The following is a 112,346-nucleotide window of genomic DNA, read 5'->3' as shown; positions in this document are numbered from 1 at the left end:
GCACCGTGCTCGACGGCATCCCCGAGTCCGTGGTGCTCGGCGCGACGCTCATCGGGGGCGGCGGGGTGAGCGTCGCGATGCTCGCCGCAGTCTTCGTGTCCAACCTGCCGGAGGCGATGTCGGCGACGGCGGGGCTGCTCAAGGCCGGCACGAAGCCGTCACGGCTGTGGGCGCTGTGGGGGTCGACGACGCTCGTCTCGGCGCTCGCGGCCGGGATCGGTTACCTCGCGCTCGACGGCGCGTCACCGGCCGTCGTCGCGGTCACCCAGGCGTTCGCCGCGGGGGCGCTGCTCACCATGCTCGTCGACACGATGATCCCCGAGGCGACGGAGTTCGGCGGACCGGTCACCGGGCTCGTCACGGTGCTCGGGTTCGCGACGGCGTTCGGGCTGAGCTCGATCGGCGGCTGACCGCCGTCAGGCCGCGAGGTCCTGGCCGCTCATGCGGTGGATCGACGCCATGACCTCGTCCGTGAGCTCGCGCCGCGCCTGCGCCGGCTTGGTCCCGGCCGTGATCTGGCGCTGCGGGTCGATCGGCTTGCCGAAGTGCACCTCGACGCGGTGCAGGCGCGGGATCCGCTTGCCGACCGGCTGGACCTTGTCCGTGCCGCGCACGGCGACGGGGACGACGGGCGCGTGCCCGGCGAGCGCGAGCCACGCGACGCCCGTGCGGCCCGGGTGCAGCTTGCCGTCGCGCGAGCGCGTGCCCTCGGGGTAGATCCCGAACGCGCCGCCGCGCTGGAGCACCTCGAGCGCGTCCTCGAGCGAGCGCTGCCCGGCGCGCGGGTCGTCGCGCTGGACGGGGATCATGCCGATCGTCGTGAAGAACCACCGCGACAGGCGGCCCTTGATCCCGCGGCCGGTGAAGTACTCGGCCTTGGCGAGGAACGTCACGTGCCGCGGCGCGACGATCGGGATGAGCAGCGAGTCGATGAACGACAGGTGGTTGCTCGCGAGGATCACCGCACCGTGGCGCGGGATGTTGTTGCGACCTGTCACCTGGGGCCGCAGCAGCACGTAGGCGAGCAGCGACAGGATGAGCCTCAGGACGCGATAGGTCATCCGTTCATTGTGCACCGTCCCGGGCGCACGTCCGTGCACGCCGTGGACGACGCCTCACCCGTCGGCGCGCGCCCCCACCGCCGCACCGCGCCGCGCCCGGCCCCGCCGGGTGACGAGGTACACCGCGAGGATCACGACCACGAGCCCCGCGGTGGACACGAGCTGGGCGCGCGCGGCGGCGTCGGTCAGCATGAGGACGGCGAGCGCCGCGAGACCCACGAGCACCGCCCACGTGAGCCACGGGAAGCCCCACATGCGCAGCGTCATCGGCTCGCCCGACGCACGGGCCTGCGCCTCGATCCGACGGCGGAGCCGCAGCTGCGAGACGGCGACGAGGACCCACACGACGAGCAGCGCGGCGCCCACGGCGTTGAGCAGGATGCCCAGCAGCGCCTCCGGCAGGAGCCAGTTCAGCCCGACCGCGACGAGCGCGAAGAACACGGAGACCAGCACCGACACCCAGGGGACGTCGCGCCGCGACACGCGCCGCAGCGCGCGCGGGCCGTCGCCGCGCCCGGCCAGCGAGTAGGCCATGCGCGACGTGCCGTACACGTTCGCGTTGAACGCCGAGAGCAGCGCGACCACGACGACGACCTCCATGACGCGCGCCGCGCCCGGCAGCCCGGCGAGGTCGAGCACCGCGACGAACGGGCTCTCGGCGAGGAGCGGCGAGTCCCACGGGAGCACGAGCACCATGATCGCGACCGAGCCCAGGTAGAACACGAGGATCCGCCACACGATGCTGCGCGTCGCGCGCGCGACGGCGGTGCGCGGCTCGCGCGCCTCGGCGGCGGCGATCGTGACGATCTCGATGCCGCCGAACGCGAAGACGACGACGAGCAGCCCCGCCGCGATGCCGCCCCACCCCTCCGGGGCGAAGCCGCCCTGGCCGAGCAGGTTCGACGTGCCGACGGGCTCCGTCCCGGGCAGCAGGCCGAGCACGAGCAGCACGCCGACGACGAGGAACCCGACGATCGCCGCGACCTTGACGAACGCGAACCAGAACTCGAGCTCGCCGAACTGCCGCACGCCCCACAGGTTGATCACCGCGAACACGACGACCACGGCGAGCGCGACGCCCCACTGCGGCACGTCCGGGTACCAGCCGGTCACGATGCGCGCGGCCCCGGTGATCTCGGCGCCGAGCACCATGACGAGCATGAACCAGTACAGCCAGCCGAGCAGGAACCCGGCCCACGGCCCGAGGGCCTCCTCCGCGTAGACGGAGAACGACCCGCTCGCGGGGCGCGCGCTCGCCATCTCGGCGAGCATCCGCATGACGAGGATGACGACGACGCCCGCGATCGCGTACGACACGAGCACGGCCGGGCCGGCGGTGGCGATCCCGACGCCGGAGCCGAGGAACAGCCCGGCCCCGATCGCGGAGCCGAGGCCCATCATCGTCAGGTGCCGCGTGCGCAGCCCGCTGCCGAGATGGTCGGCTCCCGGGTCGCCAGGGTCGGCGCCGCGGTCGACGGTCGGGTCGGTCGTCGACGGCCGGGTCTCGGCCGGGGCCCCGCTCGCGGACGGTGCCGGGCGTTCGGGCGTGGGGGTGCTCATGGTGCGGTCCTGCGGTCGGGGTCGGGACGCCGTGCTCGACGCCGACCCACGACGCTACACGGCCCGGGCGCGACGACGCCCCGCACCCGGCGTGAGGGACGCGTGGGGTGCGGGGGGCGTCGGGCACGACGCTGTGCCGTCGCTACGGGGTCGCGGTCCGCGGGAGCGGGGCGACGGCGTGCTGGCGCGGCGCGGCGGTGCCGTCGCCCGGTGCGGCCGGGTCGTCGGCGCGGTCGCCCGCTCCGGCGGCGGTGCCGGTCTGTCGTCCGTCGCCGTCCGGCGCCGGGGCGTCGGGGGTCGGCGCCGCGGCGTCGACGGCGACCGGTCGGCGCGTCGAGCCGTTGAGGACGCCGTCGTCCTGGAGGTCGTCGAGGTCCTCGTCGTCCACGGCGTTCGCCCCGTGCTCCGCCCCGGCAGCGAACACCGACGGGTCGGGCGGCGTGCCGAACTTCAGGTGGTTGAAGAGCAGGTTGAGCAGGATCGCCATGACCGCGGCCGAGCTGATGCCCGAGTGGAAGATGATCCCGAACCACGTGGGGAACTGGTCGTAGAAGTCGGGCTTGGCGATGGGGATCATGCCGAACGAGATCGACGCCGCCACGATGATGAGGTTCATCGGGCGCGAGTAGTCGACCTTGGCGAGCGTGCGGATGCCCGACGCCGCGACCGAGCCGAACAGGACGACGCCCGCACCGCCGAGGACCGGCGTCGGCACCGCGGCGACGACGCGGCCGAGGACCGGCAGCAGGCCGAGGATCACGAGGATCGCGCCGCCCGCCCCCACGACGAACCGCGACTTCACGCCCGTGATGGCCACGAGGCCGACGTTCTGCGCGAACGCCGACTGCGTGAAGGACCCGAAGAACGGCGACACGATGGACGACGCCATGTCGGCCCGGAGGCCGTCCGCGATGCGCTTGCGGTTCACCTTGGTGCCGACGATCTCGCCGACGGCGATGATGTCGGCCGTCGTCTCGGTGAGGGTCACGAGGATGACGATGAGCATGGAGATGATCGCGGCGATCTCGAACGTCGGCGCGCCGAAGCCGAGGAACGACGGGAACGCGGCGACGGGGCCGTCGCCCACGCCGGAGAAGTCGGCCTTGCCGAGCGCGAGGGCGATGAGCGTCCCGACGACGATCGCGATGAGGATCGACAGGCGCGAGATCGTGCCGCTGCCGACCTTGGACAGCAGGATGACGATCGCGAACGTCAGCGCGGCGAGGCCGATGTTGCTCACCGAGCCGTAGTCGGGCGCGCTCGCGTTGCCGCCCATCGCCCAGTTGGCCGCGACGGGCATGAGCGTGAGCCCGATCGTCGTGATGACGACGCCCGTCACCACGGGTGGGAAGAACCGGATGATCTGCGCGAAGAACGGCGTGATGAGCAGGCCGATCACGGAGGCGACGAGCACCGCGCCCAGGACGCCCGGGATCCCTCCGCCGCCGTTGACGATCGCGACCATCGTGGACACGCCCGCGAAGGACACGCCCTGGACCAGCGGCAGCTGGGACCCGAAGAACGGGATGCCCACCGTCTGCAGGATCGTCGCGAGGCCGCCGATGAAGAGGGACGCCGCGACGAGCATCCCGATCTCGGCGCCGGTCAGGCCCGCGGCGCTCCCCACGATGAGCGGCGGGGCGATGATGCCGCCGTACATCGTGAGCACGTGCTGGAACCCGTACCCGAACGTCGACCCGATGGGCAGCCGCTCGTCCTCGGGGCGTACCGGACGCCGTTCGGCGCCGTCCGTGGCCCTCGTGGCTCGCGCATTCATAGCGGACCTCCTCGTCAGCTATCGTTCCGCTTGGCGGAAAACTACTTCCACTATTCGAACGCCTAGTGTGACCTGTGTCAAGTCCCGGCCCGCAACTCGTACGTGGCCAGCGAGGACGGATGCGGCCGCCCGACGTCGCCCGTCCGCCGCCGCCCGTGACGTCGCCCGTGCGACGCGGCAAAGCGCTGGCACCACGTCGCGCGTCCTCCCTACGCTCCACCGGTGACCACGACCCTGCGGCCCTACCGCCCCGCCGACCTCGACGCGGTCGTCGCGCTGTCGCTGCGCGCGTGGGAGGACGCGTTCGCCTCCTGGCGCGAGATCCTCGGGGAGCGCCTCTACGACCTCGCCTACCCCGACTGGCGCCGCAGCCAGGCGGCGGAGGTGCGGGGCGCGTGCGAGAAGCACCCCGCGACGACGGTCGTCGCGGAGCGCGACGGCCGGGTCGTCGGGTTCGCCACCACGGTGCTCGGCGAGCCCGCGCCGGAGGGCGCCCGCACCGCCGACCTGGAGATCATCGCCGTCGACCCCGACGTGCAGGGCGACGGCATCGGCCGCCGGCTCGTGGAGGCCGCCCTCGCGCTCATGCGCGACGCCGGGTGCGCCTACGCCAACGTCTGGACCGGCGGCGACCCGGGCCACGGCGCCGCGCGCGCCCTGTACGAGTCGAGCGGCTTCACCGCCCTGCCCGTCGTCCACTACTACCGCGAGCTCTGAGCCGGCGGGGACGCCCGGGCGTCGGCCCGATCCGTCCCCGCCGGCCGCGGCTCACCCCGCGACGAGGCGCCGGGCCGCCGCCGAGTGCTCGGCCGCCAGGGCGCCGAGGTCGAGCCCGGGGATCGCGCCGTCGACGACGCGCCACGCGCCGCCCACCATGACGCGGTCCGCGCGGTCGGCGCCGCACAGCAGGAGCGCGGCGACCGGGTCGTGGGCGCCCGAGAAGCGCAGCTCGTCGAGCCGCCACAGCGCGAGGTCGGCCTGCTTGCCCACCGCGAGCACGCCGACGTCGTCCCGCCCCAGCACGCGCGCCGAGCCCCGAGTGCCCCAGCCGAGCGCACGCGTCACGGGGATGTCGGCGCCGTACCGGAGGCGCTGGAGGTAGAGCGCCTGGCGCGCCTCGAGGATCATCGTCGAGGCGTCGTTCGACGCCGAGCCGTCGACCCCGAGACCGACCGGCGCGCCCGCGTCCTCCAGCTCCGCTGCCCGGGCGATGCCGGACGCGAGGCGCATGTTCGACGTCGGGCAGTGCGCGACGCCGGTCCCCGCCGCCCCGAGGCGGCGCACCTCGTCGTCGTCGAGGTGGATGCCGTGGCCGAGCCAGGCGCGGTCCGTGAGCCAGCCGACGGACTCCAGGTAGTCGACCGTGCGCATCCCGAAGCGCTCGCGGCAGAAGTCCTCCTCGTCGACCGTCTCGGCGAGGTGCGTGTGCAGGCGGACGTCGAGCTCCTCCGCGAGCGCGGCGCTCTCGCGCATCGCGTCGGTCGTCACGGAGAACGGCGAGCAGGGCGCGAACGCGATCTGCACCTGCGCCCCGGCGCCCCGCTCGTGGTACGTGTCCACGAGCCGCCGCGAGTCCGCGAGGATCGTGTCGAGGTCCTGGACGACCGACTGCGGCGGCAGGCCGCCGTCGTCCTGGCCGAGCGTCATGGAGCCGCGCGTGAGGGTCGCGCGCATCCCGAGCCGTCGGACCGCCGCGACCTGGAGGTCGATCGCGTCGTCGAGACCGGCGGGGAAGACGTAGTGGTGGTCGGCCGCCGTCGTGCAGCCGGAGAGCAGGAGCTCGGCGAGGGCGACGGTCGTCGCGAGCTCGTGGTCGCGCGGCGTGAGGCGCGCCCAGACCGGGTAGAGGCGCTGCAGCCAGGGGAAGAGCGGGGCGTCGGCGACCGGCCCCCAGGCCCGCGTGAGCGTCTGGTAGAAGTGGTGGTGCGTGTTGATCAGGCCCGGCGTGAGCACGTGCTGCGACGCGTCGAACGTCTCGTGGACGGGAGCGGACGGCTGCGCGCCGTCCGCGACGAGCTCGACGATCACCCCGCCCTCGACGACGAGGCCGCCGCGCGCGTCCGGGGCGCCCGGGGAGTCGTCGGCGGTGAACACGCCGAGCGGGTCGCGGACCCACGTCCTGGTCGCTGCGTCGGTGCTGGTCATGGTGCCTCCTGGTGGCTCGTCGCTCACCGGGGCGCGGCTCCGGCGCCACGGTGCGCCGGCTCAGTGGTCCTGTCTGCCGATCCAGGTGCCGCGCGTCACGCGGCCCGGCCGACGCTAGGCCGGGCCGCGACCGCCGTCAAGATGCGCCCGCCGCTTCCCGCGCGCGACCTCGGCCGCTGCGCCATCCTGGTGCTCGCCGCCGCCGACCACCGGGAGCCGTCCGTGAACGTCTACGCCCCGCTCGTGCCGGTGTTCGTCGTCGCCCTGGTGGCGCCGCTGCTCACGGGCCTCATGCCCGTGCGGTCGCGCGTCCCGCAGGTGGTCGTGCTGCTGCTGGGCGGCATCCTCGTCGGGCCGTCCGCGTTCGACCTCGCCACGCCCGACGACGTCACGCTCCTCTCGGACCTCGGCATGGGCTTCCTCTTCCTGCTGGCCGGGTACGAGCTCGAGCCGAGCCTCCTGCGCGAGCGCGTCGGCCGGAGGGCCGGAGCGGCGTGGCTGACGTCGCTCGTCGTCGGCGCCGTGCTCGTCCTCGCGATCGTGGGCCACGACTCGCCGCACGCCGTCGCGGCGGGGGCGATCGCGCTCACGACGACGGCGCTCGGCGTGGTGCTCCCCATCCTGCGCGACGGCGGTCAGCTCGGCTCGCGGCTGGGCCGCGCGGTGCTCGTGGTCGGCGCGGTGGGCGAGCTCGGCCCGATCGTCGCCATGGCCGTGCTGCTCGGGACGCGCGAGAGCGGGGTCGCGGCGATCCTGCTCGTCCTGTTCGCGGTCGTCGCGGTCGCGCTGTCCGCGCTGCCGGGCCGGCTGGGCCGCCTCAAGGCCCTCGGCGGCGACCGCCTCTTCAGCGCGGCGGAGCACGGGACCGGCCAGAGCACGCTGCGCCTCACGGTGCTGCTGCTCGTCGTGCTGCTCGCGCTCGCCGCGGGGCTCGGGTTCGACGCGGTGCTGGGCGCGTTCGTCGGCGGCATGGTGCTACGGCGCTGGGCGCCCGGCGACGTCGAGGCGCTGGAGAAGAAGCTCGACGCGGTCGCGTGGGGCGTGTTCGTGCCGGTGTTCTTCGTGAGCTCCGGCATGGGCCTGGACATCGACTCCATCGTCGCGTCCCCGCTGCTGCCGCTGACGTTCTTCGCCCTCATGGTGGTCGTGCGGGGCGGCCCGGTGCTCCTGTGGTTCCGGCGCGAGCTGCCGTCGGTCGAGCGCGTCCAGACGGCGCTCTACGCGGCGACCGCGCTGCCGCTGCTCGTCGCGCTCACGGAGATCGCCGTCGAGCAGGGCGCCATGACGTCGCAGGTCGGGGCGGCGCTCGTGGGCGCGGGCGTGCTGTCGGTGATCGTGCTGCCGATGGTCGCGAGCCGGCTCGGCCCGCGCGAGCCGGGCGTCCGCCCACCCGGACCGGGCGAGCAGGGCGAGCCGGGCCCGCGCGTCGACCCGCCCGACGACGCGGCGACCGCGCGCGGGTGACGCACCCCGGGGTGCCCCGCCCGCGCGGCCGGTCGCCGCGGTCGCCAGGTCAGCCGGGTGTCAGAGCGTCCACTGCTGGGCGGTGGTGCCGTTGCACGTCCAGGTCTGCAGCCGCTGGCCGTCGTGCAGGGGCGCGCCGCCCGTGGCGTCGAGGCAGAGCCCGGACTGCGGGTTGCGCAGCGCCTTGCTCCCCGCGTCGTACGCCCACTTCTGCGCGCCGGTCCCGTTGCACGTCCACACCTGCACGGCGGCGCCGCGCGTCGTCGAGCCGTCGCGCACGTCGAGGCACTTGCCGAGCGCGCGGACGGTCCCGTCGGAGCCGCGCGTCCAGGTCTGCGCGGCGTTGCCGCTGCACGTGACGATCTGCACCGGGTTGCCGTCGGTCGGGTCCGCCCACGGGACGTCGATGCACATGCCGTTCGCGGCACGCACCGCGCCGGTCCCCGTGGGCAGGCCGGTGCCGGGGTTCCCCGGGTTCGACGAGCCCGAGCCGTTGTCGTAGACGCGCACGTAGTCGACCTTCATCTGCTGCGGGAGCTGGGTCGTGCCGTCGGGGTAGCCCGGCCACTGCCCGCCGACCGCGACGTTGAGGATGAGGAAGAACGGCTGGTCGAACACCCAGGCGTTCGCGCCGACGCTCGCGCGCGTGACGCGGTGGAACTGCTGGCCGTCGACGAACCACGTGATCTCCCCCGGCTTCCAGTCGACCGCGAACGTGTGGAACGTGTCCGCGAACGACCAGCCCTGCGGGTGCTGGTACATGCCCGTGATGCCGGAGCCGCCGGAGTACCCCGGGCCGTGCACCGTGCCGTGCACGCGGTGCGGCTCGAACCCGACGTTCTCCATGATGTCGATCTCGCCCGACGACGGCCACGGCGTCCCGGGGAAGCTCCCGCCGAGCATCCAGAACGCCGGCCAGATCCCCTGGCCCCGCGGGATCTGGATGCGCGCCTCGATGCGCCCGTACTGCGGCTGGTACTTCCCCTGGGTCGTCATGCGCGCCGACGTGTACGACCCGTCGCCCTCGCGGCGCGCGGTGATGACGAGGTTGCCCTGGCCGTCGAGCGCGGAGTTGGCGCGCGAGGCCGTGTAGTTCTGGAGCTCGGCGTTGCCCCACCCGTGCGCGCCGGTCTCGTGGTTCCAGACGGCGGGGTTCGGCGCCGAGCCCGCCGCGCCGTCGAACTCGTCGGACCACAGGAGGTCGCCGGGTGCGGCGGCGGCCGACGTCGCGGGCACGGTGACGGCGAGCGCCGCCGCGGCGGCCGTGAGCGCGGCGACGAGCGCACCCGCGAGGCGCCGCCGGGCGCGGGGTCGGGGCCCGACAGAGGTGCCGGGTGGGGTCGTGGGCGGGGTCAGGGAGCGGTGACGTGCGAGGTCCATCGTTCCTCCAGGTCCGGCGGCGGTGCCGCCTGCGTCTCGCCACGGTGCGGGACATGCTCTCGGCGCGACTCTGCACCGGGCGGGGGCCGTTCCTCGGCCCTCCGTCCGCGACCCTACGGCGGCGCGAACACGCCGAGCAAGCGCTCTCTCGGCGTGTCGTGGGATCGCTCCCATCTCGCTTCCCCGCCACCCGGGCACGCGGGCGGCCCGACCGCCCCGGGAACGCCCCGGGACGTCAGGCGGTCGCAGGGACCGCCGCGTCGAGGATCGCCTCGGCCGCCCGGCGCGCCTGGCGCGCGACGTCGAGGTCCTGCGTGATAGCCGCCGTCGTCTGGGCGCCCTCGGCGAGCAGCACGACCTGGAGCGCGACGTCGTCGGGCAGGCCCGCCTCGCGCACGACGTCGCGCGCGTACCGCTGGAACGACTCCTTGTGCTCGCGCACCGCGGCGGCGACGCCGGGCGACGTCGCGCCCAGCTCGCCGAACGAGTTGATGAACGCGCACCCGCGGAAGCCGTCCTCGCGGAACCACGCGTCGAGGAAGTCGAACACCGCGAGCAGGCGGTCGCGGGGCGTGGCCGCTCCCGCGGCGGCCTGCGCGATCCCCTCGTCCCACCGGCGCGTGCGCTGGCGCAGCACGGCCACGACGAGGTCGTCCTTGGACGGGAAGAGCGAGTAGATGCGCTTGAGCGACACCCCGGCCTCGGCGCGGACGGCGTCCATCCCGACGGACTGCACGCCCTGGGCGTAGAACAGCCGGTCGGCCGCGGCCACCACGGCCGCGCGGGCGCTCGCGTCGTCGAGCATCGCTCATCTCCTGTTCACGTCGTACCGCTTGCGCGGAGAACCATCGTTCTCTAGTGTAGCGACTCACGGGAGAACGATCGTTCTCCCGACGTCGCGAAGGGAGCACGACCATGGGGTACATCACCGTCGGGCAGGAGAACTCCACCGACATCGAGCTCTACTACGAGGACCAGGGCGCCGGGCAGCCGGTCGTCCTCATCCACGGCTACCCGCTCGACGGCCACAGCTGGGAGCTGCAGAAGCGCGAGCTGCTCGACGCCGGCCACCGCGTCATCACCTACGACCGTCGCGGGTTCGGCGCGTCGAGCAAGGTCGGCAGCGGCTACGACTACGACACGTTCGCAGCCGACCTCGACACCGTCCTCGAGACGCTCGACCTGCGCGACGTGATCCTCGTCGGCTTCTCCATGGGCACCGGCGAGCTCGCCCGCTACGTGAAGAACCACGGGCACGAGCGCGTCGCCAAGCTCGCGTTCCTCGCCTCGCTCGAGCCCTTCCTCGTCCAGCGCGACGACAACCCGGAGGGCGTCCCGCAGTCCGTGTTCGACGGCATCGTCGAGGCCGCGCGCTCCGACCGCTACGCCTGGTACACGCAGTTCTACAAGGACTTCTACAACCTCGACGAGAACCTCGGGACGCGCATCAGCGAGGACGCCGTGCACGCGAGCTGGATCACCGCGATCGGGTCTGCGCCCGTCGCGGCGTACGCGGTCGTGCCGACCTGGATCGAGGACTTCCGGGCCGACGTCGAGGCCGTCCGCGCGGCCGGCAAGCCGACGCTGATCCTGCACGGCACGAAGGACAACATCCTGCCGATCGACGCGACCGGGCGCCGCTTCCGCCAGCTCGTGCCGGACGCCGAGTACGTCGAGGTCGAGGGCGCTCCCCACGGCCTGCTCGTCACGCACGCGGCCGAGGTCAACGAGGCGCTGCTCGCCTTCGTCGGTCGCTGACCGCGACCCGCCACGCGGGAGCGGTCGCCCGTCCGAGCGCCGCGACCGGGCGCCGGGGTGGTCCCCGGCGCCCGGCGCCACGGCCGAGTGAGCGTCAGGCGACCGTCACGCGGTAGTCGTCGGCGTCGTCGTCCCAGGCGAGGTCGACGGCGCCGGCGGCCTGCGCCGCCTTGCAGAACTGCAGGAACCCGCGGTACCCGAGCGCCTTCTCGCTGAAGTCGGGGCGCTTCTTGCGGATGGCGTTCTTCAGCCCGGACAGGACCGTCGAGCCGCCCTCCTCGCGGACCACGTCGCGCACGAGCGCGAACGCCTGGTCCGTGTCGCCCTGCGCGGGCAACGACACCTCGGGGTCGCCCGTCGCGGGGCCGGGCGCGAGCTCCACGAAGCTCCGGTCGGCGAGGAACCGCAGGAACTCGCCGAAGTTGCGGAACCCGTAGTCCGCCTCGCTGAACGTCGGGTCCTTGCGCAGCAGCGTGCGCTTGAGCACCGACGCGGTGACCGGGCCGCTCGTGGACGCCTCGAGGTCGGCCAGCGTCTGCGCGACGCGCACCTCCATCGGGACGTCCTCGCCCGACGGCGCGTCGTCGTCGGTCTCCGGAGTCGTCGCGACGAGCGCGGGCTCGTCGGTCGGCTGCTCGACGGACGTCGTCTCGCCGTCGACCTCGGCGTTCTCGGTCACGACGGGCTCGCCCCGGCGCGACGAGCGCCCGACGGCCTCGCCGAGCTCCGCGAGCGCCGCCGCGGCCGGGGTCTCGACCTCCGGCTCGGCGATCTCGGTCGCCTTGCGGCGCCCGGACGTGCGACCCCCGGTGCGCTTCGCCTTCGCGCCGCCCGACGCCGCCCCGGCGCGCCCGCCGCGGACCGAGCGGGGCTCCGGCTCGTCGGGGACGTCGACACCCTCGAGCCGGTCGTAGAACAGGAACTCGTCGCACGCGGGCGGCAGGAGGCGGGACGTCGACTTCTCGACGCCGACGCCGATGACGCGCTTGTTCAGCTCGCGCAGCTTGTGGACGAGCGGGGAGAAGTCGCTGTCCCCCGTGCACATGACGAACGTCGAGATGTAGTCGCGCTCGAACGCCATCTCGATCGCGTCGACGACCATCTTGATGTCGGCGGCGTTCTTGCGGGACGCCCCCATGCGCTGGGGCATCTCGATGAGCTCGACCTGGTGCCGCGTGAGCGAGCGACGGTCCTCGTCGAAGTACGACCAGTCCGCGTACGCCCGCCGCACGACGACGCGCCCGCGCACGGCGAGCGCGTCGGCGATCGGGCCGAAGTCGAACGTCATGCCGCCCAGGTGCTCGCGCGCCCCGAGCGCGAGGTTCTCGTAGTCGATGAAGACGGCCAGGCGCTCCTCGGTGTCCATGTCCGCCAGCCTAGGCGCAGACCACGGCGCCGCGCCCTCGAGCACCGGCATCGTGCGTCACGGGCCTGCGCACGTGACGCACGACGCCGGCCGGAAGAGCTCCTCCGTTCAGCGGACGGACCGGATGAGCAGGATGAGGACCGCACCGACGAGGGCCAGCACAGCCGCGACGGGGAACATCGCGTGGTAGCCCAGCGCCGTGATCGCGGCAGCCGCGAGGACCGGTCCGAGGATCTGCCCACCCGTGTTGGCGAGGTTGAGGATGCCCAGGTCCTTCGCGGCCGTCTCCGGATTGGGCAGCACCTCGACGTTGAGCGCCTGGTCGACGGCGTTGAAGGCGCCCATGCCGATGCCGGCGACGAGCCCGTAGACGAGCATCGTCCAGGGCTCGGCGGACACGAACGGCACGAACGCGCCGATCGCGACGAGCACGGCCGCCACGACCACAGGCAGCCGCCGTCGCCGCAGGCGGTCCGAGACCGGGCCCGCCACGGCCGACATCACGAGCGCCGTGATCATGAGGAACAGGGACACCAGCGAGACGTACCGCGAGGTCTCGTCCTCGCCGAGGCGCATGTAGTCCGTGAGGATGTAGAGCTGGTAGCCGGAGATCGCGAACGTCGCGGCGATGATGAGGAACTTCCCGAACAGCGCGAGGTAGTAGTCGCGCGCACCGCGCCGCGGGAACGAGAAGTTGTCCAGCAGCATCCGCTTGTCGAGACGGCGCCGGGCCATGCCCAGGCTCGAGCCCTCGCGCATGAGCAGGGCGGCGACCGGGCCCGAGAGCAGGGTCAGGGCGGCCAGGACCGTGAAACCGCCGGTGAGCGAGCCGAGGAACTGCGCGCCCACGATCTGCCCGCCGTAGAGGCCCGCGGAGTACCCGAGGGCGTAGACGGACGAGATCGTGCCGCGGTGACGCGGGGCGACACGGTCGGAGATCACGGCGATGAGCGGCGCGACGATCGCGTTGAGGAAGAATTGGTAGACGCACCACGCGACGACCAGCAGCCCGACGCTGCGCACCGAGCCCACGACGAGCAGCATCGCCGCGGACGCGACCGACCCGACGACGATCCACGGCGTGCGCCGCCCCCAGCGCGAGCGTGTGAGGTCGGAGAGCGCGCCGAACAGGATGTTCGCGATCGTGGCGACCACCATCGCGCTCGTGGCGAGGAGCGCGACGACCGCCTCCTTGTTCGCCGGAGCGATCTCTGCGACGCGCGCGGGGAGCAGGACGGCGTTGACGCCCAGGTAGGGGCCGAGCCACAGCACCACGCCCAGCGCGAGGGCGACGCCGACGCGCAGCGGCCGGCGCGGCTGCTGACCGTCCTCGACGGTGCCGGACCACTCGCTGACGACCTCGGGCGCGACGGCGCCGGGTCCGGTCGCGGTCACAGCTCGGCCTCCGCCCGTGCCGCGCCCGCGTCGCCCCAGCACGAGGCCGCCTCGAGCACGACCGGCCCCGCCGCGACGACGACCCCTCGGGTGCGCTCGTCCCAGCGCCCGAAGGGCGTGAGGTCGAGCGCCACCGGGACCGTGACGCTCGACCCCGCCGGGACGTCCACCACGGCGAAGCCCAGCAGCTCGCGCTCGCCCGCACGGTCGCCGTCGGCCCGCGAGCCGTACACCTGGACGACGTGGCGGCCGTCGCGGTCGCCCGTGTTGCGCACGGTCGCGCGCACCTCGGCGTGGCCCGCGACGCGGTCGACCGTGCCGACGTCGATCCGCGTCACCTCGTACGTCGTGTACGCCAGCCCGTGGCCCAGGGGGAAGAGGGCGTCGACGCCGTCGCGCTGCAGCAGCCGCTGCCCGTACCAGCGGTCGTACGTGATCGCGGTCGCGTCGATGTCGAGGGGCGGCAGGTGGTCCGCGGACGCCGGGATCGGGTAGGGCAGACGCCCCGACGGGTTGTGAGCGCCGAGCAGCACTTCGGCGAGCGCGTTGCCGCCCTCCATGCCGGCGTACCAGCCGAGCAGGACGGCCGGGACGTCGTCGACCCATTCCTCCATGAGAACCGCGCCGGCGCTGACCACGACGACGACGGTGCGCGGGTTGGCCGCCGCGACCGCACGGATGGTCTCGACGTCCTCGGGCCGCAGGTGCAGGTCGCGGCGGTCGCCGCCCGCGGTCCCGCTGCCCACGACGCTCAACCCCTGGCCCATCGCGGCCATGACGGCGTCGCGGTCGGCGCGCTGGGCGTCGTCCACCGGGTCCGGGTAGAGGCGCAGGAGGTCCTCGCGCGTCGCGACGGAGCCGTCGACGAACTCACCCTCGTCGGCGGCGGTGTACCCGACGACGACGACGGCCGCGTCGGCACCGCGGGCCGCTTCCGCAGCCGCCGGGGCACCCCGCTGCGGGTCCGCCGTGACGATCTCGGCCCCGGGGATCGCGGCGCGCAGGCCCTCGACCGCGGTGACGACGTACGGGGCCCGGACGTCGGACGACCCGTGGTCACCGGTGTTGGCGACATCCGCGAGACGGCCGACGACGGCCAGGCGACGCAGGGCGGCCGGGTCGAGCGGGAGCGCGGGCGCGCCGGACGCCTCGTCGTTCTTGAGGAGCACGACGGCGCGCCGCGCCGCCTCGCGCGCCAGGTCGACGTGCTCGGCGCTCACGACGGTGCCGCGAGGCTCGTCGGCGTCGCGCCCGGCGTGGTGGCGCAGCTGCGTCGCGAGGATGCGCACGCCCGCGCGCTCGACGTCCGCCCAGGTGGCACGGCCGTCCTCGAGGGCATCACGCAGCCATGCACCACGCTGCTGGCGGAACGGCGCCTCGACGTCGAGCCCGGCGGCGAGCGCCTTCGCCCCGTCGCGCATGCCCCAGATGAAGTCCGTGACGACGGTGCCCTCGAAGCCCCAGTCCTCGCGCAGGACCGTGGTGAGGGTGTACGGGTTCTGACCGCCCCACTCGCCGTTCACCGAGTTGTAGGAGCTCATGACGGCCGCTACGCCCGCGTCCGACACCTGCTTGAAGTGCGGGAGGTAGACCTCGTGGAGGGTGGCCTCGTCGACGGTGACGTCGACCGAGAAGCGCGCGTTCTCCATCGAGTTGAGCGCGTAGTGCTTCATGCACGCCATCGCGTGGTGCTGCACGCCGCGCGTGAGCGCAGCCCCGAGCGCGCCGAGCAGCAGGGGCTGGTCGGAGTACGTCTCCTGCGAGCGGCCCCACGCCGGGTGGCGCGGCAGGTTGATGCACACGCCACCGAAGAAGTTGCCGCCCTGCTCGCGGATCTCCGCGCCGATCGCGCGCCCCACTCGCTCCTCGAGCTCGACGTCCCACGTGGCGCCGCGCGCCATGGAGACCGGAAACGCCGTCGAACGGCCGACGACGCACCCGCGTGGTCCGTCGACGAACCGGATCCCCGGGATGCCGAGCCGGTCCACGGCGCCCATCACGTAGGGGAAGACGTTGTAGCCGTCCTCCACGAACGAGCGCATCCCCTTCCAGAACTCGAGGTCGCCGTCGAGGAGCCAGAGCCGCTCGTCGTCGGTGAGCCGGTCGTACAGGCCCGTGGCCTGCGCGACGGGGTCTGCGCCTGCGCGCACCTCGTCGGTCGCGAGGCCGAAGGCCCCGGTGTCGGTCGGGACGGTCGTCGTCCCGGCGGCGTCGTCGCTCGTCATCCTGCACACCTCGTCCGTGAGTCGTGAGTGGTACTGAGTACCTAGTAGGTGTTCAGTAAGATAGGTCGTGGTAGCCGCCCGGGCAAGGGGCCCTTCGTCCCGGGCCGCGCTCCTGCCCGCCGGAGCGGGGACTGGCACGCGCCTGACCAGCCGCGACGCCCCGGCGTAGAGTGGCGAACGACGACCCGACGAGGAGCGATGACCACAGCCCCCTGGAGCGCACGACCCCGCACGCGCATGGCCGCGGCAGACCGCCGCGCACAGATCCTGGCATCCGCGAGCCGGCTCATCGCCGAGCGCGGGTTCTGGGGCCTCACCCTGCGCGACGTGGCGCTCGACTGCGGCATCACCGAGGCCGGGGTCCTGCACCACGCGGGGTCGAAGGACGGCCTGCTGGTCGCGGTGCTCGAGCACCGCGACGCGGTCGACATGGCCGCGCTCGCCGAACGCCTCGCAGTCCCCGTGACCGCCATCGACGACGATCCGCTCCCCGTCGGGCTCCGCGACCTGTGCGCCGCGCTCGTCGCCCGCAACGCCACCCAACCGGAGATCGTGCGCCTGTACACGGTGCTCCAGGGGGAGTCCCTCGACGAGTCGCACCCGGCCTACACCTACTTCCAGCAGCGCGAAGAATGGGTCATGGACCTGTTCTCCCGGGCGGCCCGAACCGACGGCCTCCTGGGGGCGGCCGTCGTCACGACGGCCCGCGAGACGCTCGCCGCCATGGACGGCCTGCAGCTGCGCTGGCTGCGCTCCCCCGCGACCGTGGACCTGGTCACCGAATGGGACGCCTTCGCTGACAGGCTGCTGACCGGGCGCTGACCCGGGATATGTACGACCGTACGCACGATGTGTACGATCGTCCGCATGTCGTCTCCCACCCTCGCGCGCCCGGCGCCGGACGTCCGGCGCGCGCGGGTCGCCGTCGCCGCGCTGTTCCTCACGAACGGCGCGCTGTTCGCGAACCTCGTGCCGCGGTACCCCGAGATCAAGGCCGGGCTCGACCTGGGCAACGCCAGCTACGGGCTCGCCGTCGCGGCGTTCCCCGCGGGGGCCATCACCGCCGGGCTCGCCGCCGCGGCGCTCGTCCGCCGGTTCGGGTCGGCGCGCGTCGCCGTCGCCGGCACCGTGCTCACCGCGGCCGGGCTGCTGCTCGCGGGCCTGGCGCCCGCCCTGCCGCTGCTCGTCGTCGCGCTGTTCGCGGCGGGGGCGATGGACGCGTTCACCGACGTCGCGCAGAACGCGCACGGCCTGCGCGTGCAGCGCCGGTACGGCCGCTCGATCATCAACGGCTTCCACGCGCTGTGGTCGGTCGGCGCCGTCGTGGGCGGCGGCATGGCGGCCGCCGCCATCGCGCTCGGCCTGCCCCTCGGCGTCCACCTCGCGATCACGGGCGCGCTCTTCGCGGTGGTCGCGCTCGTCGCGCTGCGCTGGTGCCTGCCTGGGCTCGACGGCGAGGCGCCCGACGCCGTCGCCGCGGAGACCGCCGCGACCCCCGCCGGTGCCCCGGCAGGCGCGGAGCCCGCAGGGGCCGGCGCAGCACTCGCGCGCACGTCCCGCGCCCGCACGGCCACCGTCCTCGCCGCGCTCGTGCTCGTCGCCGTCGCAGGCACCCTCGTCGAGGACGCGGGCAGCACGTGGGCCGCGGTCTACCTGTCCGGGTCGCTCGGCGCCCCCGCGACGCTCGCCGCCGCCGGCTTCGTCGCGCTCGTCGGCGCCCAGTTCGTCGGGCGCCTCGTCGGAGACCGCCTCGTGGACCGCTTCGGCCAGCGCGCCGTCGCCCGGACCGGGGGCGCGCTCGTCGCGCTCGGCACAGGCCTCGCGCTCGCGTTCCCCTCCGTGCCCGGCACGATCGCCGGGTTCGCCGCCGCCGGGTTCGGCGTCGCGACCCTCGTCCCGGCCGCGATGCAGCAGGCAGACGAGCTCCCCGGGCTGCGCGCGGGCACGGGACTCACGCTCGTCTCGTGGCTCATGCGGCTCGGGTTCCTCCTGTCGCCGCCGATCGTCGGGCTCGTCGCCGACGCCACGAGCCTGCGGACCGGCCTGCTCGTGCTCCCGCTCGCGGGCGTCGTCGTCGTGCTGCTCGCCGGCGTCCTCGCACCGCGCCGCGCCACCAGCTCGCGGCTCCGCCCCGCCCCCCATGACCGCACCCTCGAGTCCCAGGAGACCAGCGCATGACCACCGACTACTTCGCCGGCGACGACCGCACCAGCTACGAGCGCATGGCCGCGGGCGACCTCTACGTCGCCGACGACCCGGAGATCGCGCGCGGCGTCCAGCGCGGCCTGCGCCTCGTCGACGCCTACCACCGGGCGGTGCTCGACGGCGACGACGACGGCGCCCGCGCGATCCTCACCGACCTGCTCAGCTCGCTCGGCGAGGGCGCGTCCGTGAAGCCCCCGCTCGCGGTGGACTTCGGCAGCAACGTGCACCTCGGCGACCGGACATTCGTCAACTCCGGGCTCACCGCGCTCGACGTCGCGGCGATCACCGTCGGCGACGACTGCCTCCTCGGGCCGAACGTCCAGCTCCTCACCCCCACGCACCCCGTCGACCCCCAGCCGCGGCGCGACAAGCTCGAGGCCGCCGAGCCCATCACGCTCGGCGACAACGTCTGGCTCGGCGGCGGGGTCATCGTGTGCCCGGGCGTGACGATCGGCGACAACACCGTCGTGGGCGCGGGGTCCGTCGTCACGCGCGACCTGCCCGCGAACGTCGTGGCCGTCGGCAACCCGGCGCGCGTGATCCGCGAGAACATCTGACCCGTGACCGAGACCCCCGCGCCTCCCGGCCCGACGGGCCGCGCGCGCCGCCACGACCCGGAGCGCCGCGACCGCATCATCGACGCGTGCCTCGACGTGATCGCGGAGCACGGGGTCGAAGGGACCTCGCACCGGCGCGTCGCGGCGGCGGCCGACGTCCCGCTCGGCTCCATGACGTACCACTTCGCCGGGATGGACGACCTGCTGCGCGAGGCGTTCGGCCGGTTCACGCGCGAGGCCGCCGCGCAGTTCGAGCGCCGCATGGGCGACGCGCGCACGCCCGAGGAGGCCGTCCAGGCCGTCACGACGCTCATCACGCACGACGTCTTCGCGACGCAGCGCGACCTCGTCCTGTCGCACGAGCTCTACACGCTCGCGGCGCGGGACCCGGCCTACCGGACGCTCACCAACGACTGGATGCGTCGCAGCCGCGCCGCGCTGGGCCGCCACTTCGACCCCGCGACGTGCCGCGTGCTCGACGCGTTCATCGAGGGCATGACGATCCACCGCGCGCTCGACACCGAGCCGCACGACGACGTCGACGTCCTCGGTGCGGTCCGCCGCCTCACGCGGGTCGGGCCGCCCGTGCCCCCTCCGCCGCGGTGACGTCGAACAGCTCGCACGTCACGCCGTAGTACGCGTCGGTCCTGCCGCGGGGGGTCATGCCGATCCGTCGGCACACCGCCTGGGACGCCGCGTTGTCGGGGTGCGTCACGGCGACGACCCGGTCGAGGCCCCGCGCGAACGCGTGCGCGAGGACGGCCGAGGCCGCCTCCGACGCATACCCGCGGCCCCACGCGGCGGGGTGGAAGTGCCACCCGATCTCCGTGTCGCCGGACGGCTGCAGCGGGTCGCCCGTGCCCGACGCCGGGATCGACTTGAGCAGGATGGTCCCCACGGGCGCGCCGTCGGGCAGACCGGCGCCGTCGTCCTCGCGCGGGACGACCGCCCAGACGCCGTGCGTGCCGTCGTCGACCTCGGCCCACGCGGCGACGCGCGCGAGCGCCTCGTCCCGGTGCTCCAGGACGCGCGGCGTCGTCCCGACGTACCGCATCACGTCCCAGCGGGAGTAGATGTCGAGGACGGCGTCGGCGTCGTCGGGCTGCCAGGGGCGGAGGGTCAGTCGGGGCGTCGTCAGCGTCTGCACCGCCCCAGGCTACGAGGCGCGCGCAACCTTCTTCCCGCGCCGTTCGTCGCACACCGACCACCGTTCGTCGCACACCTCGACCGCCCGCCGCCGTGACGTGGATCACGGTCCGCCGCGGTTCCTAGCCTTCCGTGGTCGGACCGCAACGACGCGACCCTGGAGAGGCTCGATGACGACAGACACCCGCGCGGCGCGGAACGCCGCGGACGACGACCCGGAGATCGTGCCGGACCCGTCCCTGCCCCCCACCGCGGTGCCCGAGGAGCTTCCCGGAGCACAGGCGCGCACCCGCTGGACGCCGCAGAAGATCGCCCTGTGGGCCGCGATCTCGCTGCTCGGCGGCATCGCGTGGGTCATGCTCGCGGTCGTCCGCGGCGAGACCGTGAACGCGATCTGGTTCGTGTTCGCGGCCGTGTGCACGTACCTCATCGGGTACCGCTTCTACTCCAAGGTCATCGAGCGCTACATCACGCGCCCCGACGACCGCCGCGCCACCCCCGCCGAGGCCCGCGAGGACGGCAAGGACTACGTCCCGACCGACCGGCACGTGCTGTTCGGCCACCACTTCGCCGCGATCGCCGGCGCGGGCCCGCTCGTCGGTCCCGTGCTCGCCGCGCAGATGGGCTACCTGCCCGGCACGATCTGGATCATCGTCGGCGTCGTGCTCGCCGGCGCGGTCCAGGACTACCTCGTCCTGTTCTTCTCCATGCGCCGCGGCGGGCGGACCATCGGCCAGATGGCGCGCCAGGAGCTCGGCCGCGTGGGCGGCACCGCCGCGATCGTCGCGTCGCTGCTCATCATGATCATCATCGTCGCGATCCTCGCGCTCGTCGTCGTCAACGCGCTCGGCGAGAGCCCGTGGGGCGTGTTCTCCGTGTCGATGACGATCCCCATCGCGCTGTTCATGGGCGTGTACCTGCGGTACATCCGGCCCGGGAAGATCACCGAGGTCTCGGTCATCGGCTTCGTGCTGCTGCTCGCCGCGATCGTCGGCGGCGGCTGGATCGCGGACACCGCCTGGGGCGCCGAGCTCTTCCACCTCGACCGCACGACCATCGCGGTCGGCGTCATCGTGTACGGCTTCGTCGCCGCCGTCCTGCCCGTGTGGCTCCTGCTCGCGCCCCGCGACTACCTCTCGACGTTCATGAAGGTCGGCGTCATCGTCGTCCTCGCGGTCGCGGTGATCGTCGTGCGGCCCGAGATCACGGTGCCCGCGATCAGCGAGTTCGCGAGCGGCGAGACGGGCCCGGTCGTGTCCGGGGCGTTGTTCCCGTTCCTCTTCGTCACCATCGCGTGCGGCGCGCTGTCCGGCTTCCACGCGCTCATCGCGTCGGGCACGACGCCGAAGCTCGTCGAGAAGGAGCGCCAGACGCGCTTCATCGGCTACGGCGGCATGCTCATGGAGTCGTTCGTCGCGATCATGGCGCTCGTCGCCGCGATCTCCATCGACCGTGGCATCTACTTCGCGATGAACTCGTCCGCCGCCGCCACGGGCGGCACGGTCGAGGGCGCGGTCGCGTTCGTCAACGGGCTCGGCCTCATGGGCGTCAACCTCACGCCGGACATGCTCACGTCGACCGCGGAGGCCGTCGGGGAGCCGTCGATCGTGTCCCGCACGGGCGGTGCCCCGACGCTCGCGCTCGGCCTCGCGCACATCATGCAGCAGCTCGTGGGCGGCACCGCGATGATGGGCTTCTGGTACCACTTCGCCATCATGTTCGAGGCGCTGTTCATCCTCACCGCCGTCGACGCCGGCACGCGCGTCGCGCGGTTCATGCTCCAGGACACCCTCGGCAACGTGTCGCCGAAGTTCCGCGACGTCACGTGGCGGCCGGGCGTGTGGTTGTGCACCGCGATCATGGTCGCCGGGTGGGGCAGCATCCTCTACCTCGGCGTCACCGACCCGCTCGGCGGGATCAACACGTTCTTCCCGCTGTTCGGCATCGCGAACCAGCTCCTCGCGGCCATCGCGCTCGCCGTCGTGCTGGCGATCGTCGCCAAGCGCGGGCGCAGCTACCAGCGCTGGCTGTGGATCGTCGCGGCGCCGCTCGCGTTCACCGCGGTCATCACCATCTGGGCGTCGATCGAGAAGATCTTCTCCCCCGTCCCCGCGGTCGGGTACTGGGCCAACCACAACGCGTTCAAGGACGCGCTCGCCGCCGGCGAGACGTCGTTCGGAACCGCCGGCTCGGTCGAGGCGATGGAGGCGGTCGTCCGCAACACGTTCGTCCAGGGCACGCTCTCGATCGTGTTCGTCGTCCTCGCGATCGTCGTCATCGTCGCGTCGGTCCTCGTGACCGCGAAGGCGCTGCGCGACGGCGGCGGCGCCAACCACGAGGACCCGCCCGTCGCGTCGCGCCGGTTCGCCCCGGCCGACCTGTTCGCGACGAAGGCCGAGAAGGCGATCCAGAAGGAGTGGGCGGCGCTGCCGCCCGAGAAGCGCCCTGCCGCGACGGGGCACCGGTGACGGTGCGGCAGGGGACGCAGGGTCCCGCCACGACGGTCCGCGCGACCGTCGTGGCGGGGCTCCGCAGTGCCGCGACCCGCGTGCACGACGGCGCGGCCCACGTCCGCTGGTACGTGCGGCAGGTGATGGGCGACGACGCGTACGCGACCTACGCCGCGCACCAGCGCGCGGTGCACCCGGGCGGCGTCGTCATGACCGAGCGCGAGTTCTGGCGCATGCGGCACGCCGAGCAGGACGCCAACCCGGGGTCGCGCTGCTGCTGACGGCCTAGGCTCGGCGCCGTGCTCCGCGTCCCCCTCGACCTGCTCCTGCCGCGGGTCTCCGTCGCCGACGTCCGGCAGCGCGCCGCGGAGCTGCCCCGCCGCGGGCAGGAGGTCCGGGTCCGCGTGCGCGACGACGTGCTCGTCGCCCGCCGCTGGGCCCCCGGCGCGCACGCGAGCGGGCACAGCGTGCTGCGCGCCCGGCTCACCGAGGAGCCCGACGGCGTCCGCGTGCGCGGGACGGTCGCCCCGAGCGTGCTGGACCTCGTGCTGGTAGCGATCTGGCTCGCCGCAGCCGCCGGGATCGCGACGCTCGGCGCCGTCTACCAGAACGGGGTCGCGTGGCTCGTCGCGCTCCTCCCCCTCACCTTCGGCGCGGTCTTCGCCGCCTGGCTGCCCGGGGCCGCACGGTCCGGTCACGACGTGCTGCTGCGGGCGCTCGCCGCCCTCGGCGAGGGGCCCGACCTCCGCGGGCTACGGTGACGGCGTGGCCCGCCCTCCCGTCGGCATCACGTCCGACCCGCCGCGGGGGACGTTCTCCGCGTGCACCCTCGCGCTCGCCACCGACCCCGTGACGGCGGCCGGGTGGGTCGCCGCCGCGTTCGGCGCGCTGCGCTGGAAGCGCCGGGCGTCCGACGTCGCGCACCGCGAGGGCGCGTCGTTGTGGGAGGTCGGGGGCGCGGCCCGTGCGTTCTTCCTCGACGACCTCGACGTGCTCCGCCTCGTCACCCCGCGTGCGGCGGCGTTCTTCTCCCACGGGCGGGCCGTCGCGACGGTCCAGCCCGACGCCGCCGCGCACCGCACCGTCGTCATGCTCTCCCTCGTCGAGGGCCAGCTCTCCTGCCGCGAGAGCTTCGGCGCCGTCGCGCGGCACCTGCACGAGGCCGCGGTCCGCGCCGGGGCTCTCCCGCCCCACGACGTCCCGGTGTGGACGAGCGCCTACGACCTGCCGGCCGGCTCCCCCGGCCACCCGCGGTCGCGCAAGCGCCTGTTCCGCGGTTCCTGAGCACCCGTACCGACCAGATGGACACCGAGAAGGCGCCTCATCTTCAGACTAGAATTCGAGTCTGAATAGAGACTAGAATCACGGGGTGCAGACCTATCCCATGAGCGAAGCGAAGACCAACCTGTCCGCCCTGGTCGACGAGGTGGAGAGCACCCACCAACCGGTGACGATCACCCGTCACGGGAAGGCAGCGGCGGTGCTGATCGCGCCGGAAGACCTGGCGACGCTCATGGAGACGCTGGCATGGCTGTCCGACCCGGACCACGCGGCCGAGATGGCCGAGGCCGAGGAGGCGGTGGCGCAGGGCCGCACCCTGAGCCTCGCTGAGGTGCGCGAGCAGCTGGCCTCGCGACGGTGACCGACGTCGACGGTGGGTGGGAGGTGCGCCTGAGCCCACCGGCCGCGCGCATGCTCTACCAGCTCCCACCACGCCTGGCCGACGCCGTGATCCGCTTCTGCGACGAACCACTTGCGTCGAACCCCTACCGGGTGACGAAGGCGCTCGGGGCCGAGCTCGCCGGCCAGCGCGCCGGGTACGTCGGGATCGGGTTCCGCGTCCTGGTCCGCATCGACGACGACCAGCGACTGGTCACCGTGATGCGGATGGCCTACCGCGCCGACGCCTACCGGTAGCCCAGGACGGGCGGCACGAGAGTCAGCCCCGTTCCAGCCGCGCGAGCTCGACGCCGTCGTGGTCGACGAGCACGAGCACGTCACCGTCGAGCCCGGCGCGGGAGGAGAGGGCCAGGAGGTACGGCACCGGCTCGCCCTCGCAGCCGATCTCGGTGTGCCCGCCCGAGGTGACGACCAGGCGCCCCTCGACGCCGACGCGCCAGGTGCCGTCCGCGACGTTGCACCCGTCGGTCCCGGTCCACGTGCCGTCCTCCGCGAGCACGACGTGCGGGTCCGTCGCGTAGTCGGTCTCGGGCTGCCAGCGGCCGACCAGGGCCCCCGCGGTGGCGGGCACTGCGCCGTCGGGCAAAGGGACGGGCTCGGCGGCCGTCGTGTGCGCGGGCCCGGACGCCTCCCCGGGGCGGGCGGGCGCGTCGGCGCCCGGCCCGGCGCACGAGGCGAGGAGCGCCACGGCGAGCACCGGGAGGGCCGTCGTCCTGCACGGGGGACGTCGTCGGGTCATGTCTCGATCGTGTCGCCCGACGGTCGAACCTTGCACCGACCGTCCGGGCGGTCCGCCCGGCGCGGGGGTGGGGTGCCGTGGGACGATGCCGCCCGTGACGGAGCTGACCTTGCGCGACGACGCCAAGCGCCGTGTGCTGCGCGCCAACCTCACGTTCGCCGCGGTCCTCGTGCCGATCCTCGGGCTCACGGCGGTCTCCCTGGGGATCAGCACGCGCAACCTCGCCCTCGCGCTCGGGTACGCGTGCGTCGTGCTCGCGATGATCCCGCTGACGTACGTGCTCGCGCGCCGCTTCACCGACCGCTCCCGCGTCACGTTCGGCGACGGGTCGGTGACGGTCCAGGGCTGGGGCCGGCCGCGGCGGTTCACGGTGGCCGAGATCGAGCGCGTCGTCACGGTCGACAGCATGGGGTTCGGGGGCATGACGCCGACGCACCACCTCATCGTCGTGGGGCCGACGAAGCGCCTCGCCCTGCTCGTCGGGCAGATGTGGGACCGCGACCAGCTCTCGGCCGTCGCGCTCGACCTCGCGCACCGCGGCGTCCCGCTCAACCCGGTCCACCAGCCGGTCACGCCCGTGCAGCTGCGGGCGATGGACCCCCGGCTCGTGCCGTGGCGTCAGGCGCACCCGGTCGCGCTGGGCCTGTTCGTCGGGCTCGGGGTGCTGCTGTTCTTCCTGGTCGCGTTCGTCGTCATGGTCGCGTTCCTCGTCTGACCGTCGCGTCCGGCCGGGCGCGGTCGTGCCAGTAGCCCTGCGCGTGCACGCGCGACCGCGCCACGCCCGCCGCGACGAGCTCGGCCCGGACGCGCGCGACCGTGGCGCTCTCCGTCGCGCACCACGCGTAGAAGCCGTCGCCCGCGGAGGCCGCGGACCGGCCGTGCACGGCGGCCCAGTCGCGGACGGCGCCCAGCACCGCCCGCTCGGCGCCGCGGCGTCGCAGGCGGGGCACGTGCTCGACGCGCACGGTCGCGGGCACGTCCCCGAGCGGGGCGTCCGCCGGGTCGTCGGCCTCGACGAGCACGTGGGCCCGGACGTCAGGGCCGAGGCTCGCGAGGATCCCGCGCACCGCGGGCGCGGACGTCTCGTCCGCGACGAGGAGCACGTGCCCGACGGCGGGTCCCGGGTCCCACTGCGTGCCATGGTCGGTCACGCCGAACCGCGCGTGCGGCGCGGACAGCAGGACGCGGTCCCCGACCGCCGCCCGCCGCGCCCAGGCGCTCGCCGGGCCGGCGGGCTCGTGCAGGTACAGGTCGAGGTCGACCTCCGCGACCTCCGGGCGCACGGCCACGGGCGTGTACGAGCGCATGACGGGGCGCACGTCGTCGTCGAGCGCGGACCACTCGCGGCGCCACGTGCTCTCGTCCGCGAGGCGCGCCCGGCGCGCGAGGCGGTCCGCGCCCGGCCCCGGGAGCAGGATCTTCACGCGCTGGTCGAGCCCGACGTCGGCGCACCCGGCGAGGTCCGGCCCGGCGAGCGTCACGCGCACGAGGCGCGGGCCGACGTCGTGCACGCGCGCGACCGTCGTCGGGAAGAGCACGTTGGGCGACCGGTGGAACCGGCACCCGGCCGGGCTCCCGGCGGTCGCCGGGGGCCCGGCCGCCGCGTCAGGAGCCGGCACGGTCCTGCAGGAAGCGCTCGACGTCGTCGAGCACGGCCTGCCCGCCGAGCGGCCCGACGCCGCTGATCCAGGACGACTGGTCCACGACGCGCACGTCGGGGAAGGACGCGGCGTTGAGCGGGATCTCCGCGGGGACCGCGGACGCGTCGTCGGGGTCGGCGGCCGAGACGAGCACGAGGTCGGCGGCGGCCTCGGTCACGCGCTCCGGGGACAGGTCCACGGAGATGTCCTCGCCCCACTCCTGCTCCGGCGTCGCGAACCCGACGCACTCGAGCGTGCTGCCCGCGAACGACCGCGGCCCGTACGCGGACACGATGCCGTCGCGCGGACGCAGGAGCTGCGCCGTCCCGGAGACGTCGTAGTCCTCCTGGAGCTGGGCGCACCGCGCGTCGTAGGCGTCGAGCAGGGCCTGGGCGTCCGACTCCCGGCCGAGCGCGCGCCCGACGAGGAGCACGTTCTCCTGCCACGGGTCGGTCTGGGTCGCCATGAAGACGGTCGGCGCGACGCTCGCGAGCTGGTCGTACAGGTCGGAGTGGCGCGACTCCGTACCGAGGATGAGGTCCGGCTCGAGCGCCGCGATGGCCTCCAGGTTCGGCTCGGGCACGGTGCCGACGACCTCGATCGCCTGCGCCTCCTCGCCGAGGTACGCGGGCACGCCCGCCTCGACGCTCAGCACGGCGGCGCCCACGGGGACGACGCCGAGCGCGACGGCGGTGTCCGTCTCGACGGGCTCGAGCGTCACGACGCGCTGCGGCGCCGCGTCGAGCTCGGCGGTCCCCCGCGCGTGCTCGACGGCGTACCCCGCCGCGGTGTCGTCCGGCGCCGGCGCGCCGGTCGCCGCGGGCTCGGGGTCGGACGAGCACGCCGCGAGGAGGGTCGCGGCGAGCACGAGGGCGGTGGTGGTGACGCTGCGGCGCACGCGCGGGCTCGACGTGGTCCGGGAGATCGGCACAGGAGGTTCCTTCGTCATGGGATAGGACTGCCTAACCTTATCTGCCTCACCGGGGTAGGTGACGCCGCGCTGGATACGATCACTGCATGTCCGGGCCCGTGTTCGCCGGCGCCGCCGCCGGTCTCGTCGTGGGCGTCCTGCTCACCCTCGGGCTCGTGCTCGCCTGGCGGCTCGCACGCGGGTCGCGCGAGCTCGGGAGCGACTCCGACCGGGCGACGTTCCGCACCCTCCACCTCGCGTCGCGCGCCGCGACGCACCTGCGCGACGGGCTCGACGGCGACGACGTCGGCCGCACGGCCCGCTCCCTGCGCCAGCTCCTCGGCGCCGACGCGCTCGCCGTCGTCACGGCGGACGGCGCGGTCGCCCTCGACGGGAGCTCGACGCTCGAGCCCGACGCGCGGCGCGTCGCCGAGCGCGTCCTCGCGACGGGACGGCGCCACGTCGAGAGCGGCGACGTCGAGGACGCCGTCGGGGCGCCCGTCGTCGCGGGCGGGCGCGTCGCCGGCGTCGTCGTGGCGTTCGCCGACACCGTGCGGCCACCGCTCGTGCGCGCGACGGGCGAGGTGGCGCAGTGGTGCGCGGCGCAGCTCGAGCTCGCCGAGCTGGAGGCGTCGCGCACGGCGCTCGCGCAGGCCGAGCTCCGCGCGCTGCGCGCCCAGATCAGCCCGCACTTCGTCTACAACGCGCTCGGTGCCATCGCGTCGTTCATCAGCACCGACCCCGAGCGGGCGCGCGACCTCGTGCTCGACTTCGCCGACTTCACGCGCTACTCGTTCCGCGGGCGCGGCGACTTCACGACCCTCGCCGACGAGCTGCGCTCGATCCACTCCTACGTCGAGCTCGAGCGCGCCCGGTTCGGCGAGCGCCTCGCCGTCACCCTGCAGATCGCGCCGGAGTCGCTGACGGCCGTCATCCCCTTCCTCTCCGTGCAGCCCCTCGTCGAGAACGCCGTGCGCCACGGCCTGGAGCCGCGCGAGCACGGCGGGACGATCGTCATCACCGCGCGCGACGAGGGCACCCAGACGGAGATCACGGTCGAGGACGACGGCGTCGGCATGGACCCGGCCGTCGTGCGTGAGCTCCTCACGTCGCGCGACACGACGCACGTGGGCCTGCGCAACGTCGACACGCGCGTCCGCCAGCTCTACGGCGACGACCACGCGCTCGACATCGAGACCGCGCCCGGCTCGGGCACGCTCGTGCGGCTGCGCGTCCCGCGGTCGCAGCCGCTGCACGAGACGGAGGTGAGCGTGCCGTGACCACCCCGGACCCGGCTCCGGCCGGCGGTCTCCCCGGAGGGGCGGGCGACGCCGTCGGGCTGGACGTGCTCGTCGCCGACGACGAGCGGCCCGTGCTCGACGAGCTCGTGGCCCTGCTCCGCCGCGACCCGCGCGTGCGCACCGTGCGCGGGGTCGCGAGCGGGTCCGAGGCGCTGCGCGAGCTCTCGTCGCGCACGGTGGACGCGGCGTTCCTCGACATCCACATGCCGGGGCTGACCGGCCTCGACCTCGCCCGCGCGCTCTCGCGGTTCGCCGACCGCCCGGCGGTCGTGTTCGTCACCGCCGACGAGGCGCGCGCCCTGGAGGCGTTCGACGTCGAGGCCGTCGACTACGTGCTCAAGCCCGTGCGGCGCGAGCGGCTCACGCGCGCGGTCGACCGCGTCGTCGAACGGGTCGCGGAGCGCACCGCGGCGGGGCGCACCCCCGCGACCGACGCGGCGGCACCGTCCGCGAGCGCCGCCGCTCCACCGCCGGTTGCCGGCGACCCGGCGGGCGGTGCGGCCCCGGCCGAGGAGACGCTCGTCGTGACGGTCGGCACGACGACGCGGCTCGTCCGGCGCAGCGCGGTGCGGTGGGTGCAGGCGCAGGGCGACTACTCCCGGCTCGTGACGGACACCGAGCAGTTCCTCGTGCGCGAGCCGCTCTCCGATCTCGAGGAGCGGTGGGCGCCCGCGGGGTTCCTGCGCGTGCACCGGTCGTACCTCGTGGACCGCGCGGCCGTGACCGCGGCGCGGTTCGGCGGGGCGCAGCCCGCGCTCGTCGTCGCCGGGCACGAGGTCCCGGTGAGCCGCCGCATGGTGCCCGCCGTGCGCGAGGCGCTCCTCGGGCCGCACCGGGGCGCGCCGTGACGGGCACCGACCCGCGTCGGGACGCGCGCGTGCGCGTCCGGTCCACCGACCTCCCCGCGGCGCGCCCCGGCCCTCGCCCCGGCCCCGGTGAGGGCGCCGTCCCGGGGGTGGGGCGCCGTCGGGCACGGCACGCTCCGGCGAGCCGGACGACGCCGCGACCGCCTACACGCGCGGGCTCGTGCGGGCCCAGCTCCGGCTCGGGCTGGCGTGCGTGGCGTCGTTCCTCGCGGTCGTCACGCTGCTCACGGTGACGATGAGCGGCGTGCCCGCGCTGGACGACGTCGTGCTGCTCGGCGTGCCGCTGCCGTGGCTCGTGCACGCGTACGGCTTCTACCCGGTGATCGTCGCGTTCGCGGTCGTCTTCGCGGTCGCGGCGGCGCGCAACGAGCGCCGGTACCGCGCGCTCGCCGAGGGCGCGGGCGGGCCCGACGAGCCCGGCCCCGACGACGGCGGTGCGCCGTGACCAGCGCGCTGCCCCTCGTCGCGATCGCGCTGCTCCTGCTCGCCACCGGCCTCATCGGGTTCTACGGCCTGCGGATCTCGCGCACCACGAGCGACTTCTTCGTCGCGTCGCGCACCGTGCGGCCGGTCTGGAACGCGTCGGCGATCAGCGGCGAGTACCTGTCTGCGGGCACGTTCCTCGGGCTCTCCGGCCTCGTGCTGCTGTCCGGCGCGGAGGCGTTCTGGTTCCCCGTGGGGTACGCGGCGGGCTACCTGCTCGTCCTGCTGTTCGTCGCGGGCCCCCTGCGGCGCAGCGGCGCGTACACGATCCCCGACTTCGTGCACGCCCGGCTCGACTCCGTGGTCGCGCGCCGCGTGACGAGCGTGCTCGTGCTCGTCATCGGGTGGCTCTACGTGGTGCCGCAGCTCCACGGGGCGGCGCTCGTCATCACGAGCGTGGCCGCGGTGCCGCCGTGGGTCGGCTCGGTGGGGATCGCGGTCGTGGTGAGCGCCGTCGTCGCCGCGGGCGGGATGCGCTCCATCACGTTCGTCCAGGCGTTCCAGTTCTGGGTCAAGCTCACCGCGCTCGCGGTGCCGCTCGTCTTCGTGCTCATGGCGCTCGGCGGGGCGTTCGAGCCCGGCGGCGCCGTCGTCACGTTCGACCCCGCCGCCGTGTTCCCCCACGAGGCCGGGCCGGGCGGCCTCGACGCGTACGCCACCGTCTCGCTCCTGCTCGCCCTCCTGCTCGGCACGACCGGCCTGCCGCACGTCCTCGTGCGCTTCTACACCTCGCCCGACGGCGGCTCGGCCCGCCGCACGACCGTCGTCGTGCTCGTCATGATCAGCGTGTTCTACATGGTGTCGAGCACGCTCGGGCTCGTGGCGCGGGTCGTCGCGCCCGACCTCGCGGCGCCCGGGGTGGCGGACACCGTCGTCCTCACGCTGCCGACCCGCCTCGTGCCCGGGCTCGGCGGCGAGCTCCTCGCCGCGCTCGTCGTCGCCGGGGCGTTCGCCGCGTTCCTCGGGACGTCGTCGGGGCTCGTGGTCGCTCTGGCGGGCGTCGTGAGCCAGGACCTGTTCGGCGGCACCGTGCGGTCCTTCCGCTGGTCGGCGGTCGCGTGCACGCTCATCCCGCTCGCGTTCGCGCTCGTCACCATCCCGCAGGGCCTCGTGACGAGCGTCGGGACGGTGTTCGTCTTCGCGGCGTCGGCCCTGTCCCCCGTGATCCTGCTCGGCGTGTGGTGGCGCGGCCTCACCGCGCGCGGCGCGGTGGCGGGCATGGTCGTGGGCGCCGTCCTGTGCGCGACGGCGCTGCTCGCGTCGTCCGCGCTCGTCGCTGCGGGGTACGGGAGCCCGTCCGGCAGCACGGCCGACGGCGTCCCCGGCGTCGTGCGCGCCCTGCTCGCCCAGCCCGCCGCCTGGACCATCCCGCTCGCGACGGCGACCGTCGTCGTCGTGTCGCTCCTCGACCGGCGCGGGCCGCCGCTGCGCACCGACCGGTTCCTCCGCCGCCTGCACGTGCCCGAGCGCCGGAGGGCCTGAGACCTGCAAGGCCGACGACGACCCGTCGCCATGGTCGGTGTCTGGGACCTCGCTCGAGCACCTGAAATCTGTAGCGTAGGAAACCTGAAATTCGTAGCGTAGAGAGCCTGAGATCCGTAGCGCGGGGCGCCGCTACGCCTCCGGCCGATCCCTCCGCATCTCACCTGGCGGGCGCTCTCGACCGCATGTCGGATGGGTCGTAGGATCGTGCCAACCATCCAGAGCGGTCGAGAGTCCTGGCTCGACGACACCGCAGCAACCCGCCGACGGAAGCCTCCCGAGGACAAAGGTGCTAACGCCAGGGTCGATGGAGTGACGCATGACCTCAGAGGCATCCTTCGCGCACCGTCCGGGCCGTCCTCGGCCGACGGTGTCGTTCGAGCTCATGCCCCCGCGCCGACCGGACGCGGCCCCGAAGTTCTGGGAGACGGCACGCCGTCTCGTCGCGACGCACCCCGACTTCGTGTCCGTGACGTACGGCGCCGCGGGCACCGACCGCGCGACCGCGCGCCAGGTCGTCGGACGCCTGCTCCAGGGCACGCCCGTGCTGCCGATCGCACACCTCACGTGCGTCGGGGCGTCGCGCGAGGACGTGGAGTCGGTCATCACCGACTTCCTCGACGAGGGCGTGCGGAGCTTCCTCGCGCTGCGGGGCGACCCGCCGCGCGACCAGCCGGACTGGCAGCCCGCGCCCGACGGCGTCCGGTCGTCGACCGAGCTCGTCGCGCTGCTGCGCGAGGTCGAGGCGTCGCGCTGCGCGTCCGACCCCGCCGTCGCGCTGCGCGGCGCAGCCCGGCCGCTGACGATCGCCGTCGCGACGTTCTGCGACGGGAACCCCGCCGCCGGCACGACGCGCACCCAGGAGGTGCGCCGCCTCTGGCAGAAGCAGCAGGCCGGCGCGAGCTTCGCGATCACGCAGCTCTTCTACGACGCGTCGTCGTACACCGACTTCGTCGCCGAGGCCCGCGCGGCCGGCGTGACGATCCCCATCCTCGCCGGGCTGCTGCCCACGACGGAGCCCGCGCGGCTCCGTCGCGTCGAGGAGCTCACGGGCGTGCGCGCGCCCCAGCACCTGCTGGACGCGCTCGACGCCCTGCCCGACCCGGAGGCGCAGCACGCCTACGGGATCGCGTACTCGGTCGACCTCGCGCAGCGCGTCCTCGACGCGGGCACGCCCGGTCTGCACGTGTACACGTTCAACAAGCACCGCGCCGCTCTTGACCTGCTCGAGGGTGTCCACCTCGGCGGCGGGTCGGTCGGGACCGGGGGCGGCGCCAGCGCCGCCGCCGCCCCGCTCGTCCCGGACCTGGCCAGCGGGCCGTGGGTCACCGGCACCTCCCTGCCCACGACGAGCGCCGCCACGCACGGCGCGCCCGTCTGACCGGTCCTCCGGACCAGCAAGAGGTTTCGATCATGGCCACTTCCGTACCCTCCCCTACCCAGAACCCGGTCGGTTTTCCCGCCGGCACCGTGCTCGGCTACCCGCGCATCGGGCGCCGCCGCGAGCTGAAGAAGGCCGTCGAGGCGTTCTGGGCCGGCAAGACGTCGGCCGACGAGCTCGAGGCCACGGCCCGCGAGCTGCGCCTCGCGACCGTCCGCCGGCTCGTCGACCTCGGCCTCGGCGCCGACGACGCCTCGGTCCCCGGGTCGTTCTCCTTCTACGACCAGGTGCTCGACGTCGCCGCGGCCCTCGGGGCGGTCCCGTCGCGGTTCGCGTCGCTCACCGACGACGCCGGCCGCCTCGACCTCGCGGGCTACTTCACCGTGGCGCGCGGCCAGGGGGACGACGCCCCGCTCGAGATGACCAAGTGGTTCGACACCAACTACCACTACCTGGTCCCCGAGATCGGCCCGGACACCCCGATCCGCTTCGTCGACGACCGCGTCGTCCGCGAGTTCGTCGAGACCAAGGAGGCAAGCGTCGTGACGCGGCCCGTCGTCGTCGGGCCGGTCACGTTCCTCGCGCTGTCCAAGGCCGCGGACGACGCGCCCGCCGGGTACTCGCCGCTCGACCGCCTCGACGACGTCGTCGCCGCCTACGCCGACCTGCTGCGCGCGCTCGCCGCGGCGGGGGCGCCGTGGGTCCAGCTCGACGAGCCGATCCTCGTCACCGACTCGGTCGACGTGCCGTTCACCGAGCTCGCCGCCGCCGTGGGGTCCGCGTACCGCGCCCTCGCGACCGACCTCCGCCCGGTGCCGAGCCCGGGGTCTTCGGCGGCCTCGTCCGCAAACCCGGCGGCAACCCCTGGTTCGGCGCAGGACGCGCGGCCCGCGATCCTCGTCGCCACGCCGTTCGGCGGGCTGGAGACGTCGCCGGACGGCGACGGCGCGACCTTCGACTTCCTGGCGACCCTCGCGGGCACGGACGTCGAAGCGATCGCGATCGACGCCGTCCGTGCGGACCTTCCGGACTCGCCCTACGACGACCTCCTGACGAAGACGCTCGTCGTCGGCGCGATCGACGGGCACAACGTGTGGCGCGCCGACCTCTCGGCAAAGCTCGACACGCTGACCGCCGCGCGCAGCCTCGGTGCGGGCGCGGTCGCCGTCGGCACGTCGACGTCGCTGCTGCACGTGCCGCACGACGTCGAGGACGAGACGTTCGCCGAGCCCGGCACGGCGTCGGGCACGACGCTCGACCCGCGCCTGCGCGACTGGCTCGCGTTCGCGGACCAGAAGGTCGGCGAGGTCGCGACGCTCGCCCGGGCCCTCACGGAGGGTCGCGACGCCGTCGCGGAGGAGATCGAGGCGTCCCGCGCGGCGGTGGCGTCACGCGCGGAGGCGAGCGGCGTCGTCGTGCCCGCGGTGCGCGAGCGCGCGGCCGCGCTGACCGACGCGGACTTCGCGCGCGGCGCGTACACCGAGCGCGCGGCGGCGCAGGAGGCGCGCCTGAACCTGCCGCTGCTGCCCACGACGACGATCGGGTCGTTCCCGCAGACGCCCGAGATCCGCCGCGCCCGCGCGCTGTGGACGAAGGGCGAGCTCGCGGACGCGGACTACACGACCGCGATGCGCGAGGAGATCGCGCGCGTCGTCGCGCTCCAGGAGGAGCTGGGCCTCGACGTGCTCGTGCACGGCGAGCCGGAGCGCAACGACATGGTGCAGTACTTCGCGGAGCACCTCGACGGGTTTGCCGTCACGGCGAACGGCTGGGTCCAGTCGTACGGGTCGCGCTGCGTGCGCCCGCCGATCCTGTGGGGCGACGTGACGCGCCCGGCGCCGATCACCGTCGAGTGGTCCGCGTACACGGCGTCGCTCACCGAGAAGCCCGTCAAGGGCATGCTCACCGGGCCGGTGACGATCCTCGCGTGGTCGTTCGTGCGCGACGACCAGCCGCTCGGCGACACGGCGAACCAGGTGGGCCTCGCGCTGCGCGACGAGATCGCGGACCTCGAGGCCGCCGGCATCGGGATCGTCCAGGTCGACGAGCCCGCGCTGCGCGAGCTCCTGCCGCTGCGCCGCGCGGACCAGCCGGCGTACCTCGACTGGTCCGTCGGGTCGTTCCGGCTCGCGACGTCGGGCGTGGAGGCGGCGACGCAGATCCACACGCACCTGTGCTACTCGGAGTTCGGCGAGGTCATCGGCGCGATCGACGGCCTCGACGCCGACGTGACGTCGGTCGAGGCGGCGCGCTCGCGCATGGAGATCGTGCCGGAGCTGCGCGACGCCGGGTACTCCCGCGGCATCGGGCCGGGCGTCTACGACATCCACAGCCCGCGCGTGCCTTCGACGGAGGAGGTCACCGAGCTGCTGGAGCTCGCGGTGAAGTCGATCGACCCGCGCGTCGTCTGGGTCAACCCGGACTGCGGCCTGAAGACCCGCCGCTACGAGGAGACCGTGCCGTCGCTCGAGCACCTCGTCACCGCGGCGAAGGCCGTCCGGGCCACGCTCGGCTGACCCCGGGAGACGCCGGAGGCCGGGTCCCGTCGGGACCCGGCCTCCGTGTCGAGGGTGTCAGCGCTCGGTCGTGCCCGTGCCCGCCATCGGGAGGGCGAAGGCGAGCGTCGCCGCGGCGAGGCCGCCCACGAAGAGCCACACACCGCCGTCGACGCCGGACATGCCCGAGCCCATGAGCACGAGCCCGCCGACGAACAGCGCGAACGCCACGACGAACCGTGCGACCGCGCCCGCGTGACCGGGGATGTCGCGCCCTTCGGTCCCGGTGGGGAGGGGGCTGTGCGCCGCCTGCTCGCTGGACGTGGTCATGGGGTTCTCCTTCTGAGGTCGGAACGGGAGCCGGACGTCGCCGTCGGCGATCAGTCCAGGTAGTTCTCCACCGTACCGGGGTCTCGCACCGTCGCCGCATCGGGGTCGCGGCCAAACTCCCGGGCGGCGCCGCGCTGGCGCAGCAGGTCCCAGCACTGGTCGAGCTCGACCTCGATCGCCCGGAGCCGCTCGTGCTCCTCGCCCCCGGTGATCTCCCCCTGCGCGAGCTGCTCGCGGAGCTCGCGCTCCTGCGCCACGAGGTCGCTGATCGTCCTGCGGATGCCGCCGTCGGTCGCCATGCCGTCCACGGTATGCCCGACGGCGCGGGCGCGCCCCGGGAGGCCGGCCCCCCGCGGGCGCGGCGTCGGCGGTGCGCCCTAGGCTCGTCGCATGACGACGACGATCGGGCGCACGGTCCTGCTCTGCCACGACCTGGACGCGAGCGCCGCGTTCTGGGCCGACGGGTTCGGCTTCCGCACGTTGTTCCAGGGAGAGACCGAGGGGTTCCCGCTCCTCCACGTCGGCCCGGGGCGCGTCGACGAGCCGGGTCTGTGGCTCGTGCCGCTCCCCGAGGGCGGCGCCCCGCTCGTGCGTCACGGCCTGCCCAACCTCGTGCTCTACGTCGACGACCTCGACGCGACCCTCGCACGCCTCGCCGCGGCCGGGGTCGAGCCGTTCGTCGGGCCCGACGCCGACGCCGAGACCGGCGACCGGTTCGCGCACGTCCACGACCCCGACGGGCACCGGGTCGTCGTCGTGCAGCTCGGGACGACGACCGACCCCGCGTAGCGGGCTACCGAGCGCGCACCCATGTCGCGTCGTCGGCGAGGATCGTCACCTCGTCCTGGTCGACGACGAGGAACCCGCCCCCGATCCGCAGCTCGGCCGTCGGGCGGTCCGGGGTGCGCAGACGCACCCGGCCCGCCATGAGCGACGCCGCGACCGGCTGGTGCCGCGGCAGGATGCCCAGCGTGCCCGACGCCGCCGGGACCGTCACGCTCCGCGCCTCCCCCGCCCAGAACACCCCGGACGGCACCACCACCTCCACGGACACCAGCCGCTCCCCGGCGGGTGCGGCGGTCTCGGACGGGGACGGCAGGGCGACGGGCACGGAGTTCCTCCCGGACGGCGGACGGCGGAACCCCCGAGTCTGGCCGAGCGACCCGCTCGCCGGGCCCGGCACTTCGTCACCCGGGCGGGGCCGAAGGTCACCGGGGAAGCACCCGCCGCGGTGGTGCCGGCGGGCGGCCCGCGGGTGGCCCGTGGGTGGCCCACGTCACGATGGGCGCATGAGCAACCACGCGCACGGCATCCACCACTCCATCGACTACGTCGAGCTCCCCGTGACCGAGCTCGCCGCCGCGCAGGCGTTCTACGGCGCGGCCTTCGGCTGGGAGTTCGTCCCCTACGGCCCCGGGTACGCCGGGATCCGCACGGCGGCGGAGTCCGGCGCGGACGAGGCCGGCGGTCTGCGTCTGGCCGAGTCGGGCGACGTGACCCGCGGCGGTCCGTTCGTCCTGCTGTTCTCCGAGAACCTCGACGCGACGCTCGCCGCCGTCCGGAACGCGGGCGGCGAGGTGGTCGAGGGCCCGTACGAGTTCCCCGGCGGCCGCCGGTTCCACTTCCTCGACCCGAGCGGCAACGAGCTGGGCGTCTGGGCCACGTCCTGAGGGACGGCGTCGGCCGTCGAGCGGGGTGCGTGGCGGCCCGGGCGGCAATCACGTTGACGACGGCGGGGGCCGAGGCGCACCATCGAGGGTGACGGTTGCCGAGGGCAGCCGTCCGTCGTGCCGGATGGGCACGACCACGAGTCAGGATCGCGCCGCCGGCGCGCCGCACGGGACGAGGAGACGCGGATGCACGGCACCGCAGGCTGCGAGGTGGCCATGGCGGCCTGCTCGGGCGCCCTCTCCCCCCGCACCGTCACCCGCTGAGACCACCGGGCCGCGGGCCGTCGTCCCCGACGCCCGCCTCGCTCCGGGGCGCACCGCCGTCCGACGACCCCGTCGTCGCGGCCGCGCCGGTCACGACGCGACGGCTGCGGGCACGCCGTCCTCCCCGCCCCCGGCGGCGCCGTCGTGCGCCCGGGCGAGCACGCGTCGTCGTGCACGCCCGCCGGGCCGCGGACCGTCCTGACACGGAAGCAGCGAACCCATGAACCCCCTGACCGAGAAGCAGATCCGCGCGTCGTTCGTCAACGCGTCCAAGCGCGAGGCCGCGCAGGCGACCCTCCCCGACCTCGACACGCTCGACTGGGACCGCCTCGACTACCTCGGGTGGCGCGACCGCAAGGCCCCGCTCCTCGCGTACGCCGTCGTGGAGGTCGACGACGAGCCGCGCGGCGTCCTGCTGCGCTCGACCGACGCCAAGACGGGCGGACGGCGCAAGCGCGCCGTGTGCGCGTGGTGCGAGGACGTCGTCGTGACGGACGACGTCAGCCTCTACGTGGCGCGCCGCGCCGGGGCCGCCGGGCGCCGCGGCAACACCGTCGGCACCCTCATCTGCACGCAGTTCCTCTGCTCGCAGAACGTCCGCCGGGCGCCCACCCGCACCGAGATGGGCGACGACGAGTCGATGCGCGAGCTGTTCGTCGAGCTCCGCGTCGACGGCCTCCGCGAGCGCTCCGCGCGCTTCGTCACCGAGGTCATGCGCGACGTGTGACCGACCTCGGCTCTACCTCGGCAGACCCGGGCTCTACCTCGGCGGACCCGGGCTCTCCCTCCGCGGACCCGGGCTCTCCCTCGGTGGGCCCGGGCTCTCCCCCGCGCCAGGAGGGCCACCAGTTCCACCGGCCCAGGAGCGTCATCGTCGCGGGCAGCAGCAGCCCGCGCACGACGGTGACGTCGAGGAGCACGGCGACGGCCATGCCGACGCCGACCTCCTTCATCGCGACGAGCTCTCCCGCCGCGAAGCCGAGGAACACGATGCCGATGGCGACGGCCGCCGTCGTGACGACCGGGCCGGACGCGGTGATGCCGCGGAGCACGGCCCGGTCGTTCGCGACGCGCGGGTCCTCGCCGGGCGTGCGGGCGCGCCACTCCTCCGCGGTGCGGGACAGCAGGAAGACCTCGTAGTCGGTGGACAGGCCGAACACGAGCATGCCGACGAGCAGGGGCGTCGTGACGTCGAGCGCGCCCCACGGCTCGAACCCGAGGAGCGAGGCGCCGACGCCGTGCTGGAACACGGAGACGAGGACGCCGAGCGTCGCCGCGAGCGTGAGGAGGTTGAGCACGAGGGCCTTGAGCGGCACCACGAGCGAGCCGGTGAGCAGGAAGAGCAGCACGAAGGTCGCGAGCACCACGACCCCGGCGGCGAGCGGGAGCCGCTGCGCGAGGTGCTCCTGGGTGTCGACGACCTCGGCGGCCGGTCCGGCGACCCGCACCTCCAGGTCGGTGTCGAGGGCGCGCACGGCGTGCACGAGGTCCTGCGCCTCCTGGGCCGTCGCGTCACCGCCCGGGCCGACGTCGGGCGTGAGGTCGACGACGGTGACCTCGGGCGGGTAGCCGGTGTCCTGCATGGCGTCCTCGACACCGGGCAGGGCGGCGGCCCGGTCGAGGAGGTCGGGCACCGCCGGGTCGTCGACCGGGCCCTCCACGAGCACGGTGACGGGCGCGACGCCGAGGTCGGCGAAGCGGGAGATGGTGGCGTCGGCGGCGAGGCGCGCCTCGGCGTCGGCGGGCAGCGAGCGGACCTCCGAGCTGCCGAGCGTGAGCGAGCCGAGGGGCACGGCGAGCGCGAGCAGGAGCGCCGTCGCGCCGAGCGTGACGAGCACGGCGTGGCGCTGCGCGGTGCGCGCGAGCCGGCCGAGCGTGCCGGCGCCGCCGCGGCCCGTCCACGGGTGGGACCAGGTGCGCGCGCCCGGCGCGGGGATCGCGCGGTGCCACGTCGCGACGAGCGCGGGGACGAGCGTGAGCCCGGCGGCGGTCGCGACGAGCACGACGATCGCGCCGCCCACCGCCATGCCGGAGAGCAGGGAGTCACCGAGCAGGAGGAGCCCGGCGAGCGAGATGGCGACCGCGAGGCCGGAGGCGAGCACGGCGCGGCCGGCGGTCGCGAGCGTGCGCCCGACGAGCTCGTCGAGCGGGAGGCCCGGGGACGCGGCGCGCTCCTCGCGGAAGCGCGCGAGCACGAGCAGCGAGTAGTCGACCGTGAGGCCGAGACCGAGCAGCGTCACGACGTTCACGGCGAACTCGTTGACGGGCACCACGCCGAGCAGCCCGCTGAGCACGAGCAGCGCGACCGCGATCGCGGCGAGCGCGGAGAGCAGCGGGACCAGGCCGGCCCGCAGGCCGCCGAGGACGACGACGAGCACGACGAGGAGCACCGCGATCGCGATCCCCTCGCCCACCGCGGCGTCGGTGATGGCCTGCTCGACGAACGCCTCCTCCGCGAGCAGCGCGCCGCCCACGAGCACCTCGGGGGTGTCGACGCTGTGCAGCGCGTCGGCGACGCGGTGCGCGAGGGCGAGCGCCTCGTCGTCGGACAGCGCGGGGTCGAGCTCGACGACGACGAGCGAGCCCTGCGCGTCGTCGGCGATGAGCCCGCCGCCGGTGTAGGCGTCGGAGAGCTCGACGACCCCGGGCATCGCGCGGATGCCGTGCATGACCTCGCTCGCCTGGGCGATGAGGTCGGCGGAGAAGTGGTCGCGGCCGGACAGCACCGCGACGACGGTCTCGCCCTCGGGGGCGAGCTCCTCGAGGCGCTGCGCCGCGAGGGCGGACGCGCTGCCCGGCGGGGCGGGGTCGACGTCGGAGGTCTTGTCGAAGACCGCCCCGCCGAGCACGGCGCCCGCGACGAGGAGGACGGCCCAGACGACGAGGACCGCGCCCCGGCGGCGGGCGGCGAACCGTCCGGTCCGGTGCAGGAGGCGTCCGAGCGTCATGGGGGCTCCCCTCGTCGGGAACTCGTCGGGGAGTCGTGGGGTCGGCCTCGGCCGGCTCGCCCACGACGTTCGTGCGTTGCGTCCGTGCGGCAGCGCGCGGACGTGAGCACCCTACGCGAGGGTGGGAGCGCCGTCGGACCGCGCTCCGCCCTGCGGGGACGCCCTGCCGGGCGCCGGACGAGACGGGTCGGGCGGGGGCGGCTCGTGCCGCCGCCCCCGCCCGGTGCGACCCGGGGCGGACGGCTCACGCCGCCCGCCCCGGGTCATCGGCTCAGCCGCAGCTGACGGCCTCGTAGGCGGCGTCCGCCTCGAACGTCCGGCCGTCACCGGTCGCGGAGACCTGCGCGACGCCGGCCTCGACCGACGTGGCACGCGTCGCGAACGACTGGTACGCGGAGGCACCCGGCTGGACGCCGGTCACCGTCTTCGTCCCGAACGGCGTCGTGAGCGTGACGTCCGCCGGCACCGTGTCGTCGTTCGTGGCACGGACCGCGACGTAGACCTTGCCCGCGAGGCAGCGGGTCTGGACCGTCGTCGAGATCGCGAGCTCCTCGACGGGCTCGTCGGTCAGCTCCTTGAACCGGATGTTCCGGTAGTTGACCATCTCGCCGTTGCCGTGGTTCTGGATCCCCACGAAGCTGTTGACCAGGCGGGCCGGGTCGGTGCTCGTGAAGTCGTTGACCAGCACGTCGTTGAGGTAGATGCGGATGCGGTCGCCCTCGACGCGGATGTCGTACGCGTTCCACTGGCCGACCGGCTTGAGCGAGGCCTCGACGGCCGCGGCGTCGGCGCCCTGGAACGTGTAGACGGCGCCCGTGGTGCGGTCGGCCGCGTCGGTCGCGTCGATCTGGATCTCGTAGCCCTTGTTGACGGCCACCCACGGGTCGTCGCCCGGGTTCGGGAACCCGACGAAGACACCGCCGTTGTCGTCCTTGAGGAGCTTCCAGTCGAGCTTCAGGCTGTAGCTGTCCCCGAGCTCCTGGTTGTACCAGAGCAGGCCCATGCCGCCCGCGCCCTGGATCGAGCAGTCCTCCTGGCGGCCGAAGCCACCCGGACCGGCCATGCGCCAGCCCTCCTGGAGGCTCGCGAGGGTGCCGTCGAAGAGGGCGGTGTAGCCGTCCTCGACCTCGCCCGGGGTGCAGATGTCCGGGTTCTCGCCGATCGAGAGCACGTCGATGTTGATGTTGCCCTGGTCGCCCGTCTCGTACGCGAGCGTGATGGTGTTCGTTCCCGCCTGGAGCTCGAGGTCGCGCGTCTGCACGCCCCAGTCCTTCCAGCTCCCCGTCGTCGGGAAGTTCCACTGGCCGAGGTCCTGGCCGTTCACGTGGAGCGAGACGTTCTTGGACCGCAGCTCGGTGTACGGGTGGATGCCGTTGGCGTAGCGCACGTTCACCGGGTAGGTGCCCGCCTCGGGGACGGTCACGGAGAACGTGCGGCCGGAGCCGACGCTCGTCATGCCCGCGGCGAAGCCGGAGCCGGAGTAGTTGCTGTGGTCCGAGCCGATGCTCGAGCCGCCGAGAGGCTGGGCCAGCTCCGCCTCGTACCAGCCGCGGTCGGCCGGGGCGACGTAGCCGGGCAGCGAGTTGAGCGTGTACCAGGCCTCGGTGCTGAGGAGCTCCGCGCCGTCGGCCGATGCGAACGGGCGCGGGGACCGGACGTAGACGACGTGGCCGGGCTTGAGACCGTCGATCTTCAGCGTGACGGTCGTGCGGTCCTCGGACACCTGGGCGTCCGTGACGAAGAGCGGCTGCTCGTCGACCTTCGGGCCGCCGTACTGCTGCGTCGGCACGTAGCGCCACTGCTTGATCTGGTACGCGTCGGCGAGGTTCTCGACGACCTCGTCGGAGACCGGGTCGGTGTACTCGATCTCGAAGCCGCCCTCGACCACGCGCATCTCCTTCATGTCGAAGGAGTCCTCGTTGACGGGGACGAGCTTCTGGAGGCCGAACCGGAGCTTGCCGGACTCGCCCCAGTTGCCGCCCTCACCGGTGCCGCCGGCGTAGAGCGCGCCGTCGGGGCCGTAGATGACGCGGTTCACGCCGACCTCGAGGCCCGCGGTGTGGCGGAAGACCGCACCCTGGAACTCGCCGTCGACCTTCTCGAGGAACGCGCGCTGGATGCCGCCGTACGTGACGTCGCCGAGCAGCATCTGGCCCGCGAACTCGCCGTCCTCGACGAGGATCGGGTTGCCCGGGGAGTTGGCGATCTCGTTCTGCGGCAGCCACACGGCCGGCGGGGCGACGGGGTTCGAGTCGAACGGCCCGGCCGGGTTCGTGTAGTGGTTGTAGAACTTGTCCTGCTGGATGTGGATGAGCTTGTTCGACGGCAGCCAGGCACCCTGGTTGTCCGTCGCGAAGATCTCGCCCTCGGGGCCGAAGCCGATGCCGTTCGGCGTGCGGAGGCCGCCCGCGACGTAGCTCACCTCGCCCGTCTCGCGGTCGATCTTGATCGACGTGCCGCGGTTGGCCGCGGGCTGCGGGTTCGTCGTGGCGCCGCCGTTGTTGATGGCCACGGAGAGGTTGACGTAGAAGTAGTCCTCGTCGTGGATCAGGCCGAACGCGAACTCGTGGAAGTTGCCGCCGTCGGGCCACTCCGCGATCTTCGTGTGCGTGTCGTAGAAGCCGTCGCCGTCGGGGTCGGTGAGCTGCGTGAGCTGGTACCGCTCCGAGACGAAGATCGAGTCCTCGACGACCTCGATGCCCATGGGGTTGAGGAGCTCGTCCGCGACGAGCGTCGCCGTGACGTCCTCGGGGCCGTCGGCCGTGGTGACGCCGTCGAGGAAGTACACCTCGCCGGACACCGGGTCGGGGCGCCAGCCGCCGGAGCTGACCTCGCCCGTGGTCACGACGGCGAGCTGCTCGTCCGGCGTGAACGCCAGGCCGGAGACCTTGGGCTCGAAGCCCGCGGGGCGCAGGTCGACGAGCTCGTAGTTGGGGTTGACGGAGTCGAGCCGCAGGCCGTCGCCGGCCGTGTCGGTCGCGCCCTCGCAGTACTTGTAGCCGGGCGCGGTCACGCGCACGACGCCGGCCTCGGTGCTGAGCGCCGAGGTCGGGATCACCTGGAAGGAGGAGCTGCCCGGCGTCTTCCACGCGAGCGTGAGGCGCTGCTTGTCGCTGCCCTCGTAGTAGTCGACCCGCAGGTCGTGCACGCCTGCGGTGAGCGTCGCGCTGCCCTCGACGGAGGTCGAGTCGTTGGGGCCGTCGTTCTCGAGGACGAGCTGGCCGTCGATGTAGACGAGCGCGCCGTCGTCGTTGGTCACGCGGAACTGGTACTGGCCGTCCGCCGGGACGTGCAGGTTTGCGCTCACCTGCGAGATGAAGTTGTCCTCGGCGCCGAACTGCTCGGCCGTGGACCAGTCGATGGTCGGCATGAGCTTGTCGACGTTGGGCGTCTGCCCGGACTTCAGGGTGCAGACCCCGCCGGGGTTCTGCGCGAGCTGGAAGGTCCGCAGCGTGACGCCGGGCTCCTGCTCGGGGAGATCGGCCGCGGCGGGGACGGCCCAGCCCGCGACGACCAGCGCGCCGAGGGTGAGGGCGGCCGCGCCGCGTCGGTACCTGATCCGGCGGGACACCGGCAGGCTGGTGCGTTCGAGCATCGTTGCTCCTTACTCGGTCGGACTACGAGTCCACGGAGCGTAACCCCTGCCTGGCCCCGTCGATGACAACGCTGGACAGGCTAGCCCCCGTTCTATCGATGTGTCTACAACTTCCGTCGCACCGTCGACAAAAGTGCTCCCATCAGCGGGGACGTACGCTCACGGCATGACCGCACGCCACGGAGACATCGCCGACCGGACCGCGTCCCGCCCGTTCGCCCAGGTCGACGTCTTCACCCGCACGCCGACCCTCGGGAACCCCGTCGCGGTCGTGCTCGACGCCGTCGGCCTCACGGACGAGCAGATGGCCGCCTTCGCGCGCTGGACCAACATCTCCGAGACGACGTTCCTCCTGCCGCCCACGCCCGACGGCGCCGCAGGCGGCGCCGACTACCGCCTGCGGATCTTCACCCCGGCGGGCGAGCTGCCGTTCGCGGGCCACCCGACGCTCGGGTCGTGCCACGCGTGGCTCGAGGCGGGCGGCAGCCCGCGCGCGGGGGACGTCGTCGTGCAGGAGTGCGGCGTCGGGCTCGTGACGATCCGGCGCGAGGAGGGCACGGAGCGGCTCGCGTTCGCCGCGCCCGCGCTGCTCGCCGACGAGCCGGTCCCGGCCGACGACCTCGCGGCGATCGTCGCCGCGCTCGGCGTCCCCGACGAGGCCGTGCTCGACCACCGCGTGCTCGACAACGGGCCGGGCTGGCGCGTCGTCCTGCTCGACTCCGCCGCGCGCGTCGCGGGGCTGACGCCCGACTGGACCCGGCTGCGCGCGGAGCACCCCGACCTCTCGGTGGGCGTCGCCGGCCTGCACGGGGACGACGGCGGCCCCGACGGCACCGCCGTCGAGGTGCGCGGGTTCGCGCTCGCCATGGGCATCCCCGAGGACCCGGTCACCGGGAGCCTCAACGCCGTCGTCGGGCAGTGGCTCACGCGCGACGGGCGCCTCCCCGGGCACTACGTCGCCGCCCAGGGCGCCGCGCTCGGCCGGGCGGGGCGCGTGCACGTCGAGCGCGACGGCGCCGGGACCGTCTGGGTCGGCGGGTCGAGCGTCACGTGCGTCGCGGGGACCGTCCGCCTCTGACGGGTCGCCGCCCCGGAAAACGGAGGCCCGGGGGCCCGCCCGCTCCGTAGACTCGGGCAAGTGTCAACAAACCCTCCGGTTTCCGGGACGGCGCGCGCCCTGACGGACCGCGCCGTGGTCTCGCGCGCGCGGTGGGCGCTCATGGTGCAGTTCGCGCTGTTCGGCGTCATCGGCACGTCGTGGATGAGCCGCCTGCCGTCGGTGCGCGAGGCGCTCGGGCTGAGCTCGGGCCAGCTCGGCGCGCTGCTCGTCGTGGGCGGGGTCGGCACCCTCACGGCCGTCGTCGTGACGGGCGCGGTCGTCGCGCGCTTCGGCAGCCGCACGACGCTCGTCGTCGCGACGTCCGCGAACGTCGTCGGGTTCGGCCTCGTCGCGCTCGGCACGGCGACCGGCAGCGTCGGCGTGTTCGCGGCGGGCGCGTTCCTCAACGGCATGTGCGGCGCGCTGACCAACGTCCCCATCAACATCTGCGCGGCGTCGGTGGAGCACCACGTCGGGCGCGCGATCCTCCCCCACTTCCACGCGGCCTTCTCGATCGGGGCGGCGTGCGGGGCGCTCGTCGCCGCCGCGTTCTCGTGGGCGCACGTGGGCATCGCCACGCAGGTCGTCGTCGTCACGCTCGTCGTCACGGCGGCCCGCGCGCTCCTCATCGCGCCCGCGACGGCGATCGCGCCCGAGCGGGCCGCGGCGCGCACGGCGGCGGCCGACGGCGCCCCCGCACCCCGGCGCGGCGCGGGCGTCCGCGCGGCGCTCGCCGCGTGGCGCGAGCCGCGCACCCTCCTCATCGGGCTCGTGCTGCTCGCGTCGTCGCTCTCGGAGGGCTCGGCGGGCAACTGGCTGTCGATCGCCGTGGTCGACGGGTTCGACGTGCGCGAGGCGCTCGGCGCGGTGGCGTACGGGACGTTCGTCGGCGCGATGACGGTGTTCCGGTTCGCGGGCACCGGGCTCATCGACCGGTTCGGGCGCGTCGCGGTGCTCCGGGCGTCGGGCGCGTCCGCGCTCGTCGGGCTCCTCGTGTTCGGCCTCGCGCCCACGCTGCCGCTCGCGTGGGTCGGCATCGTCCTGTGGGGCTGCGGTGCGGCGCTCGCGAACCCCGTCGCGATCGCCGCGGCGTCCGACGACCCCGCGCACGCCGCACCCCGCGTCGCGGTCGCGACGTCGTTCTCCACGGTCGCGATGCTCAGCGCTCCCCCGCTGCTCGGCCTGCTGGTCGACGGCGTCGGGGCCCGCCACGCGCTCCTCGTGATCTGCGCCGCCACGGTGCTGTCGCTCGCGGTCGCGGGCCAGGTCCGGCCGCTGCCGCGCCCGGCGGCGCCCGCCCCGGTCGACGACCTGCCGGAGCCCGGCCGGGAGCGCCCGGTCGGGTCCCGCTAGGGGGACGCGTCGCGCGCCCGCCGCGGCCCCGGCGCACACTGGCGGGTGTGAGCCTGGCAGCCCGTGCCCCGCGCCGAGCGCCCGCTGCCGCGCGGTGGGGGTGGGTCGTGGCCGCCGTCGTGGCGGGCCTGGCGTTCCTCGTGCGGTGGCACCTCGTCGGCGGCTCGGCCGGGATCGGCGGGTACCGCGGGTACGACGACGGCGTGTACTTCTCGGCCGCGGTGGCGCTCGTGCACGGCCGCGTGCCCTACCGCGACTTCCTGCTGCTGCACCCGCCCGGCTCGACGCTCGCCCTGACGCCCTTCGCGGCGCTCACCACGTGGACGAGCGACGACCACGCCCTGGTCGCAGCGCGCGTCGGCATCATGCTCGTCGGCGCGGCCAACGCCGTGCTCGTGACGCGCGTGGCGCGCCGGTGGGGCACGACGGCGGCCGTCGTGGGCGGCGTCCTCTACGCCCTGTCGTACGCGGCGGCGTGGGCCGAGCGGCTCACGCTCCTCGAACCCCTCGGCTCCCTGTGCCTGCTCGGCGGGGTCGTGCTGCTGCTCCGCGGCCTCGACCGGCGCCAGGAGGGCACCGGCCGCGAGCGCCCGTGGCTCTGGGCGGGCGGGGCCGTCCTCGGGCTCGGTGCGACGGTCAAGATCTGGGGCGTGGTGCCGCTGCTCGTCGTGCTCCTCTGGCTGCTGGCCGTCGCCGGGTGGCGCACCGCGGCCCGCGCGGCCGCGGGCGCCGTCGTCGCGCTGGTGGCGGTGCTCGGCCCGTTCCTCCTCGCCGCGGGGTCGGACATGGTCCGCATGGTCGTGCTCGACCAGCTCACCCGACCCCCGGCGACGACGGACCTCGAGCAGCGGCTCGTGTGGCTCACGGGGACGGGCGGCCTGCGCGACCTCGTGCCGGAGCAGGAGCAGCTCGCGGTGGCGTGGACCGTGCTGGCGCTGGCGACGGTCGCCGCGGTCGCGGCGTGGGTCGGGCGGCGCGGGCGGCTGTGGGTCGTGCTGCTCGCGGTGCAGGTCGGCGTCCTGCTGCTCTCGCCGTCCGCGTACCCGCAGTACGCGGCGTTCTCGGCACCGGCGCTGGTCCTCGTCCTGGCCGCCGCGTGCTCGCTCCTGCCCCGCCCGGGCAGGGTCGCGGCGGGGGCGCTCCTGAGCATCGGCGCCACAGCCCTCCTCGTGGCCGCGGTGCAGACCGCACCGCGCCTCGCCCCGTTCCCGACGGCCGAGGTGGCGGCGGCGCTCCCCGACGACGGCTGCGTCCGCGCCGACTCCCCCGGGGTCCTCGCCGTCCTCGACGTGCTGAGCCGCGACCTCGAGCGCGGCTGCGAGCTCCCGGTGGACCTGTCGGGGTACTCGTACGACCACGGCGCGCGGGACGCCGCCGGCGAGCCGGTGCCGCGCCGTCGGAACCTCGCCTGGCAGGAGGAGGCGCTGCGCTACCTGACGTCGGGGTCGTCCGCCGTGCTCGCGCGGTCGACCGGCAACGGGTTCAGCGACGAGACCTGGCGCGCGCTCGACGCCACGACGACGACCGTCCTCGACCGCCCGGGGGTGCAGGTGCTCGTCCCGCACGACGACGTCACACGGCCGGGAGGCTGAGCCTGCGCCCCGCGACGGGGACGCTCAGGCGCGGGCCCGGTACCGCTCCACGGACTCATGCCGCGGTTCCCCGGCGTCAGTCCGGCTCCAAGGCGGCGATGCGCATCGTCACGTGGCTCGCATACTCCGCGGGCTCTCGGTCGACCTGCACACGCAGCGGCCCTCGGGGGACGTCGAGGGTGCGCTCGTTCTCGGCGTCCCCGATCGCGAGGCGCCCGGACGGGCAGCTGAGTCGTCCGTCGAACTCCGCGACCCCCGTGGGCAGGGGCTCGCCGACGACGACGGTCACGGTGACCGTCGCCGACGGAGGATCCACCTCGTCGGGCCAGTCGTCCGAGACGTCGACGTCGGCGGCGTGGAGCACCGGCACGGCCAGGCAGGAAGGTGACGAAGCGATCGCCTCGTCGCCGAGGTCCGGGGGAAGGTCGAAGGACTCCTGCTCGTCGAAAGCCAGGAGGAGGCCCCACCGGAACGGTTGTGTCCACTCGAGCTGCACCCCCGCACCGTATCGAAGGCACCGCGCCGCCCAGGCACGCCAGGTGACACCGTCTCCGCCACCGTCGCTCCGGCCCGGTTACCTCACGGCGCAGGTCTCGCCACGGGGTCGTGGTCCGGTGCCGGGCTGCCCACAGCGTCGGGGTCGCTCGGGGAGTCCTCGGCCCGCGCCTCGTCCGCCCCACCCGCGGCACGCTCGGCGAGCGCGGCGGCGACGGCGGCGTCCACCGCGCGCTGCTGGGCGGTCCGCGCCCGGCGCCGCGCGCGGACGCGCCAGACGACGAGCAGCGCCACGAGGACGAGGAGGCCGAGCGCGACCCACGGCACGGCCCAGGTGGCGGCGGTCGCGACGACGCCCGGCACGACGACCTCCGGGTCAGGCACCGTCCCGGGCAGCGGCACGACCTCGCCGCCGACCGTCAACGTCGCGACCTCGCGACCGAGCGGCCAGACGCCGTCGACCTCGACGGTCCGCTCGACGGACGAGCCGGGGAGCAGCTCGGGCACGTCGACGTCGGTCGCGGACGTCGCGCCGAGCCCGAACGGGCCGTCGACGCGGACGGCGGTCGCCGGCGCGACGCGCGCGTTGCCCTCGTTCGTCACGGTGAACGTGACGGTCGCGCTGCCGGGCGCGAACGGGTTGAGCGTGCCGTCGTAGGCGAGCCGCACGTCGTCGACCGCGAGCGCCGGGGCGAGCTCGCCCTGGACCCGCAGGTGCACGCGCGAGCCGAGCCGCCGGTCGGTCGTGACGCCGTCCTCGGCGACCACGACGAGGGACGAGACGACTCCGGCGGCGTAGTCGCCCGGGGTCGCGTCGTCGGGCACGGTGACGGTGAAGGGGACCTCGACGCGCTCCTGCGGAGGGATCTCGACCTCGGCCTGGTCGAGGGCGATCCACGACCCGAGCGCGGTCGACTCCTCGCCTGCGGGGAGGAGGTCGAGCGTGCCGTCGTCGGTGAGGAAGCCGTCGGCGGCGTAGACGGCGAGCGCGAGCGGGGTGTCGCCGTGGTTCGAGACGACGAGGCTGTCGCGCAGCGAGCCGCCGGGCGCGAGCGAGTACGCGAAGTTGGGCCGGTCGACGCCCTGGGCGGTGTCTCCCGGGCGCACGCCCCACTGCACGGTCTGCTCCGGGTCGGGCGTGGGAGCGTCGTCGGTCGCGACGGCCGTCCGCGCGGCGGGCGCGACGTGGCCGGGGGCCGCGGCGGGCGCGGCGTCCCCGGGGAGCGCCGCGGCGGCGGGCGCGCCGAGGAGCGCGAGCGCGAGCAGGGGCCCGGCGAGCGCGCGCAGGGCGCGGGACGCGGGGGCGGGAGAGGTGCGGCGGTGGGTCATGCGCTCGGTCCTTCGTCGGTGCAGGTGGGGCGGCTCGGACGAGAGCCGCCGGACCGGCCGGCCACCACGGCGTGCGTGGTGGCCGACCGGTCGCCCGGCCCGTGCCGGGCCGGGCTGCGGTGTCCCGCGGGATCAGCCCAGTGCGGTGAGCGTGATCGTCGCGGTGTAGGTGCCGCGCGGGGTGTCGAGCGGCATCTTGAGGTCGAGCTCGGCCCCGACCACGGACGCGCCGCGCGCGTGGCCCTCGTCGGCCCGCGCGAGGGTGCGCGCCTGCTTGAGGCCCTCGCCCTCGTCGAACCCGGACGCGACCGGGGCGCCGGCGACCGCGTCGCCGCCGTTCTCGATGACGCCCGGCGTCCAGCCGAGGTGCTTGCCGTCGACCGTCTGGCCGCCCGCCGTGAAGTCGGACACCTGGCCGGTGACCGACCACGCCGGGTCGCCCGCGCGCGTGTCCTGGACGCGCACGGGGACGAGCTGGCCCTGGGCCTGGTAGTAGCTGAGCTCCTCGTCGGCGACGCCGAGGTCGACGAGGCGCGACGAGCCCTCGAGCGACCACGTGAGCTCGCCTCCGGACTGCTGCGGCACGGTGACGGCCACGGCCTGGTCGCCCTCGGGCGCAGCCCCCGGCTCCTCGCCGGTGTGGTCGCCCTCGACGCCGCCCGCGGTGTTCCCGGGCCCGAGGACGGCGGCCGGGTCGTTGCCCGTCGCACGGATCGTGCCCTGGATCGCCGTGCCCGCGACCCGCAGGTTGCCGGCGTTCCCGCTGAGCACGAGGTCGCCCGCGACCGCGTTGCCCCACTCGTCGGCCTCGCCGGACGCCGTCGCGCCGACGAGCAGGTCGCGCGCACCGTTGCTCACGGTGAGCGTGCCGCCGACCACGGCGCCGGCGACCGTCACGCCGAACGCGGAGCCGTCGAGCGTCGCGTCGCCGCGCACGGACGTGCGCAGCAGGTCGACGTAGCTCGCCTCCTGCGTGAGCAGCCCGCCGGAGACGGTCGAGTCGCTGATCTCGACGTCCACGCCCCCGGCCGCGACGTCCCCCCGACGGTGAGGTCGTTGAGGTACAGGAACCCGTTCCGGGTGCCCGCCGAGTAGACGCTGACGTCCCCGGCGACGCTCGTGCCGTCGAGCAGCACGCCGTACGCGTCGGTCGCGACGACCTCGCCCCCCACGGTCACGGACGTCGCGTCGAGCCAGCCGCCCGGCTGGACCACGACGTCGCCCTCGACGGTCGCGCCACCGAGGACGCAGTCCGCGCCCCCGGGGACGACGAGGTCGCCGCTGACGGTCCGGTCGCCGAGGTCGGTCGTGCACTCGACGTCGGCGGCCTGCGCCGCGGGCGCGACCGCCGTGGCCGTGGCCACCGCGAGCAGCGCGGCGGCCGGGACCTTCCACTTCCACTTCATGTGATGCTCCTTGTCAGGTGTGGTCGGTCCGCGTCAGCCGCGGAGCGAGGAGATCTCGCCGTAGCTGCGGCGGGCGTTGCCCAGGGAGTTGAGGGCGTTGCCGGGCTCGGCCACGGTCGCCGCGTTGTCCTGCTCGTACAGCCCGAACCGCTGCCCTCGGTCGCGGAGCTGGGAGAGGAACGCCTGGTAGGGGATGTCGCCGGCGCCGAACTCGATGATGTCGTAGCCGTTGCCGCTGGACTCGTTCGTCTTGCCGTCCTTCAGGTGCAGGATCGGGAAGCGGCGCGGGTCGCGCGTGACGTAGTCGATCGGCTCGAACCCGGGGTACAGGTGGCGGCCCACGTACGCCCAGTAGACGTCCATCTCGAAGAACACGAGCTCGGGGTCGAGGTTGTCCCACAGCAGGTCGTAGACGCGCTGGTTCGGGTCGTCGCTGGTGAACGCCCACTCCTGGGCGTGGTTGTGCGAGTAGAGCTTGAGCCCCGCCGCGCGGGCCTTCTCGCCCATCTGGTTCCAGGTCTCGCAGGCCTGGAGCCACTGCGCCTTGGGGATGGGTCCGCCGTAGCCGCCCGCGATGGGTCCGCCCTGGCCGAGGTGCGGCATGCCAAGCGCGAGCGCCTTCTCGATCTCGGCGTCGATGTTCGCCGGGGTGAGGTTGACGTGCGCACCGACGGCCCGCAGGCCGTTGTCGTCGAGCAGCTGCCGGATCTCCGGCACGGTGATCGCGCCGACGCTCCCCTGCGTGTAGCCCGCGAACTCGATCTCGGAGTAGCCGATGTCGGCGAGCTCCTCGAACACGGCCCGGAACCCGAGCGAGCTGACCTTGTCCCGCACGGTGTAGAGCTGGATGCCGATGCGGTTCACCGGCACGAGCCGGTTGCGCCCGCCGGACGGCGCGACCGCCGTCGGGAGGGCGCCGCCGAGCGCGTTCGCCGCCGACGGACCGAGGGCGGCCCCCACGCCCACGGCGACCGACGACGCCGCGAGCGCCTTGAGCAGGTTGCGACGGGTCATCGGCTTGGCCGAGACCGTCGGGTGGTGGTGTGAACTCATGTCTCTCCTTCGAGGTGAGCCGCCCCGGGACCGCACCCGGGGACGCCTGGGGGCCGGTGGCCCGGGCGGGTCGCCCGGGCCACCGGTGGGACGGTCAGCTGCGGACCGTGAGGGTGAGGTTCACCGTGCTGGGCGCGACCCCGGCGGACCCCTGGTAGCGGGCCTGCACCTGGTAGGTGCCGGTCGCCGCGAGCTTGGGGAGCGTCACGACGACGTCCCCCGCCTCGTCGAGCGTCCCGGTGAGCGACGCGACGGTGCCGTTGTTCTTGCGCACCGTCACCTGCACGTCGCCCGTGGGCACGACGCCGGTCGACGACTCCACGTGGAGCGTCGCCTTCGCCGCGACGGCGGGCTTCACCGGGTTCGGCGCCACGCTGCCCGTCGTGGTCGACCGGGCCTGGGCCACCGTGAGGCGCACCGTCCCCGCCGACGCCGTGTAGACGCCGTCGGCGCCGTACGTCGCGGTGAGGGTGTGCGTCCCGACGGCGAGCGACGGGTCGATCGCGATCGTCGCCGTGCCGTCCGCGAGCGTCCCGCGCCCGACCTCGGTCTCGCCCGTGGTGAGCACGACCTCGCCCGTGGGCGTGCCACCCTCGCCCGTGACCGTGACGACGGCCTCGCCCGGCGCGCCGTAGGAGACGCGCGCGGCGCCGACGGAGACCGTCGTGGCCGAGGCGACCGTCGGCTCGTCCGGAGCGTCGAGGTCGATCGTGAACGACACCGCGCCGGCCTCGGAGACGTTGCCGCCCGTGTCGGTCGCGCGGTAGAGCAGGTCGTACGCGCCGTCCTGCGAGAACGTCACGCCGTACTGCTGGTTCGCCGCGAGGTTCGTCCACGTCGCGCCCGCGTCGCGCGAGTACTGCACGCTCGCGACCGCGCCGTCGTCGGTGGCCTGCACGGAGAACCGCACCGGCTCGTTGAACACGCCGCCGACGCCCGTGGGCGTCTCCGGCGCGAGCGTGTGCGCGACGGTCGGGGCGGTGACGTCGGCCGCGCCCGCGCCCACCATGGTGATCGCGTCCACCGCGAGCTCGTCGGACGACGTCACGAACAGCGTGCCCGAGCCCTCGGGGGCGTCGAACGTGATCTCCACGTCCTGCCAGCCCTCGCCCGCGGGGACGACGGCGGTCGCGAACGGCTCGGCGTCGGCCGCGCCCCAGCGGAGCTCGAGCTCGCCGCCGCCGCTCGCGCGGACCACGGCGCCGTCGATCCCGGCGAAGCTCACCGGGTCGTACCGCAGGAAGTCGCCCGCGCCGAGCCCGCGGACGGCGTTGCCACCCCGTGCGGTCGCGTCGGCGAACACCTCGACGCCCTCGCGGCCGATCGCGTGCTCGCCCTGCTGCTCCTTCGGGTTGAGGCGCAGCGTCGCCTCGCCCGTGGCCGGCGGGAGGCCGTTGTGGCCCGCGTCGGTGTACGTGACGACGACCGCTCCGTACAGGAGCGCGCCCGGGCCGTGCTCGGGCGAGTTGGGGTCGGTGCGCCACGCGCCCGTGCAGCCCGTGCCCGTGGACTCGGGGTGCGCGTGCTCGTCGTGCCCGAGGCCGTACGTCCACGCGACGCGCGAGCACACGGTGCCCGAGCCCGCCTGCGGGTCCTCGAACGCGGCGGCGTACGCCTCGAGCACGTCCGCCACCATCTGCGCGGTGACGGCGCCGCCGGAGATCGCGACGAGCTCGTCGAGGGTGAAGCCGGAGGCCTCGCCCAGCGTCTCGGCGTCGACCCCGAGCGTCTCGACGAGGACGTCGTGCCCGATGGCGTCCGCGAGCCACTCGCCGATCTGGTCGCCCGACGTGAGGTGCGGCGTCGGCGCCTCGCCGCCGCCGAGGTCGTCCTCGGCGTCGGTCGTGGTCACCTGGTACGGGACGGCCTGGCCCCAGTCGAAGAACGCGCCGTCGGCCGGGTACTCGATCGTGACCTCGGGCGCCTGGTTCCCGACGGAGATGACGCGCGACGTGAGGGAGAACTTGCCCGACGCGTCGGTGACGCGCAGGCGCGCGGTGTACGCGCCGATCTCCGTGTACGTGTGCGTCGTCCGGACGCCCTCGGCGTCGAACGTGCCGTCACCGTCCACGTCCCACGCGTAGGTGAGGTCGTCGCCCTCGGGGTCGGACGACGTCGACGCGTCGAACGTCACCTCGAGCGGCGCCTGCGACGACGACGTGGGCGTCGCGGTGAAGCGCGCCTGGGGCGCCTTGTTGCCCTCGGCGTAGTCGATCCGGTACAGGCCCGCGTCGGGGTTGGCGCGGAAGAAGCCGTCGCCGTAGTCGAGCACGTAGAGCGAGCCGTCGGGACCGAACTCGAGGTCCATCGGGTTGTCGTGCGGCGGCTGGCCCGCCGCGGCGAGCGCGGCGTTCGGCAGGAAGTCCTCGATGTGCGTGACGTCGAAGGTCTCCCAGTCGACCGTGAACGCGGCGAGGTAGTCCTGCGAGAACTCGCCGAAGAACGCCTTGCGGTCCCAGTACGCGGGGAGCTTCGTGGTCGACGGGTTGTCGGCGTCGTAGTGGTAGACGGGGCCGCCCATCGGCGCCTGGCCGGAGCCGGAGCCGAAGTTCACGAGCTCGTCCCACGGCTGGTCGCCGGGGTTGTCGCCGTACCAGAGCGTCGCGGCGCGGGCCGGCGGCAGCTCGCGCAGGCCCGTGTTCCAGCGGGAGTCGTTGACGAGGTTCTCGGGGTCGAAGAACTCCCCCGGCGTGCCCGTCGCGAAGTCCCAGTCGTTGTAGGCGAAGTTGTCGCCCTGGACGTACGGCCAGCCGGCGTTGTGGGGGTCGTCGAGCGAGACGACGTTCCACTCCACGAGGCCCATAGGCCCGCGGCCCGCGGTCTCCGCGACCGCCTTCGTCGCGTCGGGGCCGTAGTCGCCCCAGGAGAGCGAGTTCGTCTCCGGGTCGACCTCGAACCGGAACGGGTTGCGCACGCCCATGACGAAGATCTCGGGGCGCGTGCCCTCGGTGCCCGGCGCGAACAGGTTGCCCTCGGGGATCGAGTACGAGCCGTCGTCCTCGACGTGGATCCGCAGGATCTTGCCGCGCAGGTCGTTCGTGCTCCCCGCGCCACGACGCGAGTCGAAGCCGGGGTTCATGCCGGGGGCGTCGTTGTTCGGCGCGAAGCCGTTCGCGCCCGGGGTGCTCGCGGGCGTGTTGTCGCCCGTCGTGAGGTAGAGGTTGCCGTCGCCGTCGAAGTCGATGTCCGCCCCGACGTGGCAGCACTGGCCGCGCTGCACCTCGACGTCGAGGATCACCTGCTCGCTCGCGAGGTCGATCGTGTCGCCCGTCCACTGGAACCGCGCGAGACGGTTCACGCCCACCCAGCGGTCCCAGTAGCTCTCGTCCTCGCCCGCCGGGAGCGAGTTGGGCGCGTTGCCCGTCGGAGTGTCCGCGACGCCGTCGCCGTCCGCGTCGCGCGGCGCGTAGACGAGGTAGACCCACCCGTTGTCCTCGAACTCCGGGTCGAGCGCGACGCCCTGGAGGCCGTCCTCGGAGTTCGCGTAGACGTCGAGCGTCGTGACCACGCGCGTGACGCCCGTCGCCGGGTCGGTGAGCCGCACGTCGCCGTTGCGGGCCGTGTGCAGGACGCGCGAGTCCGGGAGGATCGCGAGGTCGATGGGCTCGCCCACGTCCTTCGTCAGCAGCACGCGCTCGTAGTTGGACCAGTCGAGCGCCGCCTCGGCGCCCGGTTCCGCGCCGTGGTCGACGCCGTCGTGCGCGACGGCGGGTGCCGTCGCCGCGCCCAGGCCCGTGAGCGCGAGGGCGCCGGCGGCCAGAGCCGCGGTCACCCGCCGGTTCCGGCGCGTACGCCGGTCGATATCCTTCATCTGATGCCGCTCCTGTGAGGTTCAGTCGCCTGTGAGGGGTCATCCGGACCGGGTCGCCCCCGTCGCGCCAACGACGGAATCAGGGCGGCTCGGTCTGTCTGTGCTGGTGGGAGGGCTGCGCGCCCCCTGCCCGGTGGTCCTCCTCGTCTCGTCGTCGAGCGCGATCCCCCCGCACGTCGTCGTGCGGACGGAGAGTGCCACCACGTGCACCGGGGCACGCGCGGAGGCGGTCGGGCCGTAGCGGTCGGGTGAAATTCACCTACCACTCGGTCGTCATCCTACGAGGCTTCTGTCGGGTGTCAATCAAAAGTCGAAAGTCCGCCGATGCACGGACTACAGGCAGGAACGCAGCCGAATCCTGACTGCGCTGTCGGGTTCGGGAACTGACCTCGAGCGCGCAGAGACCCCGCCAACGATCCGCCGTCGAGCACGTCGAGGCCGACGGCCTGCACGCCCGCTGCGCGGGCCTCCCGGCGTCCCGTGGGCCGAGAAGGCCGCGAGCACGGGAAGAAGGGGTGCCTCTTTGGCAAGAATGAGGCTATTCACAGGCTCGTAGTCCGGACAGTATGAGCGCATGAAGTCGGTAGCTCTCAGCGAGGCGAGGGACAGGCTGTCGGCCCTGGTGGACGAGGCCGAGCGAGAGCTCCAGATCGTGCGGATCACCCGGCAGGGGCGCGGTGCCGCGGTGCTGATGGCCGGGGACTACCTCGAGTCGCTGCGCGAGACGCTGTTCTGGCTGTCCGAGCCCTGCGTGCTCGACGACGTCGACGGGGCCCGTCGCGCCGCCGCCGAGGGCGCGACGACGTCCGGTGACGACCTGCGAGCACGGTCGGGGCTGCCGGCCCGGTGACCGCCGACCAGACCCCCAGCGTGGCGGCACGAGGTCGCGACCGCGGCCGAGCGGTTGTTGCGACGCCTACCGCACAAGGTCGCGACCGCGGTGGTCAGGACCGGTACACCCAGTGCCACGGTTCGCGCGGGGTGTCCTCGACGAAGCCGAAGCGGCCGCCGTTGGTGCGCATCCACGCCTGGGCCCGGTCGTCCAGGTCGAGGTCGACCGCGATGCCCCAGCCGTGCGGGCTGGTCCCCGGCTCGGCGGCGAGCCCGCCTTGGGAGTACAGGCCCTTGCGCGCGGCGACGTCGACCTGCGCGTCGTAGGACCGGTAGGAGTCCGTGATCCCGATGCGAACGCCGTCGCGCGCCGCCTCGGCGAGCAGGCCTTCGAGCGCCTGGCCCGCGGGCGCCCAGAGGCGGTGGCCGGTCGTCCCGACCTCCTGCAGGGCGGAACGGGGGATCTTCCCGTTGCCGTAGGCCGCGAGGTCGCCGGGGACACCGTCGACCGTGCGCGTCCGGTCGGGACCGGTCGCTCCCGCCACCGGGGTGCTGCCGGTGCCGGTCGAGCCCGCCAGCACCGTGCTGAGGAGCTCGTCGAAGCGCGCGCCGGAGCTGGTCGCGACCGCCTGCGCCGCACCGGGATCGACAGCACGGACGTCGACGGCGCGGGCGGGACTGAGGGTCGCCTCGATGGCAGCCACGCGCTGCGCGATCGCGGTGATGCCGTCCATCCGGTCGTCCTCCTGGGGGCGCGCCGGCGGTGGCGTCCACCGGTCGGCACTCCCTATGCACCGCGACGAGAGGTCTGCCGCCTCCCCGCGTCGCAGCGACCGCGCCGAGCGCGCCGACCGAGGCGCGACCGCGCGCGGCTCAGACGGTCGCGCCGGGACGCGTGGCCGCCTCGAGGAGCTCGAGCACGTGGACGTAGTCCTCGCCCGTGGCGCGGGACATGCCCATCTCGCACGTCCGGTTGCTCGACACGTACGCGTCGAAGCGCCCCTCGGGGAGCGTGCCGGCGCGGTGCGCGACCTCGTCCGCCTCGGCGCGCGTCGCGCCCGCGGTGAGCTCGGGGTGCAGCATCCCCCGGTCGCCCGCGAAGCCGCAGCAGCCCCAGGCCGCCGGCACGGTGGCACGCTCGGCGACGGCCTCCGCCACGGCCCGCAGGTCGTCCACGGCGCCCAGGTGCACGGTCGCGCACGTCGGGTGCACGACGACGTCCCCCGCCCGCGCGACGTCGACCCCGCGGGCCGCGAGGCCGGGCAGCACGTCGGTGCGCACGAACGTCACGGCGTCGACGACCCGCAGGCGGGCGAACCGGTCGCGCGCCCGCTCGTCGCGCGGGTCCGTCCCGGTGAGGTGGCGCGCCGTCTCGGCGAGGCCGTGGGTGCAGCTCGACGCGTCGCACACGACCGGCAGCTCGCCCTCGCGCGTGGCGACCCACAGCGCGTCCACGACCTTGCGGGCCATGGCGGCCGCGCCGTCGGGCAGGCCCTTGGACGACCACGGGGTGCCGCAGCACAGCCCGCCGATCCCGTCGGGGACCACGAGCCCGACGCCCGCCCGCTCGCACAGCGCCCGGAACGCGGCCTCGGCCCCGACCGGGCGGCTCGCGCCGTCCCCGCCGCACGCGCCCGCGGGCAGGCCGGCACCGGCGGGCGCGAAGAGCTCGCCCATGCACGACGCGAACAGCACCGCGCGCGCGGAGGTGGCGCCGCCGTCGGGCACGACGGCCGTGGTCCCGCGGCGCGGCCCCGGGCCGGGCAGGTCGGCGTCGACGCGCGGCACGACGTCCGTCCCGACCACCCCGCGGGCGACGTCGGACGCGACGCGCACGAGCGGTGTCGGGAGGCCCTGGACGACGCCGAGCGCGGCGCGCAGGCCCGTGACCACCGGCCCCCAGTGCTCGGCGGCGGCCGCTCCCCCGCGCTGCACGAGCCGCGGCTGCGACCGCGCGCGGTGGCCCTTCATGACGACGCCCGTGTCGATGCCCACGGGGCACGCCTCGACGCACAGCGAGTCCGCGGCGCACGTCGCGACGCCCTGGTAGGCGTACTGCCGCTCGAGCTCGCGCCGCTCGGCGGGCGGCGCGGCGGCCATCTCCTTGAGCAGCGCGATCCGCTGGCGCGGCGTGGTCGTCACGGTGCGCGACGGGCAGCCCGGCTCGCAGTACCCGCACTCGACGCAGCGGTCGACGAGCGCCGCGTCGTCCCCGCCCGCCGACGACTCGACCTTGAGGTTGCGCAGGTGCTCGTGGTCGTCGTCGGTGAGCACGACGCCCGGGTTGAGCAGGCCGTGCGGGTCGAGCAGCCGCTTGACCTCGCGCATGACGGCGTAGAGCTCGTCGCCGTACTGGCGCCGCACGAACGGCGCCATGATGCGGCCGGTGCCGTGCTCGGCCTTGAGCGTGCCGCCGTGGCCGAGCACGAGGTCGACGAGGTCGTCGCTGAACGCTGCGTACCGGTCGAGCTCGGCGCGGTCGCCGAGGCGCGGCGTGATCATGAAGTGCAGGTTGCCGTCCTTGGCGTGCCCGAACGTCACCGCGTCGCCGTAGCCCCGGCGCTCGAAGAGCGCGCCGAGGTCGCGCACCGTCGCGGTGAGGTCGGCGACGGGGACGGCCACGTCCTCGAGCAGCGCGGTGCTGCCCGCGGGCCGCGCGCCCGCGACGGCGGTGTACAGGCCCTTGCGCACGCGCCACAGGCGCTCGCGCGTCGCGGCGTCGGTCGTCACCGTGGCGGGGACGGCCAGGAAGCCGGCGAGCGAGCCGACGACGTCGCGCGCCGCCTCCTGGAAGGGCGCGAGACCGTCGGGGGTCGCCGCGCGGTACTCGACGAGGAGCGCGGTCTGCCGGTGGATGCCCGCCCCGGAGGCCAGCGAGCGCATCGAGGGATCGGCGGCCGGGTCCGCCGCGGCGACGCGGAGCGACGCCGCGTCGAGCAGCTCGATCGCCTCCGCGCCCGACGCGACGAGCGGCACGAGCGCGTCCGTGGCGTGCTCCAGCGAGTCGAGCACGAGGAGGGTCGTCGCGGCGTGCGCGAGGAGCGGCACCGTCCGGAACGTCACGTCGGCGACCCAGCCGAGCGTGCCCTCGCTCCCGACGAGCAGGTGCTCGAGGATCTTCACGGGCTCGTCGTGGTCGAGGAACGCGTTGACGGAGTAGCCCATCGTGTTCTTCATCGAGAACTGGCGCTCGATCTCCGCGCGCGCCGCCGCGCTGCCCCGCACGCGGTCGCGCAGCTCCGCGAGACCGCGGTGGATCGCGGGCTCGGCGGCGCGCAGGCGCGCGTCGGCGTCGGGCGCGCCCGTGTCGACGACCGTCCCGCTCGCGAGCACGACCGTCATCGCCTCGACCGTCCGGTACGCGGTCCGCGCCGTCCCCGACGACATGCCCGACGAGTTGTTCGCCACGACCCCGCCGATCGTGCACGCGATCTCGCTCGCCGGGTCCGGGCCGAGCCGGCGCCCGTGCCGCAGCAGGTGCGCGTTGACGAGCCGCAGCGTCGCGCCGGGCTCGCAGCGCACGCGCTCGCCGCCGTCGAGCACCTCGACCCGGGTGAAGCGCGTGCGCGTGTCGACGAGCACGCCCGCGCCCGACGCCTGGCCGGACAGGCTCGTGCCGCCGGAGCGGAACGTCACCGGCAGCCCGCGGCGGGACGCCTCGCGCATCGCGGCGACGACGCCGTCGCGGTCGTGCGCGCGCACGACGACCTCGGGCCGCAGGAGGTAGTGCGACGCGTCGTGCGCCTGCGCGACCCGCGTCAGGAGGTCCGTGCGCAGCTCGAGGCCGGGCGTCTCGACGGCGGTCACGGGCGCGTCCGGCGGTCGTAGCCGAGGCGGTGGGGCTGCACGGCCTCGTACGTCGCGCGCAGGTTCGCGGTCGTGCGGTCGTACAGGCGCTGTGCGACGCGCACGAACAGGAAGTCGACGAGCGCGAGCTGCGCGATGCGGCTCGACAGGGCGCCGGACCGGAACTGCGTCTCGCGCGCCGTCGTGGTGAGCACGAGGTCCGCGTGCTCGACGAGCGGCGACTCGGGGAAGTTCGTCACGGCGACGGTCGTCGCGCCGCGGTCGCGCGCGATGCGCAGGGCGTCGTTCGTCTCGACGGTGAGCCCGCTGTGCGAGACGCCGACGGCGACGGCGCCCTCGGCCAGGAGCGCGGCGGACTGGAGCTGGACGTGCGGGTCCGGCGACGCGAAGCACAGCAGCCCGATGCGCTGGAGCTTCTGCGCGAGGTCCTGCGCCGTGAGCCCGCTCGACCCGACACCGAACAGGTCGATCCGCGTCGCCTGCGCGACCGCGGCGGTGACCTGCTCCAGCGCGTCGAGGTCGAGCATGCGCGCCGTCTCCTCGATGGTGCGCGCCTCGTGGAACGCGATCTTCGTGACGACGTCGTGCAGCGTGTCGTCGGGGTCGATCTCGCCGTGCGCGACGTTCGCGCGCTCCTGCTCGACGGCGCGGCGGCTCGTCGCCTGCGCGAGGTCGATGCGGAACTCCGGGTACCCGGCGTACCCGACCGCGCGGCAGAACCGCACGACCGTCGCCTGCGACGTCCCGACGAGCGCGGCGAGCTCCGTGATCGTCTTGCCCACGACGGCCGCCGGGTCGGCGAGCACGGCCTCGGCGATGCGCGCCTCGGCGGGCCGCAGGCTCGGCAGGGCCTGGCGGATGCGGACGAGGCCGTCGGCGGTCATGGGGTCTCCTCGGCGGTGGTCGGGTGCGGGGCGGTGCCGGGCGCGCCCGGCGGCAGGGCGGTCGGTGGCGCGGCGGTCGGTGGCACGGCGGTCGGTGGCGCGGCGTGGTCGCCGAGCGTGAGCCAGGGCGCGTGCTCGACGACGGAGCCCGGCTCGGTCGCGAGGCGCGCGGCGAGGTGCAGCGCGCCGTCGAGCGGCGTGCCCGCCGGGTCGACGAGCGCGACGTCGGGCCGCAGCACGGCGAGCCGCGCCCGGAACGCGTCGGTGAGGAGCGGGCCGATCCCCAGCACCCCGCCGGTCGCGGCGGCGAGCGGCGGGACGCCGTCGACGAGCGCGGCGGCGAGCGTCGTCGCGAGGTGGGTCCCGGCGCCCGCGAGGACCTGCCGCGCGACGGGGTCGTCGGCACGGGCGGCGGCCGCGACGTCGGGCGTGAACGACGCGAGCACCTGGGCGCGGTCGGGGCGCGTGTAGAGCTGCCCGGGCCACGACGGCACCGGGCCGAACCGCGCGACGGCGGCGGCGAGCAGCGCCGGCGAGCCGCCGGAGTCGCGGCCGTCGTACGCGGCGACCGCGGCCCGTAGCCCCTGCGCGCCGATCCACGACCCGGAGCCCAGGTCGCCGAGCAGGTGGCCCCACCCGTCGACGCGGTGCCACACGGTCCGCAGGTCGGTGCCGAGCGCGATCGCCCCGGTCCCGACCGCCACGACGGCGCCGGGACGGCCCGACAGCGCGCCGAGGTGCGCGGTGAGCGCGTCCGCCACGACGGCGGTGCGCGGGCCGGGCCGGGCGGCCGGGTCGCCGTCGACCGCGAGACCTTCGGCGGGAGGGAGGCCCGTGCGCAGCGCGGCGTGCAGCTCGGCGGGGTCGCGCACGAGGGACGCGAGGCCGGTCGCACCGACCGCGGCAGCGGCGACGCCGTCCGCGGCGAGAGCGGGGACCGCGGCACGGAGGGCATCGAGGAGGTCACGCACGACGTCTGCGGCGTCGCTCCCCGTGGGCCCGATGGCGACCGGTCGGCCGGTCAGCGCGACGTCGTCCGTACCCGCACCGGACCGTGCCGCGGCGGGCAGGCGGCGGGCGAGGAGGCGGCTCCCCGACCCCCCGACGTCGAGCCCGACGACCCACGGCCCCCCGGGCGTGCTGCTGCTCACGGGGCCAGTGTGGCACAAAGTTTCACAGCAGATGGTCAAAAGGGAGATTCTTGCCAGGATGTCCGGGCCGCGTGCGCTCACCGTACGCCGCCCGGTCCGCCGCGGGAACCCCCGCCGCGGTCATCCGTGCTCCGGGTCGTTCCGCAGCACGAGGGCGGCGACCTGGGTGCGCGACTCCACGCCGAGCTTGGCGATCACCCGGCTGACGTGCGTCTTCACGGTGGCGAGCGAGATGAACAGCGCCGCGCAGATCTCCGCGTTCGACATCCCCCGGGCGAGGGCGCGCGCGATCTCGCGCTCGCGCGGGGAGAGCGTCGCGAGGGCGTCGACCACGGCGACGTCCGGCGGTCGGGTGTTCTCGGCCGCGAGCGTCATCACCCGCCGCAGCACCGCGGGCGCGAGGACGGGCCGCCCCTGGGCCGCCGCGCGGACGGCGTGGGCGAGCTCGTCGGGCGGCGCGTCCTTGAGGAGGAACCCGCACGCCCCGGCACGCAGGGCGCGCACGACGTGGTGGTCCGTGTCGAAGGTCGTCAGGACGATGATCGCCGTCTCCGGCCGGAGCGCCGTCTCGCGCGCCGTCGCGACCAGCCCGTCGCAGCGTGGCATGCGCAGGTCCATGAGCACGACGTCCGGCCGGCAGGCCTCGATGACGTCGCGCGCGTGGTCCCCGTCGACCGCCTCGCCCACCACGGCGATGTCGGGCTCGCCACCGAGCATCAGGCGCAGCGCCGAGCGGACCTCCGGCTGGTCGTCGACGGTGACCACCCGGACGACGTCGGGCGACGGGCGGCTCACGCGGCGGGCCAGGGGATCGTCACCGACACTACGTGCTCGTCGACGCCCGGGCGGACGCTGACGCACCCGCCCACGGCCCGTGCCCGTTCCTGCATCCCGATGACGCCGAGGCCCGGTCGGGGCGCACCCTGCCGCGGCCCCGCGAGAGCGTTGCGCACGACGATCGCCAGCTCGCGGCCGGGAGCGCCGCTGATGGCGACGTCGACACGCTGCCCGGGGGCGTGCCGCCGGGCGTTGGTCAGGCACTCCTGGACGATCCGGAACGAGTGCCGGCTGACGGTCGGGGGCAGGCGCTCGAGGTCGACGGCGCAGTCCGTCCGGGCGAGGGGCGTCTCGGCCACGAGCTCGTCGAGCCGGTCCAGGGTCGGCTGGGGCCGGTCGTCGTCCGACCGGCTCGGACCCCGCGCGTAGGTGAGGAGCTCGCGCAGGTCGGCGAGCGCCTGACGACTGCTGTCGTGCAGGGCGGCGACGGCCTCGTCCCGGTCCGCGGCGTCGAGGTCCGTCCGGTGCCGCAGGACGCTCGCGTGCATCGCGGTCACCGAGAGGCGGTGGGCGAGGGCGTCGTGCATCTCCCGGGCGATCTGCGTGCGCTCCTGGTGGCGCGCGCGCTCCTCGCCGAGGCGCTGCTCCTCGGCGGTCAGCCGGACCCGCTCGTGCAGGGTGGCGACGAGGTCCCGCCGCGCGCCGACCGCGATGCCCGCGGCGAGCGCGACGGCGAGGACGACCGCGGTCGCGCCCACCGCGGCCACGACCTCCCACCACGGCAGCGCCACGCCGACCAGGTCGATCCCCAGTGCCGCCACCGCCAGGACGCCGACGAGCCAGACCGCCGCGACCGGCGCCAGCTCGCGCACCCGGCGTCGGGTGGCGAGCGACCCGAACGCGACGAGGGCCGCCGGCACCGCCGCGGTCGAGACGACGGCGAGCACGGCGAGCAGCAGGGCGACGAGGAAGGGCGCGCTGCGGCGCCAGAGCACGACCACCCATGCCGCGACCCCGAACGCGAGGTCGAGGAACAGGAGCCCGGCGAACCGCACGGGGTCGTCCTGCGCTCCCGGCGTGTCGACGCTGATGGCGAAGTTGCCGAGGAACAGCAGGGCACCCGACAGGGCGACCGCGGCCAGGAGGCCGGTCTCGCGGAGGACCCGACGCCACGCCGGGCGCTGCGCGAACATGCTCACCGGAGCACTGTAGGCACCGACGAGCCCGGCGCCCCGGCCGGGGCCGGGAAATCAGACCGATGACCGATACCGCGGCACGAGCCGCCCGACCAGGCTCGACGCATGCACCCCTCGCTCGACGAGAGCCCCGTCCCGACGGCACCCGTGCCCGGCCCGCCGCTCATCGGTCCCGTGTCCCGGCCCACGCTCGACAGCACGACCGCGACCACCTTCCCCTACCACCGGGCGGCCCGCGTCGACCTCCGCCCCGCACGGTGGTGGACCCCGCTCACCACGTTCGGCGCGACGGCGCTCCTCTATCTCGGGTTCCTCGCCCCGGTCGCGGTCGTCGCGGTCGCCTACGCTGTGCTGGTGCCCTACCGGCCCGGGCTGCCGACGCCGTCCGACGACTTCTCCGACCCGCTCAACCCGCTGGACTGGGCGATCGGCCTCGGGCTCATCGCGCTCCTGCTGCCCGCCGTCGTGCTCGGCGTGCGCTGGAGCGGTCGGCGCCGCGGCACGATCCACTCGGTCACCGGACGGTTCCGGTGGGGGCTCGTCGGCAGCGCGGTGCCGCTCGTCGTGCCGCTCTACGGCGTCGTCACCGTGGGCGGGTTCCTGCTCCGGCCGCCGTCGGACCTGGCGACCCCGGCCGTGACCCCGGCCCTGCTGCTGAGCCTCGGGTGCGTCCTGATCCTTGGGCCGCTGCAGTGCGCCGCCGAGGAGTACGCGTTCCGGGGCCTTCCCCAGCAGATGCTCGGCACCTGGCTGCGCTCGCCCGTGTGGGGGATCGTCCTGCCGGTCCCGTTCTTCGTCGTCGGCCACGGGTACGACGGGGTGGGGCAGATCGGCATCGCGGCGTTCGCGCTCTGCACCGGGTTCCTCGTCTGGAAGACGGGCGGGCTCGAGCTGGCCGTGCTCGTGCACGTCGCCAACAACCTCTTCCTGTTCCTCCTCGCACCCTTCAGCGCCTCGTCGATGGAGCAGGGCGCGATCGAGCCGCTCGTGCTGCTCGTCGACCTCGCGCTCCTCGGCAGCGCCACCGCCGTGCTCACGGTGTGGTTCTCCCGCCGCGAAGGGCTGCGGTTGCGCGAGCCCTGCTGCGGCCGGGCGCCGTCCCGGGGCTGAGAGCGACCCCGGCGCTCAGCGCGCGAGCCACTCCTTGCGCTCCGCGGGCGGCAGCTTCTCGACGGCGGCGCGCAGCACGTCGCGCGACATCGTGGCGGCCCGCTCCTCGAGGAACGCCCGCAGCCGCTCGGGCTCGACGTCGCCCGCGTGCCGGAGCATCCAGCCGACGCCCTTCTGGACGTACGGCTCCGGGTCGTCGAGCAGCATCGCGGACAGCCGGAACGTGTCGTCGACCTGGCCGCGTCGCAGGAACGCCGCCGTCGCGACGACGGCGGAGCGACGGCGCGGCCAGTCGGGCGCGCGCGCCAGGTCGTCGAGCACGTCGCGCGGGCGGTCGAGCAGCCACGTCCCCAGCACCTGGGACGCGGTGAGGTCCACGAGGTCCCACGTGTCGATGCGGTCGTGCCGGCGCAGGAAGAGCTCGACGAGCTCCGCGTGCCGCTCGACCGTCACGCGCCGGGCGGTCGCCGCCTTGCCCATGATCGAGCACCCGCCGGCCCGCACCTCGTGGATCCGGTCCTCGAGCAGCAGCTCGATCTGGTCGACCGGCAGGTCGAGGGCGTTCTTCGCGAGCACGAACACGTCGCCCATGCGCACCCCGGCGACGGTGCCGTCGCCCGGGAAGCTCCGGGCGGACGCGCGGCGCTGGGCCGCCGTCGCGCGGGCGAGCAGGTCGGCCCGGAAGTCGGTCGCCGTCGTGTACGGCGGCATCGTCCCTCTCCTCTCCTCCGGGCGCGTGCCCGGGTCCTGTCGGCGTCGGGCGGCCCGTGGCCCCCGGCGGTCCTGCGGCTCAGCGCGGCGCCATGCGGATGGCGCCGTCGAGGCGGACCACCTCGCCGTTGAGCATCGGGTTCTCCACGATCGCGCGCACGAGGTGCGCGTACTCCTCCGGGCGCCCGAGCCGGCTCGGGTGCGGCACCTGCGCCCCGAGCGACTCCTGCGCCGCCTCGGGGAGCGACGCCATCATCGGGGTGCGGAAGATCCCGGGCGCGATCGTCATGACGCGGATCCGGTGCTGCGCGAGGTCGCGCGCGAGCGGCAGCGTGAGGCCGGCGACCCCGGCCTTGGACGCGGCGTAGGCCGCCTGCCCGACCTGGCCGTCGAACGCCGCGACCGACGCCGTCTGCACGACGACGCCGCGCTCCTCGCCGTCGGGGTCGGGGCCGTCGGGACCGAGCGGGTCGAGGGCGAGCATGCGCTCCGCGGCGAGCCGGACGACGTTGAACGTGCCGACGAGGTTGACGTCGACCACGCGGCGGAACGCGTCGAGCGCGTGCACCCCGGACCGGCCGAGGACCCGCTGCGCGAGCACGATCCCGGCGCAGCTCACGACGACGCGCGCCCCGCCCAGGGCGTCGGCGGCGTCGAGGGCCCGCGCGACGTCGTCCTCGCTCGTGACGTCCGTGGGGACGAACCGCGCCGCGTCGCCGAGACCCTCGGCGACCGCCGCGCCGTCGGACGACGCCAGGTCGGCGAGCACGACGCGCGCCCCGGCAGCCACCAGGCCCTCCGCCGTCGCGCGCCCGAGGCCCGACGCCCCGCCCGTCACCAGCGCGACCGCGCCCTCGATCCGCATCTCTCATCCTCCGTCAGCCGTGCGGGCTCCGTCGCCCGCTCCGCTGACCGTACCCAGGTGGAGCCGCAGGTCGCGAGATCGACCCGCCCGGCGGCCTCCCAGACCCCCGGGCCGGGCCGCGGGGCCGCAGGCGCCCGGTGCGAGGGGCCTCAGTGCGCCGGCATCTCCAGGCAGCCGCCGTCCGCGATCGGGCCGCCGGCCTCGAGGGTCACGGCGTCGGGCGCGACGCCCCCGAACACGCAGCCGCCCGGGACGGCGACGCCCACGCCGACGGTCGTCGCGACCTCGCCGGACGCCGTCGTGCCCACGACCTGCACGGTCTCGAACCCCGCGGCGGCGAGCGCCGTCGCGACCTCGTCGGCGTCGACCGCCGAGCCGTCCGCGACCGGGTCGAGCGCGGCACGGACGGCGGGCACCGAGCGAGCTGCCTCGGCGTCGCGCTCGGGCGTGCCCTGGCGCTGGCGGTACGCCTCGTTCGACGCGTCGAGCGTCGTCTCGCGCCCGGTCCCGGTGCCGGCCGGCGCGCTCGCCGGCGCGCTCGCGACCGACCGCTCGGCGGAGGCGTCCCGCTGGTCGGCCCACGACCGCATCCCGACCGTCACGACGGCGAAGTACCCCACGACGCCGACGAACGCGAAGATCGCGATGCCCACGACCACGCCGACCACCGCCCGCATCACGGGCGAGGTGGTGTCGGGGCCGTCGTCCGGTCCCCCGTCGTGTCCGTGGCCCGGCCCGTCGTCCGGCAGCCGCGTGGTCATGCCCCGAGTCTGTCCCGCGCGGGCGCGGGAGGCCAGCGAGATTCCGCCGCTCCTACTGCTCGCGCGCGGCGCGGACGCCCTCGAGCCAGCGGTCGAACTCCTCCGCGAGCTCCTGCGGGGACATGCGGAGCGCCTCGGCCGGGCTCGTCGCCTCCCGGCCTGCGACGTACAACCGGCGCACCATGTCGGTCTTCGGGGTCCACGGGCGCATGGAGGCGTCCCTTCTCTCGGCTGCTGGCATCGCGCACATACTTCAGCACGCCAGGGGCAGGCTCGCGCGCGCTCGACCGGGGGTCGGGACGGGTTCCGCACGACGTCACACCCGCGGTGCGAGGATGGGACGGGCCCGGACGCGCCGGCGCCTCGCCCGAGGAGGTCCCATGAGCCTGTACGACATCCCGTTCGACGCCATGGACGGGACGGCGCACACCCTGCGCGAGCACGCGGACGACGTCGTGCTGGTCGTCAACGTCGCGTCGCGGTGCGGGCTCGCGCCGCAGTACGCGACGCTCGAGGCGATGCAGGAGAAGTACCGCGACCGCGGGTTCACCGTGATCGGGTTCCCCAGCAACCAGTTCCTCCAGGAGCTCGGCAGCAACGAGGCGATCCAGGAGTTCTGCTCGCTCACCTACGGCGTGACGTTCCCCGTGGTGGACCGCGTGCGCGTCAACGGCCGCCACGCGCACCCGCTCTACGCGGAGCTCAAGAAGACGCCCGACGCGGACGGCAAGGCGGGGCGCGTCACGTGGAACTTCGAGAAGTTCCTCGTCCTGCCGGGCGGCGAGGTGCACCGGTTCCGGCCCCGCACCCTGCCCGACGACCCGGCGATCGTCGAGCTCGTCGAGACGCACCTCCCCCGCTGACGCTCAGCGGACCACGAGCGCCGGGTGCCGCGGGTCGTCGACCCGCACGACGACGTCCGCCACGTCCTCGGGACGGACCTCCTGCGCGTACCGCCCGTAGGCGGCGAGCGTCCACGCCGCGTCGGGCGCGGTGCGGCGCGCGAGCGTCGCGGGGCGCAGGGCGAGGTGCACGGTGAGGTCGAGCGCGAGGCCGAGGCCCAGGCAGAGCGCGCCGTCGAGCACGACGACGAGGCCCGGCTCGGCCTCGACGTACGCGGCGCGCGTCGACCGGCTCGTCGCGGGGTCGCGCAGGCTCGGCAGGTAGCGGCCGGTGCCGCCCGGCCCGACGGCGTCGAGCACCTCGCGACGGAGCCCGGCCACGTCGACCCACTCGTCGAGAAGAGCGTCGGGGTCCTCGCGCCCGCGCTCGAGGCGCAGCGACGCGGGACGCCAGAAGTCCTGCACGCGCACGCGCGCGACCGGGCGTCCCGCCGCGCGCAGCGGCGCGACCAGACGGTCCGCGAGGTCCTCGGGCCTCGTGGAGGGGTGGCCGTCGACGAGGAGGCGGACCGCCCGGGGCTGCTCGCGCCCGACGGCGAGCACGCGCTCGACGACCCGGTCCACGAGGACGTCCTCGCTCAGCGGCTCGACGCGCACCGGCTCGACCCGCCTCGGTTCGGTCCGCACCGTTCGCCCCGCCCCTTCGACCGCACCGCGTCAGGATGCCACGGACGCCGCGGCCGGGTCCGCGCGCTCGGCCAACCACGCGCGCGGCGAACGGCCGACGCGGTGGCTGAACGCGCGCGAGAACGCGGCGGACGTCGCGTAGCCGAGCTCGGTCGCGGTCCGGCTCACGGAGGCGCCCGCCCGGAGCCGGTCCTGCGCGACGGTGAGGCGCCAGCCGGTCACGTAGTCGCCGGGCGGCTGCCCCACGACGGCGGTGAACCGGGCGGCGAACGCGCTCCGGGACAGGTGCGCCGTGCGCGCCATCGACGCGAGCGTCCACGGCTCCCCCGGCGCCTCGTGCACCGCGACGAGCACGGGCGCGAGGCGCTCGTCGGCGAGGCCGGGGAGCAGCCCCGGCGGGAGCGCGAGGTCGTCGGCGTGGTCGAGGATCCACCGGAAGAGCTGCACGAGCACGACCTCGAAGAGCCGGTCGGCGAGGACGCGACGGCCGCAGCGGACGTCGTCGATCTCGCGGAAGAGCAGGTCGAGCGCGGGCTCGAGGCCCGCCACGTCGGCGAGCGGCAGCACGAGCACGGGCGGCAGCGTGCGCACGAGGGGGTGGGTGGCGCCGCCCTCGACGTCGAGCGTCGCGCACGCGAAGTCGGAGTCCTCGGTGGGCGCGTTGTGGAACGCGTGGTCGAGCGGGCGGGGGTAGAAGAGCAGGCTCGGGCGGTCGACGCTGCGGCGCTCGACCCGGCCGTCCGCGCCGACGTGGGTCATGTCCATCTCGCCCCGCCGGAGCACGTGCAGGAACCCGCGCCCGGGCCGCGCGTCGAACGTCGTGACGCCGCACAGCGGCCCGGTGTGGAAGAGGTGCGTCCGCACGCGGAACCGCTCGAGCAGGTGCGAGAGCCGGTCGACGGGAGCCATCGCCCCAGGATGCCAGACGATCGGACACGTTTCGAGGACGATTCGTTCCCCATCGTCCGACGCGACCGACCAGGCTGGACGACGTCGGCCCCGCCCGGGACCGGCGTCCCCGCACCCGGAGGAGATCCCCGTGTCCCGTGTCCCCCTCGTCAGCCCCGAGTCCGCCACCGGCCCCGTCGCCGACGGGCTCGACCAGATCCGTGCCGCGTTCGGCGGCGTCCCGGCGATGTTCCGGGCGGTCGCGAACTCGCCCGCCGCCCTGCAGAGCATGTGGGGTGCGTTCGGCGCCCTCGGCACCGGCACGCTCGGCGCGGCCGTCGGCGAGCAGATCGCCGTCGCCGTCGCGAACCGGAACGCGTGCGAGTACTGCCTCGCCGCCCACACCGCGCTCGGGCGCAAGGCCGGCGTCGACCGCGACGACCTCACCGCCGCGCAGGACGGCACCGCGTCCGACCCGCGCGTCGAGGCGCTGCTGCGCTTCGCGCTCGCCCTCGTCGACGAGCGCGGTCACGTGACCGCGCAGGACGTGCAGGCGGTGCGCGACGCGGGGTGGACCGACGAGCAGGTGGTCGAGGTCGTCGCGCACGTCGCGCTCAACCTGTTCACCAACTACGTCAACGTCGCGCTCGACGTCCCCGTCGACTTCCCCGCCGTCGGCCTGCGCCGCGCCGCCTGAGAGGAGCCACCGTGCCGTCCCACCCCGCCGCACCGTCCCGGCTTGGCGACCCGCGCTCCCCCGCATCCACCCCGGGGCCCACGAGCGCCGTCGTGCTGGAGGTGCGCACCGGCGGGGTGGGCACGGTGGCCCACCGCGGGCGCGACGTGCCGACGGCGTTCCGCAAGCGGCCGCGCCTCGGCCCCGTCGCGGTGGGGACGGAAGGGCTGGAGGGCGACGCCCAGGCCGACCGGCGCGTGCACGGCGGCCCCGAGAAGGCCGTGTGCGTGTACCCGGTCGAGCACTATGCGGCGTGGCGCGACGAGCTCGGCGCGGACCTCCCGGCCGGCGCGTTCGGGGAGAACCTCCTGACGCGCGGGCTCACCGAGGACGACCTGCTGCTGGGCGACGTGCTCGCCCTCGGGACGGCGACCCTCCAGGTGAGCATGCCGCGCCGCCCCTGCTACAAGCTCGCGGCGGTCCACCGCCTCGTCGACCTCCCGGACCGGGTCCAGGCGTCGGGCCGCACGGGCTGGTACCTGCGCGTGCTCACGCCCGGCACGGTGCGGGCGGGCGCGACCGCCGTCGTCGTCGACCGGCCGGCCCGGAGCGCGACGGTGCGCGAGGTCAACCGGGTGATGAACCTCGATCGCGACGACCTCCCGGCCGCCGCGGCGCTCGCCGCGCTCCCGACGCTCCCCGCGCGCTGGCGCGACACGCTCGCGCGCCGGCTCCGGGGCGGGACCGAGGACGACCGGGCCCGGCTGCGGGGGCCGCTCGCCGAGGGTCCGTAGCGCCGCCGCTCAGGCGTCGGGCGGCGCACCCCCGTCGGACGCCGCGGCCTCGTCCGCGCGCGGCAGGCGGACAACGAGCAGGCACGTGTCGTCCTCGTCGCTGCGGCCCCCGGCCTGGTCGAGCAGGTGGTCCCGGACGGCGGCAGCGTCCGCGTCCGCCGGGGCGCGGACGAGGGCCCGCGCGAGCTCCGCGACGCCCTCGCGCTGGCCCCGGGCGCGGGACTCGACGAGGCCGTCGGTGTACAGCACGAGCACGCTCCCGGCACGCAGCCGCAGCCGGGCGGCCGTGACGGGCCGGGGCGTGACGACCCCGATCGGCGTGGTGAGCGACTCGTCGAGCGGGCGGACGGCGCCGTCGGGCGTGCGGAGCAGGGGCGGCGGGTGGCCGGCCCGGCAGTAGACGAGCTCGCGCCCGCCGTCCGCGTCGGGCGACCCGAGCGTCGCGACGACGCACGTCGCGACGTCCGCGAGGCCGAAGCGCTTCACGAGCCCGTCCAGGCGCTCGACGACCTCCTCGGGCGTCGTGCCGTCCGCGGCGACGCTCAGCAGCGCCGACCGGATCTGGCCCATCGCCGCCGCGGCGTGCATGTCGTGCCCGACGACGTCACCCACCACGAGGAGCACGCGGCCGCCGGGGAGCTCGAGTGCCTCGAACCAGTCGCCGCCGACCGCGGCGCCCGACGCGCCGGCCGCGGGCCGGTAGACCACGGCGACGTCGAGGTCGTCGAGCGGGGCGAGGCGAGGCAGCATCCGCTCCTGCAGGGTGTGCGCGGCGTCGCGCTCCCGCTCGTAGAGCCGCGCGTTGTCGAGCAGGAGGCCGATCCGGTGCCCGAGGTCCTCGAACATCACGGCGTCCTCGTCACCGAAGAACCCGGCCTGCGGGCTGACGACGGCGAGCACGCCGACGACCCGGCCCCGGGCCCGCAGCCCCACCGACATAGCGGAGCCGAGCCCGAGCGCGCGCATGGCCGCGAGCTCCTCCTCGTCCGCGTGCGGCGAGACGAGGTCGGGCGTGACGTCGAACGGCCGCGCGAACCGCGCGCCGCCCCCGAGCACGTCGACCGCCGCGAGCGACCGGTCGGCCCAGCCGGGCGTCCGGGACAGGCGCCTTGCCGCAGCGGCGAGCGCCGGGTCGTGCGACGCGACGTCGGTGCGCGAGCGACGGTCCGGGTACGTCACGACGACCGCCCAGCCCGAGAAGACCTCGGCCACGGCGTGCGCCGCCTCGGCCAGCACGTCCTCGACGTCGAGGAGCTCGCCCAGCCGCTCGACGAGACGCGTCGTCGTGGTCAGCCGACGGTTCGCGGAGATCGCCGCGTCGAGAGCCGCCTCGCGGGACCGCTCCGCCTCGACCCGGGTGGTGACGTCCGCCTGGACGCCGACGAAGTGAGTGAGGGTCCCGTGGTCGTCGTGGACCGGCGAGATGGTGAGCTGGTTCCAGAACGCCGTGCCGTCCTTGCGATAGTTCAGCAGCGTCTCGCCCACCGTGCTGCCGTCGTCGACCGCGGCGCGGATCCTCGCGACCGCCTCGCGGTCGGTGCCCAGACCCTGGAGGAACCGGCAGTTCGTCCCCAGCACCTCGTCCGCGGTGTAGCCGGTCGTCGCCGTGAACGCGGGGTTGGCCCACACCAGCGGCATGCCGGGAGCGCGCGCGTCGGCGATGGTGAACGAGACATCGCTCGCGGACATCGCCCGGCGTTCGAGCGCGACGGCGAGCCGCTCCGCCTCGGCCAGGGCGGCGGCCGGGGGGTCGGACGAGGAGGTCGAGGTGGCCACGGGGCGCCTCACGGTCGGACGGCGGGCGTCCTGTGCTCGAACGCCCGGAACACTGTCGCACGTCGCGACCGTCCGTGAGGACCCGCTCCGGGAGGGCGGCGGTGCGTCGGCCGCAGTTGTGCCCGACCGCCCGGCGGTCAGAATGGACACGTCCGGGAGACGAGGCGGAACCGCATGACAGTCGAGGCACGGGTCCTCGTGGTCGAGGACGACCGCATGCTCGCGGACATGCTCGTGGAGCTCCTCGGGAGCGAGGGCTACGCCGTCGAGGTCGCGCACGACGGCCAGCGCGGGCTCCACCTCGGCCTCGCGCGCGAGTACGACCTGCTGCTCCTCGACCGTGGCCTGCCCGCCGTCGAGGGGCTCGACCTGCTCGCCCGGCTGCGCTCGCGCGGCGTCACGGCGCCCGCGCTCGTGCTGTCGGCGCTCGGCAACCCGGCCGACCGTGTGGCCGGCCTCGACGCCGGGGCCGAGGACTACGTGGGGAAGCCGTTCGACGTCGACGAGCTGCTGGCGCGGCTGCGCGCGCTGCGCCGGCGGGGCCAGGCGTCCCCGGCGGCGGGCGCGATCCGCCTCCCGGGCGGCACGCTCGACCTCGGGACCCGCCGCGTGACGACGGACGCAGGCACGACCGCCGACCTCTCGGCGCGCGAGGCCGCGCTCGCCGAGGTCCTCGCCCGGCACCCGCACCAGGTCTTCGGCCGGGACGAGCTGCTGGAGCGCGTGTTCCCCGAGGCGTCCGACCCGGGGGTCGTGGACACCTACGTGTACTACCTGCGCCGCAAGCTCGGCCGCCGCGCGGTCACGACCGTGCGCGGGCTGGGGTACCGGTGGGGCGCACTGTGATCACGGGCGCGGAGCGCGACCTCCTGCGGCGCACGAGCCGGCGCCTCGCGGTGCAGACGGGTCTCCTCGTGCTCGTGAGCCTGCTCGTGGTGGCGGCGGTCGTCCTCGCCGTGGTGGCTCGCGCGCTCGGCGAGGCGGACGACCGTCGGCTCGAGTCGGCGGCGTCGGCCGACGAGGTCACCGACGCGGGCCCAGGGACCTGGGTCGCCGTGGCCTCGCCGCGCGGTGTCGAGGCGTCGCCCGGGATGCCGGCCGGCCTGCCCGACCTCGGTCTCGTCGAGCAGGTGGCACGCACGGGGACGAGCGCGCGGGAGCGGGTGACGACCTCGGCAGGCACGTTCTGGGTGCTCACGGTGGAGCGTCGGGACGGCGTCGTCCAGGCCGTCCTCGACCCGTCCGAGACGCGCGAGGAGCTGGCGCGCCTCCTCCTCGCGCTCGGTGTCGCGACGGCCGTCGGGGTCGTGCTCGCCACCGTCGGGGGCTGGTGGCTCGGGCGTCGCGCCGTCCTCCCCACGGCGCAGGCCCTCGCGATGCAGCGGCGCTTCGTGGCGGACGCGAGCCACGAGCTGCGGACCCCCCTCACCCTGCTCTCGACGCGCGCGCAGCTCCTGCGTCGCCGGCTCGAACGACCGGGCCCGGGGACGGCGGAGCAGGTGGCGCGCGACGTCGACGGGCTCCTCGAGGACACGGCCGCGCTCAGCGACGTGCTCGACGACCTGCTGACGGCCGCGGACACGCGGTCCGTGGACCTCGTCCCCGTCGACCTCGCGGCGCTGGCCGACGCCGTCGTGCGCTCGGCCGAGGCGCGCGCGGCGTCGCGCTCCGTCGCGCTGCGGCGCGCGGGGACGGACGACCTCACGGTCGCGGGGGCGCCGGCCGCGCTGCGCCGCGCGCTCACCGCGCTCGTGGACAACGCGGTCGACCACGCGACGCACGAGGTCGTCGTCACGGTGCGGCGCGCCGGGTCGGCCGCGCAGGCGCTCGTCGACGACGACGGACCCGGGCTGGGCGAGGACGCCGGCGACCTGTTCGCACGCTTCGCCTCGCGCCGCCCCGGGCCGGCACCCGACGAGGGCGGGCGCCGCCACTACGGGCTGGGGCTCGCGCTCGTCGCGGAGGTCGCGGCCCAGCACGCGGGCACCGTGGAGGCGACGAACCGCCCCGACGCACCGCACGGGGCCCGTCTCATGCTCACGCTGCCGCTCGGCCCGCCGGCCCGTCGCTGACGACCGTCCCGTCCGGGAGGACGGCGAGCACGAGGGCGGCCCCCTGGTCCACCGCCCACGCGACCCCCTCCTCGCCCAGCGCGAGGACGCTCGTCGCGAGGACGTCGGCGGTCGTGAGGTCGGGCGCGACGACGGTCGCCGACAGGAGCCCGCGCGCGGCGGCACCCGTGCGCCCGTCCCACACGTGGAGACCGCGCTCGTACGTCCCCGACGTCGCCACCGCGCCGTCGTGCAGCTCGACCCGCGCCACGAGCCCGTCCACGCGCGCCGGGGAGCGCACGCCCACCACCCAGGGCCGGCCGGGCTCCGGCCCGCCACGGACGGCGACGTCCCCGCCGGCGTTGAGGCACAGGTCGGAGAACCCCGCGGCGACGAGCCGGTCCACCGCGCGCTGCGCGGCCCAGCCCTTGACGACGCCGTCGGTGTCGAGCGTGCCGTCCGGCCGGTGCACGTCGAACGCGCCACCGCTCGCGACGCGCGCGGCCTCCGCGAGGTCGAGCACCTCGCGCAGGTCCCGGGAGGGGCGCGCGACGAGCCCGCGCCGGTGGCGGGACAGCTCGCTGTCCGCGCGTCGCCCGCTGAACCGCGCGTCCGCGGCGTGGAGCACCGCGAACGCCGCGCGGGCGGCAGCCTGCGCACGCTCGTCGTCGGGCGCGCGCAGGTCCAGCGACATCGGCAGCCCCATGACCGTCTCCGTCCGGCGCACCGTCAGCCCCGCGCGTCGATCGCGGCCTGGAGGGACTCGCGGTAGCCCTCGGAGGTGTAGGTCGCCCCGGAGACGGTGTCGATGCGCGCGGACTGCGCCCGCACGGCCTCCTGCGCGAGCAGCGGCGTGGCGCGCGCGGAGATCTGGGAGCTCTCTCCCCCGCTGGGCGACCGCACGGTCTGCACCGCGTCGAGGTGCGTCCCGGTGAACGTCACCGCGACCTGCACCGGCCCGTACCGCGTCTGGACGACCGACCCCGTCACGGTCGCCCGCGTCGGGTCGGGCGTGCCGGTGCCCGGGCTCGCCGGGGACGTGCCCGGGTCCGTCGAGCCCGCGGTGGAGGGGGCCGGCGTCGGGGTCGTGGGGGTCACGGGCTCCGACCCCGCGACGACGGCGGCGGGACCAGCCGACGTCGCGGACCCGTCCCCGGCGAGGCCCGGCACCCCGCCGTACCGCGCGAGCGCGGCGGCCCCGAGCGCGAGCACGCTGCCCGCGTAGACGATCGTCCCTCTCCAGCGGCGTCCGGTCATGACAGGCTCAGCTCCTCGTGGTGGACGGCGGACCGCGGCACGCCCGCGCGGCGTGCCGAGTCCTCGACGGTGGCGACCATCGCGGGCGGACCGCACACGAACACGTCGCGCGACGCGATGTCGGGGACCAGGGCGTCGAGCCGCCCCGGGCCCAGGGGGTCGTACCCGAGGTCGGCCCGGCGGCCCACGACGGGCAGGTACGTGAGCGGCGCGTCGGCGAGCTCGTGGCCGAGGCCGAGGTCCGCCCGGGACCGGGCGCGGTGCACGACGACGACGTCGTGACCGCGCGCGACCAGGTCCTCCGCGAGCGCCCGCACGGGCCCGACGCCCGCGCCCCCGGCGACGAGCAGCACACCGCGGCGTCGCGCCCGGGCGGCGGTGAAGCGGCCGAACGGTCCCTCGAGGAGCACGCGCGTCCCCGGCCGCAGGTGGGCCACCGCGCGCGAGTGGTCGCCCAGGCCACCGACGGTGAAGCGCAGGTGCTCGCCGTCGGGCGCGACGGAGACCGAGTAGGGGTGGGCGGTGACGACGTGGCCCCGCGCGAGGAAGCGCACGAGGAAGAACTGGCCCGCCCGTGCCCCGGCGTCCGCGAGCGCCGGACCCGACACCCACACGCTCGTCATCCCCCCGGCCTCCGGCACGACCGCGCTCACCCGCGGCGCGTCCCGGAGCACGCCCAGGAGCGGCAGCACCACGCGCCACGTGAGCAGGGCCGCGGCGGTGCCCGCGTAGAGGAGCACCCAGGCGGCGCGGGCCGTCGGGTCGGCGACGAAGTGCGCGCCCGCCGTGACCTGGTGCGCGAACGTGAGGTACACCCCGGCGTAGATCGTCAGGTGCACGAGGAACCACGCCTCGTACGACAGGTGCCGCCGCACGAGGCGCGCGCCGGACACCCCCACGACCACGAACAGGCCGGTGCCGACCAGCGCGGCCGTCATGTCCGGCTCCGCCAGCACGAGGGTGAGCGCCTGCCACCAGGACGCGGCCTGCGCCGGCAGGGCGGTCCCGGCCACCATGAGGAGCGTGTGCGTGAGGACGAGGAGCACGACGGCCGTCCCGAGGACGCGGTGCCACGCGACGAGCCGGTCCAGGCCCACCGCACGCTCGAACCAGGGCACGCGCCCGACGAGGAGGAGCTGGGCGCAGACCAGCACCGACGCGACGAGCCCCACGAGCTCCCCCACGCCGGTGAGCGCGCCGGCCGGGGACGCCCCGGCGGACGGCGGCGTGCCCCGCCACCAGAACGCGACGACGAGCACGAGGACACCGACCAGCACCGCCCACAGGACGACCGCGCCCGGAGCGGGTGCGCCCGCTCCGCGCCGTGCCCGGGCCGTGGCCCGGTCCTGAGGCTGGGCCTGCTGGGCCTGCTGGGCCTGCGGGGCCGACGTCCGGCGCGTCGTGAGGATGCTCATGCGAGACAGCGTGCCCGCCGATTCTCAGAGCATTCTCGGAGACGGTGCCGGTGATCCGGGGTCCGACCCTCTCGTCCGCCCGTGGGCGGGTGGACGCCGGGTCTCAGCGGGACGACGCCGCCGGCACGAGCGGCTCGCCGACCTCCGCGGCGGGTGCCGACCGGGACGGCCCGGGCGGCGTCTCGTCCCTGCCCGGGCGGGTGGCGAGCAGCGCCCACAGGATGCACGCGAGGTCGACGACCTCCTGGAGCCACGCCCCCGCGAGCGCGGGGAGACGCCCCGTCGCGGCCACGACCATGAGCAGCCCGGACAGGGCGATCCCGATGCCGATGGCCTGCCACGCGACCCGCACGGTGCGGCGGCCGATCCGCACGGCGCCGACGGTGCGCGCGAGGTCGTCGCGGACGACGACGGCGTCCGCGGACTCGGTCGCCGCCGTCGAGCCCCGTGCGCCCATGGCCATGCCGACATCGGCCACCGCGAGGACCGGGGCGTCGTTCACGCCGTCCCCGACCATCATCACGGGGCGTTCCGGCAGCGCACGCACCGCGTCGACCTTGTCCTGCGGGAGGAGGCCGGCGCGCACGTGGTCGATGCCCACCTGGTCCGCGACGTGCCGGGCGGTCGCCGCGCCGTCGCCGGTGAGCATGACGGTGGTCCGCACGCCCGCGGCGTGGAGGGCGGCGACGGTGGGGCGGGCCTCGGCCCGCAGCTCGTCGGCGAGGAGCACGGTCCCGGCGTACGCGCCGTCGACGCCCACGTGGACGGCGCTGCGGCCCGCGCCGGGCACGGGGACGCCCGCGGGTGCGCCCGCGACGACGAAGGTCAGCCGGCCGACCGCCACCGCGTGGCCGTCCACCGTCGCGCGGGCTCCCCGGGCGGTCTCCTCCGTGGCGTCCCGCGCGGCGGGCAGCGTGAGGCCCCGCTCCTGGGCCGCGCGGACGATGGCCGCCGCGAGCGGGTGCACCGAGTACTGTTCGACCGCGGCCGCGAGCGCGAGCACGCGGTCCGGCGTGCGGTCGCCCGCGGGCAGGACGTCCACGACGACCGGCGCCCCGTGGGTCAGCGTGCCCGTCTTGTCGAACGCGACGGTGCGCACGCGCGCGAGCTGTTCGAGCGTGCCCGCCGACTTCACGATGATCCCGTTCCGCGCCGCGCGGGACATGCCGGACATGAAGGCGACCGGGGCCGCGATGATCAGCGGGCACGGCGTCGCGACGACGAGCACCTCGGCGAAGCGCGCGGGCTCACCGCTGACCACCCACGCCACGACGGCGAGCGCGAGGGCGGCGACCGTGAACGGCACCGCCACGCGGTCGGCGAGGCGCACGAACGGCGCCTTGGACTCCTGCGCCTGCTTCACGAGCTCGACGATCGCCTGGTACTGCGAGCCCGCGGCCGTCGCGGTCGCCCGGACCTGCGCCGCTCCGCCGCCGTTGACCGACCCGGACAGCACGACGTCCCCGCGCCGGTGCTCCACCGGGAGCGACTCCCCGGACAGCGACGACTCGTCGAACGTGGCCGCCGTGCTGAGCAGGACGCCGTCCACGGGAACGACCTCCCCTGGCCTAACCCACACCTCGTCGCCGGGGCGCACGTCGTCGACGGGGACGTCCTCGAGCTCCCCGCCGGGCCCGGCCCGGTGGGCGACGCGCGGGGCGCCGGCGAGCAGGCTCGAGAGCTCGCGCCGCGCACGCCCGTTCGCGTAGTCCTCGAGCGCCTCGCCGCCCGAGAGCATGAGGCACACCACGAGCGCGGCCCAGTACTCCCCCACGAGCACCGTGGCCGTGACGGACAGGACGGCCAGCAGGTCGACGCCGTACGTGCCCGCCCGCAGGTCCGCCACCATCGCGCGCGCCCGGACCACGACGAGCACGAGCGCGAACGCCGAGACCACGACCTGGGCCGAGCGGTCCGGACCCCAGGCCTCGAGCACGCCGCCGAGACCGCCCACCGCCACCGTGGCGACCACCCACGGGTAGCGCCGGGCGGCCTCCGTCACGCGGTGGCCCGGTCCGGTCATGCCTCCAGGGTGGGCAGACGCCGAGACCTGGCGGTAGGGCCGAACGGCCGCGACCGCAAGGGACCAGCGGGCACCGTCCAGCGGGTCAGCGGGTAAGTGGTCAGCGGTCAGCGGGTCAGACGACCGGGAGGCGCAGCGCCTCCCCGAGCGGGACCGACGGGCCCTGGAACGGCACGGCGTCCTGCTCGCACGTCGCGCCGTCGGTCGCGTCGAGGTCCACGAGGTACCGCGCGACGGCGTCGTCCGCGCACGCGCTCTTGCCGATGATCGTGTGGCCCCAGCCCTCGACGGTGAGCACGCGGGCGTCGGGCCAGCGGTCCGCGTAGGGCTGCGTGAACCCGTACGGCGTCGCGGGGTCGAACCGGGTGCCGACCACGAGGACGGGGGCGTCCGTCGTCTGGTCCCACGGGCCCGTGAACGCGTCGCGGTCCTCGACGGGCACGAACTCGCACTGGACGCCCACCCAGCCGCGGAAGCGCCCGAAGTGCGGGTACTGCGCGTCGAGCGCGTCGACCTTCGCGGGGTACTGCCACGGCCGGCCGGGGGTCGTCGTGTCGACGCACAGGCTCGCGAGCGCGCCGCCGACGGACGCGTAGTCCTCGGCGAAGCCCGCGCGGCGGAGCAGCTCCCCCAGCGAGGGCAGCGCACCGAGCGTGCGCTGGCGGTCCGCAGCCGCGGGCGGCTCGACGGCGCCGCTCAGCACGGCGAGCGACGCGAGCGTGAGGTCGAGGTCGCCCCACGCGGCGGGCTCGTACAGGTACTGGAAGACGAGCGCCACCGTCTCCGGGTACCCGACGCGCACGCTCGTGCCGTCGGGGAGCGGCACGTCGACGGGCGCCTCGCGGAGCGCGGCGTAGGTCGCCTCGACGACGTCGGCCGGGTCGCCGAGCGACGCGAGCGCGCACGCCGACGGCCCCGCCTCGGAGCACAGCCGCGTGAACTCGCCGAACGTCTCGGTCGCACCGGCGGCCTGCCCGATCCGAGCGCCGATCAGCTCGCGCGACCCGACGCCCGACCACGCGTCGACGTCCATCGTGCCGTCGAGCACGAGGGCGCGGACGCGGTCCGGGAACAGCGCCCCGTACGTCGCGCCGAGCACCGTGCCGTAGGAGTACCCCACGTAGCTGAGCTGCTCGTCGCCCACCGCCTGGCGCAGCAGGTCCATGTCGCGCGCGACGTTCGCCGTCGACGCGTGCGCGATCCGGTCGCCCGAGAACAGCGTGCAGGACGCCCCGAACGCCGCCATCTGGCCGAGGTAGCGCGTCTCCTCGCGGTCGGTCACGGGGAACGCGGGCAGGCCCGCGAGGAACGCGTTCTCCCGCTCCTGGTCGCGGAAGCACGTCGCGGGGTCGGACGTCCCGACGGCGCGCGGGTCGAACCCGATGACGTCGAACCGCGCGAGCACGTCGTCGTCGAAGAGCGAGCCCCCGAGCAGGTGCAGCGTCTCGACGCCCGGCCCGCCGGGGCCGCCGAAGTTGGTGAACAGGCTCCCGATCCGCTGCTCGGGGTCGGACGCCGGGAGCCGCGTCAGGCCGATGGTCGTCGTGCGGCCGTGGGGGCGGTCGTAGTCGGTCGGCACCTGCGCGGTCGCGCACTCGAACGCCTCGAGGCCGTCGCCGTCGCAGGGGCCCCACGCGATCTCGGGCACGGGTGCCTCGACCTGGGCGGCCGTCGTCGTGGCGGGTCCGGTGCGGGCCGACGCCGTGGCGGCACCGGTGCGGGCTGGCTCACCCCCCGGGCCCGCGACGGCCGCGGCGGGGACCCCGCCGAGCAGGAGGACCGCCGCCAGCGACGAGGCGGCGGCGCGGACGGTTCGTGTCGTCATCGATCGCGAAGTCATCGCTCCCCATCCGACCACGGGCCCGTGGCGAGCGCACCCGGACCTGTGCGGCCGAGCACGCCGGGCCACAGCACGGGTGGTACCACTATTGGTACCGTAGGTCTGGTGACGAAGCGAGACAAGGTGCTGGACCGCATGCGGAACAGCCCCGGCAGCGTTCGCTTCGACGAGCTCGCCGCCGTGTGCGACCACTACTTCGGCGAGCCCAGACGCAGCGGGGGCTCGCACCACGTCTATGCCATGCCGTGGCCCGGCGACCCCCGGGTCAACATCCAGAACAGCAACGGCCGGGCCAAGGCCTACCAGGTCAGACAGGTCCTCGAGGCGATCGACAGGCTCGAGGCCATGCACGAGGAGAACGACTCCACGGAGGAGGAGAAGTGAACGCCGCCGAGCACTACAGCTACCGCGTGTCCTGGTCCGCAGACGACGGAGAGTTCGTCGGTACGGTTCTCGAGCTACCCTCCCTCTCCTGGCTCGAGCCCGAGTCGGCCGCCGCGTTCGCCGGAATCCGGAAGCTCGCCTCCGAGGTGGTCGAGGATCTCGCAGCCTCTGGCGAAGAGGTCCCCGAGCCCCTGTCCGAGCGCCACTACTCCGGCGAGTTCCGCGTGCGGATCCCCCCGGCCATGCACCGTCGGCTCGTCGAGGAGGCTGCCGCGCAGGGCATCTCCATGAACCGTCTCGCCAACCACAAGCTCTCAGCCTGAGACAGCACGGAGCCCGCGTCCGGAGATCTCGTCTCGTCTCCTCGCGCGGCCTTCGTCATGGCGCTCGGCCGTGATGCCGGGTCACCTCGGCCAAGTCAGCGCCACGACGGCGACCCCCGCCGCGACGGCGAGGGGCGCGAGCACGAGGCCCTGACGGATCACGTGCCACGCGGGCGGCGCCCCCTGCCCGAAGGTGTGACGGCGGTACTGCTGCCACCACAGCACGGTCGCGAGCGACGCCCACGGCGTGATCAGCGGCCCGGCGTCGACCGCGACGAGCAGGGTCGCGAGCCGCTCGACGTCCTCGCCCGCCGCGGGGAGCAGCGCGAGGAAGGCGGGCAGGTTGTTCACGAGGTTCGCCGCGACGACGCCCGTCGCGGCGAGGCGGGCGAGGTCGCCCGGTCCGGTCCCCGTGCCCGCGACGGCGGCGAGGAGGTCGCCGAGCCCGTGCGCGTGCCAGGTCTCCACGACCACGAACAGCGCCGCCACGACGAGCGCCGACCGCCACGGCAGCATCTCGCGCACCGGCACGAGCGGGCGCACGCGCCGCCACCACGTCGCGAGCGCGAGCACCGCCGCACCCGCGAGCGCCGTCGGCGCGACGGGCAGCTCGAGCGCGAACGCGACCGCGAGGAGCACGACGACGGCCCCGGTGACGCGCAGGAGCACCCGGTCGGGCGGCGTCGGGCCGGGCCCCGCGAGGTCGAAGCGTCCCCGCAGGTGGCGACCGTGCAGCGCGAGCAGGACGACGACCGTCACCGCGAGGACCGCGAGCGCCGGCGCCCACATCACCCCGACGTACCCGGTGCCGAACCGGTCCGCCGCGAGCAGGTTGGTGAGGTTCGAGACCGGCAGGAGGAGCGACGCCGTGTTGGCGAGCGCGAGCACGGTGAGCGCGAGCGGCAGCGGTCTGGTGCCGGTGCGTCGGGCGAGGGCGAGCACGACGGGCGTGACGAGCACCGCCGTCGTGTCGAGCGACAGCACCACGGTGCTGGCCGTCGCGAGCAGCACGACGAGCATCCACAGCACGATCCGCCGGCCCCCGGCGAGCCGCGCCGCCCGGGCGGCGACGGCGTCGAACAGGCCCGCGCCCGCGCACAGCTCCGCGACCACCGTGATGGCGAGGAGGAACACGAGGACCGGCCCGGTGCGCACGAGCAGGTCGCGCGCGTCCGCCGCGGGGAGCAGCCCCGTCGCGGGGAGCGCGACGACGACTACCGCGGCGAGGAGCCACGGCGGCAGACGACGGCGGCGTCGCCGGTGAGCCGTGCCCGCGGCGGCGTCGGAGTCAGCACCGACATCAGCGGGAGGCTCGGTCGTCACGGCGGTCACTGTACGACCGACGCACGTCGCTCGTCGGTCGGGGGCGCGGTCAGCAGCAGTCGCAGGACGGGGCGGCGGCGTCCGTGGGGGCGGCGTGCACGACGGCGGTCGGGGCGCAGCACGCGTCGCCGCGCCAGGCCTCGACGCCCTCCTTGACCGCGACGGCGGCGATGACGAGCGCGGCGAGCGGGTCGGCCCACGACCACCCGAGGGTCGCGTTGAGGACGAGCCCGACGAGCAGGACCGCCGACAGGTACGTGCACAGCAGCGTCTGCTTCGAGTCCGCGACGGCGGACGCCGAGCCGAGCTCGCGTCCGGTGCGGCGCTCGAACCACGACAGGAACGGCATGACGGCGAGGCTCACCGCGGCGAGCCAGATGCCGACGACCGAGTGCTCGGGTTCCGCCGCGCCGAGCAGCGACCGGACGGCGTCGACGGACACGAACACCGCGAGGCCGAGGAACGAGACCGCGATGACGCGCATCGCGGCCCGCTCGCGCCGGTGGGGGTCGGGCGCCGCGAACTGCCAGGCGACCGCGGCCGCGGAGAGGACCTCGACGAGCGAGTCGAGCCCGAACCCGACGAGGGCGGCCGACGACGCGACCCGTCCTGCCGTGATCGCGACGACGGCCTCCACGGCGTTCCACGCGATCGTCGCGGCGACGACCCACCGCACGCGCCGCTCGAGGACGGCGCGGCGCGCGGCCGTCAGGGCGGGGGCGGACGGCGGTGCACCGACGGGGACGGAGGTCATGAGCACGTGCACCCGTCGGGGCCGCAGCAGGTCGGGTCGACCTGGACGACGAGCCGCAGCAGGTCGTCGAGCGCGGGCGCGAGGTGCGGGTCGGCGAGGCGGTACCAGGTGCGGCGCCCGTCGGGGATCGCCTCGACGAGCCCGCACCCGCGCAGGCACGCGAGCTGGTTGGACATGACCTGGCGGGAGACGCCGAGCGCGTCGGCGAGGTCGGACGGGTAGGCGGGCGCCTCGCGCAGCGCGAGCAGGACGCGGGCGCGCGTCTCGTCCGACAGGGCGTGCCCCAGCCGCGCGAGCGCGGCGGTGTGGGTGAGGGTGACCGTCTCGACCATGGGTGCGACAGTACACGGACTCGTGTATTCACAAAAGGATGTACCGCGGAGGGGCGCCCGGCGGGCGGGGCGTGGGTGGTCGGCGTGAGGATGGGGCATGCTGCTCGCCGAGGTCGCCGCCACGTCCGACGCCGTCGCCGCCACGCGTTCGCGCCTCGCCAAGCGCGCGGCCATCGCCGACCTGCTGCGGCGCGTCGCGGACGACGCCGAGGCCGGGAGCGCGGAGGTGGAGATCGCCGTCGCGTACCTCGCGGGCGAGCTGCGCCAGCGCCGCACCGGGCTCGGGTGGCGGTCGCTGCGCGACCTCCCCGCCCCTGCCGAGGAACCCGGCCTCACGCTGACCGACGTCGACGCCGCGTTCGCCCGCATGGCGGACCTCTCCGGCCCCGGGTCGTCGACCGCGCGCCAGGCCGAGGCCGCCACCCTGTTCGGCGCCGCGACGGCGCGCGAGCAGTCGCTCCTCGCCGGGCTCGTCTCGGGCGAGCTGCGCCAGGGCGCGCTCGACTCCGTGGTGGTCGACGCCGTCGCCGAGGCGGCGGGCGTCCCCGCCGACGCGGTGCGGCGCGCGGTCATGCTCGCGGGCGCGACCGGGCCGGTCGCCCGCGCGGCGCTCACGGCGGGCGGCCCGGAGGCCGCGACGGAGGCGCTCGCGACGTTCCGGCTCACCGTCGGCCGCCCGGTGCGGCCGATGCTCGCGCAGTCCGCACCCGACGTCGGCGCCGCGCTCGACAAGCTCGGGGCCGCGCCGGGCGGCGAGGACGCGTCGGGCACCGCCGTCGCCGTGGACGTCAAGCTCGACGGCATCCGCATCCAGGTGCACCGCGACGGCGACGACGTGCGCGTCTTCACGCGCTCCCTCGACGACATCACCGAGCGCGTCCCCGAGATCGTCGCGGCCGTGCGGGCGCTCCCCGCCCGGGCGCTCGTCCTCGACGGGGAGGCGCTCGTCGTCGGGCCCGACGGCGTCCCCCGCCCGTTCCAGGAGACCGCCGCCCGCTCCGCGACCCAGGGCGAGCGCAGCGCCGCCGAGGAGGCCGAGCTCGCGGCCTCGCTCGAGCTCTCCCCGTTCTTCTTCGACGTGCTCCACGCCGACGGCCGCGACCTGCTGGACGAGCCGCTGCGCGACCGGCTCGCCGTGCTCGACGACCTGCTCGCCGACGCCGCGGGGCCGCTCGCCGTGCGGCGTCTCGTGACCGACGACGCCGCGGCCGCGACCGCGTTCTTCGACGCCGCCGTCGCGGAGGGCCAGGAGGGCGTCGTCGTGAAGTCGCTCGACGCGCCCTACGCGGCCGGGCGGCGCGGTGCCGGCTGGGTGAAGGTCAAGCCGCGGCACACGCTGGACCTCGTGGTGCTCGCCGTCGAGCAGGGCTCGGGCCGGCGCAGCGGGTGGCTGTCGAACATCTGGCTCGGCGCGCGCGACCCCGAGGGCGGGTTCGTCATGCTCGGCAAGACGTTCAAGGGCATGACCGACGAGATGCTCGCATGGCAGACGCAGCGCTTCCGCGAGCTCCAGACCGCCGACGAGGGGTACGTCGTGCACGTGCGTCCCGAGCAGGTCGTCGAGATCGCGTTCGACGGCCTCCAGCGCTCGACGCGCTACCCCGGCGGTCTCGCGCTGCGCTTCGCGCGCGTCGTCCGGTACCGCGACGACAAGACGGCGGCCGAGGCCGACACGATCGACACGGTCCGCGCTCTCGCACGCCCGCTCGGGGGTGGCGCGGCGGAGGCGCCCGACGCGGAGGGCTGAGCGGGCGGCGCGTCGAGCGCGGCGGGAAGTCGTCCGGCGGTGGGTGCATCCGCGGGCGGCGGTCCGGGTGAAGGAGAGGTGGACGCCGCCCGGCGTCCGACGGCGCACCGCCGTCCCGTGCACGACGAAGGGACTCGACGATGAACCTCCGACGCACGCTCACCGCAGCAGGAGCCGCGCTCCTCGCCCTGACCGCCGCGACCGCACCGGCCGTCGCGGCACCGGCCCCCACGACGGCGCCGCCGACGGGCACCACGAGCCTCGCCTCCGTGCTCGCGGCCGACGGCGACACCTTCGACCGCAACTGGTACGACTTCGACATCGTCGACCAGGCCGTGGCCGCGGTCCTCGCCGCCAAGCCGGACAGCCCCGTGGCGGTCCTGGCCGACGGCACGGTGCCGCTCACCGCGTTCCTGCCGAACGACCGGGCGTTCCAGCTCCTCGCGTTCGACCTCACGCACCGCTGGCAGCCCACGGAGGAGCGCGTGCTCACCTCGCTCGCCGGGGCGGTCGGCATCGACGCGATCGAGCAGGTGCTGCTCTACCACGTCGTCCCCGGCGCGACGATCGACTCCGGCACCGCGCTGCGGTCCGACGACGCCGTCCTCACCACGGCGCAGGGCGCGACGTTCCGGGTCGACGTGCTGAGCAAGCGCCTCGCCCTGGTCCGCCTCGTCGACCAGGACCGCAACGACGTCGACCCGTTCCTCGTGAAGAGCAAGCTCGACCTCAACAAGGGCAACGTCCAGATCGCGCACGGCATCAGCGCGGTGCTGCGGCCCCAGAACCTCTGACCGGTCCCCCGTGCCCGGCCCCGCACCCGCGGGGCCGGGCACTTTTTTTGATGCGTGTGCATCCAGATCCGCACCTGCGGGGGAAGAGGGGGTGTCAGCAGATCGAGCGCCCGGGACGGACCGGGCTCGACCACCGGAGGACACCATGCACCGCACCGCACGACGCACCGCCGCGCTCGCGGGCGCAGCGACCCTCGTCGCGCTGGGGGCCGTCGCGCTCCCCGCCCAGGCCGCCACCGACGACGGCGCCTCGCTCTCCGTCCTGCACGGCGTGCCGGACACGCCCGTGGACGTCTGGGTGAACGACGAGCTCACCCTCGACGACTTCCAGCCCGGCGACCTCGCGGGTCCGCTCGATCTCCCCGCCGGGACGTACACGGTCGCGATCACGGCGCCCGACGCGACCGACACGAGCTCCCCGGTCATCGGCCCGGTCGACCTCCAGCTCGCGGGCGGCACGAGCTACACCGCCGTCGCGCACCTCGACGCGGGCGGGCAGCCGACCGCGACGCTCTTCACGAACGACACGAAGCCCACGGCCGCGGGCCAGGGCCGGCTCACCGTGCGCCACGTCGCCGCGGCGCCCGCGGTCGACGTCCTCGCGGGCGGGGAGGCGGTCGTGACCGGCCTGGAGAACCCGAAGGAGGCCGTGCTCGACCTGCCGGCCGGCACGATCTCGGCGACCGTCGCCGCCGCGGGCACCACGGAGCCCGTGCTCGGCCCGGCCGACCTCACGGTCGCCGAGGGCGTCAACACCATCGCGTACGCGTGGGGCAGCCTCGAGGACGGCAACCTCGCCCTCGCGACGCAGACGGTCGAAGGCCTGCACTCGTCGCCGTCGGGCGTCCCGGCCGGGCTCTCGGGCCTCGCGGCCGACGCGCCGAGCAGCACCGCGACGGGCGTCGCCATCGCGTTCGGTGCGTCGCTGTTCGGCCTGCTTCTCGTCGCGGCCACCTTCATGCTGGCGCGCGCGTGGCGCCAGCAGCACGCGGCCCACGCCGTCCGGAGCGACCGGACGGCATGACGCAGCGCACGACCGCCGGTCCCGCGCGCCCCGCCCGGGGCGCGCGGGCCGGCCTCCGGACCCTCCTGGGGGCGGTGCTCGTCACCGCAGCGGTCGTCGGCGGATGCTCCCTGCCGTCCGCCGACGGGTCTGCCGACGGACTCGGACCGTCGGCCGAACCCCTCCCCACCCCGGCCCCCCACCAGGGCGGGGAGGCGACCGCGGGGACGCCCGGGCCGGCCCGGGACGCACCGGTGCCGGTGCGCCCGGCCCGGGACGTCCCGGCTCCCCCGCCGCCGGCACCCGCACGGGTCGTCGTCGGTGACCTCGGGATCGACCTGCCCGTCGAGGCGGCGGGCGTCGACCCCGAGGGGCGGATGGCGCTGCCGGGCTCCGGCGACGTCGCCGCGTGGTACCGGTTCGGGCCGGCCCCGGCGAGCCCCACCGGGACGACCCTGGTCGCGGCCCACGTGGACGACCCGGACGGCGTCGGGCCGTTCGCGCGGCTCCGCGAGATCACGACGGGCGCGAGCGTCGACGTCGTCGACGCGACGGGCACCTCGTACACCTACACAGTGACCGACATCAGGAGCATCGCGAAGCCCGACGTCCCGCTCGACGCGCTGTTCGACCGCGACGGCGAGCGCCGCCTCGTGCTCGTGACGTGCGGCGGACGCTGGGACCCCGAGCGACGCTCGTACTCGGACAACGTGATCGTGACCGCGGTCCCGTCGCGGTGACGGCCCGCACGGGCGCTACGATCGCTGCTACCCGCTCGCCGCTGCCGCTCCGGGCGGTCGGCACCGACCCTCGAGGACCCGCCCTGAACGTGACCGAGACCGGGACCACCGACCCGGACCTGTGGCGCCTCGGCCGCGACTTCGCCGACGGCGACGAGCAGGCGCTCGCCGAGGCCTACCGGCGCTGGTCCGCGCTCGTGCACACGATCGCGCTGCGCTCGCTCGGCACGCGCGCCGACGCCGAGGACGTCACCCAGCAGGTGTTCGTCGCGGCGTGGCGCGGCCGGGGCCGGTTCGACCCCGACCGGGCCCGGCTCCCGGCCTGGCTCGTCGGGATCACGCGGCACACGGTGGCCGACGCGCACGAGGCCCGGTCGCGGGTCCGCCGGTCGGAGGAGGCCGCGGCCACGACCGCCCCGGACCCGGGCCGCGCGGCGAGCGAGGACAGCGACGTCGGACGCGTCGCCGACCGCGTGCTCCTCACCGAGGAGCTGCGACGGCTCGGCGACCCGGGGCGGACGATCCTGGAGCTCGCGTTCTTCCGCGACCTGACGCACGTGCAGATCGCCGAGGAGCTCGGCCTGCCGCTGGGTACGGTCAAGAGCCACGTACGACGAAGCCTGATCCGGCTGCGCGACCGATTGGAGGTGGACGGTGCAGCACATCGATGACGAGACCCTCGCGCTCCTCGCGCTCGGCGAGGACGTGCTCGACGACGACGCGCGCGCGCACCTGTCCTCCTGCCCGGAGTGCGCCGACGCCGTCGCCCGGCTCGCGCGCGTCGTCGACGCGTTCGACGGCGCGGACCCGGCGGACGAGCTCGTCGCCCCCGACGCCGCGGTGTGGTCGCGGGTCCAGGCCGAGCTCGGCCTGACGAGCGCCGCCGCTCCGCCCGTCGTCGCCCCTAGGGCGGTCACCGACGCTCCGGCCGCGACGACGCTCCCGCGGGACACGGCCGAGCCCAGGACGGAGGACGGCGGCGCGACCGGCACGGCCGTCGTCGTGCCGCTCGCGTCGCGGCGCCGACGGGTCTGGGTCCCGGTCGCGGCGGCGGCTGCGGCCGCGCTCGTCGTCGGCGGCGTGGGCGGCGTCCTCTGGGAGCGCCGCGAGGTCGAGCCGCCCGAGACGACGGTCGCGAGCGCGACGCTCGACCCGCTGCCCGACTGGCAGGGCGCGAGCGGCGACGCGCGCGTCGAGGAGCGGCCCGACGGGCGGCGCCAGGTCGTCGTGACGGTCGACGCGCCGGCGCCCGACGGCACGTACCGCGAGGTGTGGCTGCTCGCGGAGGACCTGAGCGGCCTCGTGAGCCTCGGCGTGCTCGACGGCGCGGAGGGCCGCTTCGACGTGCCCGACGGCCTGGACCTCGCCGAGTTCCCGGTGGTCGACGTCTCCGAGGAGCACTTCGACGGCGACCCGTCCCACTCGGGCGACTCGGTCGTGCGGGGACCGCTCGACGTCTAGGTGCACGGTCGTCACGGCGGGACCGTCGCTCACGCCCGCGCGTACTCCGCGAGCGTGACGCCGGAGCGGAACGTCTGCGTGCCCGTCGATCGCCAGGAGAGGGGCGCGTAGTCCCGCTCGCCGAACAGCGGGACGCCGGCGCCGAGCATCATCGGGTTCACCTTGAGCGCGAGCCGGTCGATCTCGTCGACGAGCACGGCGGCGAGCGCTCCCCCGCCGCACAGCCAGATCCCCTGGCCGTCCTCCCGCTTGAGCGCGCGGACCGTCTCGACCGGGTCGGCGCCGGTGAACAGCACCCCCTCGCTCCCCTCGGGCGCCTCGTGCGTGCGGGTGAAGACGATCTGTCGCAGGTGCCGGTAGGGGTTCGGCAGGTGGTGGTCGGGGAGGCCGACGGCGTAGGTGTTCCAGCCCATGAGGACGGTGTCGAAGGGGCCGTCGGCGACCGGGAGCCCCGCGGCCTCGGCCAGGTCAGTCGGCGCCGTGCCGCGGTACCGGGACCAGATGGGCGCCATGTGGTCGCCCTCGGCGAGGAAGGCGTCGAACTCGCCTCCCGGCCCGGCGATGTACCCGTCGAGGCTCACGGCGACGTAGTAGGTCAGCTCGCGCATCATGTCTCCTGACAACTACAGATGAAGTGGTTGCCGGTGAGACTACACCAGGTGCAGTGGTTGCGATAGCCTCGGCGCATGGCGAAGAACACCGCACGGCGCAGCGCCCTGGCGGACGCCGGGATCGCCGTGCTCGCCCGCGAGGGGTCGCGCGGCCTGACGCACCGCGCGATCGACGACGAGGCCGGGGTCCCGACGGGCACGACGTCGAACTACTTCCGGAGCCGAGACGCCCTCGTCGCAGGGCTCTTCGAGCGCATCGGGGAGCGGCTCGCGCCGACACCCGAGGACCTCGCCCGACGCGCGGCCCAGACGCCCGACCGCGCGCTGTTCGCGGACTACCTCCGCGACATCGTGCGCCGGTTGTCGACCGACGCCGACGTCACCCGAGCCCTGTTCGAGCTGCGGCTCGAGTCCGGCCGTCGGGGCGAGCTCGCGGCCGTGCTCGGCCCGTGGCTGCGCGCGGGATTCGAGGCCGACGTCGCGTTCAACCGGTCGGCCGGCCTGCCCGGCGGACGCCGGGAGATCGCCCTGTTCCACTACGCGATCGACGGGCTGCTCCTCGACCGTCTCACCACGCCGATCGACCCCGACATCCCGACCGACGACGTCGTCGACGCGCTCGTGGCGGGGTTGCTCCCGGAGCGCTGAGCGGCCTCACGCCCGCCCCCGGACGGCCGCTCCTACGACGCGCGGCGCTCGTCGAGCCGGTCGAGCCAGCCGCGGACAGGCCCGAGCGAGACCAGGCCCGACCCGGCCCCGGCGAGCTCGTCGGGGGTGCGGGCGAGCGCGCGTCGGGCCTGCCCGGCGAGCGCTCGGTCCCCGAGCCGCAGGGCGGTCTCCGCGCGCAGCGCCCACAGCAGCTCGCGCAGGTGGTCGGCGGGCGGCTCGGGCGCCGCGAGCGCGAGCTGTGCGGCGGCGTCGGGGTCGCCCGCGTCGAGCACGAGCAGCGGCTCCGCCCACGGGGCGTACGGGCCGAGGTCGGCGGTCTCGATCCCGGCGAGCGGGCGCCCGTGCCGCACGCGCACGGTGAGGAGCGCGAGCGGGAGCAGCCCGTCGCGCACGCCGGGCATGCGCACCCCGGCGAGCCGGTCGTCGGCGGCGCGGTACGCGCGCGCCGCGGCGTCGGGCGGGGCGGTCTCGGCGTCGCGCATCGCCCGGTACCAGGCGGTGAGCATCGGGACCACGGGCGACTCGTAGCCCGCCGCGACGTCCTCGGCCGCGGCGGCGTGGGCGTCGGCGCCAGGGAACCGGCCCGCGCCCGCCGCCGCCTGCATCCGGACGAGGTGGCCGAGGATCGCGAAGGTCGGGAGGTCGTGGTCCTCCGCCAGGGCGACCAGCTCGGCGCCGGTCCGGTCCCGCTCGGGACCGGCGCCCGGCCGCTGGAAGGACTGGAGGAACCGCGCGTTGAGCGCGAGCGCGAGCGTCGCCGGGTCGCCGAGGTCGCGCGCGATCCCGACGGCGTCCTCCGCCGCGGCCCGCGCCCACGCGTCGCGCGTCCCGCGGTGCTCGATGCCGACCACCGCGAGCAGACGCGCCCGCAGCACCGGGGGCGCGTCCGGGCCGAGGCGCCCGAGGGTCCGCCGCGCGACGCCGACGAGCGCGTCGGCCGCCGCCGGGTCGTCGCTCCGGGTCCAGACGGCCGGGACGTCGTACGCGGTGACGGTCCGCGCGGCGAGCACCGGGTCGCCGGTCGCCTCGGCCGCGAGCGCCGCGGCGACGCGCTGCTCCTGCGCGGTCGCGAGGTGGTCGCCCCCGGCGACGGCGAGCGTGCGCGCGACGTCGACCGTGGACCGCAGGTGCGTGCGCGAGCCGGTGGGGGCCGTGACGGCGAGGCGCGGCCCCGGCGTCGGGCCGTCGAGCGACGCCGCGTGGCCGAGCACGTCGCGCTCGAGCCGGACGAGCTCGGGACCCGGGTCGAGGCCGAGCTCGTCGGCGAGCCGGCGGCGCGCGCGCCGCAGGACGTCGAGCGCGTCCGCCTGCCGCCCGTCGCGGTACAGCGCGAGCGCGAGCAGCGCCCACGCGTGCTCGCGCCACGGGTGCGCGGCGGCGTGCGCGTCGAGCACGACGACCGCCTCCGCGGCCCGGCCCTCGCCGAGCAGCGCGTCCGCGAGCAGCTCGACGGCGCGCGCGTGCACCTCGACGAGGTGCCGGCGCTCGGCCCGCACCCACTCCCGGTCCGGCAGGTCGGCGTACGGCTCGCCGCGCCAGTCGGCGACGGCGTCCGCCAGCGCGCGCGTCGTGCCCGACGCCGCGTCCCCGGCCCCGGGCGACGCGCTCGCCCGGGCGACGGCCGCCTCCAGGCGCGCCGCGTCGAGCGCGTCGTCCGGGAGCCGCAGCGCGTAGCCGCCGTGCGCGGTGACGAGGACGCGCGGGGGCGTGCGCGGCGCGCGCCCGGGCTCCAGGCGCCGCCGCAGGTCGCCGACGAACGTCGCGAGCGCGCCGCGCCGGTCGCCTGTCCCCGCGCCGGGCTCGTCCCACAGGTCGTCGGCGAGGCGGTCGAACGGCACCGGGCGCCCGCGCGCGGCGGCGAGGCGCGCGAGGAGCTCGCGCTGGCGCGGGCCGCCGGGGTCGACGTCCGCGCCGTCGCGCAGCACGCGGACCGGCCCGAGCACCTCGACGCGCAGCTCCACCACCCCGCCATTGTCGCCGCACCGGGCACTGATCGGACGGCACTGGTCGGACGGCACTGATCGGACGCTGATCCGCCGCTCGGAGGATGGCGACGAGCCAGCCGGGCCAGCCCCGGCACGGCGGAGAACCGCCCCGAGAGAGGACACCCCATGCACATCCCCGGCTTCGAGACCCGCACCGTCGAGGTCGCGCCCGGCGTCGCGCTGCGCGCCGAGACCGCGGGCGAGGGCACGCCCGTCGTACTCCTGCACGGCTTCCCGCAGACGCGCCACATGTGGCGGCACGTCGCGACCGACCTCGCGCGCGACCACCGCGTCGTCGTGCCCGACCTGCGCGGCTACGGCGAGAGCGCGAAGCCCGCCGCCACGACGCCCGACGTCTACGCCAAGCGCACCATGGCCGCCGACGTCGTCGCGCTCGCCGACGCGCTCGACGTCGACCGGTTCGTCCTCGTCGGTCACGACCGCGGCGCGCTCGTCGCGTTCCGCGCGGCGCTCGACCACCCCGACCGCGTGAGCCACCTCGGCATCCTCGACGTGGTGCCCACGCTCGACACGTGGGCCGTGCTGCACGGCGTGGACGCCGCCGTCGCGTTCCACCTGTACCTCATGGCGCAGCCTCCGGGCCTGCCGGAGACGATGATCCGCAACAGCGCCGACGCGTTCTTCGGGTCCTTCCTCGACGCGTGGACGCAGGACCCGGCCGCGATCCCCGCCGACGTGCGTGCGCACTACCTCGCGTCGAGCCGCGACGCGGTCGCCTCGATCGTGGCCGACTACCGCGCGACCGCGACGGTCGACGTCGAGCACGACCAGGCGTCGCTCGACGCGGGCGACCGGCTCGCGATGCCCGTCGCCGTGGTGCAGCAGGACTGGGGCGCGCAGCTCGGGTACGACGCCGCGGGCGTCTGGCGGCGCTGGGCGCCCGACCTCGAGCACCTCACGACGACGGCGGGCCACTTCATGGCCGAGGAGGCGCCGGGCGACGTCGCCGCGGTCGTCCGGTCGCTCGCACGGCGCTGACCGCCCGGCCCGGCGCCTACCGCAGGAGGGACACGACGCGCCGGGCCCGGTCCGGGCTCGGCGTGGTGCCCTCCTCGACGACCCGCCGGGCGAGCTCCCGCAGACGCACGTTGCGGTCGTTCGAGACGCGCTTGAGGAGCCCGAACGCCTGCTCCGTCCCCACCCCGAGCGCGGCGGCGACGACGCCCTTGGCCTGCTCGATCGGTCCGCGGCTGCGGGCCGCGGCCGCGATGTCGCGCTCGGCCTGCTGCTCCGCCCGGTCCCGGACGGCGACCGTCACGTCGACGAAGCTGCCCATCAGCTCGACGACCCGGCCGGTGTCCCGGTCGCGACGGCCGTGCCCGACGAGCACGAGGACCCGCTCCGCGCCGCGCGCGTCCATGATGCGGTGCATGCTCGAGAACGGCTCCCCGTCGACGCGGGCCCGCTCCAGCAGGTCGCGGACGCGGTCGCGGTCGTCGGGGTCCTTGTGGGCGAGCACGAGCGACGTCGTGGGCACGACCTCCCCGGGCTCGAAGCCGTGGAGGCGGTACGTCTCCGGCGACCACCACCAGACGTCGGTCGCGAGGTCGACCCGGAACTGCCCGGGCGTCGTGCCGTCGCCGAGCGAGACAGGGTGCAGCGGTGCGGGGTTCTCCACGGACATGGGTCGTCTCCGTCGTCGTTCAGCGGGGTGGTGAGCCAGGTCCAGACTCGACTCCGGGACTCTAGCCCGGTGGCGGTTTCCTGCAACCGGTCCGGGGACAGCCCGGACCGGAGCGCGTCGGAGCGTCGGTCCACCGCCGACGAGCGAGTGTGGGGTGCGCTGTCAGACTGACCGTGCACGAGGTAGGGAGGCACACCGTGGGCGCCGCGCCGGATCTGCTGGAGCTGCTCTCGCGCGCCCTCTCCCGGGCCGACCGCAGCCTGCCCCTCGCCACGCGGCTGTGCCAGGCGTCCGCGACCGTCCTCGGAGCCCGGAGCGCGGCGCTGACGGTCGCGCCGACGGCGGAAGACCGGCTCACCGTGTCCACGGCGGACGGCCTCGCGGCCCGCATCGAGGGGCTGGGCGAGGTGATCGGTGAGGGCCCGGTCCAGCGCGCCCTCTCGGAGGACCACATCGTCGTCAGCGGGGCCGACGACGGCCGCGACGAGCACGACTTCCCCGTCTTCTCCCACGCGGTCGAGGCGATCACGGGCCAGGGCGCGTACCACGCCGTGCCGATGCACGCGGGCGGGCGGGTCGTCGGCGTGCTGAGCATCGTCACCTCCTCCCGGACGCTGGCGCGGGGACCGGAGGAAGTACAGCTCCTCGCCGACACCGTCGGGCTCTCCCTGCTGGGCGACCTCGACTCCTTGGACTGGGCGCCCCGCGCGGAGGTCCACCAGGCGACCGGCATGGTCACCGCCCAGCTCCGCATCCCGCCCGGCGACGCGCTCGCGGTGCTCCGGGCGCACGCCTACGCCCGGTCCACGACGCTCGACGACGTCGCCGACGAGGTCGTCACCAGGAGGCTCAGCTTCGCCTACGACGAGGAGCACGCCGTGCAGACGCTCCGGACCGACGACGGCTGACCACAGGCTCTCGACGGCCGCACGGGCCCCGCGCCGCCAGCCGCCGTAGGCTCGACGACGTCCCGACCGCCCACCCGCCCGCCCGCCCCGAGGAGCCCCCGTGCGCGCGACCGTCATCCACGCCCCCTACGACGTCCGCGTCGAGCAGCGCGACGACCCGCGCCTGCTCGCGCCCACCGACGCGATCGTGCGCGTCGAGGCCGCGTGCGTGTGCGGGTCGGACCTGTGGACGTACCGCGGCGTCAACCGGGTCGAGCACCCCGTCGCGATGGGGCACGAGTACGTGGGCACGGTCGAGGAGGTCGGCGCGGACGTCCGGACCGTGCGCCCGGGACAGCTCGTCGTCGGGTCGTTCTTCGCGTCCGACAACACGTGCCCGATCTGCCGGGCCGGGTACCAGACGTCGTGCGTCCACCGGGAGCCCGTGCGCGGCGCCCAGGCCGAGCTGCTGCGCGTCCCGCTCGCGGACGGGACGCTCGTCGCGACGCCCGAGCGGCCCGACGACGACCTCCTGCCCGCGCTGCTCACGGCGTCGGACGTGCTGGGGACCGGGTGGTTCGGCGCGCGTGCGGCCGAGGCAGGCCCGGGCAAGACGGTCGTCGTGGTGGGCGACGGCGCCGTCGGGCTGCTCGCGGTCCTCGCCGCCGCGCAGCTCGGCGCCGAGCAGGTGATCGCGATGAGCCGGCACGCGTCGCGCCAGGAGCTCGCGCGCGCGTTCGGCGCGACGGAGGTCGTCGCGGAGCGGGGCGACGAGGGCGTGGAGCGGGTCCGCGAGCTGACCGACGGGCTCGGCGCGCACAGCGTCGTCGAGGCGGTGGGCACCCCGGACTCGATGAGCCAGGCGCTCGGTGCCGTCCGTGCGGGCGGGCACGTCGGGGTCGTCGGGCTGCCGCACGGCGTCGACCTCCCGGCGGTCGACATGTTCTACCGGCACGTGCACTGGTCCGGCGGCCCTGCGCCCGTGCGCCGGTACCTGCCCGAGCTGCTCGACCTCGTGCTGGAGCGGCGCATCGACCCCGCGCGCGTGTTCGACCTCGAGCTCTCGCTCGACGACGCGGCCGAGGGCTACGCCGCGATGGACGAGCGGCGCGCGATCAAGGCGCTGCTGCGCCCCTGACCGCGGCCGACCGCGGCTGCTAGGGTGCCCGCGTACCGCATCGCGTGGCGGCCTTCCCAGCTCATCCTTTTGCCTGGAGACAGCCGCATGTCTGCACGTCCCCGTGTCCGGACCTTCCGTCGCGACGACCGCGACCAGCTCACGGACCTCGTCAACTCCCACCTCTCCGCCGTCGTGCCGGGCGCGCGGCTCTCGGTCAACAGCGTGCTCGGGAGCCTGGAGCGCCAGCCCGACGAGCACGTCGTCGACCCGTGGGTCGTCGAGCGCGCGACGTTCGTCGTCGAGTCCCGGCACCGGGTCGTGGGCGCCGCGCACCTGCACCGGTTCACGGCCGGGCCGGAGGCGAGCGACGACTACCGCGACGCCGGCCTCGTGCAGTGGCTCCTCCTCACGCCGCCCGACGACGAGGACCCGGAGCAGTCCGCCGAGGCCCGCGCGGCCGCGGACGCGCTGACGGCCGCTTGCCACGCACAGCTCGCGGCGTGGCAGGTGCGCGTCGCGTACGCGGACGGGCAGCTGCCGTTCGCGGGCGTCTACGGGGTGCCGGAGCAGTGGCCGCACGTCCGCGAGGCCCTGGAGCGCGCGGGCTTCCGCCCCGGAGAGCACGCCGAGACGGTGCTGCTCGCCCCGACCTCGGCGCTCCCCCGCGCCGTCCCCGTGCCGGACGACGTCGCCCTGCGGCGCACGCTCGGCCCCGGCGGGGGCGTGCGGTTCACCGCGCACCGCGGCACGGAGACGGCCGCGTACGTCGAGCTCGACACGACCCTCGGCCGCGCCGAGCGACAGGCCGCGACGGGAGGCACCGCCGAGCTGGTGGACCTCGCGCCCGGCCCGGGGGCCGACGACGCCCTGCTGGCCGGGGTGCTGGCCGAGGCCCGGGCATGGCTCGAGCTCGCCGGGGTGCACCGTGTCCTGGTCGGCACGGACGCGACGGACCACGAGGAGATCGCGCAGCTGCGCGCCTGGGGGTTCCGCGAGCTGACGACCGTGAGCCGCGGCTGGCGGCTGGAGAGGTCGAATGTGGTACGTTAGTACCAGAGTTGCGTCGAGGTAGCTCTGCGGACGAGGGAGCAGTACCCGCACGGACAAGACTGACTCAGGAGGGTTACTTGTCATGGCTTGGCTCGTCCTGGTCCTCTCGGGCCTGCTCGAGGCGGTGTGGGCCACCGCGCTCGGAGCGTCGGAGAACTTCCGCCGGTGGCGCCCGACCGTCGTCTTCTTCGTCGCCATGTCGCTGAGCATGGTCGGTCTCGCCTGGGCGATGACCACGCTCCCCACCGGCACCGCGTACGCGGTGTGGGTCGGGATCGGCGCGACGCTGACCGTCGTCTGGGGCTTCGTCACGGGCAAGGAGCGCGCCACCATGGCGCGCGTCGGCCTGCTCGTGCTGCTCGTCGGCTCCGTCATCGGGCTCAAGGCGGTGAGCTGACCGTGCCGTGGATCATCCTGCTCGTCAGCGCCGTCTTCGAGGCCGTCTGGGCGACGGCGCTCGGCACGTCCGACGGGTTGTCCGTCCTCGGGCCGTCCGTCGTCTTCTTCGTCGCGCTCGCGCTGAGCATGCTCGGCCTCGGCTGGGCGACCAAGCACATCCCGATCGGCACCGCGTACGCGGTGTGGGTCGGGGTCGGCGCGGCGCTCACCGTCACCTACGCCATCCTCACGGGCGACGAGTCCGTGAGCGTGGGCAAGGTGGTCTCCATCGCCGGGATCATCGCGGCGGTGGTGGGCCTCAAGCTCGTGCCGTCGCGCCCGGGGCGGGCGGCCGAGAGGGCTTCCGGCCCGGAGGCCGACGCGTCGGCCGACTCCGCGCGGGCGCCCGCGGGAACGGCCCCGGACCGCCCGTAGCGCGGCGTCGAACCGCTCCGCCGCGCCCCTGAGCACGGGATTCGTCGCTCGGGGGCGCGGTGCGGGAGCATGTGCGCCGGGGCGACGGGGTCATGCAGCGGCCCGGACGCCGCCCTCGAGGCCGCAAGGAGCAGAAGTGAACGGTTCGGCCGACGCCGCCCTCTCGACGTGGGTGCCCTCTCCCGGCGCCGTCGCCGCCGGGGAGTTTCGGTACTACCCGGAGGAGGACCGGTGGTGGTGGTCGGACCCGCTCCTCGAGCTCTTCGGCTACTCCCCCGGTGAGGTCGTCCCCACGACGGAGCTGCTCCTGTGGCACCACCGGGCCACGGGCAAGGACCGTGCGCAGACGCTCACCGCCATCGCGCGCGCCGTGTCCGGCGAGGCGCCGGTGCAGGTGCAGGTCATGCGGGACGCGAGGGGCCGGGAGTGCGCGGTCATCGTGCTCGTGGACGTCGCCTGGACCGACCCGACCGGCGTACCCGTCGCCCGGGGCGTCGTGCTCGACGTGACGAGCGTCGTCGGCGTCGGCGCACGGGCCCAGGCGAACGAGCAGATCGGCCTGTGGGCACAGTCCCGCGCCGCGATCGAGCAGGCCAAGGGCATCATCGCGCTCGCCTACCGCGTCACCCCCGACGCCGCGTTCGCGTCGCTCCGTCGCTCGTCGAGCCTCGCCAACGTCAAGGTGCGCGACATCGCCGAGTCGGTCGTCGCCGTCGCGCAGGACCTGCCGGCCGGGGCCGACCCGCGACCGGCGCTCGACCGCGTGCTCGCGGGCGTCCAGGCCGCCTGACCGCCGGCCCGTCCGGGTGCGGGCCTCCCGGAGCAGCGGCACCATCGCTGACGTGGGACGTCGTGCGCGCATCACCCGGTCCGGGGCCGCGCTCGGGCTGCTGCTCGGGCTCGCGCTCGGCACGACGGTGGGCTGCACGGCGAGCCGGCAGGAGCCCGGCCAGGCGACGGCCGCCGTCGCCGACGCGGTCGCCCAGGCCGGGTCGGCGGTCGAGACGACGCGGCTCACCGTGCGCCTGCTCGACGCCGACCGTGTGACGACGCCCGTCGCGGACGCCGCCGTGCTCGACCAGGTCCGGGTCCTCGAGGAGTCCACGACCGCCCTGACCACCCTCGTGCCGCCGGACGACGTCTCGTCCGCGCAGCGCGACGCAGGCCTCGCGGCCGTCGCCGACGCGACGGCCGAGGTCGTCATCGCGCGCGCCTGGGTCGCGCGCGAGGCGGGCGGCGACCTGTCGGCCGCCGGGGCGGTGCCGCTCACGGCGTCCGAGCTCGAGGCCGACCTCGCGCGCGCGGCCGACGACCTCGACACGGTGCTCGCCCTGGCGGGTGGCGCGTGAAGCAGCTGCTCGGTGTCGCGCTCGGCATCCTCACGGCGATCGGCGGGTTCGTCGACATCGGCGACCTCGTCACGAACGCCGTCGTGGGGTCGCGGTTCGGCCTGTCGCTCGTGTGGGTCGTGGTCGTGGGCGTCGTCGGGATCTGCCTGTTCGCGTCGATGTCGGGCCGTGTCGCGGCGGTGAGCGGGCGCGCGACGTTCGAGATCATCCGCGAGCGCCTGGGCCCGCGGGCGGCGGGCGCGAACCTCGCGGCGTCGTTCGCGATCAACCTGCTCACGCTCACCGCGGAGATCGGCGGCATCGCGCTCGCGCTGCACCTCGCGAGCAGCGTCGAGCCGCGCCTGTGGATGCCGGTCGCGGCGCTCGCCGTCTGGCTCGTGCTGTGGCGCGTGAAGTTCCAGGTGATGGAGAACGTCGCGGGCCTGCTCGGGCTGCTGCTCGTGGGGTTCGGGGTCGCGCTGTTCCTGCTGGGGCCGGACTGGGGCGAGCTGCTGCGCCAGGCGGTGCCGCCGTCGCCCCCGGAGACGGAGCACGTCGCGACGTACTGGTACTACGCCGTCGCGCTCTTCGGCGCCGCGATGACGCCGTACGAGGTGTTCTTCTTCTCGTCCGGGGCCGTCGAGGAGGGCTGGACCGCGAAGGACCTCGCGCAGAACCGCGTCAACGTGCTCGTCGGGTTCCCCCTCGGCGGGCTCCTGTCGGTGGCGATCGCCGCGTGCGCGGCCGTCGTGCTGCTGCCCGCAGGCATCGAGGTGTCGTCGCTGTCGCAGATCGTGCTGCCCGTCGCCGAGGCCGGGGGGACGCTGCTGCTCGCCGTGGTGATCGTCGGGATCGTCGCGGCGACGTTCGGCGCCGCGCTCGAGACGGCCCTGTCGAGCGGGTACACGCTCGCGCAGTACCTCGGCTGGTCGTGGGGGAAGTTCCGCCGCCCGGCGCGCGCCGTGCGCTTCCACCTGACGATGGTCGTCGCGCTGCTGCTCGCGGTGGCGATCCTCATGACGAGCGTCGACCCGGTGGCGGTCACCGAGATGTCCGTCGTGTTCTCCGCGGTCGCGCTGCCCCTCACGTACGTGCCGATCCTCCTCGTAGCCAACGACCCGGAGTACATGGGCGAGCACGTCAACGGGCGCGTGACCAACGCCCTCGGCATGGTGTACCTGGTGATCGTCGTCGTCGCGGCGGTGGCGGCGATCCCCCTGATGATCGCGACGGGAGCAGGGTCATGAGCCGGGACACCACCGCGCCGACGGGGGTGCGCGTCGTGGACGCGCGCCTGCACCTGCTGAGCCGTCAGGTGCTCGACGTCGACGGCGAGCCGGTCACCACCGTCGACGACCTCGAGCTCGTCGCCTCCGCCGCCGCGGACGACGCCGCGCCGGACCGCTCGCCGGACGACGGCCCGCGGGACGCGGTGCCCGGCGAGCCGGCGGAGGTCGGCGCGGTCCTCACCGGGCCGGTGCTCGTGACGCGCCTCCTCGGCGGCCGCCCGCCCACGTCGCGCTGGGAGCGCGTGCCGTGGTCCGACGTCGGGCACGTGGGCACGGCGCTCGAGCTCACCGTCCGCGCGGACTCGCTCGACCTGCACTGGACCGAGGACTGGCTGCGCGAGCACGTGGTCGGCCGCATCCCGGGCGGCCGGCACGACCCCGAGGAGGAGTCGTGATCCTCGGCGACCTGCTCGACGCGCGCGTCCTCGGGCCCGGCGGGGAGGACCTCGGGTTCCTCGTCGACGTGCGCCTCGCGCTCGACACGCTGCCCGACGACGGCCCGCCCGCGGGCGGGGCCGACCCCGACGACGCGCACCCCGAGGACCGCGCGCTGAGCGATCAGGTGCGACGGCGCAGCCGCGTCGGGCGCGCGCGGGTCGTCGGGATCCTCGTGAGCCCACGGACCGGGACGTCGTTCCTCGGGTACGAGCGCACGGGCGTCACGGCGCCGTGGCCGGTGCCGCAGCTCGTGCGGCGTCGGCACCGCGGCACGTTCCTCGTGCCGTGGGACGACGTCGCCGCCGTCGGGCAGGGCGAGGTCCGGCTCGCGCGCGGCTACCGGCGCCAGGACGCCGCCCTCCCCTGACGACGCCGCGCGTTGCGAGCGGCGCGCGGCCCCGTGACGCTGGACGGGACGGTGGAGCCAGCCGCCGCCGGCCGTCCCGGGCGGCACGACCGCCCGGCGCCACGGGAGGACCCCATGAAGGCGCTGTTCGTCAGCTGCACGCTCAAGAGCTCTCCGGAGCCGTCCAACACCGAGGCGCTCGGGCGCGTGGTCGCCGAGGCGCTCCAGGACCGCGGGGTCGAGGTCGAGCACGTCCGCCTCGTCGACCTCGCCGTGCCGCCCGGCGTCGTCACCGACGTCGGGGAGGGCGACGAGTGGCCCCGCGTGCACGAGCGGCTGGTCGCGTCGGAGATCCTCGTGGTCCTCACGCCCACGTGGCTCGGGCGCCCGTCGTCGCTCGCCCAGCGCATGCTCGAGCGCATGGACGCGATGATCTCCGAGGAGGGGCCCGACGGGATCCCGGTCGCGTACAACCGGGTCGCGGGGGTCGTGGTCACGGGCAACGAGGACGGCGCGCACCACGTCATCTCGGAGGTGAGCGGCGCCCTCGCGGACATCGGCTACACGATCCCGGGGCAGGCGTGGACCTACTGGAACCAGGGCCCGGGGCCCGGGCCGGACTACGTCCAGACCGGCCACGGCCACGAGTGGGCGCGCGAGACCGGGCGCCTCATGGCGCACAACCTGCACGCCGTCGCGTCGGCGCTCGCGGCGCACCCCGTCCCCGCTCCCGGCTCCTGACCGACGACCGCTACGCCTCCGCGATCCGCTTGATCGCCGCGAGCCGGCGGTCCCACGCCGCGCCGATGGCCTCGAGGGCGCGCGCGGTCTCGCCGAGCCGCGTCCCGACGGCCCGGTGCCGGACCTCGCGCCCGACGCGCACCGACTCGACGAGCCCGACCTCCGCGAGCACGGCGAGGTGCTTCGCGATGGCCTGCCGGCTCACGGGGAGCCGCTCGGCGAGCGCGGACGCCGAGAGGTCCGCGCTGCCGAGCTCCTGGAGGATCCGCCACCGGGTGTCGTCCGCGAGCGCGGAGAACACGGGGGCGAGCTCCGTCGCCGCTGCGCTCACGCGTGCCCGCCCTCGGCCGCGAGAGCGCCCTCGAGGAGCTCGACGAGCTCGTCGAGCTCGCTCGTCCACCCCTGCCGGTGGCTCTCGAGCAGCTCCTCGGGGTCGGCGGTGCGCTCGAACCCGGTCTCGACGACGCGCAGGACGGTCGTCGGGCCCTGGGGCTCGAGCGTGAAGCGCGCGACGGTCGACGTCGTCTCGTCCACGGGCTGCCCCACCGGGGTCCCCCACCGGAAGGCGAAGGTCGTCGTGGGGTCGTACTCCTCGATCCGCACCTGGACGTCGGGGACGTCGGGCCAGCTGAACACCCCCTCGCCACCGACGCGCAGGTCGGGCAGGGACGTGCGCTGACCGAACCAGCGGCTGATGAGGTCCTCCTGGGTGAGCGCCGCCCAGACGCGGGCAGCCGGGGCGTCGATCGTCACGGTCCGGGAGACGGTGTACGACGCCGGGTCGACGACGGCCGGCTCGTTGGTGGTGGTCATGGTGCGTCCTCTCCGTGGGGAAGGTCTCGCTGTGCAACTCCACAGTTGCACAGCGCCGGGTCGAGGCGCAACCCCCGGGTTGCACCGGGCCCGCGACGACTCACCCTCCCCCGAGCGCGATCCCCGCCACGGCGGCCGCGAGGCACACGAGCAGCATCCCCAGCGCGTGCACGAGCGCGACCGCGCCGCGGCCCGCGAGCAGGAGCCGCGCCCCCTCGACCGACGCCGTCGAGAACGTGGAGTACCCGCCGAGGAACCCGACGCCGAGCACCGCCACGACGTCCCCCCGGCCCGGGTGCGTCGCCCCCCACCCCGTGAGCAGCCCCAGCAGGAAGCACGCCGTCACGTTGACCACGAGGGTGCCGAGCGGCGTCGACCAGCGGTTGTGCCGCGCGACGACCGTGTCGAGGAGGAACCTCGAGGCCGCACCGAGCCCGCCCGCGACGGCGACGAGCAGCAGGTCGGGGACCCCCGTCACCGCGCGCCACCGCCCCGGGCGACGCGCCGCCGTCGGGCCGCGGCCGCGAGCGCGACGCCGCCCACCGCCGCCGCGACCCCGAGCGCGACGCTCCCCAGCGCGTAGGCCGCGCCGAGGGCGGCGTGCCCGCCGCTCGCGAGGCGCTCGACCTCGACGACGAACGTCGAGTACGTCGTGAAGCCCCCGAGCACGCCGGTGCCGCACCCGAGCCGGACGGCCCGGCGCCGGCCCGAGTCGGGGCCCGCGCGCAGCAGCGTCTCGAGCAGCGCACCGAGCACGAACGAGCCGACGAGGTTGATCCAGAACGTCGTCCACGGCCACGCGCCCGGCACGGGCGCGAACGCCTGCTCGAGCAGCGCGCGCGCCGTCGTGCCGACCGCTCCCCCGGCCGCGACGAGGCCCGCGAGCGCGAGCAGCGGGGTCCGGCGCGTCACCTCTCCCACGGGGTGCGGATCTCCTTCCAGTCCACGACGGCGAGCGGGACCGTGAGCACGGGACGGTGCTGATGGTGGGCCAGGTGCACCGCGACCGACCCCTCGACGAGCTCGCGCACGTGCGCGAGCGAGCCCGGCGCGCGCGACCCGACGACGATCACCGCCGCGTCGACGGCGCGCGCGAGGTGGGTCAGCGCGCGGTCGGGCCGCCCCGCGAGGTAGCGCAGCTCCCACGGCACGCGTGCGCCCGCGAGCTCCGCGCCGACCTCGGCGCGCAAGCGCTCGGCGGTGTGCTGCCACGCGTCGTCGGCGGAGTCCGGGTCGAGGGACGCGTGCGTCACGGAGCCGTCCGCGTGCTCCTCGACCACGGCGCGCGACGCGTCGGCGTACGCCGCGACGAGCCGGGACCCGGCGGCGTCCGCCCAGGCCGCCGCCGTGCGGACGACGAGCGGGTCACCGCCCGGGACGACGCCCACCACCACGGCGTGCCCCGCGAACGGGACCATCCGGTCGAGCGCGGGCTGGGGCACCGCCCCCGCGTGCGGCCGTGCTCTCATGCGGCCTCCTCCCGCGGGCAACGTCCTGCCCGCCGACGTGCGACGAGTCAGGAACCATCAGCCCTGGCGGCGGTTCGGGCGGCTGCGCCCCGGCGGGATCCATCACCGCTCCCAGCGTAGCCAGCGCCGGGACCGTCCGCTCAGCCGGCCTTGGGCTTCGCGAACTTCTTCTCCTCGAACGACTTGGCCAGCTCGTGGTCGGTGACGACGAACCCGACCGCCTGCGCGACCGGGAGCACCTGGTCGCGCTCCAGGCCGTCGTCGATCCCGAGCCGGTACATGATCACGACGGTGCCCGTGCTCAGCATGACCGACGGCGCGTCCCCGTCGTCGAGGATCGCGTACGAGCCCTGGAACCCGGGCTGCGGGACGGCCGCGGCCAGGGTCGGGTGGGCCGGGCCGGTGGTGTCGGCCAGGGGGTCGCCCTCCGGCGCGTCGTTGAACGCCGCGGCGGCGCGCTCGGCCTCCTCCTTCGAGCCGACTTCCAGCACGACGACGTCGAGCGCGACGGTCGGGCCGTCGTCGGACACGACGCGCGCCTCGAACCCTGCCTGGCACGAGCCCGCGAGGGCCTGGATCGCGGGGATCGCGGGGACGTCGTCGCACGCGAAGTCCCGCCGCGCCACGAGGGCGATGCGGTCGTCGTTGACGAGGTAGTCGTTGTCGGAGAAGTACGCCCACGACATCGGCGCGAGCTCGGGGCCCTTCTCCGGGTCCATCTCCGCGCCCGCGCGGTACTCCTGCGCGAGCCACGGCTCGTCGTCCGTGACGTCGGTGTCCGCGGGGTCCTCGGTCTCCTCCGGCTCCGGCTCCGTCGGCGCGTCCGACGTCGCGGGCGCCTGCTCGGCCGTGGTCGGCCCGGGGTCGGGCGCGGCGTCGTCGCGCAGCCCGAGCCACACGCCGAGGGCGCCCGCGACGAGCCCGAACGCGCCCAACCCGGCGAGGACCGGCACGAGCCACGGGCGACGGCCGCGGCCCGGCGGCGTCGCGTACGGGGAGAAGCCGTACGGGTCCGACGGCGGCGCGGTCGCCGTCGGGACGACCGTCGCGTCGTCGGGCGCGCCGTAGCCCGGGCCCGACGGCGCCCCGTACGGCGCGGACGGGCTGCCGTACGGAGCCGTGGGGTGGGTGCCATGGGGCGGGGCGCCGTAGGGCGCGCCGGGCGCGCCCGCGTACGCCCCGGGCGGCGGCGCGGTGTGCCCGGACGGCGGGGGTGCGGTGTGGCCCGACGACGTCGCGGCGGGCGGCCACGTCGCGCCGGTCTCCGCGGGGGGCCAGGTCGCGCCCGTGTCCGCGGGCGGGAGCGTCGCGTGCGGGTCCGGGCCGCGGTACCCCTGCGGCGCGGGCGGCGCCCCGCGCTGCCCGTACGGGTCCGTGCCGTACGGGACCTGGGCGTGGGGCTGCCCCGGTCCGGGCGGGGGCGGCGGGGGCGGCGTCCCGCCCGGGGTCGCGGCGCCGTCGTCCCCGTACCGCCGTGGCGGCCGCATGACGGTCTGGTCGTCGACCGGCTCGTACGGCTCGGTGGGGTCGGACATCGGGCGGGTCCTCTCGTCGTGGGCGGCTCGTGCAGGGTATCCCGGGAGCCGTGCCGCGCCGGTGGTCCGCCGAGCGGCGTCTCAGTCGAGCGGGTCGCGCGCGACGGGGCACGTCATGCAGTGCCCGCCGCCCCGGCCGCGCCCGAGCTCCGCCCCGACGATCGTCACGACCTCGACGCCCGCGCGCCGCAGCGCCGCGTTGGTCAGGGTGTTGCGGTCGTAGGTGACGACGACGCCCGGCTCGATGGCGACGGCGTTGTTCCCCGAGTCCCACTGCTGCCGCTCGGACGCGTACGCGTCGCCCGCCGTCTCCACGACGCGCAGCGCGGGCAGGTCCAGGGCGCGCGCCACCACGTCGACGAAGGGCGTGTCGCCCTCGTCGGTGATCTCGACGCCCGGCGCACGGTCCGACGGCCGCAGCGTGAAGGTGTGGATGCCGTCGACGATCGCCGGGTGCACCGTGACGAGGTCGCGGTCCGCGAACGTGAACACGGTGTCGAGGTGCATCGCCGCGCGCAGCCGCGGCATGCCCGCGACGACGACCTGCTCCGCCGCGCCCGCGTCGAACAGCGCCTTCGCGAGCTGCGAGATCGCCTGGCGCGACGTGCGCTCGCTCATCCCGACGAGCACCGCGCCGTTGCCCACCGGCATGACGTCGCCGCCCTCCAGCGTGGCCTGGCCCCAGTCCTGCTCCGGGTCGCCCCACCACACCGTCGACTCCCGGTACTCGGGGTGGAACGCGTAGACCGCCTTCATGAGGAGCGTCTCCTCCTGGCGCGCCGGCCAGTACAGCGGGTTGAGCGTCAGACCCCCGTAGACCCAGCACGTGGTGTCGCGCGTGTACAGGGTGTTGGGCAGCGGCGGGAGCAGGTACTCGAACCCGCCCGTCGACTCGCGCGCGAGGTTCACGTAGCCGGTGCGGTAGTCGTCGGGCAGGTCGGTCGTGGCGAGGCCGCCCACGAGGAACCGCGCGAGCTCGCGCTCGCTCAGCGAGTCGAGGTAGGCCCGCGTGCCCTCGACGAGCCCCAGGCCCACCTGGTTCGGCACGACCTTGCGGTCGAGCACCCACGCCCGCGCCTCGGGGATCGCGAGCGTCTGCGCGAGGAGGTCGTGCAGCTCGACGACCTCGACGCCCCGGTTCGTCAGCTTGTTGACGAAGTCGAGGTGGTCGCGCTGGGCGGCCTCCACCCACATGACGTCGTCGAAGAGGAGGTCGTCGGAGTTCGTCGGGGTCAGCCGCTCGTGCGCGAGCCCCGGTGCGCAGACGAGGACCTTGCGCAGGCGCCCCACCTCCGAGTGGACGCCGTGCTGCGCGGGCGGGACGGTGGACGGGACGGCGGACGCGACGCTCATGGGTGCTCCCTCTCGGTGGTGCGGTCGGTACGGTCCGGTGGTCTCACAGCGACACCCACCCCGCCGCGAGCCCGACGACGGCGAGCACCGCGAGCGCCACGACGACGCCGAGCAGCGCGAGCTCCGCGGGCCCGAACGCCCGCCGCCCCTGCTCGCGGCGCGTCATGACGAAGAGGACGGTGACGGGCGCGTAGAAGACGAACGCGAGCAGCGCGAGGTCGAGCCCGGCCGCGAAGAGCAGGAACGCGGTGTACGCCGACGCGAGGACCGCCACGACGAGGTCGCCCGTCAGGGTGCGGGCGGGGGCGCCGTCGTACGTCTCGCGCGTGAGCCGCAGCCGCAGCGCGTAGAGCGCGGCCAGGAGGAACGGGATGAGGGTCATCGACGCGGTGAGGTCGAGCGCGAAGTCGAACGCGTCGTCGGAGAAGTACGTGACGACGAGGACCACCTGCGAGAGCGCCGTGCTGAGCAGCAGCGCGTTCACCGGGACGTCCTCCCGGCGCGTGCGGGTGAGGAACCGCGGCATGTCCCGGTCCTTGGCCGCGACGAAGAGGACCTCCGCCGCCATGAGGGTCCACGCGAGGTAGGCGCCCAGGACCGAGACGATCAGCCCGACGCCCACGAAGACGCTCCCCCACGGCCCGACCGCGGCCTCCAGCACGCCCGCCATCGACGGCTGGCGCAGCTCCGCGATCTCGGCCATCGGCAGGATCCCGTAGGACACGATCGTCACCGACGCGAAGATCGCGAGCACGCTCGTGAACCCGAGGATCGTCGCCCGCCCCACGTCCTCGCGGCGGCGCGCGTGCCGCGAGTAGACGCTCGCGCCCTCGACCCCGAGGAAGACGAACACGGTGACGAGCATGGTGTCGCGCACCTGGTCGAACAGCGACCCGGTGTACGAGGCGCCGTGGAGGTTCTCCGCGAAGACCGCGGGGTCGAACGCGAGCACGGCGAGCAGGACGAAGACGAGGATGGGCACGAGCTTGGCGATCGTGACGATCCGGTTGATCGCCGTCGCCTCCCGGATCCCCTGCCGCACGAGCGCGAAGAAGAGCCACAGCCCGACCGACGAGAGCACGAGCGCGAGCACCGTGTCCCCCGCGCCCAGGGCCGGGACCCACGCCCCGAGCGTCGACATGATGAGCACCCAGTACGTCACGTTGCCCACGCACGCGCTCGCCCAGTACCCGGCGGCGGCGTAGAAGCCCGTGAACTCCCCGAAGCCCGCCTTCGCGTACGCGTAGACCCCGGCGTCGAGCCCGGGCTTGCGGACCGCGAGCCGCTGGAAGACGAGGGCGAGCGTGAACATGCCCGCGCCCGCGACGACCCACGCCACGAGCGCGCCCGCGACGCCCGTCTCCTGCGCGAAGCGGCGCGGGAGCGAGAAGACGCCCGCCCCGACCATGGAGCCCACGACCATCGCCGTGAGCGTGAGCACGGTGACCTTCGTGGTGCCGGACGTCGTGCCCTGCGCCGTGCCCTCAGCGGTCATGCCCCACGCCCCTCGCGCTCGCGTGCCGGCCCGCGCCGAGCGGCTCGGCGTCGCCGTGCTGACCCGGTCGATGATGGCAGCGTCGCGGGCGGGCCGCGCGTCGGGTGACGGGGTCCCCCGCGCGGCCTACCCCGGGCACCGTATCCGCCGCCCGATCTCCTCCTCAGGGTGGACACGCGCGCGCGATCGGTACCAGTACGCTGCCGGTGGGTCGCCGGACACGGCAGGGGGGAACTGCTCGACCGACGAGTGACCGACCGTCGTCCGACCCACCTCACCGCACATGAACCTGCTCACCTGGACCGCCGTCGACCACCGGACCTGGCGTGCCCGCAGCGCCTCGCGCGAGTACGTCGTCCGGCGCGACGACACCGGCACCTGGACCCTCGACGGCCCCGGCCGCACGTGGGGCGCGCTGCCGAGCCTCGAGATCGCCCAGGAGGTCGCCTCGCTCGCCGACGAGGTCCACCACGACGACGACCGGATGACGAGCTATCGCGTCGTCACCGCCACGGGTGCGCGGCGCGGCGAGCCGTTCGGCGCCGAGACGGACGAGGACGCGCTCGACGTGCTGCGGGCCCGGCGCCGGGCCGGCAACCTCCCGCTCGCACCGTTCCGCCTGGAGACCTCCGACGGCCGCCTGGTCGGCGCGTGGGACAAGGCCGTCCAGATCCCGGCCCGGTCGGTCGGCGACGGGACGCCCGGGCCGGTCTGACGAGCCCGTCTGACGCGCCGGACTGGCGCTCAGGCCCGCGACGCGGCGCGACGCGACGCGAGCGCGGCCCGGCGCCGTCGGCTGCTCTCGACGTGGGCCGCGGCGAGCTCCGCGGCCCGGTCGCCGTCCCGGGCACGGACCGCGTCGAACAGCGCCACGTGCTCGTCGGTGACGTCGGCGAGGTCGTCGTGCTGCGACAGGGCCCAGCGCATCCGGCTGCGGATGCCCTGCATCATGTCGTCGAGCAGCCGGTTGCCCGCGAGCGCCGTGACGATCTCGTGGAAGTCGGCGGCCGAGCGGCGCGATTCCACCGGGTCGGCCGCGCGCGCACCCTCCTGCTCGCGGTCGAGCGCCGCGCGCAGGCGCTCCAGCCCCGGCGGCTCGTGGCGCTCGGCGGCGAGGCGGAACGCGAGCGGCTCGAGCACGGTGC

General features: G+C 75.2%; 112 protein-coding genes and 2 riboswitches (2 of these 114 running past the window's edge). Of the genes, 56 read left to right on the top strand and 56 right to left on the bottom strand.

Going from position 1 to position 112,346, the window contains the following annotated elements:
* Positions 1-410, top strand: partial view of a ZIP family metal transporter gene (locus tag B8281_RS04645; RefSeq protein ID WP_085387050.1) — the 3' portion only. The gene continues 340 nt to the left of window position 1, outside the view; 410 of the gene's 750 nt are visible here — the last part of the coding sequence; the start codon falls outside the window, past its left edge; the stop codon is at positions 408-410.
* A gap of 6 nt (positions 411-416) precedes the next feature.
* Here B8281_RS04645 and B8281_RS04640 read toward each other — a convergent pair whose 3' ends face one another.
* The 3 genes from B8281_RS04640 to B8281_RS04630 form a co-directional block, all read right to left on the bottom strand.
* Positions 417-1,061: a 1-acyl-sn-glycerol-3-phosphate acyltransferase gene (locus tag B8281_RS04640; protein ID WP_061268954.1), complete on the bottom strand. Its 645-nt coding sequence runs from the start codon at positions 1,059-1,061 to the stop codon at positions 417-419.
* A gap of 54 nt (positions 1,062-1,115) precedes the next feature.
* Positions 1,116-2,621 (bottom strand): amino acid permease, encoded by a 1,506-nt coding sequence (locus B8281_RS04635; RefSeq protein ID WP_085387049.1) that lies wholly within the window; start codon positions 2,619-2,621, stop codon positions 1,116-1,118.
* A 142-nt stretch (positions 2,622-2,763) separates the two neighbouring features.
* Positions 2,764-4,398: a nucleobase:cation symporter-2 family protein gene (locus tag B8281_RS04630; RefSeq protein ID WP_085387048.1), complete on the bottom strand. Its 1,635-nt coding sequence runs from the start codon at positions 4,396-4,398 to the stop codon at positions 2,764-2,766.
* 222 nt (positions 4,399-4,620) lie between these two features.
* On the opposite strand from B8281_RS04630, the gene B8281_RS04625 reads away from it, so the two are divergent.
* Positions 4,621-5,115, top strand: a complete 495-nt coding sequence (locus tag B8281_RS04625) for a GNAT family N-acetyltransferase (RefSeq protein ID WP_085387047.1) — start codon at positions 4,621-4,623, stop codon at positions 5,113-5,115.
* 51 nt (positions 5,116-5,166) lie between these two features.
* On the opposite strand, the gene B8281_RS04620 is transcribed toward B8281_RS04625, so the two are convergent.
* Positions 5,167-6,543, bottom strand: coding sequence for an 8-oxoguanine deaminase (locus B8281_RS04620; RefSeq protein ID WP_085387046.1), 1,377 nt, complete (start codon positions 6,541-6,543; stop codon positions 5,167-5,169).
* Between the two features lie 141 nt (positions 6,544-6,684).
* On the opposite strand from B8281_RS04620, the gene B8281_RS04615 reads away from it, so the two are divergent.
* Complete coding sequence (locus tag B8281_RS04615; protein ID WP_085387045.1) at positions 6,685-8,007, top strand: cation:proton antiporter; 1,323 nt, start codon at positions 6,685-6,687, stop codon at positions 8,005-8,007.
* A gap of 60 nt (positions 8,008-8,067) precedes the next feature.
* Here B8281_RS04615 and B8281_RS04610 read toward each other — a convergent pair whose 3' ends face one another.
* Both B8281_RS04610 and B8281_RS04605 read right to left on the bottom strand, forming a co-directional pair.
* On the bottom strand, positions 8,068-9,387 hold the full coding sequence (locus tag B8281_RS04610) for a glycoside hydrolase family 16 protein (protein ID WP_085387044.1): 1,320 nt from the start codon (positions 9,385-9,387) through the stop codon (positions 8,068-8,070).
* A 235-nt stretch (positions 9,388-9,622) separates the two neighbouring features.
* Positions 9,623-10,192: a TetR/AcrR family transcriptional regulator gene (locus tag B8281_RS04605; protein WP_085387043.1), complete on the bottom strand. Its 570-nt coding sequence runs from the start codon at positions 10,190-10,192 to the stop codon at positions 9,623-9,625.
* Positions 10,193-10,302: 110 nt separating this feature from the next.
* On the opposite strand from B8281_RS04605, the gene B8281_RS04600 reads away from it, so the two are divergent.
* Positions 10,303-11,145, top strand: a complete 843-nt coding sequence (locus B8281_RS04600) for an alpha/beta fold hydrolase (protein WP_043654451.1) — start codon at positions 10,303-10,305, stop codon at positions 11,143-11,145.
* A gap of 94 nt (positions 11,146-11,239) precedes the next feature.
* Here B8281_RS04600 and B8281_RS04595 read toward each other — a convergent pair whose 3' ends face one another.
* The 3 genes from B8281_RS04595 to B8281_RS04585 form a co-directional block, all read right to left on the bottom strand.
* Positions 11,240-12,511 carry an NYN domain-containing protein gene (locus tag B8281_RS04595; RefSeq protein WP_043654448.1) on the bottom strand — a complete coding sequence of 424 codons (1,272 nt, stop codon included), beginning with the start codon at positions 12,509-12,511 and terminating at the stop codon, positions 11,240-11,242.
* Positions 12,512-12,619: 108 nt separating this feature from the next.
* On the bottom strand, positions 12,620-13,906 hold the full coding sequence (locus tag B8281_RS04590) for an MFS transporter (RefSeq protein WP_043654445.1): 1,287 nt from the start codon (positions 13,904-13,906) through the stop codon (positions 12,620-12,622).
* Entirely contained in the window at positions 13,903-16,131 is a 2,229-nt protein-coding gene (locus tag B8281_RS04585; protein WP_085387042.1) for a glycoside hydrolase family 3 C-terminal domain-containing protein, read from the bottom strand. The genes B8281_RS04590 and B8281_RS04585 overlap by 4 nt, the downstream gene beginning before the upstream one ends.
* A gap of 198 nt (positions 16,132-16,329) precedes the next feature.
* Between B8281_RS04585 and B8281_RS04580 the strand changes: the two genes are divergently transcribed.
* The 4 genes from B8281_RS04580 to B8281_RS04565 are packed head-to-tail and all read left to right on the top strand — an operon-like array spanning position 16,330 to position 19,499.
* Complete coding sequence (locus B8281_RS04580; RefSeq protein WP_021482984.1) at positions 16,330-16,953, top strand: TetR/AcrR family transcriptional regulator; 624 nt, start codon at positions 16,330-16,332, stop codon at positions 16,951-16,953.
* Positions 16,954-16,998: 45 nt separating this feature from the next.
* A complete protein-coding gene (locus B8281_RS04575; RefSeq protein ID WP_085387041.1) occupies positions 16,999-18,309 on the top strand; it encodes an MFS transporter in 1,311 nt (436 codons plus the stop codon).
* Positions 18,306-18,893: a sugar O-acetyltransferase gene (locus B8281_RS04570; protein WP_085387040.1), complete on the top strand. Its 588-nt coding sequence runs from the start codon at positions 18,306-18,308 to the stop codon at positions 18,891-18,893. The genes B8281_RS04575 and B8281_RS04570 overlap by 4 nt, the downstream gene beginning before the upstream one ends.
* A gap of 3 nt (positions 18,894-18,896) precedes the next feature.
* Positions 18,897-19,499, top strand: coding sequence for a TetR/AcrR family transcriptional regulator (locus tag B8281_RS04565; protein ID WP_085387039.1), 603 nt, complete (start codon positions 18,897-18,899; stop codon positions 19,497-19,499).
* On the opposite strand, the gene B8281_RS04560 is transcribed toward B8281_RS04565, so the two are convergent.
* A complete protein-coding gene (locus tag B8281_RS04560; RefSeq protein ID WP_009863291.1) occupies positions 19,459-20,040 on the bottom strand; it encodes a GNAT family N-acetyltransferase in 582 nt (193 codons plus the stop codon). The genes B8281_RS04565 and B8281_RS04560 overlap by 41 nt on opposite strands.
* Before the next feature lie 169 nt (positions 20,041-20,209).
* Here B8281_RS04560 and B8281_RS04555 point away from each other — a divergent pair, with 169 nt between their 5' ends.
* From B8281_RS04555 to B8281_RS04530, 6 genes are all read left to right on the top strand, one after another.
* The gene (locus B8281_RS04555; RefSeq protein WP_021481587.1) at positions 20,210-22,507 is read left to right on the top strand and encodes a carbon starvation CstA family protein; all 2,298 of its coding nucleotides are present in this window, start codon (positions 20,210-20,212) and stop codon (positions 22,505-22,507) included.
* On the top strand, positions 22,504-22,770 hold the full coding sequence (locus B8281_RS20080) for a YbdD/YjiX family protein (RefSeq protein ID WP_074803792.1): 267 nt from the start codon (positions 22,504-22,506) through the stop codon (positions 22,768-22,770). Before B8281_RS04555 ends, B8281_RS20080 begins: the two co-directional genes overlap by 4 nt.
* 18 nt (positions 22,771-22,788) lie before the next feature.
* Positions 22,789-23,250 (top strand): hypothetical protein, encoded by a 462-nt coding sequence (locus tag B8281_RS04545; RefSeq protein ID WP_085387038.1) that lies wholly within the window; start codon positions 22,789-22,791, stop codon positions 23,248-23,250.
* A gap of 4 nt (positions 23,251-23,254) precedes the next feature.
* The gene (locus tag B8281_RS04540; protein WP_085387037.1) at positions 23,255-23,773 is read left to right on the top strand and encodes a hypothetical protein; all 519 of its coding nucleotides are present in this window, start codon (positions 23,255-23,257) and stop codon (positions 23,771-23,773) included.
* An 85-nt stretch (positions 23,774-23,858) separates the two neighbouring features.
* The gene (locus B8281_RS04535; RefSeq protein ID WP_034653834.1) at positions 23,859-24,131 is read left to right on the top strand and encodes a type II toxin-antitoxin system Phd/YefM family antitoxin; all 273 of its coding nucleotides are present in this window, start codon (positions 23,859-23,861) and stop codon (positions 24,129-24,131) included.
* Positions 24,128-24,406 (top strand): type II toxin-antitoxin system RelE/ParE family toxin, encoded by a 279-nt coding sequence (locus B8281_RS04530; RefSeq protein ID WP_034653831.1) that lies wholly within the window; start codon positions 24,128-24,130, stop codon positions 24,404-24,406. Before B8281_RS04535 ends, B8281_RS04530 begins: the two co-directional genes overlap by 4 nt.
* A 22-nt stretch (positions 24,407-24,428) precedes the next feature.
* On the opposite strand, the gene B8281_RS19420 is transcribed toward B8281_RS04530, so the two are convergent.
* Positions 24,429-24,908 carry an META domain-containing protein gene (locus tag B8281_RS19420; protein WP_198163145.1) on the bottom strand — a complete coding sequence of 160 codons (480 nt, stop codon included), beginning with the start codon at positions 24,906-24,908 and terminating at the stop codon, positions 24,429-24,431.
* A gap of 94 nt (positions 24,909-25,002) precedes the next feature.
* On the opposite strand from B8281_RS19420, the gene B8281_RS19415 reads away from it, so the two are divergent.
* On the top strand, positions 25,003-25,623 hold the full coding sequence (locus tag B8281_RS19415) for a hypothetical protein (RefSeq protein WP_085387035.1): 621 nt from the start codon (positions 25,003-25,005) through the stop codon (positions 25,621-25,623).
* Here B8281_RS19415 and B8281_RS04515 read toward each other — a convergent pair.
* The gene (locus B8281_RS04515) at positions 25,601-26,527 is read right to left on the bottom strand and encodes a siderophore-interacting protein (protein ID WP_085387034.1); all 927 of its coding nucleotides are present in this window, start codon (positions 26,525-26,527) and stop codon (positions 25,601-25,603) included. The genes B8281_RS19415 and B8281_RS04515 overlap by 23 nt on opposite strands.
* Entirely contained in the window at positions 26,514-27,479 is a 966-nt protein-coding gene (locus B8281_RS04510; RefSeq protein WP_232322672.1) for an ABC transporter substrate-binding protein, read from the bottom strand. The genes B8281_RS04515 and B8281_RS04510 overlap by 14 nt, the downstream gene beginning before the upstream one ends.
* A gap of 86 nt (positions 27,480-27,565) precedes the next feature.
* Between B8281_RS04510 and B8281_RS04505 the strand changes: the two genes are divergently transcribed.
* From B8281_RS04505 to metE, 6 genes are all read left to right on the top strand, one after another.
* Entirely contained in the window at positions 27,566-28,738 is a 1,173-nt protein-coding gene (locus B8281_RS04505) for a sensor histidine kinase (RefSeq protein WP_085387032.1), read from the top strand.
* Between the two features lie 59 nt (positions 28,739-28,797).
* A complete protein-coding gene (locus B8281_RS04500) occupies positions 28,798-29,607 on the top strand; it encodes a LytTR family DNA-binding domain-containing protein (protein ID WP_076404598.1) in 810 nt (269 codons plus the stop codon).
* Positions 29,608-29,785: 178 nt separating this feature from the next.
* On the top strand, positions 29,786-30,070 hold the full coding sequence (locus B8281_RS04495; RefSeq protein WP_194521499.1) for a hypothetical protein: 285 nt from the start codon (positions 29,786-29,788) through the stop codon (positions 30,068-30,070).
* On the top strand, positions 30,067-31,590 hold the full coding sequence (locus tag B8281_RS04490) for a cation acetate symporter (protein ID WP_085387031.1): 1,524 nt from the start codon (positions 30,067-30,069) through the stop codon (positions 31,588-31,590). Before B8281_RS04495 ends, B8281_RS04490 begins: the two co-directional genes overlap by 4 nt.
* Before the next feature lie 211 nt (positions 31,591-31,801).
* Positions 31,802-31,904, top strand: a riboswitch (SAM riboswitch).
* Positions 31,905-31,909: 5 nt separating this feature from the next.
* Positions 31,910-32,971, top strand: a complete 1,062-nt coding sequence (locus B8281_RS04485) for a methylenetetrahydrofolate reductase (protein ID WP_043655337.1) — start codon at positions 31,910-31,912, stop codon at positions 32,969-32,971.
* A gap of 32 nt (positions 32,972-33,003) precedes the next feature.
* A complete protein-coding gene (gene metE / locus B8281_RS04480; RefSeq protein ID WP_085387030.1) occupies positions 33,004-35,487 on the top strand; it encodes a 5-methyltetrahydropteroyltriglutamate--homocysteine S-methyltransferase in 2,484 nt (827 codons plus the stop codon).
* Positions 35,488-35,544: 57 nt separating this feature from the next.
* Here metE and B8281_RS04475 read toward each other — a convergent pair whose 3' ends face one another.
* Positions 35,545-35,796 (bottom strand): hypothetical protein, encoded by a 252-nt coding sequence (locus B8281_RS04475; RefSeq protein WP_021483231.1) that lies wholly within the window; start codon positions 35,794-35,796, stop codon positions 35,545-35,547.
* Positions 35,797-35,846: 50 nt separating this feature from the next.
* Positions 35,847-36,095: a DUF2630 family protein gene (locus B8281_RS04470; RefSeq protein WP_085387029.1), complete on the bottom strand. Its 249-nt coding sequence runs from the start codon at positions 36,093-36,095 to the stop codon at positions 35,847-35,849.
* A 91-nt stretch (positions 36,096-36,186) separates the two neighbouring features.
* On the opposite strand from B8281_RS04470, the gene B8281_RS04465 reads away from it, so the two are divergent.
* On the top strand, positions 36,187-36,585 hold the full coding sequence (locus B8281_RS04465) for a VOC family protein (protein ID WP_085387028.1): 399 nt from the start codon (positions 36,187-36,189) through the stop codon (positions 36,583-36,585).
* Between the two features lie 4 nt (positions 36,586-36,589).
* Here the strand turns inward: B8281_RS04465 and atpC are convergent, their stop codons facing one another.
* Positions 36,590-36,907, bottom strand: a complete 318-nt coding sequence (gene atpC, locus B8281_RS04460) for an ATP synthase F1 subunit epsilon (protein WP_198163144.1) — start codon at positions 36,905-36,907, stop codon at positions 36,590-36,592.
* A gap of 178 nt (positions 36,908-37,085) precedes the next feature.
* Between atpC and B8281_RS04455 the strand changes: the two genes are divergently transcribed.
* Positions 37,086-37,466, top strand: a complete 381-nt coding sequence (locus B8281_RS04455) for a VOC family protein (protein ID WP_085387027.1) — start codon at positions 37,086-37,088, stop codon at positions 37,464-37,466.
* 484 nt (positions 37,467-37,950) lie between these two features.
* Complete coding sequence (locus B8281_RS04450; RefSeq protein ID WP_021483431.1) at positions 37,951-38,457, top strand: FBP domain-containing protein; 507 nt, start codon at positions 37,951-37,953, stop codon at positions 38,455-38,457.
* Here B8281_RS04450 and B8281_RS04445 read toward each other — a convergent pair.
* Both B8281_RS04445 and B8281_RS04440 read right to left on the bottom strand, forming a co-directional pair.
* Complete coding sequence (locus B8281_RS04445; RefSeq protein WP_085387026.1) at positions 38,441-40,678, bottom strand: efflux RND transporter permease subunit; 2,238 nt, start codon at positions 40,676-40,678, stop codon at positions 38,441-38,443. The two genes, B8281_RS04450 and B8281_RS04445, sit on opposite strands and share 17 nt — an antisense overlap.
* Before the next feature lie 271 nt (positions 40,679-40,949).
* The gene (locus B8281_RS04440; RefSeq protein WP_085387025.1) at positions 40,950-44,273 is read right to left on the bottom strand and encodes a family 16 glycoside hydrolase; all 3,324 of its coding nucleotides are present in this window, start codon (positions 44,271-44,273) and stop codon (positions 40,950-40,952) included.
* A gap of 166 nt (positions 44,274-44,439) precedes the next feature.
* Between B8281_RS04440 and B8281_RS04435 the strand changes: the two genes are divergently transcribed.
* Genes B8281_RS04435 through B8281_RS04425 form a run of 3 tightly spaced genes read left to right on the top strand, consistent with a single transcriptional unit; the run spans position 44,440 to position 48,317 of the window.
* Positions 44,440-45,351 (top strand): PhzF family phenazine biosynthesis protein, encoded by a 912-nt coding sequence (locus B8281_RS04435; protein WP_085387024.1) that lies wholly within the window; start codon positions 44,440-44,442, stop codon positions 45,349-45,351.
* 60 nt (positions 45,352-45,411) lie between these two features.
* Positions 45,412-46,725 (top strand): sugar MFS transporter, encoded by a 1,314-nt coding sequence (locus tag B8281_RS04430; protein WP_157446555.1) that lies wholly within the window; start codon positions 45,412-45,414, stop codon positions 46,723-46,725.
* Positions 46,726-46,772: 47 nt separating this feature from the next.
* Positions 46,773-48,317, top strand: coding sequence for a glycosyltransferase 87 family protein (locus B8281_RS04425; protein ID WP_198163143.1), 1,545 nt, complete (start codon positions 46,773-46,775; stop codon positions 48,315-48,317).
* Between the two features lie 76 nt (positions 48,318-48,393).
* Here B8281_RS04425 and B8281_RS04420 read toward each other — a convergent pair whose 3' ends face one another.
* The 5 genes from B8281_RS04420 to B8281_RS19410 form a co-directional block, all read right to left on the bottom strand.
* On the bottom strand, positions 48,394-48,813 hold the full coding sequence (locus tag B8281_RS04420) for a hypothetical protein (RefSeq protein WP_085387021.1): 420 nt from the start codon (positions 48,811-48,813) through the stop codon (positions 48,394-48,396).
* An 83-nt stretch (positions 48,814-48,896) separates the two neighbouring features.
* The gene (locus B8281_RS04415; RefSeq protein ID WP_085387020.1) at positions 48,897-50,141 is read right to left on the bottom strand and encodes a WxL protein peptidoglycan domain-containing protein; all 1,245 of its coding nucleotides are present in this window, start codon (positions 50,139-50,141) and stop codon (positions 48,897-48,899) included.
* Between the two features lie 132 nt (positions 50,142-50,273).
* Positions 50,274-51,161: a hypothetical protein gene (locus B8281_RS04410; protein ID WP_085387019.1), complete on the bottom strand. Its 888-nt coding sequence runs from the start codon at positions 51,159-51,161 to the stop codon at positions 50,274-50,276.
* A 419-nt stretch (positions 51,162-51,580) separates the two neighbouring features.
* Positions 51,581-52,600, bottom strand: coding sequence for a sugar phosphate isomerase/epimerase (locus B8281_RS04405; RefSeq protein WP_034651214.1), 1,020 nt, complete (start codon positions 52,598-52,600; stop codon positions 51,581-51,583).
* 94 nt (positions 52,601-52,694) lie between these two features.
* The gene (locus B8281_RS19410; protein WP_228485141.1) at positions 52,695-56,372 is read right to left on the bottom strand and encodes a PQQ-dependent sugar dehydrogenase; all 3,678 of its coding nucleotides are present in this window, start codon (positions 56,370-56,372) and stop codon (positions 52,695-52,697) included.
* A 613-nt stretch (positions 56,373-56,985) separates the two neighbouring features.
* On the opposite strand from B8281_RS19410, the gene B8281_RS04395 reads away from it, so the two are divergent.
* Positions 56,986-57,261: a type II toxin-antitoxin system Phd/YefM family antitoxin gene (locus B8281_RS04395; RefSeq protein ID WP_085387017.1), complete on the top strand. Its 276-nt coding sequence runs from the start codon at positions 56,986-56,988 to the stop codon at positions 57,259-57,261.
* A 94-nt stretch (positions 57,262-57,355) separates the two neighbouring features.
* Here B8281_RS04395 and B8281_RS04390 read toward each other — a convergent pair whose 3' ends face one another.
* From B8281_RS04390 to B8281_RS04375, 6 genes are all read right to left on the bottom strand, one after another.
* The gene (locus tag B8281_RS04390; RefSeq protein WP_085387016.1) at positions 57,356-57,976 is read right to left on the bottom strand and encodes a D-alanyl-D-alanine carboxypeptidase family protein; all 621 of its coding nucleotides are present in this window, start codon (positions 57,974-57,976) and stop codon (positions 57,356-57,358) included.
* A 139-nt stretch (positions 57,977-58,115) separates the two neighbouring features.
* On the bottom strand, positions 58,116-61,049 hold the full coding sequence (locus tag B8281_RS19130) for an FAD-binding and (Fe-S)-binding domain-containing protein (RefSeq protein WP_157446553.1): 2,934 nt from the start codon (positions 61,047-61,049) through the stop codon (positions 58,116-58,118).
* Positions 61,046-61,933 carry a MurR/RpiR family transcriptional regulator gene (locus tag B8281_RS19125; protein WP_021482220.1) on the bottom strand — a complete coding sequence of 296 codons (888 nt, stop codon included), beginning with the start codon at positions 61,931-61,933 and terminating at the stop codon, positions 61,046-61,048. The genes B8281_RS19130 and B8281_RS19125 overlap by 4 nt, the downstream gene beginning before the upstream one ends.
* The gene (locus tag B8281_RS19120) at positions 61,930-63,084 is read right to left on the bottom strand and encodes an N-acetylglucosamine kinase (protein WP_198163142.1); all 1,155 of its coding nucleotides are present in this window, start codon (positions 63,082-63,084) and stop codon (positions 61,930-61,932) included. The genes B8281_RS19125 and B8281_RS19120 overlap by 4 nt, the downstream gene beginning before the upstream one ends.
* Positions 63,085-63,204: 120 nt before the next feature.
* The gene (locus B8281_RS04380) at positions 63,205-63,879 is read right to left on the bottom strand and encodes a response regulator transcription factor (protein WP_232322671.1); all 675 of its coding nucleotides are present in this window, start codon (positions 63,877-63,879) and stop codon (positions 63,205-63,207) included.
* Positions 63,876-65,054: a sensor histidine kinase gene (locus B8281_RS04375; RefSeq protein WP_232322763.1), complete on the bottom strand. Its 1,179-nt coding sequence runs from the start codon at positions 65,052-65,054 to the stop codon at positions 63,876-63,878. The genes B8281_RS04380 and B8281_RS04375 overlap by 4 nt, the downstream gene beginning before the upstream one ends.
* A gap of 108 nt (positions 65,055-65,162) precedes the next feature.
* Between B8281_RS04375 and B8281_RS04370 the strand changes: the two genes are divergently transcribed.
* The gene (locus B8281_RS04370; protein ID WP_085387014.1) at positions 65,163-66,167 is read left to right on the top strand and encodes a CPBP family intramembrane glutamic endopeptidase; all 1,005 of its coding nucleotides are present in this window, start codon (positions 65,163-65,165) and stop codon (positions 66,165-66,167) included.
* A 15-nt stretch (positions 66,168-66,182) separates the two neighbouring features.
* On the opposite strand, the gene B8281_RS04365 is transcribed toward B8281_RS04370, so the two are convergent.
* The 4 genes from B8281_RS04365 to B8281_RS19115 form a co-directional block, all read right to left on the bottom strand.
* The gene (locus B8281_RS04365; RefSeq protein WP_061268167.1) at positions 66,183-66,878 is read right to left on the bottom strand and encodes a DNA alkylation repair protein; all 696 of its coding nucleotides are present in this window, start codon (positions 66,876-66,878) and stop codon (positions 66,183-66,185) included.
* A 79-nt stretch (positions 66,879-66,957) separates the two neighbouring features.
* A complete protein-coding gene (locus B8281_RS04360) occupies positions 66,958-67,743 on the bottom strand; it encodes an SDR family NAD(P)-dependent oxidoreductase (RefSeq protein WP_085387013.1) in 786 nt (261 codons plus the stop codon).
* A gap of 149 nt (positions 67,744-67,892) precedes the next feature.
* Complete coding sequence (locus B8281_RS04355) at positions 67,893-68,504, bottom strand: hypothetical protein (protein WP_085387012.1); 612 nt, start codon at positions 68,502-68,504, stop codon at positions 67,893-67,895.
* Between the two features lie 52 nt (positions 68,505-68,556).
* On the bottom strand, positions 68,557-68,715 hold the full coding sequence (locus B8281_RS19115; RefSeq protein ID WP_021483806.1) for a hypothetical protein: 159 nt from the start codon (positions 68,713-68,715) through the stop codon (positions 68,557-68,559).
* Positions 68,716-68,884: 169 nt separating this feature from the next.
* Between B8281_RS19115 and B8281_RS04350 the strand changes: the two genes are divergently transcribed.
* Complete coding sequence (locus B8281_RS04350) at positions 68,885-69,367, top strand: glutathione peroxidase (RefSeq protein ID WP_085387011.1); 483 nt, start codon at positions 68,885-68,887, stop codon at positions 69,365-69,367.
* A 3-nt stretch (positions 69,368-69,370) separates the two neighbouring features.
* Here the strand turns inward: B8281_RS04350 and B8281_RS04345 are convergent, their stop codons facing one another.
* Positions 69,371-70,033: a uridine kinase gene (locus B8281_RS04345; protein WP_232322670.1), complete on the bottom strand. Its 663-nt coding sequence runs from the start codon at positions 70,031-70,033 to the stop codon at positions 69,371-69,373.
* Between the two features lie 30 nt (positions 70,034-70,063).
* Positions 70,064-70,942: an AraC family transcriptional regulator gene (locus tag B8281_RS04340; RefSeq protein ID WP_085387010.1), complete on the bottom strand. Its 879-nt coding sequence runs from the start codon at positions 70,940-70,942 to the stop codon at positions 70,064-70,066.
* 130 nt (positions 70,943-71,072) lie between these two features.
* Between B8281_RS04340 and B8281_RS04335 the strand changes: the two genes are divergently transcribed.
* On the top strand, positions 71,073-71,618 hold the full coding sequence (locus tag B8281_RS04335; RefSeq protein ID WP_085387009.1) for a carboxymuconolactone decarboxylase family protein: 546 nt from the start codon (positions 71,073-71,075) through the stop codon (positions 71,616-71,618).
* Positions 71,619-71,629: 11 nt separating this feature from the next.
* Positions 71,630-72,391: an MOSC domain-containing protein gene (locus B8281_RS04330; protein WP_157446552.1), complete on the top strand. Its 762-nt coding sequence runs from the start codon at positions 71,630-71,632 to the stop codon at positions 72,389-72,391.
* 9 nt (positions 72,392-72,400) lie between these two features.
* On the opposite strand, the gene B8281_RS04325 is transcribed toward B8281_RS04330, so the two are convergent.
* Positions 72,401-74,167, bottom strand: a complete 1,767-nt coding sequence (locus B8281_RS04325; protein WP_085387007.1) for a GAF domain-containing SpoIIE family protein phosphatase — start codon at positions 74,165-74,167, stop codon at positions 72,401-72,403.
* A gap of 174 nt (positions 74,168-74,341) precedes the next feature.
* Here B8281_RS04325 and B8281_RS04320 point away from each other — a divergent pair, with 174 nt between their 5' ends.
* Both B8281_RS04320 and B8281_RS04315 read left to right on the top strand, forming a co-directional pair.
* Positions 74,342-75,013 carry a response regulator transcription factor gene (locus tag B8281_RS04320; RefSeq protein WP_085387006.1) on the top strand — a complete coding sequence of 224 codons (672 nt, stop codon included), beginning with the start codon at positions 74,342-74,344 and terminating at the stop codon, positions 75,011-75,013.
* Positions 74,998-76,239 (top strand): HAMP domain-containing sensor histidine kinase, encoded by a 1,242-nt coding sequence (locus B8281_RS04315; RefSeq protein WP_157446551.1) that lies wholly within the window; start codon positions 74,998-75,000, stop codon positions 76,237-76,239. The genes B8281_RS04320 and B8281_RS04315 overlap by 16 nt, the downstream gene beginning before the upstream one ends.
* On the opposite strand, the gene B8281_RS04310 is transcribed toward B8281_RS04315, so the two are convergent.
* The 5 genes from B8281_RS04310 to B8281_RS04290 form a co-directional block, all read right to left on the bottom strand.
* On the bottom strand, positions 76,205-76,924 hold the full coding sequence (locus B8281_RS04310; RefSeq protein ID WP_076404591.1) for an FAD:protein FMN transferase: 720 nt from the start codon (positions 76,922-76,924) through the stop codon (positions 76,205-76,207). The two genes, B8281_RS04315 and B8281_RS04310, sit on opposite strands and share 35 nt — an antisense overlap.
* A 23-nt stretch (positions 76,925-76,947) precedes the next feature.
* Positions 76,948-77,475, bottom strand: coding sequence for an FMN-binding protein (locus tag B8281_RS04305; protein ID WP_043652828.1), 528 nt, complete (start codon positions 77,473-77,475; stop codon positions 76,948-76,950).
* A complete protein-coding gene (locus B8281_RS04300) occupies positions 77,472-78,890 on the bottom strand; it encodes a ferric reductase-like transmembrane domain-containing protein (protein ID WP_085387004.1) in 1,419 nt (472 codons plus the stop codon). Before B8281_RS04300 ends, B8281_RS04305 begins: the two co-directional genes overlap by 4 nt.
* Before the next feature lie 103 nt (positions 78,891-78,993).
* Positions 78,994-80,913 carry a heavy metal translocating P-type ATPase gene (locus tag B8281_RS04295; protein WP_085387003.1) on the bottom strand — a complete coding sequence of 640 codons (1,920 nt, stop codon included), beginning with the start codon at positions 80,911-80,913 and terminating at the stop codon, positions 78,994-78,996.
* Between the two features lie 115 nt (positions 80,914-81,028).
* Entirely contained in the window at positions 81,029-82,738 is a 1,710-nt protein-coding gene (locus tag B8281_RS04290) for an alpha/beta hydrolase (protein WP_085387002.1), read from the bottom strand.
* A gap of 120 nt (positions 82,739-82,858) precedes the next feature.
* Between B8281_RS04290 and B8281_RS04285 the strand changes: the two genes are divergently transcribed.
* Both B8281_RS04285 and B8281_RS04280 read left to right on the top strand, forming a co-directional pair.
* The gene (locus B8281_RS04285) at positions 82,859-83,137 is read left to right on the top strand and encodes a toxin HicA (protein ID WP_157446550.1); all 279 of its coding nucleotides are present in this window, start codon (positions 82,859-82,861) and stop codon (positions 83,135-83,137) included.
* Positions 83,134-83,460, top strand: coding sequence for a type II toxin-antitoxin system HicB family antitoxin (locus B8281_RS04280; RefSeq protein ID WP_043652837.1), 327 nt, complete (start codon positions 83,134-83,136; stop codon positions 83,458-83,460). Before B8281_RS04285 ends, B8281_RS04280 begins: the two co-directional genes overlap by 4 nt.
* 81 nt (positions 83,461-83,541) lie before the next feature.
* On the opposite strand, the gene B8281_RS04275 is transcribed toward B8281_RS04280, so the two are convergent.
* From B8281_RS04275 to B8281_RS04265, 3 genes are read right to left on the bottom strand one after another with little or no spacing between them, the layout of a single operon-like run.
* Positions 83,542-84,783, bottom strand: a complete 1,242-nt coding sequence (locus tag B8281_RS04275) for an SLC13 family permease (RefSeq protein WP_085388601.1) — start codon at positions 84,781-84,783, stop codon at positions 83,542-83,544.
* 49 nt (positions 84,784-84,832) lie between these two features.
* Positions 84,833-85,537 (bottom strand): cation transporter, encoded by a 705-nt coding sequence (locus B8281_RS04270; protein ID WP_085388600.1) that lies wholly within the window; start codon positions 85,535-85,537, stop codon positions 84,833-84,835.
* The gene (locus tag B8281_RS04265) at positions 85,534-85,869 is read right to left on the bottom strand and encodes a helix-turn-helix transcriptional regulator (RefSeq protein WP_043652840.1); all 336 of its coding nucleotides are present in this window, start codon (positions 85,867-85,869) and stop codon (positions 85,534-85,536) included. The genes B8281_RS04270 and B8281_RS04265 overlap by 4 nt, the downstream gene beginning before the upstream one ends.
* 97 nt (positions 85,870-85,966) lie before the next feature.
* On the opposite strand from B8281_RS04265, the gene B8281_RS04260 reads away from it, so the two are divergent.
* The 6 genes from B8281_RS04260 (at position 85,967) to B8281_RS04235 (ending at position 91,614) form a co-directional block, all read left to right on the top strand.
* Entirely contained in the window at positions 85,967-87,616 is a 1,650-nt protein-coding gene (locus tag B8281_RS04260; protein WP_085387001.1) for an ATP-dependent DNA ligase, read from the top strand.
* A gap of 140 nt (positions 87,617-87,756) precedes the next feature.
* On the top strand, positions 87,757-88,410 hold the full coding sequence (locus B8281_RS04255; protein WP_085387000.1) for a fasciclin domain-containing protein: 654 nt from the start codon (positions 87,757-87,759) through the stop codon (positions 88,408-88,410).
* Positions 88,411-88,555: 145 nt separating this feature from the next.
* Complete coding sequence (locus B8281_RS04250) at positions 88,556-89,434, top strand: DUF4397 domain-containing protein (protein ID WP_085386999.1); 879 nt, start codon at positions 88,556-88,558, stop codon at positions 89,432-89,434.
* Between the two features lie 233 nt (positions 89,435-89,667).
* Entirely contained in the window at positions 89,668-90,153 is a 486-nt protein-coding gene (locus B8281_RS04245) for a class F sortase (protein WP_232322669.1), read from the top strand.
* 89 nt (positions 90,154-90,242) lie between these two features.
* Positions 90,243-90,824 (top strand): RNA polymerase sigma factor, encoded by a 582-nt coding sequence (locus B8281_RS04240; RefSeq protein ID WP_222123622.1) that lies wholly within the window; start codon positions 90,243-90,245, stop codon positions 90,822-90,824.
* Complete coding sequence (locus tag B8281_RS04235) at positions 90,808-91,614, top strand: anti-sigma factor domain-containing protein (protein WP_085386997.1); 807 nt, start codon at positions 90,808-90,810, stop codon at positions 91,612-91,614. The genes B8281_RS04240 and B8281_RS04235 overlap by 17 nt, the downstream gene beginning before the upstream one ends.
* Before the next feature lie 29 nt (positions 91,615-91,643).
* On the opposite strand, the gene B8281_RS04230 is transcribed toward B8281_RS04235, so the two are convergent.
* Positions 91,644-92,222: a dihydrofolate reductase family protein gene (locus tag B8281_RS04230; RefSeq protein ID WP_085388598.1), complete on the bottom strand. Its 579-nt coding sequence runs from the start codon at positions 92,220-92,222 to the stop codon at positions 91,644-91,646.
* Between the two features lie 78 nt (positions 92,223-92,300).
* On the opposite strand from B8281_RS04230, the gene B8281_RS04225 reads away from it, so the two are divergent.
* Positions 92,301-92,873, top strand: coding sequence for a TetR/AcrR family transcriptional regulator (locus B8281_RS04225; RefSeq protein ID WP_043652855.1), 573 nt, complete (start codon positions 92,301-92,303; stop codon positions 92,871-92,873).
* 32 nt (positions 92,874-92,905) lie between these two features.
* Here B8281_RS04225 and B8281_RS04220 read toward each other — a convergent pair whose 3' ends face one another.
* Positions 92,906-94,858, bottom strand: a complete 1,953-nt coding sequence (locus B8281_RS04220; protein WP_198163141.1) for a BTAD domain-containing putative transcriptional regulator — start codon at positions 94,856-94,858, stop codon at positions 92,906-92,908.
* Positions 94,859-95,005: 147 nt separating this feature from the next.
* On the opposite strand from B8281_RS04220, the gene B8281_RS04215 reads away from it, so the two are divergent.
* Positions 95,006-95,878, top strand: a complete 873-nt coding sequence (locus tag B8281_RS04215; RefSeq protein WP_085386996.1) for an alpha/beta fold hydrolase — start codon at positions 95,006-95,008, stop codon at positions 95,876-95,878.
* A 16-nt stretch (positions 95,879-95,894) separates the two neighbouring features.
* Here the strand turns inward: B8281_RS04215 and B8281_RS04210 are convergent, their stop codons facing one another.
* Complete coding sequence (locus B8281_RS04210) at positions 95,895-96,524, bottom strand: ANTAR domain-containing protein (protein WP_085386995.1); 630 nt, start codon at positions 96,522-96,524, stop codon at positions 95,895-95,897.
* A 197-nt stretch (positions 96,525-96,721) separates the two neighbouring features.
* Between B8281_RS04210 and B8281_RS04205 the strand changes: the two genes are divergently transcribed.
* From B8281_RS04205 to B8281_RS04155, 11 genes are all read left to right on the top strand, one after another.
* A complete protein-coding gene (locus B8281_RS04205; RefSeq protein WP_085386994.1) occupies positions 96,722-97,432 on the top strand; it encodes an ANTAR domain-containing protein in 711 nt (236 codons plus the stop codon).
* Between the two features lie 100 nt (positions 97,433-97,532).
* Complete coding sequence (locus B8281_RS04200; RefSeq protein WP_085386993.1) at positions 97,533-98,549, top strand: zinc-binding dehydrogenase; 1,017 nt, start codon at positions 97,533-97,535, stop codon at positions 98,547-98,549.
* A gap of 87 nt (positions 98,550-98,636) precedes the next feature.
* On the top strand, positions 98,637-99,581 hold the full coding sequence (locus B8281_RS04195) for a hypothetical protein (protein WP_085386992.1): 945 nt from the start codon (positions 98,637-98,639) through the stop codon (positions 99,579-99,581).
* 82 nt (positions 99,582-99,663) lie between these two features.
* Entirely contained in the window at positions 99,664-99,978 is a 315-nt protein-coding gene (locus B8281_RS04190; protein ID WP_034652619.1) for a multidrug efflux SMR transporter, read from the top strand.
* Positions 99,979-99,980: 2 nt separating this feature from the next.
* Positions 99,981-100,394, top strand: coding sequence for a multidrug efflux SMR transporter (locus B8281_RS04185; RefSeq protein ID WP_043657296.1), 414 nt, complete (start codon positions 99,981-99,983; stop codon positions 100,392-100,394).
* A 136-nt stretch (positions 100,395-100,530) separates the two neighbouring features.
* Positions 100,531-101,184, top strand: a complete 654-nt coding sequence (locus B8281_RS04180; RefSeq protein ID WP_051028361.1) for an ANTAR domain-containing protein — start codon at positions 100,531-100,533, stop codon at positions 101,182-101,184.
* Between the two features lie 52 nt (positions 101,185-101,236).
* Positions 101,237-101,743, top strand: a complete 507-nt coding sequence (locus B8281_RS04175; RefSeq protein WP_043657299.1) for a hypothetical protein — start codon at positions 101,237-101,239, stop codon at positions 101,741-101,743.
* A complete protein-coding gene (locus B8281_RS04170; protein WP_085386991.1) occupies positions 101,740-102,969 on the top strand; it encodes an NRAMP family divalent metal transporter in 1,230 nt (409 codons plus the stop codon). Before B8281_RS04175 ends, B8281_RS04170 begins: the two co-directional genes overlap by 4 nt.
* Positions 102,966-103,406 carry a hypothetical protein gene (locus B8281_RS04165; RefSeq protein ID WP_085386990.1) on the top strand — a complete coding sequence of 147 codons (441 nt, stop codon included), beginning with the start codon at positions 102,966-102,968 and terminating at the stop codon, positions 103,404-103,406. Before B8281_RS04170 ends, B8281_RS04165 begins: the two co-directional genes overlap by 4 nt.
* Positions 103,403-103,816 carry a hypothetical protein gene (locus tag B8281_RS04160; RefSeq protein ID WP_085386989.1) on the top strand — a complete coding sequence of 138 codons (414 nt, stop codon included), beginning with the start codon at positions 103,403-103,405 and terminating at the stop codon, positions 103,814-103,816. Before B8281_RS04165 ends, B8281_RS04160 begins: the two co-directional genes overlap by 4 nt.
* A gap of 114 nt (positions 103,817-103,930) precedes the next feature.
* A complete protein-coding gene (locus tag B8281_RS04155; protein WP_034652636.1) occupies positions 103,931-104,536 on the top strand; it encodes a flavodoxin family protein in 606 nt (201 codons plus the stop codon).
* Positions 104,537-104,546: 10 nt separating this feature from the next.
* On the opposite strand, the gene B8281_RS04150 is transcribed toward B8281_RS04155, so the two are convergent.
* The 8 genes from B8281_RS04150 to B8281_RS04115 all read right to left on the bottom strand — a co-directional run bounded on the left by B8281_RS04150 (position 104,547) and on the right by B8281_RS04115 (position 111,201).
* The gene (locus B8281_RS04150; RefSeq protein WP_034652607.1) at positions 104,547-104,867 is read right to left on the bottom strand and encodes a helix-turn-helix transcriptional regulator; all 321 of its coding nucleotides are present in this window, start codon (positions 104,865-104,867) and stop codon (positions 104,547-104,549) included.
* Positions 104,864-105,349 carry an SRPBCC domain-containing protein gene (locus B8281_RS04145; protein WP_085386988.1) on the bottom strand — a complete coding sequence of 162 codons (486 nt, stop codon included), beginning with the start codon at positions 105,347-105,349 and terminating at the stop codon, positions 104,864-104,866. Before B8281_RS04145 ends, B8281_RS04150 begins: the two co-directional genes overlap by 4 nt.
* Before the next feature lie 100 nt (positions 105,350-105,449).
* Complete coding sequence (locus B8281_RS04140; RefSeq protein ID WP_085386987.1) at positions 105,450-105,827, bottom strand: CrcB family protein; 378 nt, start codon at positions 105,825-105,827, stop codon at positions 105,450-105,452.
* Entirely contained in the window at positions 105,824-106,270 is a 447-nt protein-coding gene (locus B8281_RS04135; protein WP_085386986.1) for a CrcB family protein, read from the bottom strand. Before B8281_RS04135 ends, B8281_RS04140 begins: the two co-directional genes overlap by 4 nt.
* Positions 106,258-106,818 (bottom strand): universal stress protein, encoded by a 561-nt coding sequence (locus B8281_RS04130; protein ID WP_085386985.1) that lies wholly within the window; start codon positions 106,816-106,818, stop codon positions 106,258-106,260. The genes B8281_RS04135 and B8281_RS04130 overlap by 13 nt, the downstream gene beginning before the upstream one ends.
* Positions 106,819-106,859: 41 nt before the next feature.
* A riboswitch (Fluoride riboswitch) is annotated at positions 106,860-106,934 on the bottom strand.
* 24 nt (positions 106,935-106,958) lie between these two features.
* Positions 106,959-108,353: a hypothetical protein gene (locus B8281_RS04125; RefSeq protein ID WP_085386984.1), complete on the bottom strand. Its 1,395-nt coding sequence runs from the start codon at positions 108,351-108,353 to the stop codon at positions 106,959-106,961.
* An 81-nt stretch (positions 108,354-108,434) separates the two neighbouring features.
* Positions 108,435-109,706: an arginine deiminase gene (locus B8281_RS04120; RefSeq protein WP_085386983.1), complete on the bottom strand. Its 1,272-nt coding sequence runs from the start codon at positions 109,704-109,706 to the stop codon at positions 108,435-108,437.
* A 43-nt stretch (positions 109,707-109,749) separates the two neighbouring features.
* Positions 109,750-111,201 (bottom strand): basic amino acid/polyamine antiporter, encoded by a 1,452-nt coding sequence (locus B8281_RS04115; protein ID WP_085386982.1) that lies wholly within the window; start codon positions 111,199-111,201, stop codon positions 109,750-109,752.
* Between the two features lie 283 nt (positions 111,202-111,484).
* On the opposite strand from B8281_RS04115, the gene B8281_RS04110 reads away from it, so the two are divergent.
* Positions 111,485-111,916: a hypothetical protein gene (locus tag B8281_RS04110; protein ID WP_043654679.1), complete on the top strand. Its 432-nt coding sequence runs from the start codon at positions 111,485-111,487 to the stop codon at positions 111,914-111,916.
* A gap of 29 nt (positions 111,917-111,945) precedes the next feature.
* Here the strand turns inward: B8281_RS04110 and B8281_RS04105 are convergent, their stop codons facing one another.
* Positions 111,946-112,346, bottom strand: partial view of a GntR family transcriptional regulator gene (locus tag B8281_RS04105; RefSeq protein ID WP_085386981.1) — the 3' portion only. 259 nt of this gene lie beyond the right edge of the window; the window shows 401 of its 660 coding nt (coding positions 260-660); its start codon lies off the right edge, out of view; it ends in the stop codon at positions 111,946-111,948.

The sequence above is a fragment of the Cellulosimicrobium sp. TH-20 genome, assembly GCF_002105775.1.
In the GTDB taxonomy this organism is placed as follows: Bacteria; Actinomycetota; Actinomycetes; order Actinomycetales; family Cellulomonadaceae; genus Cellulosimicrobium; species Cellulosimicrobium funkei.
Note: the sequence above shows the minus strand (reverse complement) of the source record. Positions and strands in the feature narration are given on the sequence as shown.

Excerpts from the sequence above, each read along its gene's own strand:
- B8281_RS04640 (WP_061268954.1), bottom strand. The coding sequence starts at position 1,061 with ATGACCTATCGCGTCCTGAGGCTCATCCTGTCGCTGCTCGCCTACGTG.
- B8281_RS04635 (WP_085387049.1), bottom strand. The coding sequence starts at position 2,621 with ATGAGCACCCCCACGCCCGAACGCCCGGCACCGTCCGCGAGCGGGGCC.
- B8281_RS04630 (WP_085387048.1), bottom strand. The coding sequence starts at position 4,398 with ATGAATGCGCGAGCCACGAGGGCCACGGACGGCGCCGAACGGCGTCCG.
- B8281_RS04620 (WP_085387046.1), bottom strand. The coding sequence starts at position 6,543 with ATGACCAGCACCGACGCAGCGACCAGGACGTGGGTCCGCGACCCGCTC.
- B8281_RS04615 (WP_085387045.1), top strand. The coding sequence starts at position 6,685 with ATGCGCCCGCCGCTTCCCGCGCGCGACCTCGGCCGCTGCGCCATCCTG.
- B8281_RS04610 (WP_085387044.1), bottom strand. The coding sequence starts at position 9,387 with ATGGACCTCGCACGTCACCGCTCCCTGACCCCGCCCACGACCCCACCC.
- B8281_RS04605 (WP_085387043.1), bottom strand. The coding sequence starts at position 10,192 with ATGCTCGACGACGCGAGCGCCCGCGCGGCCGTGGTGGCCGCGGCCGAC.
- B8281_RS04600 (WP_043654451.1), top strand. The coding sequence starts at position 10,303 with ATGGGGTACATCACCGTCGGGCAGGAGAACTCCACCGACATCGAGCTC.
- B8281_RS04595 (WP_043654448.1), bottom strand. The coding sequence starts at position 12,511 with ATGGACACCGAGGAGCGCCTGGCCGTCTTCATCGACTACGAGAACCTC.
- B8281_RS04585 (WP_085387042.1), bottom strand. The coding sequence starts at position 16,131 with ATGACGAGCGACGACGCCGCCGGGACGACGACCGTCCCGACCGACACC.
- B8281_RS04580 (WP_021482984.1), top strand. The coding sequence starts at position 16,330 with ATGACCACAGCCCCCTGGAGCGCACGACCCCGCACGCGCATGGCCGCG.
- B8281_RS04575 (WP_085387041.1), top strand. The coding sequence starts at position 16,999 with ATGTCGTCTCCCACCCTCGCGCGCCCGGCGCCGGACGTCCGGCGCGCG.
- B8281_RS04570 (WP_085387040.1), top strand. The coding sequence starts at position 18,306 with ATGACCACCGACTACTTCGCCGGCGACGACCGCACCAGCTACGAGCGC.
- B8281_RS04555 (WP_021481587.1), top strand. The coding sequence starts at position 20,210 with ATGACGACAGACACCCGCGCGGCGCGGAACGCCGCGGACGACGACCCG.
- B8281_RS19420 (WP_198163145.1), bottom strand. The coding sequence starts at position 24,908 with ATGACCCGACGACGTCCCCCGTGCAGGACGACGGCCCTCCCGGTGCTC.
- B8281_RS04505 (WP_085387032.1), top strand. The coding sequence starts at position 27,566 with ATGTCCGGGCCCGTGTTCGCCGGCGCCGCCGCCGGTCTCGTCGTGGGC.
- B8281_RS04485 (WP_043655337.1), top strand. The coding sequence starts at position 31,910 with ATGACCTCAGAGGCATCCTTCGCGCACCGTCCGGGCCGTCCTCGGCCG.
- metE (WP_085387030.1), top strand. The coding sequence starts at position 33,004 with ATGGCCACTTCCGTACCCTCCCCTACCCAGAACCCGGTCGGTTTTCCC.
- B8281_RS04475 (WP_021483231.1), bottom strand. The coding sequence starts at position 35,796 with ATGACCACGTCCAGCGAGCAGGCGGCGCACAGCCCCCTCCCCACCGGG.
- B8281_RS04470 (WP_085387029.1), bottom strand. The coding sequence starts at position 36,095 with ATGGCGACCGACGGCGGCATCCGCAGGACGATCAGCGACCTCGTGGCG.
- B8281_RS04465 (WP_085387028.1), top strand. The coding sequence starts at position 36,187 with ATGACGACGACGATCGGGCGCACGGTCCTGCTCTGCCACGACCTGGAC.
- B8281_RS04455 (WP_085387027.1), top strand. The coding sequence starts at position 37,086 with ATGAGCAACCACGCGCACGGCATCCACCACTCCATCGACTACGTCGAG.
- B8281_RS04450 (WP_021483431.1), top strand. The coding sequence starts at position 37,951 with ATGAACCCCCTGACCGAGAAGCAGATCCGCGCGTCGTTCGTCAACGCG.
- B8281_RS04445 (WP_085387026.1), bottom strand. The coding sequence starts at position 40,678 with ATGACGCTCGGACGCCTCCTGCACCGGACCGGACGGTTCGCCGCCCGC.
- B8281_RS04440 (WP_085387025.1), bottom strand. The coding sequence starts at position 44,273 with ATGCTCGAACGCACCAGCCTGCCGGTGTCCCGCCGGATCAGGTACCGA.
- B8281_RS04435 (WP_085387024.1), top strand. The coding sequence starts at position 44,440 with ATGACCGCACGCCACGGAGACATCGCCGACCGGACCGCGTCCCGCCCG.
- B8281_RS04415 (WP_085387020.1), bottom strand. The coding sequence starts at position 50,141 with ATGACCCACCGCCGCACCTCTCCCGCCCCCGCGTCCCGCGCCCTGCGC.
- B8281_RS04405 (WP_034651214.1), bottom strand. The coding sequence starts at position 52,600 with ATGAGTTCACACCACCACCCGACGGTCTCGGCCAAGCCGATGACCCGT.
- B8281_RS04395 (WP_085387017.1), top strand. The coding sequence starts at position 56,986 with ATGAAGTCGGTAGCTCTCAGCGAGGCGAGGGACAGGCTGTCGGCCCTG.
- B8281_RS04390 (WP_085387016.1), bottom strand. The coding sequence starts at position 57,976 with ATGGACGGCATCACCGCGATCGCGCAGCGCGTGGCTGCCATCGAGGCG.
- B8281_RS19125 (WP_021482220.1), bottom strand. The coding sequence starts at position 61,933 with ATGACCGCCGACGGCCTCGTCCGCATCCGCCAGGCCCTGCCGAGCCTG.
- B8281_RS04375 (WP_232322763.1), bottom strand. The coding sequence starts at position 65,054 with ATGTTCGCGCAGCGCCCGGCGTGGCGTCGGGTCCTCCGCGAGACCGGC.
- B8281_RS04370 (WP_085387014.1), top strand. The coding sequence starts at position 65,163 with ATGCACCCCTCGCTCGACGAGAGCCCCGTCCCGACGGCACCCGTGCCC.
- B8281_RS04365 (WP_061268167.1), bottom strand. The coding sequence starts at position 66,878 with ATGCCGCCGTACACGACGGCGACCGACTTCCGGGCCGACCTGCTCGCC.
- B8281_RS04360 (WP_085387013.1), bottom strand. The coding sequence starts at position 67,743 with ATGCGGATCGAGGGCGCGGTCGCGCTGGTGACGGGCGGGGCGTCGGGC.
- B8281_RS04355 (WP_085387012.1), bottom strand. The coding sequence starts at position 68,504 with ATGACCACGCGGCTGCCGGACGACGGGCCGGGCCACGGACACGACGGG.
- B8281_RS19115 (WP_021483806.1), bottom strand. The coding sequence starts at position 68,715 with ATGCGCCCGTGGACCCCGAAGACCGACATGGTGCGCCGGTTGTACGTC.
- B8281_RS04350 (WP_085387011.1), top strand. The coding sequence starts at position 68,885 with ATGAGCCTGTACGACATCCCGTTCGACGCCATGGACGGGACGGCGCAC.
- B8281_RS04340 (WP_085387010.1), bottom strand. The coding sequence starts at position 70,942 with ATGGCTCCCGTCGACCGGCTCTCGCACCTGCTCGAGCGGTTCCGCGTG.
- B8281_RS04320 (WP_085387006.1), top strand. The coding sequence starts at position 74,342 with ATGACAGTCGAGGCACGGGTCCTCGTGGTCGAGGACGACCGCATGCTC.
- B8281_RS04310 (WP_076404591.1), bottom strand. The coding sequence starts at position 76,924 with ATGGGGCTGCCGATGTCGCTGGACCTGCGCGCGCCCGACGACGAGCGT.
- B8281_RS04305 (WP_043652828.1), bottom strand. The coding sequence starts at position 77,475 with ATGACCGGACGCCGCTGGAGAGGGACGATCGTCTACGCGGGCAGCGTG.
- B8281_RS04300 (WP_085387004.1), bottom strand. The coding sequence starts at position 78,890 with ATGAGCATCCTCACGACGCGCCGGACGTCGGCCCCGCAGGCCCAGCAG.
- B8281_RS04295 (WP_085387003.1), bottom strand. The coding sequence starts at position 80,913 with ATGACCGGACCGGGCCACCGCGTGACGGAGGCCGCCCGGCGCTACCCG.
- B8281_RS04290 (WP_085387002.1), bottom strand. The coding sequence starts at position 82,738 with ATGACGACACGAACCGTCCGCGCCGCCGCCTCGTCGCTGGCGGCGGTC.
- B8281_RS04270 (WP_085388600.1), bottom strand. The coding sequence starts at position 85,537 with ATGACCTCCGTCCCCGTCGGTGCACCGCCGTCCGCCCCCGCCCTGACG.
- B8281_RS04265 (WP_043652840.1), bottom strand. The coding sequence starts at position 85,869 with ATGGTCGAGACGGTCACCCTCACCCACACCGCCGCGCTCGCGCGGCTG.
- B8281_RS04260 (WP_085387001.1), top strand. The coding sequence starts at position 85,967 with ATGCTGCTCGCCGAGGTCGCCGCCACGTCCGACGCCGTCGCCGCCACG.
- B8281_RS04255 (WP_085387000.1), top strand. The coding sequence starts at position 87,757 with ATGAACCTCCGACGCACGCTCACCGCAGCAGGAGCCGCGCTCCTCGCC.
- B8281_RS04250 (WP_085386999.1), top strand. The coding sequence starts at position 88,556 with ATGCACCGCACCGCACGACGCACCGCCGCGCTCGCGGGCGCAGCGACC.
- B8281_RS04230 (WP_085388598.1), bottom strand. The coding sequence starts at position 92,222 with ATGCGCGAGCTGACCTACTACGTCGCCGTGAGCCTCGACGGGTACATC.
- B8281_RS04225 (WP_043652855.1), top strand. The coding sequence starts at position 92,301 with ATGGCGAAGAACACCGCACGGCGCAGCGCCCTGGCGGACGCCGGGATC.
- B8281_RS04215 (WP_085386996.1), top strand. The coding sequence starts at position 95,006 with ATGCACATCCCCGGCTTCGAGACCCGCACCGTCGAGGTCGCGCCCGGC.
- B8281_RS04210 (WP_085386995.1), bottom strand. The coding sequence starts at position 96,524 with ATGTCCGTGGAGAACCCCGCACCGCTGCACCCTGTCTCGCTCGGCGAC.
- B8281_RS04195 (WP_085386992.1), top strand. The coding sequence starts at position 98,637 with ATGTCTGCACGTCCCCGTGTCCGGACCTTCCGTCGCGACGACCGCGAC.
- B8281_RS04190 (WP_034652619.1), top strand. The coding sequence starts at position 99,664 with ATGGCTTGGCTCGTCCTGGTCCTCTCGGGCCTGCTCGAGGCGGTGTGG.
- B8281_RS04165 (WP_085386990.1), top strand. The coding sequence starts at position 102,966 with ATGAGCCGGGACACCACCGCGCCGACGGGGGTGCGCGTCGTGGACGCG.
- B8281_RS04155 (WP_034652636.1), top strand. The coding sequence starts at position 103,931 with ATGAAGGCGCTGTTCGTCAGCTGCACGCTCAAGAGCTCTCCGGAGCCG.
- B8281_RS04145 (WP_085386988.1), bottom strand. The coding sequence starts at position 105,349 with ATGACCACCACCAACGAGCCGGCCGTCGTCGACCCGGCGTCGTACACC.
- B8281_RS04130 (WP_085386985.1), bottom strand. The coding sequence starts at position 106,818 with ATGAGAGCACGGCCGCACGCGGGGGCGGTGCCCCAGCCCGCGCTCGAC.
- B8281_RS04125 (WP_085386984.1), bottom strand. The coding sequence starts at position 108,353 with ATGTCCGACCCCACCGAGCCGTACGAGCCGGTCGACGACCAGACCGTC.
- B8281_RS04120 (WP_085386983.1), bottom strand. The coding sequence starts at position 109,706 with ATGAGCGTCGCGTCCGCCGTCCCGTCCACCGTCCCGCCCGCGCAGCAC.
- B8281_RS04115 (WP_085386982.1), bottom strand. The coding sequence starts at position 111,201 with ATGACCGCTGAGGGCACGGCGCAGGGCACGACGTCCGGCACCACGAAG.
- B8281_RS04110 (WP_043654679.1), top strand. The coding sequence starts at position 111,485 with ATGAACCTGCTCACCTGGACCGCCGTCGACCACCGGACCTGGCGTGCC.